We start from the raw sequence: 114,390 nt of genomic DNA, 5'->3' as shown, positions 1-114,390 counted from the left end.
CGAGGCGTCCGGTGCCACGTTCGACGACGTGGTGATGCTCCGCGTCTACCTCACCAAGCGTGAGGACTTCGCCATCATGAACGACGCCTACGGGGCCTTCGTGCTCGAGCACACCCGCGGCGACGTCCTGCCCAGCCGCACCACGGTGTTCACCGGACTCCCGCGCGAGGAGATGCTGGTGGAGATCGACGCGGTGGCAATCGTCTGACGCGGTGCGTCTCGACATGGTCCGACGCGGTGCGTTCCTCGAGGTCCGACGCGCTAGACCTCGAGGCGCTGCCGGATGTTGCGGTCGGTCATCGCCACGCCCTGCCCGATGAACGGCTCGACGATCTTGGCCAACGCTCGTCCGGTGAGGCCGCCGGGGAACTCGTAGCCGAACTCGACGTCGGCGCGGCACCGGGCGTCGTCGATCGGGGTCACCCGCCACCGCGAACTCGTCTCGAAGCCGGCGACGGACCGCAGCGCGAACACCTCGTCGTCCGCCCACTCGACCACGTCGACAGTGGACTTCAGGGTCTTCGGACCGAGCTTCATGACCGCGTCGAACCGGTCGCCCACGTCTCGGGTGACCGGTCGTACCGGATCGAACGCGGTGACGCCGAACATCCAGTCCGGCACGTTGGTGTGATCGGACAGGTACGCGAACGTGTCGGCGGCCGACACGGCGATCTCGACCTGGCGAGTGATGACGGGCATGCGTCCTCCGGGTTCGACCGCCCGCGTCTCGGGTGGCCTCTGGCCTGACGACCGTAGGCCGTCGTTCCCGCCGCGCGACGGCGAAACGCGGACCTGTGTCGTGAGACGACAAATCGGGCACTCTCGGACCATGTCCAGAATGCGCACTCCGGTCGCCGCGTCCGTCGGCGTCCTCGCCCTCGTCCTGTCCGGTTGTTCGTCGTCGCAGGACGGCGAACCGACGGCCGAACCATCGGCGTCGGCGGCCGCCACGTCGTCGTCGACTGGGTCGTCGTTGCCTGGGTCGTCGGCTGCGACGTCGCAGCCGTCGGGATCGGCCTTCGTCTACCGCCTGCCGGGAACGGGCGTCTTCCCGGAGGGGATCACCGCCGACGACGACACGTTCTGGGTGACGTCGACCTCCGACGGCGCGGTGTTCCGCGGAACCGTGGGCGACCCGGAGGTCCGTCCGTTCCTGGCGCCGGGGGAGAACGGTCGCACGGGCGCGGCCGGGTTGGACGTCGAGGACGGGGACGACAGCGAGGCCGGCGTCCTGGTGATCGCCGGCGGCGCGACCGGTCGGGTGTGGGTGCACGATGCGGAGACCGGCGAGCTGCGGGCCACCCTGACCAACGGTCTGGGCGCGGACGCCACGTTCCTCAACGACGTCGTGGTGGGCGACGACGGTGAGGCCTACGTGACCGACTCCCGCAGCCCCGTGCTGTGGCGCGTGCCGCCGAACGCGAAGGGTGACGGGCAGCTCGAGCCGGCGGTGACCTTCGACGGCACCCCCTTCGTCTACGGCGAGGGCTTCAACGCGAACGGCATCGTCGAGGTCGACGACGACGCCCTGGTGATCGTGCAGTCGTCCACCGGCAACCTCTATCGCGTCGACGGTGGGTCCCGAGAGGTGACGCAGGTCGACCTCGGCGGCGCCACGCTGCAGAACGGCGACGGTCTCGAGTACGACGACGACACGCTCTACGTGGTGCGCAACCGCGACGGTCTGATCGCGCGCGTCGATCTGTCCGACGACGGCCGGTCCGGTCGCGTCACCGGGGAGATCCGCGACCCGAGCTTCGCCTATCCCACGACCGTCGCCGCCGTCGACGATCGGCTGCTCGTGGTGAACAGTCAGTTCGACAAGCGGGGCGGGGACCCCGTCGAGCCGTTCACCGTGAGTGCCGTCCCGCGCTGACCGATCAGCCACCGAGGAGTGCGGCCATGGTCCTCGGGAACGACGCGCCCGGTCGACGCTCGTAGAGCTCGGCCGGTCGGCCACCGTCGACGGCGGTGAGCTCTCCGGTGCCGTGAATCGCGCCGAGGGCGTGTCGGCGGAACGTGTCCTTGGGCAGCGTGCGGTCGAAGACGACCTCGTAGAGGCGACGCAGACGAAGCAGGGTGAATCGGGCCCCGAGCAGCCCCGACGGGTCCGGGGCATCGGTGTAGCGCGTGCGCAGGTCCGCGACGGCGGCGGCGACCATGTCGGCGTGATCGAAGGCCATGGGGACGGTGGGCCGGCCGTGCTCGACACCCACCGTGCGGCCGTCGGGCGGCAGAGCCGCCGCGCCGACCTCCGTGGAGTGCGCCATCGACAACACCCATCCGCGATCGTCGCGATCCGGCGCGTCGAACATGCGGAGTTGGTGGAACGCCAGCCCCTCGATCCCGGCCTTGGTGCGCAGGGCGCGACCGGCCGCGTCGGCCAGGGTCTCGCCGGGGTGCAGGAACGTGCCGGGCAGAGCATCGCCCCAGCGTGAGTCCACGGTCACGACCGCCAGGCCGCCGTCGGTGACGGTGAGAACGGCGACGTCGACGGCGACGGACGGACGGGGGTACTCGGCAAGGTCGGACGGCACGCTTGCATCTTAGCGCAGTATTGATCTATAGTTAGCGCAGAATCGAGCAAAGGGGTAGGCAATGCTGAGGACTGATCAGGTCGACCGGGCCGAGGGCGTGCTGCTGGGAACCGCGGCTGGTGACGCCCTGGGCGCGGGGTACGAGTTCGGTTATCCCACCGCGGACCAGGAGATCGCGATGATCGGCGGCGGGCCGTTCGACTGGGCGCCCGGCGAGTGGACGGACGACACGTCGATGGCACTGTGCGTCGCCGACGCGCTCGCTGCCGAATCCGACGCCCTTGCTACCGGATCCGTGGGTGCCCTGAACGCCGTCGCGACGAACTTCGTCACCTGGTACGACACCCGGCCGCCGGATATCGGGAACCAGACGCGGTCCGTGCTCTCGCACCGCGACTCGTCGGCCGACGCGATGACCCGGCGCGCCGCGGGACTGTCGGGCCGGACCGGGGGCAACGGCTCCCTCATGCGCACGGCACCCGTCTCCCTGGCGTTCCTGCACGACGAGCGCGGGCTGGTGGACGCCGCCACCAGCATCAGCGCATTGACCCACTCCGATCCGCAGGCCGGGGAGGCGTGCGCCCTGTGGTCCGTCGCCATCCGCCACGCAGTGCTGCACGGAACGTACGACGGCCTCCGCCTCGCCCTGTCCGCGGATCCCGCCCTGTCGCACACCTGGTCGCCGCTGCTCGACGCCGCGGAAGCCGGAACGCCGGCGGACTTCGCCAACAACGGGTGGGTGGTCCACGCCCTGCAGACCGCGTGGTGGGCCATCGCCACGACGGAGGAGGACGAGCGCCAACTGCCCCACGCGCTCGAGAAGTGCGTCCGGGCCGGCGGCGACACCGACACCACGGCGGCCATCGCGGGTGGCCTGCTCGGCGCGCGCTGGGGACGCTCGGCGATTCCACCGGAGTGGATCGACGTGCTGCACGGGTACCCCGGACGCCGAGCGGCCGACCTGATCAGCCTCACCCACACCCTCACGGACGGAGCGTCATGACCACCTCGGGACCCCGACGTATCGACGTCGTCCTCGGCGACATCACCGCCATCCGCGCGGACGCGGTGGTCAACGCCGCGAACTCCACCCTGCTCGGCGGCGGGGGTGTGGACGGCGCGATCCACCGGGCGGGCGGGCCGGCGATTCTCGACGCCTGTCGTCTGCTGCGCGCGACGACGCTGCCGAACGGACTCGACGTCGGTGCCGCCGTCGCCACCACGGCGGGACACCTGCCGGCGCACTGGGTGATCCACACCGTGGGCCCGCGATACTCCGCGCGGGAGGATCGGTCGCCGTTGCTGCGGGCCGCGTACGAGCGGTCGTTGCTCCTGGCCGACTCGCTGGGCGCGTCGTCCGTCGCGTTCCCGCTGATCTCCGGCGGTGCTTACGGCTGGCCGGTGGAATCGGCCGTGCGAGAGCAGGTGCGGGCGATTCGCGGCGCCGACACCGCTGTCGCCGTGGTCACCGTCGTGGCCTTCTCCGCCGCCGTGCGGGACCTCACGCTGCGCGCGTTGGCCTAGCGCGCTCGGACCGACGGCGCCACGCCGACCACGCCCCGGTGCTCCACAGCGCCCAGGCGACGAGCAGCGGCTGGAACAGCAGGCGGATCGCGCGGGCGTTGTCGGTGTCGAGGCCGAACGCGTCGGTTCCGGTCAGATACTGCGAGATGTTGCCGGGGAACACCGCGACGAAGAACGCGGCGACGATCCAGCCGACGACGGTCCGTCGCCACCCGGCGATCAGCAGCACGCCGAGCACGATCTCGACGACCCCCGACGCGAGCACCACCGCGTCGACGTCGAGAGGCACCCACGTCGGCACCTGGGCGCGGAATTCCTCGCGCGCCCAGAACAGGTGGGACAGACCCGCGAACCCGAGGACGGCGCCGAGCAGAACGCGGGCGGCGGTGCGCACCGGGGAGGATGCGGGGCTGGTCGGCATGACCGCCAACCTACGCGGCGGACGGGGTTGCACTCGAGGTGATTCCGAACCTGGACCCGAAGGGACCGACCAGCGATCGTCGTCGTCATGACCTCCCCGAAGACCTCCGTGCGAACCTCCGTCGTCCCCTTCGTCGTCGACGCCCGCGGCACCGGCGTCGCCCAGCACCTCTCGGTGGACGGCGCGGCCGGCCACGAGTTCGACGCCGACGCCTACCCCGCCTTCGGCGGCCGCGACGCCGCGCCGAGCCCGCTGTTCTACGCGTTGGGCGCGCTCACCTCGTGCAACCAGGTGACGGCGAGCCTGGTGGCGAAGGATCTGGGCATCGCGCTCGGTGAGTTCACCTTCCGCGTGCAGGGCGATCTGGACACCCGGGTCCTCGTGGCGGGGGAGGACGGCAACGCGAACTTCGACCGCGTCACCGTCGAGGCGACCGTGCAGACCGACGCCGACGGCGAGGCGTTCGACCACTTCGTGGCGGAGGTCGAGCGGCGGTGCCCGGTCTCGCAACTGTTCGTCCGCAGCGGTCTGGAGTTCGTCAATCGCTGGGAGCGCGCCGACCTGACGTGACCTGCGCGACCGGCACCGAGGCCGATTTCTCGCGCGGGCTCACCCGCCGTCGGTCACGATGGGCGGTGACCCGCGAGAAGGAGGCCACCGTGCAGGACGTCGTGGAGAGCAGGCACCTGTCGGTGGTGATCGCCGCCCCGGCGCGCGTGGTCTACGACTACGCCCGACGCCCGGAGCACCTGACCGCGTGGGCGGCGGGCCTCGCGTCGGGGGTCACGCGGGACGGCGACGATCTGCTGACCGAGTCGCCGATGGGGACGGTGCGGGTGCGGTTCGTGGCCGACAACGCGCTGGGCGTGCTCGATCACACCGTCACCCTGCCGGACGGCACCGAGATCCTGAACCCGCTGCGCGTCGTCCCGCATCCGGACGGCGCCGAGGTGCTGTTCACCGTGCGCCGACTGGGCATGACCGACGCCGAGTACGACCGGGACTGCGCCGCGGTGCTGCGCGACCTCGAGACTCTGAAGGGCCTGCTGGAGAGGTGATCAGGCGGCCGAGCGCGACCGTGCCTTCTTGGTCACGAACCACCCGACCAGCGCCACGACCAGGCCGATGACGACGTACTGGAAGACCGAGGCGTAGTTCTCCACGTAGTGCCAGTTCTCGCCGAGGTAGTAGCCCGCGAGCACGAAGATGGAGTTCCACAGCAGGCTGCCGGCGGTGGTGTACAGCAGGAACTGCCAGAACGGCATCCGTGCGACGCCCGCCGGCACGGAGATGCCGGAGCGCACCATCGGGATCATGCGGCCGAAGAAGACCGCGGACCGGCCGTGCCGGGCGAACCAGTCCTCCGCCTTCGACAGATCGTCGGTGTCGACCAGCGGCATCCGGTCGACGATGGCGTAGAGACGGTCCCGTCCGAGCTTCACGCCGAGCCAGTAGAGGACGGCGGCACCCACCACCGAGCCGAGTGTCGTCCAGAACAGCGCGCTGAACAGTGAGAAGCCGCCCTGCGACGCGGTGAATCCGGCGAGCGGCAGGATGATCTCGCTCGGCAGGGGCGGGAAGAAGTTCTCGGCGGCGACGGCGAGACCGGCTCCGGGACCGCCGATGGCCTCCATCAGCCCGACGGCCCATCCGGCGATGCCGCCCAGCTCGGTACTCGCGGCAGCGGTGACGGTGTCGCTCATGCCCTCACTTTACCGATGGTTTACTCTCCCAGCCGCCGCGCGAGATGCCGACCGGTGTGGCCCCCGTCTCGAACGAGGTCCGCCGGCGTGCCGGTGAACACCACCCGGCCGCCGTCGTGACCGCCGTCCGGACCGAGATCGATCACCCAGTCCGCCGCCGCGACGACGGCCAGGTCGTGCTCGATCACCACCACCGATCGGCCCTCGTCGACCATGCCGGACAGCAGTGTGACCAGGTTGTTCACGTCGGAGGGATGCAATCCGGTGGTGGGCTCGTCGAGCACCAGCAGCGCCGCGTCGCCGGTGAGCTCGGAGGCCAACTTCAGTCGCTGACGCTCCCCGCCGGAGAGCGAGGTGAGGTTCTGGCCGAGCGTCAGGTAACCGAGACCGACATCACGGCACCGCTGCAGCACGGCGCGGATCTTCGGTGCCGTGAAGAACGCGAACGCGGCGTCGACGGACATCTCGAACACGTCCGCGATGGAGACGCCGTCCACGGTGTACTTGATCGCCCCCGAGCGGAACCGTCGTCCCTGGCACGTCTCGCAGGTGCTGGTGACCGGATCGGTGAAGCCCAGCTCGGTGAAGATCGTGCCGGTGCCCTGGCAGTCCGGGCAGGCCCCGTCGGAATTCGGGGAGAAGAGCGCCGCCGGGCGGCCGGTGCGTCTGGCGAAATGCGCGCGGATCGGATCGAGCAGACCGGTGTACGTCGCGGGCGAGGACCGCCGCGACCCGCGGATGGGGGACTGGTCGATCATCACGGCGTCGGGACGCACGGTCGGCAGATGGTGGTGGATCAGACTGGACTTGCCGGACCCCGCGACTCCGGTGACGGCGACGAGGACGCCGAGCGGGACGTCGACGGTGACGCTGCGCAGATTGTGGGTTCGGGCGTTCTCGATGCGCACCGATCCGGTGGGCGTCCGCGGACGGCGCGGTGCGGTCGCCGCGTCCCGCAGCGTGCGCCCGGTGCGAGTGTCCGCGGCGCGCAGCTCGCCGGGCGTGCCGACGAAGACGACGGTGCCGCCGTCCGCCCCGGCGCCGGGCCCGATCTCCACGACGCGATCGGCGACGGCCATCACCTCCGGATCGTGCTCGACCACCAGGACGGTGTTGCCCTTGTCGCGGAGTGCCAGCAGCATCGCGTTCAACCGGTGGACGTCGCGGGCGTGCAGACCGGTGGTGGGTTCGTCGAAGACGTAGAGCATGTCGTTGAGGGTGGATCCGAGGTGGCGCACCATCTTGATGCGCTGCGCCTCGCCGCCGGACAACGACGACGTGGCGCGGTCGAGGCTCAGGTAGCCCAGGCCCAGCTCCTCCATGCGGCGCAGTTGCGTGATCACCTCGCGGCGTGGGGCGTCGAGAACGCCGAGCGACCAGCCGTCCATGACGTCGGCGAGGTCGGAGACCTGCATCGCGAACGCCTCGGGGATCGACAGCCCCTCCAGTCGCGCGGCGTGGACCGTCGGGTTGTAGCGGGAACCCCCGCAGGCGGGGCAGACGCCGCGGGTGACGATGCGCTCGTAGGCCTCCTTGGCCTTGCCCTTCAGCGTCGCCGCGTCCTTGGTCAGATAACTGCGACGGAACTTCGAGAGCAGGCCCTCGTAGGTGGTGAACACGGCGTCAGTGTTCGCCATCGCCACCTCGCCCGGGGCGGCGTCGAGGAAGACGTGCCGTTCTCGGGTCGAGTACTGCTCGAGCGGCACGTCGAGGTCGAACAGACCGGAGTCCGCGTACAGCCGATACGGCCACTTGCCCGGGAGGAAGTCCGGGTGCCTGATGGGGCCCTCCCGCAACGACTTCGAGAAGTCGACGAGCTCGTCCACGTCGACGACCTTGGCCTCGCCGAGGCCCTCGCAGTCCGGACACATGCCGGCCGGGTCGTTGAAGGAGAACGCGTTGGCGTGGCCGATCGACGGACGGACGCCGCGGGAGAACAGCATCCGCAGCCAGTCCCCGATGTCGGTGATGGTGCCCACCGTGGAGCGGGGCGAGCCGAACAGTCGCTTCTGGTCGACGATCACGACGGCGGACAGGTTGGCGATCAGGTCGGCGTCGGGGCGACCGTAGGACGGCAGGAACGTCTGAGCGAACGCGCTGAAGGTCGAGTTGATCTGCCGTTGCGCCTCGGCGGCGATGGTGTCGAAGACCAGGGAGGACTTGCCGGATCCGGACACCCCGGCGAACACCACCAACTCACCTTTGGGGAGATCGAGATCGATCCCCTTCAGGTTGTTCTCGCGGGCGCCGCGGACGGTGATGGTCGAGAGGGCATCGGTCACGCAGGCCCTTCTACCAGAAACTCACTCCTGGTGCGCCTGGAGTTTCGTGAGCCGGTATCGCAGCTTGCCGAGGCGGTCGCGTTCGGTGGTGAGCGTCGCCGTCCGGACGATGTGCGCCTCCCCGAATCGGTCGAGCAGCAGATCGTCCACCAGGCGAACGTGGCCGGGTCGATGCTGGTAGTCCATGGCGGCCACCACGAACGGCACGCGCGACGGATCGAGGGCGTCCTCGAGTTCCGCGCCCGTGGTGATGCCGTTCGCGGTGACGAGGGTGAGCAGCCACTCGTAGTGGGTGGGGCGGCTGGAGGCGTACTCGGGAAGCAGGTCGGTGACGATGCTGCGCAGCTTCTCGGCCGTCAGCTCCAGGTCCATGCCCCGTGCGGCGTCGGCGGCACGCAGCTCGGCGATCTTCTCCTTGTGGTGACGGTCCGCCAGTTCGAACTGCTGGTCCGCCAACTCGATGAGGCCGGCCGCCAGGGTGAACGCGCGGTCGATCACCGGGGAGCCCTGCGTTCGCGAGTTCTTGAACCGGATGTCGTGCTCGATCTCGGCCCAGGCGTGCTGGAGCACCGTGCGAATCTGGACCTCGAACCCGAGCCCGACGAAGTCCGCGCAGCCCGAGGGCACGTGGTCCCCGTCCGCCGTGAGAATCAGATGCTTGCCGGCATAGCCGAACACACCGGTCTCCTGCGCCAGCGACGACTTGTCGATCGTCTTGAGCAAGGCGAACCCGTCCGCCAGTGCCGTCGCCACCCGTTCGATGTCCGAGGTGAGATACGTGATGACCCGAACCCCGACGAGATCCGTGACCTCCGTCAGCGGATCGGTGAACTCCAGCGAGCCGTCGGGCCGCAGGCGCGCGAACTTGCCCGCCGCGGACTCCACGGACTTGGTCCGCGCCTCCACCGCGTCGACGTCGAGGCCCGCGTCGGTGACGATCGTCTCCACCGCGGTGGCCAGGGCGACCGTCGCCCGCACGAAGTGGTCGTAGCGATCGCGGTAGGCACCGACGGGATCGATCATGGTCGGCTCCTTCTGCATGGTCGCCGATTGTGCCGTATCGCCCGACCGCACCGGTCGGACGCGCCCGGACCGGGCATCTGGTGAACTGGGCGGCATGACCCTTCCCGTGGACACGGCCGTGCTGGTGCTCGTCTCCGGCGTGATCCTGCTGTGGGCGTTGGTGCTCGGCGTGTGGAAGTTCCGCGGGATGGCCACGTCCCCGACCGGGCACGCGCACCCGTACGTCGACATCGCCCACCGGGCGGCGTTGCTCTACTCCTTCGCCACGATGGTGCTCGCCGCGTTGGTGCACTTCGGGGCGTGGTCGACGGTGGTCAACCTGGTGGCGTCGGGCGCCGTGGTGTTCTTCTTCGTCGCAGCCATCGTCAGCTACGTCGTCCACGGCGCCCGACGCGACACCGACAACCAGTTCGTGAACCCCGTGCGGGGAACGCACGCGTTCATGGTCGCGCTGGCCGGGGTGGAGATCGTCGGCCTCGGGGTGTTGATCGCCGGCTTCGTGCGGGCGCAGTTCCTCTGACGCGCCCGCACGTCGTCGGGTCTAGCGCGCCAGCGCGACGTCCTCGGCGTCGTCGCTGAACGGATCGCCGTCACGCGGCGCGTCGTACCGCTCCCGGTCGAGAATGCCTTCGCGCTTGGCGACGATGGTGGGCACGAGTGCCTGGCCGGTCACGTTGACCGCGGTGCGGCCCATGTCGACGATCGGCTCGACGGCGAGGAGCAGGCCGACACCGGCCAGCGGGAGGCCGAGGGTGGACAGCGTCAGCGTGAGCATGACCGTGGCGCCGGTGGTGCCGGCGGTCGCGGCGGATCCCACGACGGAGACGACGACGATGAGCAGGTAGTCGGTCAGCGTCAGGTCGATGCCGTAGAACTGCGCGACGAAGATCGCGGCGATGGCCGGGTAGATCGCGGCGCAGCCGTCCATCTTGGTGGTGGCGCCCAGCGGCACCGCGAACGATGCGTACTCCCGCGGCACGCCGAGGTTGCGCTCGGTGACGCGCTGGGTGAGCGGCAGGGTTCCGATCGAGGATCGCGAGACGAACCCGAGCTGCGTCGCCGGCCAGACGCCCGAGTAGAAGCTGCGGACCGACAGGCCGTGCGCGCGCACGATGATCGGGTAGATCACGAAGAACACGATGGCGAGGCCGACGTAGATCGACACGGTGAAGACGCCCAGCGACCCGATCGCGTCCCAGCCGTAGGTGGCGACGGCGTTGCCGATGAGCGCGGCGGTGCCGATGGGAGCCAGGCGGATGATCCACCACAGCACCTTCTGCACGATCGCGAGCAGCGAGGCGTTGAACGTGAGGAACGGCTCGGCAGCCTTGCCGACCTTCAGCGCGGCGATGCCGATGGCCGCGGCGACGACGAGCAACTGCAGGATGTTGAAGTTCAGGCTGGTCGACAGGGCGCCCTCGGTCTGCGTGGTCCTGGCGCCGAGCGCGAGGAAGTTGTTGGGGACCAGGCCGGTGAGGAACGACCACCAGGAGCCGGAGGTGGCGGGGGCCTTTTCCAGTGCCGCGTCGACGCCGGTGCGGGACCCCGGCTGCGCGACGAGGCCGATGACGATGCCGACGATCACGGCGACGAACGCCGTGATCGCGAACCACAGCAACGTCTGGCCGGCCAGACGAGCGGCGTTGGTGACGGCACGCAGGTTGGCGATGGAACTGACGATGGCGGTGAAGACGAGCGGCACCACGGCGACGGTGAGGAGCTTGACGTAGCTCGAGCCGATGGTGGACAGGGTTTCGACGAGCCAGTTGGGGTTGCCGTCGGCGGCGTCGGGCATGGAGCGAGCGACGAGCCCGAGAACGACGCCGAGGATCAGGCCGGCGACGATCTGGGGGCCGAAGGAGGTGGCCCACTGGGGCAGCCGACGGGTGGGGGCAGCGCTGGGCGCGGACATAGGTGTGCCTTCGTGTGAGTGCGGGGTGACGGTGTGACGCGGAGCGGGGTCACCGACAGATGGCACCGTCGGTGACGCGGAGCGGGGTCACCGACAGATGGCACTGGCCTGTCTGCGCAGGTCGACGTGTCGACGCGAGGTCAGCAGAATGGGCACGGAGCGATGCTACGCCTGGATTCGGACCGAGGTCCGCGAGGGGGCCGACGCCGGATCCGGCCCTCGATCGGACGCCGTCGCGACCACGGCGGCGAACCGCGCGGCGACGTCCTGTGCCGACTCGGCGATCAACGCGCACAGCAGGATTCGTGATTGGGCAGGGCTCGCCTCGCCGGCGGACAGCGCACCCGCGGCGACCAGATCGGCACCGCCGCCACCGCCGCCGTAGGTGGTGACGACGCCACCGGAGGGAACGCGCGTCGACAGAGCGACCACGATGCCGGCGTCGACGGCACGTCGGACCGCGGCGACGACGTCGGCGTTCGCATTGCCGGCACCCATGGCCTCGAGCACGATTCCCGCTGCGCCGTGGTGTCGGGCCGCGTCGATCATCGCGCCGTCGACACCGGGGTACAGAGCGACGATGTCCACGCGAGTTCCCGCGATCGGGCTGCGCCTCAGCGTGATTCGGGACTCCGCCGGTGCGGCGGGCACGCCGGTGTAGGCGTCGAGTTCGGTGGTGTGCGCCTTGCGGACGCCCCGTGCACGCAGTACCCGCGGACCGAAGGCGACCAGCACGCCCTGCCCGCGGCGGTCCGGGTCGGCGGCGACGGCGACGGCGAGTTCGGCGTTGTGCGGTCCGTCCCCGTCGGGATGGTCGGCGGTGCGCTGCGCGCCGGTGAAGACGACCGGGCGTGGGTCGTCGTGCACGAGGTCGACAGTCCCTGTTCCTGGTTCGGGTTGCCGGTCACCAGCAGGTAGAGGCCGACGCAGAGGAACGCGACCAGCGCCAGCACCTTGATCAGAGCGAACCAGAACTCCAACTCACCGAAGACCTTGACGGACACCAGGTTCAGCGAGAGCACGACCACCAGGGCGATCAGTGCCCAGACCCATTGCGGGACGGCGGCGATCGGCGCCGAGTACTTGCCGAAGAACTGCATGTAGAGCGCCACCGCGGTCACGTCGACCACCGCGGTCATCGACCAGTTGAGCCAGTAGAGCCAGCCGGTGACGAACGCCGCCTTCTCCCCGAAGAATTCGCGCGCGTAGGAGACGAAGGACCCCGACGTGGGGCGGTGCAGGACCAACTCGCCGAGGGCTCGCAGGATGAGGAACGCGAAGAAGCCGCAGATGGCGTAGGCGAACACCAGGGCCGGTCCGGCCCCGGCCAGACGGCCGCCGGCGCCCATGAACAGACCGGTGCCGATGGCGCCGCCGATCGCGATCATCTGGACCTGACGGGTCTTCAGGCCCTTGTGGTAGCCCTGGTTCTCGACCTCGTGGAGCGCCGCGTCGGCGCCCCGGTGGTCGGTGGTGGGAGTGGTCATGCTGCGTCCTCGGTGGGTGCGGGAGAGCTCGGGTGGAGGGGGAGGGTTCGGGGGTGACCGAGCGGGTCGGTCAGCTCTGCAGGTTGGCCAGGTGTTCCGGGCGGAGCAGCAGCTCGAGGCGGTCTGCGGTGAGCAGGCCCCGTTCGAGCACGAGCTCCGCGACGCCGCGGTCGGTGTCGAGCGCTTCCTTGGCGATCTCGGTGGCCGCCTGGTAACCGATGTGCGGGTTGAGCGCGGTGACCAGACCGATGGAGTGTTCGACGTCGGACCGCAGGTGCGCCGCGTGGGCGGTGATGCCCACGACGCACCGGTCGGCGAGGGTTCGGCAGGCGGCGCCGAGGTGCGTCATGCCGGAGGTGAGCGATTCCATGATGATGGGCTCGAAGGCGTTCAGCTGGAGCTGGCCGGCCTCGGCGGCCATGGTGACGGTGACGTCCTGCCCGATGACCTGGAACGCGACCTGGTTGAGCACCTCCGGGATCACCGGGTTGACCTTGCCGGGCATGATCGACGATCCGGCCTGCACGGCGGGAAGGTCGATCTCGCCGAAGCCGGCACGCGGGCCGGAGGACAGCAGGCGCAGGTCGTTGCAGACCTTGGACAGCTTGACCGCGCAGCGCTTGAGCACGCCCGAGAGATGGACGAACTGGCCGACGTCCTGCGTGGCCTCGACCAGGTCGGTCGCGCTGACGAGGGGAAGGCCGGTGATCTCGCGGAGGTGCCGCACGGCGGCGTCGCGGTAGCCCGGCGCGGCGTTCAGGCCGGTCCCGATGGCCGTCGCGCCGAGGTTGATCTCGTGGACCAGCATCGACGCTTCCTCGAGCCGCGCGCGGTCCTCCTCGATCATCACCGCGAAGGTCCCGAACTCCTGGCCGAGCGTCATCGGTACCGCGTCCTGCAGCTGCGTCCGGCCCATCTTGACGACGGTGCGGAATTCCTCGGCCTTGGCGCGGAAGGTCTTCTGCAGGTGATGCATCGACTCGGACAGCACCCCGACGGCCATGATGGTCGCGATGTTGCACGCGGTGGGGTAGACGTCGTTGGTCGACTGGCCCAGGTTGACGTGCTCGTTGGGGTGCAGGTGGCGGTACTCGCCGGGGCGGTGGCCGAGCAGCACGAGGGCGCGGTTGGCGATGACCTCGTTCGCGTTCATGTTGGTCGAGGTGCCGGCGCCGCCCTGGATGACGTCGACGACGAACTGGTCGTGCCACTGCCCGTCGAGGATCTCGCGGCAGGCGGTGAGGATCGCGTCCGCACGCTCGGGGTCGAGCAGGCCGAGGTCGCGGTTCGCCGCGGCGGCGGCGTACTTGACGGCGGCGAGAGCGCGGATCAGAGCGGGATTGCTCGAGATGGGCCGACCGGTGATGGGGAAGTTCTCGGTGGCGCGCAGGGTGTGGATGCCCCAGAGCACGTCGGCGGGCACCTCGCGGTCTCCCAACAGGTCGTGCTCGATGCGGGTGGCGGCCACGTCGGTCTCCTCGGCTCGGTGATGTTGTGATGTCAGGCTGTCTGACAGGTTGAGTGTGGCGCATCCCACACGCGGTGTCAACGGTCGATTCTCGCTTCGCGGTCGCAGTCCCGGTCGGTGCGCGTCGGTCCGGGACCGCCCCGCGTGTCGGAGGGTCGGGTTACGGTCGCGGGGAAGCGGCTCGGACGAGTCGTACGGTGCGGGTCCCGGTGCGGGCCGTACGCGGTGTCGGACGGGAGTGACGAGTGCTGGAGATCCATCGCGCCGAGCGGGCCGACACTCTGGCCGACGCGCTGGCGCAGGTCCTGCGCACCCCGCTCGCGGATCCGTTCACCACCGAGATCGTCGCCGTGCCGGCGAAGGGGGTCGAGCGGTGGTTGCATCAGCGCCTGTCCGGCGTCCTCGGGGTCGGCTCCGAGCAGTCGGCCGACGGCATCGCCGCCGGGATCGAGTTCCCCTCGCCCGGCCGGCTGGTCGACGACGTCGTGTCCACCGTCGGCGGACTCGACCCCGCCGACGACCCGTGGGCCGCCGGACGGTCGACCTGGTCGATTCTGCGCGTGGTCGACGAGTGCACCGACGAACCCTGGTGCGCGGTTCTCGCCGCGAGCATCGGCGCGACGGCCGACCCCGAGGATCATCGACGTGGGCGTCGGTGGTCGGTCGCCGACCACGTCGCCGGGCTCCTGCGTAGCTATGCGGCACAACGTCCCGGCATGCTCCGCGACTGGGCCGCGGGCGAGGACACCGACGGCGCGGGCGGGGCGCTGCCCGACGACCTGCAGTGGCAGGCCGAGATCTTCCGTCGGGTGCGGTCGGAGCTCGGCGCCCACCCCGCGGAACGACTGCAGGCGGTGTGCAAGCACCTGCGGGTCGATCCCGGCCTCGTGGCGCTGCCCGAGCGTCTGTCGGTGTTCGGCCCGACCCGCCTGACCACCACCCAGCGCGAGCTGTTGCACGCGCTCGCAGCGCATCGCGCGGTCCACCTCTGGCTCCCGCATCCGTCGCCGGCGCAGTGGGACGCGGCGTCGTCGATCGCCCCCGGGTCCCGCCGTCGTGAGGTACCGCCCGCGGCGGTCGGCGGCCACCCGTTGCTCGTCGGCCTCGCCCGCGACGTGCGGGAACTGCGTCCGCTCGTGGCGCCCCTCGCCGACCGTGACCACTACCTGGCCGCCGAACCCGATGCGGCAGCCGACACCGTGCTGCGTCGGCTGCAGCGTGACCTCGTCGCCGACCGCGCGCCGACTCGCGAGGGGACCGACGGCGCGCTTCCCGCGGACGGCAGCGTCGAGGTGCACGCCTGCCACGGCCCGGCCCGCCAGGTCGACGTTCTCCGGGACGTGCTGCTCCGTGCGTTCCAGGACGATCCGACGCTCGAGCCTCGGGACGTGCTCATCATGTGTCCCGACGTCGAGTCGTTCGCGCCGCTCGTCCGTGCGGCGTTCGGCGGTGCGGCGGTGGCGGCCGCGGGGGCTCCGGCCGCGGGGCGGGCCTCGACGCACCCTGCGCACACGCTGCGTGTCCGGTTGGCCGATCGGGGCCTCCGTCGGACCAACCCGGTGCTCGAGGTCGTCGCCACCATGATCGAGCTGGGAACCGCGCGGGTGACGGCCGGTCAGATGCTCGACGTCGCGGCGCTGTCCGCCGTGCGGACGCGATTCGGTTTCACCGACGACGACCTCGAGCGACTCCGGGACTGGGTCCGGGAGTCCGGCGCTCGCTGGGGTATCGACACCGTGCAACGGTCGGCGTTCGGGTTGCGGGACTTCGAGCAGAACACCTTCACGGCCGCGCTCGACCGACTGCTGCTGGGGGCCGCTGCCGACGAGTCGACCGGCGAGTGGCTCGGCCTCGCGCTGCCGGTCGACGACGTCGACGGCGGGGACATCGAGTTGGTCGGCCGGTTCGCCGAGTTGGTCGACCGGGTGTCGAAGGTGCTGCACGGTCTGCGCGGCGCGCGGCCCGCCGAGGAGTGGCGTGATCACCTGCTGCTCACCACGGACCTGGTGGCCGACGTCCGTCCCGTCGACGAGTGGGTTCGGGCGGACGCTCGCCGCGAGGTGGCCGCGGCGTTCGAGGGCGCGGGGGCGGTTCCGCTCCGGTCCGCGGACGTGCGGGCGCTGCTCGGTGATCGGCTCGCCGGGCGACCGACACGATCGAACTTCCGCACCGGTGAGTTGACCGTCTGCACCATGGTTCCGATGCGGTCCGTACCCCACCGCGTGGTGGTGCTCCTCGGACTCGACGACGACGTCTTTCCCCGCGCGGGCCACGTCGACGGAGACGATCTGCTCGCGCGCGACCCGCTCGTCGGCGAGCGGGACGTGCGCAGCGAGGACCGACAGTTGTTGCTGGACGCGGTCATGGCGGCCACCGATCGCCTGCTGCTGTTCCACACGGGCGCGAACCCGACCACGGGGGTCGTCGAGCCGCCCGCCATTCCGCTCGCCGATGTCGTCGACGCGGTCACGGCGACGGCCGGGCGGTCGCCGGTGATCCGTCACCCCCTGCAGCCGTTCGACCCCGCGTCGTTCGCGGCAGCGGCACCGCACGGTTTCGATCCCGCCGCGCTCGACGGTGCGCGGGCCCTGCAGCGACCGTCCGCACCCGCCGAACCGTTCCTGAGCGGAGCGTTGGAGCCGGCTCCGACGGAGGACGTCGAGCTCACCGACCTCCTCGCATTCGTCCGCAATCCGATCGGAGCCTTCCTTCGGCAGCGGCTCCAGGTGCGGGCGGACGTCACGGAAGATGAGATCGAGGACGCGTTGTCTGTCCGACTGCCACCGCTCGCCAGGTGGGCGCTGGGGGACCGCATGCTCGCGCAGATGCTGGCGGGCGTCGACGCCGCCCGCATCCGCGCCGCGGAATGGCGACGAGGGTCGCTCCCGCCGCACCACCAGGGATCCCGTGAGCTCGAGGCCGTCGAGTACGTGGTGGGGGAACTGTTCCGCGCCGCGGCTCCGGTCCACGTGGGAGCGCCCGACACCGTGGACGTCGTGGTCGATCTCGGCGACGGGCGACGTCTGACGGGCAGCGTGCCCGGTATCCACGGCACCACCGTCGCGCGCGCCCGCTACTCCGTCCTGAGCGCGCCGCACCGCCTCGAGGCGTGGCTGTATCTGGTGGTCCTCACCGCCCACGATCCGTCGCCCGGGTGGACCGCGGTCACGACCGGCCGCACCGAGAACCGAGCGATCCGCCAGGTTCTGCGACCGCCCGACACCGCCGCGGACGTGCTCCGGAGCCTGGTCGACCTCCGTGACCGGGGTCTGCGCGAGCCCCTGCCGTTGACCACCAAGGCGGGGTGCCTGTACGCCGACCGCGTGACCAAGGGGGTGCGCGAGGACGCGGCGTTGTCTCTGGCCGACCGCGAGTTCCGTGGCTTCGGGGACGGGTCGGACGCCGCCGTGCGCCTGGTCCACGGACCGGCGGTGACCTTCGCGGACATCACCGCCGACACCCCGCGTGACGACGAGCGTGCCTGGTCCGACGACAGCACGCGGTTCGGGGTGCTGGCCCGCCGGTTGTGGGCCCCGCTGCTGGCCGTCGAGACCCTGGAGGTGCCGTGAGCACGTTCGACCTGACCGGACCGCTGCCCCGAGGAACGACGGTGCTCGAGGCCAGCGCGGGAACGGGAAAGACCTACGCGATCGTCGGACTCGCGGCGCGGTACGTCGCGGAGGGCGTCGCCGACATCGCCGACATACTGCTCGTCACCTTCAGCAAGGCGGCCACGAGGGAACTCCGTGAGCGCACCCGTGCGCGGTTCACCGAACTCGCCGGTGCGTTGCGCGATCCCGTGGCGGCGCGGGTGTCCGACGACGAGCTGACGGTGCACCTCGCGGGGGTCTCCGACCCGGAGGTCGCGGTGCGGCGGGGCCGACTGCTGCGGGCGTTGTCCGAGTTCGACGCGGGCACCATCGCGACCACCCACAGCTTTTGCCAGCGCATGCTGGACGGGCTCGGCATCGCCGGCGAACCGGAGCCGGGGGCGACGTTCGTCGAATCCGTCGACGACATCGTCGTCGACGTCGTGGACGATCTCTACCTGCAGCGGTACAGCAGGCTCGCCTCCGAGCCGCCGGTGACGCCGCAGGACGCGCGAGCCGTCGGCAGGGCGGCGGTGTCCGACCGGCGCGCGGTGCTCGGTCCGGACGTTCCGGACGGGACCGAGGCGGGTGACCGCGTCGCGCTCGCGCGGGACGTCCGGATCGAGACGGAGCGACGCAAGCGACGGGTCGGCATCCGCGACTACGACGACCTCCTCGGTCTGCTGCACGACGTCCTGATCCATCCCGACCACGGTGCGGCGGCGTGCCGACGCATCCGTGACCGGTTCCGCGTGGTGTTGGTCGACGAGTTCCAGGACACCGACCCCCTCCAGTGGGAGATCCTGCGACGCACGTTCCATGGCCACGGCGGAGTCCTGGTTCTGGTGGGCGATCCGAAGCAGGCCATCTACGCCTTCCGCGGGGCGGAGGTGACCAGCTACCTCGAGGCCGTCGCGGTGGCCGACCACCTCTTGGCGTTGACCACGAACCGGCGCAGCGACGAGGCCGTGGTGCGCTCGCTCGCCCATCTGTACGAGGGCGCCGCCCTCGGTGCCGACGAGATCGTGGTGACGGGCGTGTCGGCGTCTCACCGGACACGTCGTCTGACGGGACCCTCGGGAACGACGGACCCGATGCGGCTGCGGGTGCTCCCGAGAACCGGGTGCGGGCCGCTGAACAAGGCCGGGTTCGCCTCGATCGATCGAATCCGCCGACGAATCGCCGACGACGTCGCCGACCAGATCGTCGCACTGCTGACGAGCGGCGCCGAGGTCGACGGTGTGCCCATCGGTCCCGGCGACATCGCCGTGCTGGTGCGGTACAACAAAGAGGCCGGAATGGTGCGGACCGCGCTCGACGCCGCGGCCGTGCCGTCCGTGCTCACGGGCGGGGCCGACGTGTTCGCGACGCCGGCCGCCGCGGACTGGCTCCGGGTGCTCGAGGCCGTGGAACAACCGCACCGGGCCGACGTGGTGCGGCGGGCCGCGCTGACTCCGCTGCTGGGGTGGACGGCCGAACGCCTGGACGCAGAGGGCGACGCGGCCACGTCCGAGCTCAGCGCTCGGTTCCGGGAATTGGCCGGGGTGGTCGAGCGGGTCGGCTTCGCGGCGATGGTCGAGATGCTGACCGGCGCGACCGGTCTCCAGGCCCGACTGCTCGGCCGCGAGCGCGGCGAGCGAGACGTCACCGACCTGACTCATGTCGCCCAACTGCTCGACCGGGAGTTCCAGGAAGCCGGACACGGTGTCGCGTCGCTCGGCCGGTGGCTGGCCGACCGGGTTGCCGATCCGACGCTCGGGTCGGGGGCGGACCGCAGCCGTCGCCTCGACAGCGACGCCGACGCGGTACAGGTGGCCACCGTGCACGCGGCGAAAGGGCTCGAGTACCCCGTGGTCTTCGTGCCGTACGGGTGGGCCGCGAGCGGTGCATTCGACCAGCGTCCCCTGCTGTATCACGAGGACGGTCGACGCATCCTCGACGTCGGCGGCCCCACCGCCCGCGGGTACGCCGCGCGACGTCTGCTGCACGACGACGAGGCGGCAGGTGAGGAACTCCGCCTCCTGTACGTCGCGCTCACCCGCGCGCGCAGCCAGGTCGTGGTGTGGTGGGCGCCCTCGTTCACCACCAAGAACGGCCCGCTGCACCGACTGCTGTTCGGTCGGGTCGACGGTGTGCCGGCTCCGGAACGGTCGATTCGCGTGCCCGCGGACGAGGCAGCGCTGTCGGCGCTCGCCGCGCGGGCCGGCGACAGCATGACCGTCGAGGCCGTCGGCGCGACCGGGTCGACGGGTGCGCGACTGGGTCGCCGGGGCGCCACGGGCACGCCCGCGCCCCTCGCCGCCGCAGTGTTCGACCGCCGGCTCGATCACGCGTGGCATCGCACCTCGTACACGGCACTGACCGCCGGCGCGCACCACGATCGCGGTGCCGACGCCTCGGCCGCGGTCGACGAATCGGAGGATCCCGGCGTCGTCGACGAACCGGAGAGCGTGCTCGTCGCCGGCGTCGAGCACGCGATCCCGAGCGAGGCCGCGCTGCCGTCCCCGATGAACGGACTGCCGGCGGGCGCAGCCTTCGGCACGCTGGTGCACGACGTCCTCGAGTTCGTCGACACGTCCGCCACCGACCTCGCCGCCGAGCTCGAGGCGCGATGCCGGGACGCGGCGTCGCGGCTCGGCGCCGACCTCGACCCCGCGCACCTGGCACGGGCGCTCGGGGCGGTCCTGCGGACCCCGCTCGGTTTCGGCACGCTCGCCGAGGTCGCGCCCGCGGATCGACTGTCGGAGTTGGACTTCGAACTCCCACTCGGCGGCGGTGATCGCGCCGATCGCCGGTGCGCCTCGGTGCACGACATCGCCGATCTGCTGACGCGGCATCTCCCGGCGGACGACGTCCTCGGCGAGTATCCGAGCCACCTGCGTCGCCTCGACGATCGGGAGTTGCGCGGATACCTGACCGGCAGTATCGATTCCGTGATCCGGGTGCGCGGGCGACAGGGCGGGGGTGAGCCGCGCTTCGTCGTCGTCGACTACAAGACCAATCGCATCGTGGCGGGTGATCTCACCGTCGATCACTTCACGACGCACGCGATGGCGACGGAGATGATCGCGGCGCACTACCCGCTGCAGGCGCTGCTGTATTCGGTAGCGCTGCACAGGTTCCTGCGCTGGCGCCTGCCGGGGTACCGGCCGGACGTGCATCTCGGCGGTGTCCAGTACCACTTCGTACGGGGCATGGCGGGCCCGAGGACCCCGGCCGGTCGGGGTGTGTTCGCATGGCACCCGTCGGCCGCTCTGGTGACCGACCTGTCCGACCTGGTGTCGGGAGGAGCGGCATGACCGAACACGATCGGTTCCCCGCCTCGGTCGCGCAACGGGGCAAGGGCCTGCTCCGCACCTTCGACGAGGCGGGTGTCCTCACCGCGGCGGACGTCCATGTCGCCCTCCGGCTGGGCAAGCTCGGCGGCGAGTCCGACGAGGCCGCGTTGTTCGCCGTCGCGCTCGCCGTCCGGGCCGTTCGTGCCGGGTCGGTGTGTCTCGACATGACGCGACTGCGCGACGTGACGGCGGACGAGGACGTGGACCTCGACGCGCTGCCCTGGCCGGACGACGACGCAGTGCTCGAAGCCGTTCGTCGCAGTCCGTTGGTACTCGGGAGCGAGGCCGGACCGCTCCGGCCGATCCTGATGATCGACACCGCCGACGGTCCGCTGCTCTATCTCCAGCGGTACTACCTGCAGGAGCGCACCATCCGGGACGTCCTCGCGGACCGCGCGCGCAGCGCACCGGAGGTCGACGTCGAGGCGGTGGCCGCGGCGCTCGACCAGTACTTCCCCGGCAGCGAGCCGCCGGATCGGCAACGGATCGCCGCGGCCGTGGCCGCCACCGCGTGGACGACGGTGATCGCCGGCGGTCCCGGCACCGGCAAGACACACACCGTGGCACGGATCCTCGCGCTGTTGCAGTCGGTGCACGGACCGCACCTGCGTCTCGGTCTCGCCGCGCCGACGGGCAAGGCCGCGGCCCGATTGCGGGAGTCGGTCGAGGCCCAGAGCGAGGAGCTGGGTCTGCAGAACGTGCCCGGCGCGATGACGGTGCATCGACTCCTGGGATGGCGACCCGGCCGGAGCAGGTTCCGGCACGACGCCCACAATCGCCTGCCGTACGACGTCGTGGTCGTCGACGAGACCTCGATGGTGTCCTCGACGATGATGAGCAGACTCCTGGCGGCGATGCGAAGCGATGCCCGCTTGATCCTGGTGGGCGACCCCGACCAGCTCACCTCGGTCGACGCGGGTGCCGTGCTGGCCGATCTCGTCGCCCGCCCCGTGACGGGTCCGGTGCCGGACGTGGTGACGCATCTGATCGCGCGCGACCTGGCCGACGACCTGCCGGGGGACGGGCCGGAACGGGCGCTCGGCACCCTCGAGCGTCGACGACTGGCCGCGGGCATCGTGCGACTGAGTCGCGGCCGACGGTTCGGCGGCGCCATCGCCGACCTCGCCGTGGCCGTGCGAGACGGTGATGCGGACACCGCGATCGACCTCCTCCGCGCGCAGCCGCCGGGTATCGAGTTCCACCCCGACTCGGCGCCGGACTCGGTGGACCGAGACGTCGTGACCACCGCACGCGCCGTGGTTGCCGCGGCCGACACCGGTGACGCCGCCGCGGCGCTGACGGCTCTCGAGCGGCACCGGATCCTCTGTGCGCATCGGGAGGGTCCGCGCGGCGTGCGGCAATGGTCCGCACGCGCGGCCGAACGGATCGGGGCCGACCGCGGTTCCTTCCTCGACGAGGAGACCTGGTACGTCGGGCGCCCGTTGTTGATCACCGTGAACGATCACGACAACCGGGTCTACAACGGTGACACCGGCGTGGTGGTGAGCGACGGTGACGGCGGCGTGGTCGCGGCCTTCGCCCGCGGTGACCGCCCGCTCCTCGTGCATCCGAGCCGCTTGTCCAGCGCTGTCAGCGTGCACGCCATGACGATCCACCGATCGCAGGGAAGTCAGTACGACATCGTGTCGGTGGTGCTTCCGGACGACACGTCCTCGCTGCTCACCCGCGAACTGCTCTACACGGCGGTGACCCGCGCGAAGTCGGTGGTTCGCGTTCTCGGCTCGGAGGACGCCGTGCGCAGCGGAGTGCGGCGCCGGGTGCTTCGAGCCAGCGGACTCCGCCGCGACCCCGGGACACCCGTCGGGCGCGACGGGTGAGGAGCGGTCTCGGGCCCCGGCGCCGGTGATGCGTGTGCGCTATATTCACCGCGTTCGCAGTCGGGGGGACTGCACCGAGGGCCGTGAACGGCGGCGGGGGGCGGTCGATGAGGTCGACGGTGGTCGCGGGGCTGGTGTCCCGCCCCCGAAACGGGCACGGTGACGTGTCCTGTTCCGGCTACGCCGGTGGGGTCGACCGAGTCCTCGCCGGCCCACTTCCGCTGCGCCACCGCGTCCTCGTCGTCGACGTCTCGGCGACCCCTGATCCCGCCTCCGACCGCCACTCCGCCCGGCCGGATCCCGCCCGCCGGGTGCTCCGCGACCTCGCGGACGCCATCGGGCGATACCGCCCCGGCAGCGTCGTGGCATGGCATCCCGTCGACGCTGCGGCGGCGACGCTCGCCCTCGCCTCGACCGATCACGCTGCCGCCGACCAGGCTCCGCCGACGAGGACTTTGCTGCGCACGCGCCGATCCGGCGTCGACGACGTGGCGTCGGGCCGATCCGCTCGCCCGCTGACCTCCGCGGACGTGGAGGCGGCGCTGGCGACGCTGTCCTCGATGCGGCAGACCGTCGTCGTCTGCGCGCGGCCGGACGATCCCTGGTTCGACGTTCTCGCCGAGGACGCGGACGCCGTGGTGGTCCCCGTCGTCGACGACGACGCGGTGTCGCGCGTGATCGCCCTGACCGATCGGCTGACCGCCGGTCGACTCACGGTCGTGCGCCCCGGGGGAGCGCGCGGCCGCACCACCGAGGTGCGCCGCCGGCTCGGGGAAGCGGGAATCCGCACGGTTCTCGACGTGACCGACAGTGTCGACGGCCTCGACGGAGTAGACGTGACCGACAGCGCCGATGCGGACTGGTCCCGTGCGGCGGCGGTGATCCTGCGTCCGCGACCGGTCGGTCGCGGCGACGTCTCCGCCGAACCGGCGCTGTCCTTCGAGAGCACCACCGCCACGCTCCGTGCCCGATCGCATGGCGATCGTGGCCGTATCGGTCCGTCCCCGCGTGCGCCCCGGGGACGGGAGCGCGGCCGTCGCCGTTCCGTTGCTGCCCCGCTGGCCGCGGCCGCCGTCGTCCTGGCCGTCGCGTTGGGTGCGGCCGTCGCGCTGTTCGCGGGCGGCGCGAACAGCGGGGACGGAGTCGTCGAGTCGGCGCGGACGGGCGCGGCGAGCGCATCCGTGGTCGACACGGTGCTCGACGGTCCCGCGGTGATCGCCCGGTTCGACGACCTCTACTACCGGGACCGGGACGCGGCTGCTGCGGCCGCGCTGTGGGACCTTCCCGCGGGCGTCGACCGCGCCACGATGGTCGCCGACCTCCAGTCGTCCATCGACGCCGTGCAGCCGGGCACGACCCATCGGCTCGACATCCGCGCGACCGGCGCACCGGACGTGTACGACGCCGTTCTGACCCTGACCACTCCGGACGGGCGGCAGTTCGCGTTCGATCAGCAATTCGTCGTGCGCGGTGGTGACCGCGGATTCACCATCGTGCGCAAGATCGAGTGCAGCGCAGCGTGTTCCGCGCCCGCTGGATCGGATACGGAGACCGGACGATGACCCCGACGACACGGACGACCCCGACGACCCCGACGACCCCGACGACCCCGACGACACTGCTGCACCGGGCAGCACCACCGCGGTGGTCCCGCGCGGTGATGCCGTGGCTCGCGGCGGCGGGCCTGGTGACCGGCGGGGTGATCGCCGTCGCGATCGGCGCACCGACGTCCGCACTCGCCGCACCGTCGACGTCGGACGAGGACCCGTCCACGGCCGACCGTGACGAGATGTCGCTGTCGGAGAAGAAGGCCGACGACGAGCGGCGATCCGACATGACCTTCCAGGAGCGGGTCAGCGAGGACATCGCCCGGGACCGAGCGGCGGACGAACGCGAGGCGGAGGCTCGCCGAGAGGCCGAGGCGCGTGCGGAGCGCGCTGCATTGGCCGAGGCCGCCGTCGCCGATGCGCAGTCGAATCCGGCGCCGGCGCCGGCGCCATGGGTCCTGCCGCCGCTGCCGCCCCTCCCGTTCGAGATCCCGGGGCTGACTCCGCCGCCGCCGCCCGCGCCGGAGTCGCCCGCCCCAGCGGCCCCGCCGCCCGTCGCCGAGGAACCCGTGGCTCCGATCGCCGTCGAGGTACCCACCGAGCCGGCCGTCGTTGCGGAACCGGATCGGCCCGAGCCCCCGCAGCCCGCCGGTGAGGGTCTGCCATCGGCGGAGGACGCGCCGGACGAGCCCGAGCCGCAACGCGGCCCGGTGCCGAGCCCGGTGCCGCTACCGACGGCGCCCCAGGTGCAGTCCGCACCCTCGGCGCCGACCGGGGGCCCCGGACCGCACGGTGGGGGAGGCGCGGGCCCCGATCCCGATGCAGGTGGACCCGACCCCGATCTGCCGGACGACCCCGGTCGATCGGGTGACCGGGCTACGAGCACCGGTGCCACGTGGCCCGCGGGCGAGCGACCGGCGGATTCGGGTGGTCGACACGCGGCTCCCGACGGTCCGCCGACCGGCGCGGAGACCACCAGGACCGAGTCGACGTCCGCACCGTCGTGGGTGAATCCCGCGCCGTCCGGGTTCGACGAGGTCGACCGTCACGGAGCCGACCCGGGATGGACCAACCCGACCCCCGGCCGAGGGGACGAGGAGTGAGTCAGCCCGCCACGCGGGCGGACGCCGCGAAGAGCGCACCCCAGCCGAGCGCGACGGCGACGGCCTTGGCCCGCGTCGTGGCGTCGGGGGCGGCGACGGCGAACAGCGCCGCATCGCCGAGGTCGGAGGCGACCCGCACGCCGATCGCCGTGCGCAGCGGGGTTCCTCGACGCGCCACGACCATGGCGGCGCCGCTCGCGACGTCCCGCAGCGCGAGGCCCCGTACGGCGGTGGCGACGGACGGAGACACGAAACCCGAATCCGAGGTCAGCCCGGCCGGCGCGGCCAGGGTGCGCGGAGACGCGAGAACCACCGCGCTGTAGGCGACGGTGAGAGCGCCGAGCACTCGAGGGGCTCGGGTCAAGAGGGAGGACGTCGTCGAGGTCATACCCGGCGTCATACCCCGATTTCCGGTCCGCCCCACCTTCCCGGCGTCAGCGCCGAAGAACGAGGATGCCGTTCACGTCCTCGACCACGCGGTACCCGTCGGCCAGCGCCGTGCTCACTGCTCGGCGGTCACCCTCGGCGTTCTGCGGCCAGCCCGGAGGTCGTGCCTGGTCGACCAGGATCCACTCGGGTGTGGTCGAGTCCGACGGACGCTGCGGGAAGACCGTCGTGGGGTGCGTGGCGACGAGATGGGGCACCAGATCGTTCGACGCGGACACTCTGGCGTCGCGGGGGATGTCCGCGCTCACCTCGCGCACCGTCTCGATGCGGGGATCGACGCGCCACCCGTCGGCGGAGGCGAGCCGAGCCACGGGTTGGAAGGGCAGCGCGATCAGGGCCACGGCGGCGACCGCGGCGAGCACCAGGCGTTCCGCCCGACGTGAGAGTTCGCCCCGCGTCCGTCCGCGCACCAGGGCGTCGATCAGCGCGGCGAACAGGATCGGCATGAGTACGGCGTTGTAGTGGAAGATCGGCTTCCAGAAGTTGGTGTTGTCGCTGAGGAAACGCCACGCGACCGTGGGGACCGCGACCAGGACGATCGGAGACCGCAGGGCGGCGAAGCCGGTGATCGCGAGGAGCAACAGGATGGTCGCAGCACGGGGATCGCCGCTCACCAGACCGTGGGTGGTCTCCGCGATGCCCTCCGACAGCGGCGGCAGCTTGGATCCCTGTCCGTAGGCGTCGTCCGGGCTGAGCGCCGGCACGATCACCGCCACCGCGAGCACGGTCCACAGGGCGCCCCACGCCGCGGTCAGCACGCCGACCACGCGGTCTCGCCCGGTGGTCCACACGGCGATCAGCGCTCCGATGACGACGACCGTCAGACCCATGTCCTCCTTCACCCAGACCAGCGGCAGCGTCCACAGAGCTGCGCTGCGCCACCGCCCCTGGCCGAGGGCGGACATCGCGAACGCGAGGAGTGGGACGGCGAACGCGATCTCGTGGAAGTCGAAGTTCAGGGCGGACTGCAGTCCCCAGGACAGCCCGTATCCCACGGCGACCACCACGGCGGGAACGACGCCGAGCGCGCGGTGTGCCCATCGGGTGAGAGGAACGACGCCGACGGCGAACAGGACGGCCTGCGCCACCAGCAGCGTCTCGGGAGCGGGAGCCACCGCGTAGAAGGGGGCGAGCAGCACCGTGATCGGCGAGAAGTGATCGCCGAGCGTGTTCCAGCCGGTACCGAGCAGATCCGAGGTGGGGGCACGCCCGTCCGCGTAGGACGAGATCTGCTGGACGAAGATGCCGAGGTCGAATCCGGACGTGCGGCCCTGGTAGTGGCCCGTCACGGAGAGGGCCGCGTAGAGCGGTGCGAGCAGAAAGAAGGCCGCGGCCGGGAGCAGGAACTCGGTACGCCCGAACCGCGCACGCCCCACCCGTGACGCCCGCACGCGGGCTGCCGCACCGGCGCGGGCGGGTGCCGATGCGGCAGCAGAGGTCGACGCGTTCTCGATGGCGGTCACAGGACCCAGTGTCTACACGATATTCGTGAGACGTGACTGTGAACGAGCCCCGGGCAGGGTCAACGGCTGACCGCTTTGGCGTAGCGGCGAATGGCGAGCGGCACGAACACCACCAGGATCAGCACAGACCATCCCAGGGTGGCAAGGACGGGGTGCTGCAGCGGCCACGCATCGGGAACCGGTACCTGAGCACTCGTGTTGCCGAACAGTTCACGGCACGCCTGGGTGATCGCGGAGATGGGGTTCCACTCGGCCACCGTCTGGAGAGGACCCGGCAGGTCCGAGCTCTGGACGAACGTGTTCGCGATGAACGTCAGCGGGAAGATGACGATGAAGGTGGCGTTGTTGAACACCTCCGGTGTGCGGATCCACAGCCCGATGACCGCCATGACCCACGACAGCGCGTAGGCGAAGAGCAGCAGCAACGCGAACCCGGCGAGGGCCTCGAGGAACGACGATCGGATGCGCCAGCCGACCACCAGTCCGGTCAGCGACATGACCACCAGCGAGATCACGTTGATGACGATGTCGCTGCTGGTCCGACCCACCAGGACGGCGGACGGCGCCATCGGCAGAGTTCGGAACCGATCGATGATGCCCTTCTGCATGTCCTCGGCCAATCCGAGCCCGGTCCACGTCGACCCGAAGATCACGGTCTGGACGAAGATGCCCGCGATCAGGAATTCGCGATACGACGTTCCGGGAACGTCGATGGCCGAGCCGAAGATGTACGCGAAGACCAGCACGAACATGATCGGCGAGAGCAGCGTGAACACGATCAGGTCCGGCACGCGCTTGAGCTTGATGAGATTGCGGCGGGCGATGGTGGCGCCGTCGGACAGGGCGAGCAGGGGAGCGGTCATCGGGCGGATCCTGTCGAGGCGGACGCAGTGGCGTCGGTGGCGTCGGTGTCGTCGGCCGTGGCGCGACCGGTCAGTGTGAGGAACACGTCGTCGAGGCTCGGCTTGGCCAGCGAGGCATCGGTGGGCACGATTCCTCGCTCCCGCAGGGCGAGCAACGCGTCGGACAGGGTGATGGCTCCGTCGGACGCGGGCAGCGTGAGCCGCCGCGACGACTCGTCGGCCGTGACCTCACCGGCCGGTCGGCCGAGGATCTCCACTGCCGTGCTCAGGTCCTCCGCCGTCGCGAGGGTCAGGTCGATGCGCGAACCGCCCACGCGGGACTTGAGATCGTCCGCCGTGCCCCGTTCGATCACGACGCCGTGGTCGATCACCGCGATGCGATCCGCGAGGCGGTCCGCCTCTTCGAGGTATTGCGTGGTGAGCAGCAGGGTGGTGCCGGCCGCCACGAGCTCGTCGATGACCGCCCACAGATCGATGCGAGCCCGCGGGTCGAGGCCCGTGGTGGGCTCGTCGAGGAAGAGGACGGGCGGGTCGGCGACCAGCGCGCCCGCCAGATCGAGCCGCCGACGCATGCCCCCGGAATAGCCCTTGACGGGCCGATCCCCGGCGTCGACCAGGTCGAATCGCTCGAGCAGCTCGCGCGCCCGCGCTCGGCTGCGCTTGGCGCCCAGGTGGTAGAGCCGGCCCACCATGTCGAGGTTCTCGAACCCCGTGAGGTACTCGTCCACCGCCGAGTACTGCCCCGACACCCCGATCCGCGAGCGCAGCTCGGCCGCGTCCGTCACCACGTCGAGGCCGGCGACGGTGGCCGTCCCGGTATCCGCCTTCAACAGGGTGGTGAGGACGCGAATGGTGGTGGTCTTGCCCGCGCCGTTGGGGCCGAGCAGCGCCATCACCGTCCCCTCCTGGACCTCGAGGTCCAGCCCGTCGAGGGCGTGGACGTCTCCGTAGTGTTTGACCAGCCCGGTGGCCACGATGGCCGTTCCGGAATCTCCCCGTCTGCCCATGTTCTCCCCTTCTCGCCCACGGTCTCGCCCGGTGTTCTGCCGACCTACGACTGACTCGCGCCGCCGCCGAAAGTCATCGCACCACGAGCCACCGACACGAATCGCCTCGCACGAGCACCGGCCTGAGGCTCGCCGGACGTTTGAGGAGGCAACGGCTGCGGCTATCCGACGGCCACGGCCGGGCGCGGCGATCATCGACTCCGCCCCGGCGCTCGCAGGTAGACGACAGAACGGGGTTCGTGGTGTCCGAGTACGACTACATCATCGTCGGGGGCGGCATGGTCGCCGACAATGCCGCGAAGGGGATTCGCGAGCAGGACCCGGAGGGCTCGATTCTCGTCGTCGGCAACGACGTCGACGCCCCGTACACCCGTCCTGCGCTGAGCAAGAAGCTGTGGACCGACGAGGAGTTCACCACCGACAAGGTGCCGCTGGGCACCGAGGAGACCGGCGCCACGGTCGTCACGGGTACCACCGTGACCGGACTCGACCGCGACGCCCACACGATCACCACCGATGCGGGAGACACCCACACCTACCGGTCGCTGCTGCTCGCGACCGGCGCCTCGCCGACGCAGCTCGACCTGCCGCCGTCGGAGCGGGTCGTCTACTTCCGCACGTTCGCCGACTACCGCCGGTTGCGCGCGCTCGCGTCCGAGGGCACGCACGTCGCCGTCGTCGGCGGGGGGTACATCGGCACCGAGATCGCGGCCGCGTTGTCCCAGAACGGCGTCACGGTCACGCTCGTCACCAGCGACGACGTCGTCGGCGGACACATGTTCCCGGAGACCCTGGCGCGCGAGTTCCATCGGAGCTTCGTCGACCACGACGTCACCGTCCGCACGGGCGTGAAGGTGTCCTCCGGGCAGCAATCGGGCTCGTCGGTCACCCTGACGCTCGACGACGGGTCGACGCTGGACGCGGACGCCGTCGTCTTCGGTCTCGGCGTGAAGCCCAATGTGGAGCTGGCCGAGCAGGCCGGCCTCGAGGTCGACAACGGCATCGTCGTCGACGAGCACCTCCGGACCGCGGATCCGGACGTCTACGCGGCCGGCGACGTCGCCAACTACCCGGACGCGATCCTCGGCCGTCGCCGCATCGAGCACGTCGACAACGCCAACGAGATGGGCACGACCGCGGGCCGCATCATGGCAGGCTCCACCGATCCCTACACCTACACTCCGTACTTCTACTCGGACGTCTACGACAACGGCTATCAGGCCGTCGGGACGATGAGCACCGAGCTGACCACCGTCGAGGACTGGAAGACACCGGGTAAGGAGGGCGTCGTCTACTACCTCGACGAGAACTCGGTGTTGCGCGGGGTGCTGATGTGGAACGTCTGGGAGGGCCTCGACGAGGCCAAGGAGATGTTGAAGTCCGACGCGCCGCGCTCGCACGAGGACCTCGTCGGCGCACTGTGACCTCGCCCGGGTGCGGCGCAACGCCGCACCCGGGCCGCGCTCAGTCCTCGATCAGCGACGGCACGCGGCGCAGGTCCTCCACGGACACCGCTCGACCGGCGCTGTCCGCCAACGGAATCCGCCAGTTCTGATACTGCGTCTCGTCCGTCCCCGGCTGATTCTGGATGCGGTGCTCGCCGACCATGTCCACCAGCGCCACCCCGAGTAGCAGGGACGGGCTGCGTTGGATCAGACGGTGCAGGGCGGCAACGGTGTCGGTCGTCGACGCGTCGTCGGGCAGCAATCCGTGTCGACGTGCCAGGTCCAGCACCGACTCCCGCTGCGCCTCGTCCTGCTCGCGTTCGGAGTCGACGTCGCGTTCGAGCAGGCCCAACCGAGCCCGCAGGTCGATGTGTTCGCCCGCCAGGTATCCCGCGGTGGGCGGCAGGTCGTGGGTGGTGACCGAGGTGAGGCACAGTTCGCGGTACTCGGCGGGATCGATCGGACCGTCGTCGTCCCGCTCGAACCACAGAATCGACGTTCCCAGAACGCCTCTCGACGCCAGGTACTCCTGCACCACGGGCTCGAACACGCCGAGATCCTCGCCGACCACCACGGCGCCCGCCCGGTCGGCCTCGAGGACGAGGATGCCGATGAGCGCTTCGTGGTCGTAGGTGACGTACGTGCCCTCCGCCGGCGACGCCGCGTCGGTGGGGATCCACCAGAGGCGGAACAGGCCGAGGATGTGATCGACCCGGAGCCCGCCGGCGTGCTTGAGGACGGTGCGCAGCATGTCGCGGTACGGCGCGTACCCCAACTCGGCCAACCGATCCGGCCGCCACGGCGGTTGATTCCATTGCTGGCCCTGCTGATTGAAGTCGTCGGGCGGTGCTCCGACCGTGACTCCCTCCGCCAGCGCGGAGCCCAGCGACCACGCGTCCGCGCCGCCCCGCGCGACACCGACGGCCAGGTCGTGGACGACGCCGATGTCCATGCCGGCGGTGTGCGCGGCCGCCTGCGCGTCGGCCAGCTGCTCGTCGCAGATCCACTGCAGCCAGCAGTGGAAGTCGATGCGGTGCGCCAGCTTCACCTGCTGCCGCTCGACCCAGGGAGTGCGGGGCCCGGCGGCCTTGGTCCGCCACCGCTCGTCGGACGGCGACAACTTCTCCGTCAGCGCGCACCAGGTGGCGAAGTTGTAGAGCCCTTCGCCCTCCTCGCGACGGAACGCGGCGAACGCCGCTTCGCGGGCCGGACTGCGCGGCACCAGGAACACGGCCTCGAGAGCGCGCAGCTTGGCGCGGAAGGACTTGTCCCGGTCGATCGTGTCGGTCCGAGTGTTCGCGCGGTGCAGTCGCCTGGCGGCGTCGCGGATACGCGCGTACTTGTCCCGCGGGAGCATCGCCGTCTCCTGGATGTTCTCGACCCGGATGTACAGCGGGTTGACGAACCGGCGGGTCGTGGGCAGGTAGGGCGAGGCCTCGATCGGCGGCCGCGGCGCTGCCGCGTGCAACGGGTTCACCAACACGTAGTCCGCGCCGTGGTCCTCGCCGAGAATCGACGCCATGTCGGCGAGGTCCGCGAAATCGCCGATCCCCCAGGACCGCGGGGACCGCACGGAGTAGAGCTGCGCCAGGACGCCCCAGCGTTGCCGGTCCGACAGTGCCGCAGTGGTCGAGAGCACCGGCGGGGTCACCACGAGGGTGCACGACGACGGCGCGTCGGCACCGTCGACCTCCGCGACGAGCGTGTGCCACCCGGGTTCGAGGTCGGTGGGCAGGGCGAAGGTCGCGCGGCCGACGAGGGCGCCGTCGACGTCGCGGGGGTCGACCCACACGTCGCGCTGCTGCGCTTCGCGGCGCGCGCCGCTCTCGGTCTCGACCGACAGCGTCACCGAGGCACCGTGCGGAACGTGCACCGGCACGTCGCGGTCCGCACCCGCCACGGTGACGACGGACGGCGGCAGCGTGCGTCGCCACGGCGCCTCGTCGTGCGCGGCGATGGCGGCGTCGGCCGCTGCGTCGGTGCTCGCGTCGACGTCGAGTGCGCCGAGGACCGCGCGCAGGGTGGATTCGGCGACGTCGCGACGGGTCTTGTCCCATCCTTCGTACGACGTCGCGACGCCGTGGAGGTCGGCGAGCGTGCGGAGGCGATCGATGTCGGTCACCCGATCGATCGTAGAGGCGGCACGCGGTCGACGCGTCATCGTGGGCCGAGGCCGCCGCGGTGGGACGGGGACGCGACGACGGTCTGGAACGATGGAGAGGTCCGACGAACCCGGTCCGGCTTCCAGCGAGGTGTGACGAATGCCCGGTGATCCCACCGACGATCGCGCTCGGCGCGCGGATGCCGTACGCCGCATCGCGGAGTCCGCCCGCATCGACGCGGTCCACGAGCCGCTGTCCGACCGTGCCGCGCTGCTCTACGCACTGGGTCGGGTGGACGAGGGCGTCCGGACGGTCGCCCTCGCGCGGCTGCGCGCCGGCCGCCGCTTCCCGGCCATCGGAGGCTTCGCGGCACTGCGTCCGCTGGTGCGCGAGCTCGATTGGATCGAGGAGCGGCTGTCCGCCGGCCGCGCGGGTCCGACACGGGTGGCGCTGATGCAGCGGAAAGCGTTGCTGTCGCGGCGCCTCGGGGGTCTGCGGACGCGATTCGTCATGAGCTCGGCCCACTACGCCACCGGCGTACGCGCGATCCGCCGGGACCGGCGCGACGGCCTGCACCTGGACGTCGATCAACGCACCGGCCTGTTCGAGGCGCTGTGTCACACCCCTGCCCCGCTCGGGGCCGGACCCGGTCCGCTGGGTCGGGCGAGGGAGATTCTCGGTGGACTGGCGGCCGAACGGCTCGAGCCGGTGCACGAGCGCGGCGCCGCGCTCGCCCGGTCCGTGGCCGGAACCGACGTCGACCGCTTCACGGACCGGTACGAGACCGTCGGCTTTCTCGCCGGCACCTACCACGACCGCATTCTGGGCGCGCGCATCTGGCACACCGATCTCTTCGCCGTGGCGAGGGCCCAGCTCGACCCCGGTCTCGAACTGGTCGGCATCGCGGTCGACGTGGTGGCGCTGGCGACGCTCGACGCGGATCTGACCGCCGCGTTCGAGGCGCAGGGCGACGCGATCGACGACGAGGGTCGGCGCGAGATCCTCCGTCGCCGCGGCGATCTCATCCCGGTCTGGGATCAGGTGATCGACCGTGTCGCCGCGCTCTCACGCGTGGTGGACGAGATCGCCGTCGCCGAGGTCGAGCACCGGTCGCTGGACGTCCTCGCGCAGACGGCGGGACTGGACCGTCGCATCGAGGATCTCCTCGGTCGATCCGGCGATCGCGAGATCTCGGCGGACAACACCCATTCCGTGTCCGACCAGATCTCGCGCGACCAATGGTGAGAATCCGATCGGGCGGAATCCCACCCGAGCCCCCCTTCCGAATGATCGGATGGAGGTGTCGGCACCGATCCACGAGCCGACGATCGGAGAGGACCCACCGCCCATGCCCGCTGTACTCGAACGCGCACGCATCGTCGCCCCACCCGGGTGGAGTCGATGGCTCGTTCCGCCGGCCGCACTCGCGATCCACCTCGCGATCGGACAGGCCTACGCCTGGAGTGTCTTCAAGGCCGCCATATCGTCCGACACCGCACTGGGATTGAGCGGCACCGCCACCGCACTGCCCTTCCAGCTCGCCATCGTCATGCTCGGCCTGTCGGCCGCCGTGCTCGGCACCAAGGTGGAGGTGCACGGTCCCCGGTGGGCCATGACGATGTCGTTGATCTTCTTCTGCACCGGCCTGCTGGTCTCGGCGTTCGGTATGTCGATCGGACAGTTCTGGCTCGTCGTGCTCGGCTACGGCGTGATCGGTGGCATCGGCCTCGGCATCGGCTACATCTCCCCGGTGTCGACGCTCATCAAATGGTTCCCGGACCGGCCCGGAATGGCCACCGGTATCGCCATCATGGGCTTCGGCGGCGGCGCCCTCGTGGCATCCCCGTTGACCACGAAGCTGCTGTCGGCCTACGGCGGCAACACGACGTCGTCGATCGCCACCACCTTTCTCACCCTCGGCATCGGCTACGCGGTCTTCATGGCGCTCGGCGTGATTCTCATCCGCGTGCCCGCCGACGACTGGCGGCCCGCCGGGTGGACCCCGCCGGAGCCGAAGGACGGCGAGCACACCCAACGGGTGTCCGCGGCCAACGCCCTGAAGACGCCGCAGTTCTGGCTGCTGTGGATCGTGCTGTGCTTCAACGTGACCGCGGGCATCGGCATCCTCGAGCGCGCCGCCGGCATCTACACCGACTTCTTCCCCGACCCGACCGCTCCCGAGTCCGTCGCCACCGCCGCGGCCGGGTTCGTGGCGTTCCTCTCCCTGACCAACATGCTCGGCCGCTTCGTGTGGTCGTCGGTGTCGGATCTGGTGGGCCGGAAGAACATCTACCGGATGTACCTGGGGGTGGGAGCGCTGCTCTACCTGTACATCTCGCTCTTCACCAACAGCAACAAGGTGCTCTTCCTCGTCAGCGCCATGGTCATCCTCTCGTTCTACGGCGCCGGGTTCGCGACGGTGCCCGCCTACCTGCGCGACCTGTTCGGGACCTACCAGGTCGGCGCCATCCACGGCCGGCTGCTCACCGCATGGTCCGTCGCCGGGGTGCTCGGACCGCTGATCGTCAATGCCATCGCCGACCTGGGTGAGGCGGGCACCACCGGCCGCTACGTGCCGGCGTTCGTCACGATGATCGTGTTGCTCTCCATCGGGTTCGTCGCCAACGAACTGATCAAGCCCGTGGATCCGAAGTACTCCGAAGCCGATCCCACCCGCGAGGAAGGTGTCCGCACGTGACCCCAGAACGTTCGAGCGCGCCGTCGTCGGCCGTGTCCGTCCCCGTCGTCGTGGTGTCCTGGCTGTGGGTCGGTGTGCCCTTCGCCTGGGGTCTCTACGAGCTGATTCTCAAGGCGAAGAACCTGTTCGGTGGGTGACGGTCCCGGCCGGTCGGCCGGGGATCGGGGGCCACGTCTGTGGCCGCGGCCCCCGATCCTGCCGCGGCCGGTCCTGCTCGACCAGCACTGGACACGATTGGTGTTCCTGCACTGGCGGGTCGACCCCGCCGACGTGGCACCGCTGCTCCCGCCCGGGGTGGTCCCGGACGAGTTCGACGGGTCCAGCTGGGTCGGGTTGATCGGCTTCCACATGGTGGGGGCCGGCCCGGGCTACGGGCTCCCGGTGCCGTACCTGGGCACGTTCGGCGAGATCAACGTTCGCCTCTACAGCCGGGACGGTGACGGTCGCCGCGGTGTCGTGTTCCGGTCGTTGGAAGCGACGAGGCTCGCCGTCGTCCTCGGTACCAACCTCGCCGGTGTGCCGTATCGCTTCTCGCGCATCGGCATCGCGGACGACGGGGTGGTGCTCGGCTACGCGAGCACTCGTCTGGCACCGCCGCATCGCGGTGCCGCCACCGACTTCGCGGTCCGGCGTGGGTCCCGTGACCGGAGCGACGATGCCCTGGCGGTGTTCCTCACCGCACGCTGGGGAATGCACACCGCGGTCGCGGGTCGGCCGATCTACGTGCCGAACACGCACCGGCGGTGGCCCCTGTACGACGCCGACGTGGTGCGCCTGCGCGACGACCTGGTGGCCGCGGCCGGTCTGCCGGGCGTCGCGAACCGGCCCCCGGATTCGGTGCTGTGGTCGCCCGGCGTACGGACCCAGTTCGGTCGGCCGTTCGGTGTCACCCCGGCCTGACCCGTGGCCGCGTCACTCCGGTCTAGACGAGGCCGTGCCGCGGCGGGTGGGCGCCGGTGAGCGCGTAACGCCCGACGTGCTGCACCTTCCACCGCGATGGGTCGTGGAGGGTGTGGGTCCGGGCGTCCCGCCACAACCGGTCCGTGCCCGACGACGCTGCCGCACTGCGCGTTCCGCCCGCGTCGAACAGTGCCGAGGTGGTGTCCAGGGCTGCTCGGGTGGCGACCACCTTGGCCGCGGCCACGGCGATCGACGCGGCCGCGGCTGCCTCGGGGTCGGTCGCCCCCGCGTCGTCGGCGCGGGGATCCTCGGCACGGTCGATTGCCTCGCCCGCCTCGACGAGCAGGGATTCCGCGGACCGCACCGTGATCTCCAGGTCGCCGAACTGCTGGAGCAACAACGGATCTCGATCCGCCGACGCGACGGCCGCGTCCACCGGCGGCCGTGCGGAGGCGACGGCATCCCGCGCCGCGTCCATCGCCGCCCGCGCGAGACCGACGTCGATCGCAGCGTGCACGAGTTGGGCTCGAGCGCCGTACGTGGTGGCCTCGGCGAAGATCGTGGAGTACGGAATCACCGCGTCGGCGGGCACGGCGACATTCGTCAGCACGACGGTGCCGGACGCCGTCGTCCGTTGGCCGAGCCCGTCCCAGTCGTCCTCGATGTCGATGCCGGGAGTGTCGACGGGCAGATAGGCCAACACCTTTCGTGTCTGCGCCTCCGCCTCACGGTGAGAGCCGACGACACCGCGGACCACCAGCCAGTGCGCCAGCAGGGCGCCGGTGCAGTAGTACTTCGTCCCGGTGGCCCGGAAGGAGCCGTCCGGTTGCGGCGCGAACGACGTGTGGTCGATCCCCACCGTCGCCGTCCCACGCTCGCTCTGCGCGTTCGCGAAACGACGCCCGGCCAGAGCTTCCCCGAACCACCGCTTCTGCTGCAGGTCGGTGCCCGTCCGGCGCAGCGCGTCGAGGAACGTCAGATGGCTCTGCGGGATCTGCGCGACGCTCGCGTCGCCGCGGGCCAGCGTGGCGAACACGCGCGCCACCGTGCGGGTGGCCACGGGGCGACCACCGAAGCGGGCAGGCACCGTGATTCCCAGCAGGCCCGATTGCGACAGCGCGTCGAGTTCCGCGCGCGGCAGGGTGCGGTCGCGGTCCCGTGCCGCGGCGCCGGTCGCGAGGACCGCCCGCAGAGCCTCGGCCGTGGCCAGCGCGGCGTCGTCGTCGAGCACGGGTGGCGTCATCGCGAGGCCGGGAGGAACGGAGTGTGTCCGGCCGCGGTCCGCTGCACACCCGCCGAGACCAGGCCGCGACGCCGCAGGATCGGCAGGACGCCCTCGCCGAACCAGTAGAGCTCCTCGAGATGCGGGTAGCCGGAGAACACGAACTCGTCGATGCCCAGGGCCGCGTACTCGGCGATCCGGTCGGCGACCTCCGAGTGACTGCCGACGAGTGCCGTGCCCGCGCCGCCGCGGACCAGCCCGACGCCGGACCACAGATTGGGCGCGATCTCCAGAGCGTGGGGGTCTCGCCAGGATCCGTCTCGTCGGCTCTTCTCGTGGAGGGCGAGCATCGCGCGTTGACCAACCGACTCGCTGCGAGCCAGGTTCGCCTGGGCGGTGGCCACGGTGTCCTCGCCGAGGGCGTCGACCAGCGACCCCGCCTGCGCCCACGCCTCCGTCGCGGTGTCACGGGTGATGACGTGCAGACGAATGCCGAAGCGCACGGTCCGCCCGCGCAGGCGGGCGAGACCGCGGATCCAGTCGATCTTGGCCGCCACCGCAGCCGGGGGCTCGCCCCAGGTGAGGTAGACGTCGGTGTGGTCCGCCGCGACCGGGCCGGCCGCCGGCGACGAGCCGCCGAAGTACAGGGGCGGAATCGGATCGGGCAGGAAGGGAAGCGACGCGTCCTCGACCTGGATGTGGGTGCCGTGGTGGGTGACCGACTCGCCCCGCCACAGGCCGCGCACGACCGTGAGGAACTCGTCGGTGCGGGCGTACCGCTCGTCCTTGCTCAGATGGTCGCCGTACTGCCGTTGTTCGTGCGCCTCACCGCCGGTCACCACGTTGAGCAGCAGCCGACCGGGCGCGTGCCGGGAGAAGGTCGACGCCATCTGTGCCGCGAGCGTCGGACTGATCAGACCCGGTCGAAAGGCGACGAGGAAGGCCAGCCTCTCCGTCTCGCGGGCCACCATGGCGGTGGTGAGCCACGCGTCCTCGCACCACGCCCCGGCCGGTGTGAGGGCGCCCGTGAAGCCGAACTCCTCGGCAGCCCGGGCGATCGAGGACAGATAGCCGATGGTCGCCCGCCGGTCACCACTGGCCGCGCCCGCGCGGCTGCCGTGACCACCGCCCACGATGGACCGGCTGTCGCCGTAGGTCGGCAGGAACCAGTGAAGGGCCAGGGAGGGCGGGGGAGCAGCGCCGTCGACAGTCACTCGACCGACGCTAGGAGCGGGGACGCGCCGTGCCCACGGTTGTGCTCGCCGCGATCCGAAATCCGGACGACGTCGGCGCTACGACCGCGCGAGCAGCAACGGCACCCGGGTCTCCGCGTCGGTGAGCGACCCGTGATGACCCAGCAGCGCGGATTGATTCGGCTCCGCCCCCGATCGCACCACGGCGCCGGACCCCAGAGCCAGCGCCAGGACGTCACCGATCGTGCGGGCGACGGCCGGACGAACGGGCCCGAACCATCCGCGGTCGATCGCGTCGTCTCGACCGATGACCAGATAGTCCTCGCCCAGCGTCTCCCGCCAGCGCTCCGCCACGTCGGACGCCGCACCCGGGCGGGCGAACACGTGCCGGGCGCGGGGCTCACCGGCGATCATCGTCACGTCCTGCGACAACGTCGGCGTCGTGTCCACGTCGACGCGGTCCGCGACGTCCACCATCCCGTGATCCGCCGTGACCACCAGGGCGGCGTCCGCCGGCAATCGCGCCGCGACGGCCTCGACGATCGAATCGACCTGTCGCAGTTCGAAACTCCAGGCATCGGACGACGGCCCACGGACGTGTCCCGTGAGGTCCAGCTCGGACCAGTACGAGTACACCAACGACCGGTCGCCCCGGCTCAGCGCGCTCACGGTCCGCGCGACCAGATCGCCCGCCGACACCGACGCGGCGAAGTCCCCGCCACGCAGGACCGCACGGGTCAGTCCCGACTCCCGCTGATAGGACGGTGCCACCCGGGACACAGCGATACCGGCCGCCGCAGCCCGCTCGAACACCGTCGGGTGCGGTTGGAACTCCTCCGGTACCAGGGTGGACAGCAGATCCGACGACCCTTTCGGCGACGACCCTTTCGGCGACGACCCACCCCCTCCGGCCTGCCCGTCCTTCGTCGACCGGCCTCCGGCCTGCCCGTCCTTCGTCGACCGGCCTCCGGCCTGCCCGTGCAACCGCCAGTGCAGCGGATTCATCGGCCGGTCGTACCCCTCGACCGCCGTCAGGTAGCCCACGATGCCGTGCTGGCCCGGCGGGCGGCCGGTGCCGAGCGAGGCGAGGCTCGTGGCCGTGGTGGATGGAAAGGTCGACGTCCAGGTCTCGCCGGTCATCGACGACAGCATCGGCGCGTGCTCGGCCCGAGCGGCGAGCTGCTGCGCCCCCAGTCCGTCGACGAGCAGAACGCAGACGCGCCGGACGCCGGCGAGGCCGAGCGTCGTGGGTGAGCCGTCTCCCGTCACCGCCCCGAGCACGGCGGGGAGGAGATCGGACAGCGTGTTCACCCCGTAGCGGGGCACCGACATCACCGGGGAGACCATCGGTCCGACGTTACCCGGGCGGCCCACCGTGCCGGATCAGTCGAAGAGCGTGTCACCGACACCGCCCGCCGGGTCGACGCCACCGAACAGGTCGAGCTGCACGGTCGACGATCCGTCCCGCGCCTCGGCGACGAGTCGCCTGTGGGCGGCGGTCAGGAGCGCGGCGGTCATCCGCCACACGCGGGCGTCGAGCCCCGCGGACGCGGCCACGCGCTCGTCGTCCCACACCGTCCGGGTCAGGGACTGGTTCTCGCATCCGCGGGCGAGGGCGAGCAGGTCGGCGATCCGCGCCCGGTCGGCGCCGCAGAGGGCGAGGACCTCGCCGACGCTCACGTCCGCACCGCGTTCCCACACGGCCTCCGCGAGCCGGCACAACGACTCCGGCAGCAGCGGCGATCGGCCCGCCGGTGCGGACGTGACGGAGCCCGTGCGGTCGAGATAGGGACGCGCACCCAGAGCCGTCACGACGTCGTCCGCCGCCTCGGCGACGAACTTCTCCATCACCGCCAGCATGTCGAGCACGTGCTGGGGAACGAACGGCACGACCGTGACGTCGACGGTGGCCACCACCCGATCCTCGTCGAGAACGAGTTTGACGTGCGGCCAGCGACGGTTGACGTCGGCGATCACCTCGGCGGCGTGCGCGGTGTCCTCGATGCCTGCGGCCACCGGCGCGAGGATCTGCACGAACGGCGCGTCCTCGGTGGGGCACAGGTACAGCCGGGCGGGACCGAGCCGGAACGGGTAGTCACCGTCCTCGTCCGCGTCCGGAAGAAAGCCGAGCAGGTGCCGAAGGGTGGCCTCGACCAGAGCACGTCGGCCCGCGGCGTCGGCGGTGCGGACGGCGACGAACGGATCGAACGCCGGCGCAGCCGAGACGACGGTTCGACCGATGCCGCACACCTCCGCGTCGGCGGGCCCCGTCACGGTCAGGAAGCTGGGGTGGGGCACGGCCCACGCGTCCCGCAGCACGCGCACGCACGCGTCGGCGGCGCGGTCCGCGTAGCGGTGGCCGAGGTCGAGGTACCAGTTGACGGGTATCGACTCGTCCGCGGTATCGCCCCTGTCCTCCGCGTTCCGGGGCGGCGCGTGGAATCCGAGCTCGCTCAGGAGCGCGGAGCCGGACGCCGTCCAGGCCCGGTACGGAGCCAGGTAGTCGTCCGCGAGCACCTCGCATCGCACCACCGACTCGTCCCAGCCGTGGAACTGCACGCACGGCGGTGCGGGGTCCGACGGCGTGTGCGGGCACTCGATCAGCAGCGTGTCACCCGCAGCCAGAGCCGCCACACCGTCGGCGAGCAGGGTGCGGAAGGTCGCCCAGGCGCTGCGTGTCGCGCCGTCGAGCGTGTCCACCTCGTTCATGCCGCGACCGTAACGGCGACCACCGACACGATCGCCGCGCTCGGCGATCGGACGCGCCCGTCAGGCTCCCGCGACGAGGTCCCGGTACTCGGCGTTCGTGTCCACGAAGTGCCGCACGTAGCTGCAACTGGGGACGATGCTCAGCCCGGCCGCTCGCGTGTCGTCGAGCGCCTCGCGCACCAGTACCGCTGCCAGCCCCCGCCCACGGAACTGCGGCAGCGTCACCGTGTGGTCGAAGTCCCGCGACCCGGCGCCGGGACGGTACTCGGCGTATCCGGCGACCTCGTCGCCGACGAGGATCTCGAAGCGGTGCCGGTCGGCGTGATGCTCGACGCGGGTGGTCTCGTCCGGTTCTGCCATGGACCGAATCTACTCGCCCTCCCCTCGGCGGGGACCGATCACGACGTGCGCAGCGACGCGAGCAATCGGCGCTCGTACTCGGCGAACTCGGGCGTGGTGACGCGGTCCGCTCCGCGCGGGCGGGGGAGGGTCACGGCGACGTCGTCGACCACGCGAGCGGGTCGGGGCGAGAGGACGACGACGCGATCGGACAGGTGCACCGCTTCGCGCACGTCGTGGGTGATCATGAGCACCGTCCATCGGTACCGCTGCCAGACGTCCTCGAGCCAGTCCTGCATGGCCGATCGCGTGATCGAATCCAGCGCGCCGAACGGCTCGTCGAGCAGGACCACCTCCCGCCCCTGCACGACCGTGCGGAGGAGGGCCGCGCGCTGCCGCATACCGCCGGACAGCGCGGCAGGCCGAGCGTCCTGGAACCCGTCCAGACCGAACGCGGGAAACAGGTCGTTCGCGGTCTGCCGAGCGCGTGCCGCGGGCACGCCCTGCACCTCGAGGCCCAGCGCGGTGTTGGCGAGGACGGTCCGCCAGGGGAACAACAGGTCCTTCTGCGGCATGTAGGCGCAGGGCGGGGCGTCGACCGACCCGGTGTCCGCGCGGTCGAGTCCGGCGATCACGGAGAACAGGGTGGACTTGCCGCACCCGCTCGGGCCGAGGATCGAGACGAAGCGACCCGCCTCGACGGAGAGGTCGATGCCGTCCAGGACGGATCGACCGTCGAACTCCTTGCGGACGTGTCGCAGGTCGACCACCGGGTCGGGCGGGCTCACGGTTCCTCCCCCCTGGCCCAGGGCGCCACGAGGCGCTCCACCACGTACGTCGACAGGAACAGCGCGATCGAGCACAGCGCGGTGACCACCACCGCCGCGAGCACCAGATCGGTGCGGAACGCGTTCTTCTGCTGACTCATGTAGATGCCGAGACCGCTGGTGGCGCCGACGTATTCGGAGAACACGGCCCCGACCACCGCGTACGTGATACCGATGCGCAGCGAGGTGAAGAAGCGCGGCACGGCCGACGGCAGGCGCACGTAGCGGAACTGTTGTCGACGCGAGGCGCCCATGCTGCGCAGCAGACGGTCGGATTCTCGGTCGGCGGAGGCGAATCCCTCGATCAGACCGACCGTCGTCGGGAAGAACGTCACGAGGGCGACGACGAGCAACTTCGGGACGATGCCGAATCCGAACCAGATGATCATGAGCGGTGCGAGCGCCACGATCGGCACGGTCTGCGAGATCACGAGCAGTGGAACGACGGCACGACGGAGCCGCGGCGAGAAGTCCACTGCGGTCGCGATGATCCACGAGACCACCAGGGCCAGACCGAAACCCACGAGCGTCACCTGCAGTGTCGACGCGGCGTGGCCCGCGATCACCTCGCGCGCGGCCCACCCCTGTGCGGCGACTCGGCTCGGTGCCGGCAGTACTCGGGGTGACACGTCGGCCAGGCGAACGTAGGTCTCCCACACCGCGATCACGGTGGCCACCAGGATCACCGACGGCGCCCATCGCGACGGGTGCAGGCCCCCCGTCCGTCGCGGAGGCGGCGGATCGGTGGGCCGGCTCACCGACCGCTCAGTCGGCGAGATAGTCATCGGTGAAGTACGTGGACCAGTCCGGCTCCTCGGCCAGAGGTGCGCCGTCGGGCCCGGTGAGCACGCCCGCCTCGTAGAGGAATCGCGAGTACCCGGACCACTTGTCCAGCGTCTGCGTGCCCACCCGGCCGTTCTCGTCGCGGAGATACCGCTCGGAGAGGATGCGCTGGCTCTCCCGGACGAGGTCCTCGTCGGGGAAGGCGCCCGGATCGGCCTCGATCAGATCCTGCGCGGCGGCGTCGGGATTCTCCGCCGCGAAGGCGTAGCCGCGCTGCAGTGCCTGGACGAACGCTCGTGCCCGGTCCGGGTTCTCGGCCAGCCAGTCCTCGTTGCCGTCGATGACGATGGCGTACGAATCGGGGAAGCCGTAGTCGGTGTAGTCGAAGTACTTCATCGGCGTGCCCGCGCGCTCGGCTTCCAGTCCCTCCCAGGCGAAGTAGGAGACGGTGAAGTCCGCTTCGCCCGCGTACACGGCTTCGTACGCGCTGGTGCCGAGGACGACGGTCTCGAAATCGCCGGTGCCCCCGTCGTTGCGGATGACCTCCGCCAGGGAAGCGGACTCACCCGCGTCGCCGAATCCGGCGTAGGTCTTGCCGTCGAGGTCCCGTGGCGACGCGATGTCGGGACGGTCGGCGCGCACGCCGATTCCGGTGGCCCAGTGCTGGAGTGGCGCCATCACCGAGACGATGTTCGCGCCGGCGGCCTTGGCGTGGGTGGCCGAGCTGTGGAAGCTGACGCCGAATTCGGCGTTGCCGGAGTCGACCAGGGTGTCGGGTGACGTCGAGTTGTAGGGGAGCACCTCGACGTCGAGACCGGCGTCGGCGAAGAAGCCTTCCTGCTGGGCGACGAAGAAGCCGGTGTGGTTGGTGTTCGGCGTCCAGTCCAGTGCGAAGCGGATCGTGTCGTCGGACGCGGTCGACGACGAGCATCCGGCCAGCGTGGACGCGAGGATCAGAGCGGCGGCCGCTGCCGCGCGCGCCCTCATGCCGAGGGCCACGGCGTGGTGTGCAGCGCGGTGTCCCAGAACAGCAGTTCGTACCGCAGCGCGACGACGAAGGCGCGGGTCATCCGCGCGCGCTCGTCCGGCCCGGCGTCGCGTGCGGCGGCGTCGACCACGTCCCGCGCCCGGGCGGCGGAGACCTGGAAGTCCTCGGCGTCGTAGGTGGTCACCCACCGTGCGTAGGGGTGGTCGGGATCGGCGGCGAGCACCGCGCGTGCCGACGCCGCGAGCGTGCGCCCCACCTCGGCGTAGATCCAGAAGCAGGGCAGTGCAGCGGCGGCACCGACGGCGTAGCTGTCCGTCGCGGCGGTGGCGGTGAGGTAGGAGACGTACCCGAGGCAGGCGGGGCTGTGCTCCGTCGATGGCGGTGCGTCGCCGAGTCGGGGATCGTTGAGCAGGTCCGCGTGCAGGGACTTCTCGACGGTCACCGCCGTGGCGGCCGACGTCGCCCAGAACGCGCCGTCCACCGGATCGGGCGCGCGGGAGGCGAGGAGGGCGAGCGCCTTGGCGTAGCCCTCGAGATACAGACCGTCCTGCTCGATGTAGGTGCGGAAACTCTCGACGGGGAGGGTGCCGTCGCCGAGTCGGCGCAGGAACTCGAGATCGTCGATGGCGCGGCGCAGGTCTGCGGTCACGTCCCAGAGATGGTCGGTGAATCGTGGGTGAGTCGCGCCCCCGGGTGGCGCGTGCTCGGGCAGCGTGGTGTGCGGCATCGCCGGACATCCCTTCGTCAGAATTATCTGCATCAGGTTCGCGGGTGTCTTCTCAGCCTCGCCGTACTCGGCGAAGCACCCCGTGTCGGTACGCCGCGACAGTAGCACCGCCGTCGGCGGGCGGCCCCGTCCGCCGACGGTGCCGGTGCACGACGCACGAATCCGCGGCCCCCGAGTGCGGGGCCGCGGATTCGTGTGCGGTGGTGGGATCGCTCAGAACTTCATGTCCTCCAGCTCCATCCCCTTGGTCTCGGGGATCTTGGCCTTGACGAAGAAGAACGAGACGGCCGCGAAGAACGCGAACCCGCCGTACACGATCGACAGTCCCACCCACTGCGTCAGCTGCGGGAACATCAGCGAGATGACGAAGTTCGCCACCCAGTTGGCGGCCGTGCCGATGCCGAGGGCCATGGCGCGCATCCGGTTGGGGAACATCTCGCCGAGCAGGACCCACATCACCGGTCCCCAGGTGGCGGCGAAGAAGACGACGAAGAGGTTGGCGCCGATCAGCGCGACCACACCCCACGGCTCGGGCAGCGAGACGTCGTCGCCGCTGCCGATCTGCTGCGAGAACGCGACCGCGGCGAGGAGCAGTCCGACGAACATGCCGACGGACCCGGCCATCAACAGGTTCCGTCGACCGATCCGGTCGACGAAGAGAATGGCGACGAACGTCATGGCCACGTTGATCACGGAGGTGATGACCGACGTCGTGAACGACTGGGATTCGCTGAAGCCCACGGACTTCCACAGGGTGGTGGAGTAGTAGAAGATCGCGTTGATGCCGACGAACTGCTGGAGGACGGCCATGATGATGCCGACCCAGACCAGCGGCTGGAGTCCGAAGCGGGGACCGCGGATGTCGGCGAACGACGACTGCTTCTCCTTGCGCAGGGTCAGCCGGATCTCGTGGATGCGCTCGTCGGGATGCAGTTCACCGGTCACCTCGGCGAGCACGCGGGCCGCCTCCTCGTCGAGATGCTTGCCCACCAGGTAGCGCGGCGACTCCGGAATGAGCAGTGCCAGAACGCCGTACACCACCGCGGGCACGACGCCGACGATGAACATCCACCGCCACGCCTCGATGCCGAACCAGTAGTCGTTCGACGCGCCGCCCGCTCCGTTGGCGAGGACGGCGTCGGACAGCAGCGCCGCGAAGATGCCGACGGTGATGGCCAGCTGCTGCAGGGACGCGAGGCTGCCGCGCATGCGCGCCGGGGAGATCTCCGCGATGTACGCCGGGGCGATCACCGACGCGATGCCGATGCCCAGTCCGCCGAGGACGCGCCACACCATGAGGTCGGGCACGCTGAACGCCAGGCCCGATCCGACCGAGGAGACGATGAACAGGAACGAGCCGAGCAGCATGACCTTCTTGCGGCCCCACCGGTCCGCGAGTCCACCGGCGAACCAGGCGCCGGCGGCGCAGCCGAGCAGGGCGATGGCGACGGTGAAGCCGGTGAGGAACTCACCGAGGACGAAATGGCCCTGAATGGCGTCGACCGCGCCGTTGATCACCGACGAGTCGAAGCCGAAGAGGAAGCCGCCCACCGCTGCGGCCACGGTGACGCCGATGACTTTCGCGGTGTGGTTGGCCGAAGCCTGAGTGGTCATCTGCGCACCTGGTTTCTCGAAAACGACGTGGTCCGTTCTCGGACACTACGCCGCAGGCGCAGCCCGTGGTCCGAGACTCCCGCCGTGGTCCGATCGCGGGTTTGAACCGGGGGTCCGACGTCAATCCGGCCGCGGTGAGGACGACACTGCGACGACGAGGACGGGCCACGGCGGACACCGCCTGGGAGCGCTACGCCGACATCTCGCTGTGGCCGACCTGGGCGCCGCAGATTCTGGGGGTCGACGCGTCGACCGAACGCCTGACGACCGGGACCACCGGCACCGTGAAGGGTCCGGTGGGAGTCCGCGTGTCCTTCGAGGTGCTGGCCGTCGACGAGTCGGCCCGGACGTGGGCCTGGCGGGCCTGGATAGGGGCCCGCAGCGCCGGTCTGACCCTCGAACACGGTGTGGAGACGCAGGGCGCCGGATCCGCGACCTGGCTCACCGTCGACGGGCTCGCCCCGATCGTGCTGGCCTACTCACCGGCCGCCTATCTCGCGCTCGGGGGTCTGGTTCGGCCGTGACCGGCCCGGAGCGCTCGGTCCGGCGAGCCGGGTAGCGTCGGCCGGGTGCCGCAGAGCGAGAGCACCCGAGTGATCGACTGCCCGTTCGGCCGCGTCCGCGGTGTGGTTCGCGGCGAGGTGGTCTCCTGGAAGGGAATCCCGTACGCCGAGCCGCCGGTCGGCGAGCGCCGCTTCCGCCGGCCGGGCCCACCGGTCACGTGGGACGGGGAGCGCGACGGGTCCGCCTTCGGGGCGATGGCGCCGCAGGGACGCGGCGGGCCGGTCCCGATGGACGCCACCCTGCCCGTCGACGAGGACTGCCTGACCCTCAACGTCTGGGCCCCGGTGCCCGACGGCGTGCTGCGACCGGTGATGGTGTGGATCCACGGTGGCGCCTACTCGCTGGGCTCGTCGGCGCAACGCATCTACGACGGCCATCAGCTGTCCCACCTCGGCGAGGTGGTGGTGGTGACGATCAACTACCGGGTGGGTGCGCTGGGCTGGCTGGATCTGTCGGACCCGTCGCTCGGCGGTGACCGCTTCGACACCAACATCGGCCTACGGGACCAGATCGCCGCGCTGACCTGGGTTCGCGAGGCGATCTCCGCCTTCGGCGGCGATCCGGAGAACGTCACGGTCTTCGGGGAGTCCTCCGGCGGCGCGTCGGTGACCACGCTCATGACCTCGCCCCCGGCGGCGGGTCTGTTCCACAAGGCCATCGCCCAGAGCGCCCCCGCCACCTCGGTGTACGGCCCCGAGCGCGCGCGATCCGTGGCGGAGCGGTTCCTCGAACTGGTGGACCTGAGCCCGGACCGCGTCGAGGAACTCCGCGACCTGCCCGTCGAGCGGCTCGTCGAGGCATCGGACCTGTTGGTGTACGAGATCCCCGAGAAGGTGCCGGGCACTCTGGGACTGGCGCCCGTCGTCGACGGCGACGTCGTGCCGCGATACCCGGTGGCTGCGTTCCAGAAGGGCTACTCGCACCCCGTTCCCCTGATCATCGGGTCGAACAAGGACGAGGCCTCGGTGTTCCGGTTGATGAAGTCGCCGCTCATGCCGGTGACCCCCGAGACGGTGGCCACCATGTTCGAGGCGATCGCCGCCGACCATCCGGACCTGTCCGCCGAACGGATCGCCGAGATCATGGCGGCCTATCCGGACCTGCCCAAGAGTGCTGCAGCGCTGGCTTTTTCGCGGGACGCGAGCGCCGGGGCCGCGGCGCTGTCGCGGGATGCCGGGTTCCGGATGCCGAGCCTGTGGATCGCGGATGCGCACTGCCGCCGGTCACCGACGTTCGTCTACCGCTTCGATCACGCGACCCCCGTACTACGGGCAGCCCGTATCGGGGCCGGCCACGCGACCGAACTGCCCTACGTCTTCGGCAACTTCGGCACGTTCGACCGCGATCCGACCTTCTGGCTCGGCGGACGCAGAGCAGCGCAGCAGGTCTCCCGGCGGGTTCAGCGACGCTGGGTGGCGTTCGCCTGGCACGGGGTACCTGCTGCGCTGGACGGCTCGAAACACTGGGCGCCCTACGACTCTCGTCGGCGAACGCTGCTCATCGATTCTCGCGACTCGCTGGCCCCGGACCCCGATCGCGAACTCCGCGAGGTGTGGGGCGACGACGTCCTCGGCTTCAGCTGATCAGGCCTTGCTGTAGGTGAGGCAGTTGGCGGTGTCGGAGGACTCGCCGGCGCCGATCCGGACGGCGGCGGCCGTGCACTCGAGGTCCTTGTTGTGGGCGCAGTCCGCGCGCTGGCAGGCGCCGACCTGCGGGGACACCACGTCGAGCCCGCCCTTGGTGGAGAGGGGGATGAACGTGGCGCAGTCCGCCGTGCCGTTGGAGCCGCCGACGCTGATGGCGAAAGCGTGGCAACCGTCGTGGTTGTAGGAGCAGCTGCTCACCGAACAGTCGGTGACTTCGGGCATTTCCAGAGTGGCCATGACATTCTCCGTTCAGGTGACGCGGTCGGGTCGTCGGAATACGACGGTAACCGAGAAAAACCGCTCTCACCAGCAAGGTCAGGCTGACCTGAGTATGGGTTGCCTTTCACCAACGCGTCCGTGACGAAATCGTTCGAGGCGATCAGAGCACGGCGCCGGGATTGAGAATTCCCGCCGGATCGAGCGCATTCTTGATTCGTCGGGTGAGCTCCATGACGTCGTCGCCGACCTGGTCGGGCAGCCATGCCTTCTTCAGTCGGCCGACGCCGTGCTCACCGGTGATGGTGCCGCCGAGCGAGATCGCGAGGGTCATGATCTCGCCGAACGCCTGGTGGGCCCGCTCCTCCATCTCCTTGTCGTCGGGGTCGAACACGATGAGCGGGTGGGTGTTGCCGTCGCCGGCGTGTGCGATCACGGCCACGGTCACCTGCCGCGCGTCGGCGATCTTCTCGATGCCCTGCACCAGATCGGCCAGCGCCGGGAGCGGTACGCCGACGTCCTCGAGCAGCAGCGACCCGGTGCGCTCCACGGCCGGGATCGCGAATCGGCGCGCGGCGGCGAAGGCTTCGCCCTCGTCGGGATCGTCGGTGACGAAGACCTCGGCCGCGCCCGCCTCGGTGCACGCGGCGGCCATGATCTCGGTTTCCTCGGTGCGGTGCGCACCGGGGGAGTCCGATCGCGCGACGAGCATGGCGGCGGCGTCGCGGTCGAGACCCATGTTCATGGCGTCCTCGACGGCGTTCACCGAGGTGCGATCCATGAACTCGAGCATGGCCGGCCGCAGCGACCGCGTGATCGCCAGAATGGCGTCGGTGGCGTCGGACAGGTCCGCGAACGTCGCCACGACGGTGCTGGCGGGGGGCTGCGCGGGGATGAGGCGCAGCGTCACCTCGGTGATGACGCCGAGCACCCCTTCGCTGCCGACGAAGAGTTTGGTCAGCGAGAGCCCCGCGGAGTCCTTGAGGCGCGCGCCGCCGAGACGCACGACGATGCCGTCCGCGAGCACCACCTCGAGCCCGAGGACGTAGTCGGTGGTGACGCCGTACTTCACGCAGCACAGACCGCCCGCGTTGGTCGCCGCGTTGCCGCCGATGGAGCACATCTCGAACGACGACGGGTCCGGCGGGTACCAGAGCCCGTGTTCGGCCGCGGCCTTCTTCACCTCGGCGTTGAGCAGGCCCGGTTGCACCACGGCCGTCCGGGTGACGGGGTCGACGGTGATCGCCCGCATGTTCTCGGTGGAGAGCACGATGCCGCCGTCCACGGCGGTGGCTCCGCCGGACAGGCCGGAGCCGGCGCCGCGAGGGACGACCGGCACGGAATGGGCCGTGGCCCAGCGCATCACGGCTGCGACGTCGTCGGTGCTGCGGGCGCGGACGACGGCGAGCGGGGTTCCGGCGTCCGGATCGCGGGCCCAGTCCTGCCGATAGCTCACCAGGATGTCGGGATCGGTCACCACGACCTTGTCGTCCAACAGTCCGATCAGTTCCTGCACCCGCGTGTCGGTCATCGACGATCCCCTCCAGTGACTCGGGTGCGACGCGTCCGCGTGAGCACCCGTGATCGACGCTACCCGTGCACCCGCGATCGTCGAGGGGGTTTCCGGACGAGACCGGATGGTTCGAGCGGGTGTCGTTCGGTCGCGAGCGGGCCTCGAACACGCTCGTCACATCAGTCACAGTGTTCACTCTGTTACCAGATCGTGCCTCGCAGGCTGCCGACAACGGGGCGAGCGACAGTTAGCGTCGGACCACGGCACCTCGGCACCTCCGCCGACACCGAGGGGGCGAGCAAGGAGGGTTCCCATGGCCCGGTCACGCACCACGGAGCGCACGACGGCAGCAGCTCAGGCACTGCAGCCGACGCCGGCGCACCGCACGTCGAACAGCAGTGCGGCTGCGGTGGCCGCCGCGATGTTCTCCTACGACTTCGTCGACGACGGAGTCGACTACGACACCCTCGAGGCGCTGCACCGCGGCGAGATCTCGTCGTGGATCGAGGCTCTCGCGCAGTCGGGCCTCCTCGCCGAGGCCGAGGTCGCCGCCGTCGCGCGCGAGTGGGGGGAGCGGCCGTCGCTGCTGCTCGATGCACTCCTCACCGACGCCGACGAGATGACGGTGCGGCGGTGCCGGTTGGCCTGGGCCTCGATGGATCGGTTGGCGCCCTTCACGTTCCCCATCGCGCACAGCGGGTGACCCCGCTCGTCGACACAGCGGGTGACCCCGCTCGTCGACACAGCGGGTGACCCCGGTTCAGAGGATCCGGTCGTCGTCGCCGTCCCGGACGAACACCTGATCGTCGGTCAGTGTCCGGTACCGCACGCCGGCCGCGCGGCAGGCGTCCGCCATGGCTCGGGCGGCACCGTCGGGGTCCAGCGCGGACGGGGCCGCGGGCGTCGACCAGTGCGGAACGAGGACGTCGTCGATCATCCCGAGTCCGTGCTGCGGCACGGGATCGTCGGTGATCTCGGCGAGTTCGTCGGGCGGATCGGCAGCGTCGACGCCGGTGAGTGACGGTCCCATGACGCAGGCGCCCGCGCTGTAGCCGGCGTAGACGAGGTCGTCCCGTCGAAGTCGTTCTCGCAGAACGTGATCGACGCCCGAGGTCGCCAGCCGATGGCGCAGGACGAAGGTGTTCCCCCCGCGTACCCATACGGCCGGCAGTCCTGCCAGGGCGGCCTCGGCGGTCGTCGGCGTGACCGCGCGGAGGTCGACCTCGACGGGGTCGAATCCCGCCTCCGCGAGGAGAGTGAACTCGCTCGTCGACGCCGAGGCTCGCGCCGCGGCCGGCCAGGCGTCGGCCGCTGCGGCGACGACGCCGATGCGACCCGGTGTGCCCACCAGGTCGAGCAGGCGGGCGCGATGCGAGCCGAATCGATAGGACGCCAGGAACAACCTCATGACTCAGTCTCACATCCGGCGCACGTCCGGGCCTCCGCATCCCGGCCCCGTGGCCGCGTCCGGCCGTAGGGTCGGGTCATGTCGTCCTCGAAGATCGTCGATCCCGGGTCCGTCGTCGCCGATGCCTGCCGCGCCACCGCGCGCGCAGCCGCCGCCCTGCGCTGGGTCGAGCGGCCCGGCTACTTCACGCGGCGTGACCCCGTGGACCGGGGCCGTGTCGCCCTCCTGTCCGGTGGCGGGTCCGGCCACGAGCCCCTGCACTCGGGCTTCGTCGGAGCGGGCATGCTCGACGCGGCCGTGCCGGGCGCGGTGTTCACGTCCCCGAACAGCCTCGCGATCGAGGCCGCCACCCGTGCGGTGGACGGCGGCGCCGGCGTGGTGCACGTGGTCAAGAACTACACCGGGGACGTCATCAACTTCGGTGTGGCGGCGGACCTCTGCCGCGCCGACGGCATCGACGTCGAGACCGTTCTGGTCGACGACGACGTCGCCACGGACTCGTCGGGCTCCGACGGTCCCGGTCGTCGCGGCACGGCGGCGACGGTCGTCGTCGAGAAGCTCTGTGGGGCCGCGGCGGCACGCGGGGACGACCTGACCGCCGTCGCCGACCTCGGTCGGCGGGTGGCGGCCGCCTCACGCAGCATGGCCGTCGCCTTCCGGGCCTGCACGGTGCCCGGTGCGTCCTCGCCCTCGTTCGAGCTCGGCGACGACGAGGTGGAGGTGGGCGTGGGGATCCACGGCGAACGCGGGACCGCTCGTGCGAACACCCTGACCGCCCGCGAGGTGGTCGACACCCTGCTGGACCCCGTGTTGTCGGCACTCGACGCGGGCGACGGCGACGACGTGCTCCTGGTGGTCAACGGACTCGGCGGCACGCACGCGCTCGAGATCGCCGTCGTCTTCGGCGATGCCCTCGACGCTCTGGCCGCACGCGGGGTGCGGGTGCGCCGTCACCTCGTGGGGACGTACGTGACCGCGTTCGACATGGCCGGTGTGTCCCTGACGGTCGTGCGGTGCGGTCCCGACCTGCCGACCGACGACGTCCTGGCCCTCTGGGACGCCCCCACCGCCGCGCCCGCGTGGCCCCACGCGCCGGCCCGCGAGCTGCACTCGGACTCCGTCGTGGACGGGGAGCGGCCGTCGGACACGCCAGGTTCGGCGTCGGGTGACGACGGGGAGCCCGATCCCGTGGTCACCGCCTGGATCACCGGCTTCACGGAGCGGGTGCGCGACGCCGTCGACGAGCTCACCGAGCTGGATCGGCGGGCCGGCGACGGCGACTTCGGCGTCACCATGGAGGCGGGCCTGCGAGATGCTCCCGATGCGTCGTCCGCGCTGTCGGCCGGGGCGATGTTCTCGGCGCTGTCCCGCAGCTTCCTCGAGAACGCGGGCGGCACGTCCGGCGCACTCTTCGGAGCGGTGTTCCATCGCCTGGCCGACGGGCTCGCCGGACGGGACGTCGACGCCGACACGGTGGCGGACGCCGTGCGGGGTGCGCTCGAGATCGTGATGCGGCTGGGCGGTGCCGACCCGGGCGACCGCACGATGGTCGACGCGCTCGCTCCGGCCGCCGATGCCCTGCACGGCGCGCGGACCGACTCGCTGGCGGCGGCGCTGACCGCCGCCGCGGACGCCTCGGCTCGGGGAGCGGAACGGACCGCCGGCATGACCGCGCGACGCGGGCGAGCCAGCTACGTGGGCGATGCGGCCCGCGACGTCGTCGACCCCGGCGCCCTCGCGGTCGCGTGGTTCTTCGCGGCGGGCGCCGAGGCGGCGGCCGCGTCCTGACGTCGGACTCGGTCGCCGGACTCAGTCGGCGGTCACGGCCGCCCGAATGGCCTCGCCGGTCCGGGCGAGGTCGCCCGGTCGACGGGTGACGAACCCGGCCACGAACCGGATGCGGTCGCCGTCGTGCCGCGGGACCACGTGCAGATGCGAGTGGAAGACGGTCTGGAACGCGGCCCGGCCGTCGTTCATCGCGAGGTTGACGCCGTCCGCACCGAGTCCCCGGCGGACGGCGGCCGCGAGCAGCTGACCGGTGCGGAACACGTCACCGGCGATCGTCGGGTCCAGGTCGGCCAGCCCGGACGAGTGGGCCTTCGGGATCACGAGTGTGTGGCCGGTGGTGACGGGCCGGATGTCGAGGAAGGCCAGCGTCGTGTCCGTCTCGTGGACGACGGTGGCGGGTGCGGCGCCCGCGACGATGGCGCAGAAGATGCAGTCGGGGGTCATCGCACCTCTCCGTGATCGAGAACGCTGTCGAGCAGCGCGGGCAGCGCATCGGCGGCGCCGGCCCGCAGGTGATGGTGGGCCATGTCCGACACGGCGGTCTCCGCGGGGTCGATCTCGATCACGAGTGCACCCGCGCTCCGGGCGAGTGCCGGCAGGCCCGCGAACGGATAGACGACGCCGGACGTGCCGATCACCAGCACCACGTCGGCCTCCTCGGCCGCCGTCTCGGCTGCCCGCCAGGCATCCTCGGGCAACGCCTCGCCGAACCAGACGATGTCCGGCCGCACCGGACTGCCGCAGTCGGCGCACGGCGGGGGCGGCATTCGGATCTCGTCCTCGGTGTCGTCGCCGGTTCCGTCGAGATCCCCGGTGACGTCGAGCGGACCGTGATACGGCGTGTCGCAGATCGAGCACCGGACCGCGGTCAACGAACCGTGGACGTGGGCGGCGACGACGGCCCCCGCCCGCTCGTGGAGATCGTCGACGTTCTGCGTGGCGATCGTCAGGCGTCCGCCGCGATCAGCCGCGTGCTGCTGCCAGCGTGCGAGGGCGACGTGACCGGAGTTCGGTTCCGCCCGTGCCGCCAGCGCGGCGCGGCGCCGGTACCACCCCCACACCAGATCGGGATCGCGCACGAACGCGGCGTGACTGGCCAGGTCGGCGGGGTCGAACCGGGACCACAGGCCCGTCTGCGCGTCACGGAACGTGGGGATGCCCGACTGCGCCGACATCCCCGCACCCGTCAACACGGTGATCGTGTCGGCGCGGCGGAGGGCGGTGAGGACGTCGTCGGGAAGGGTGGCGGTCACGCCGTCGAGTGTGCCCGGTGAGCGGACCGGACGGGTGTTATGAGTTCTCTCACAATCCGTGTCCGGTATGCGGCTGTGTGTCTGTGGTGTGCGTTACGTTTCTGGTCGGCCCTATCCGGCCGTGATGCGGAACCGATCGGTGATGTGGCGTGTGCGAACCGCCCCCGTCGCCCGTCGTTCCTTCCTGCATGGCCACGGCCCTGCCGACACGTCCCCAACCACGGGCGGGTCGGCGATGCGCAGGTCATCTCTCGTCTCGATCTCCGTCGGGACGTCGATGCGTTCGTAGAGGAAGTCGTCAGTGGTGGAGAATTCTCGGGGCGCCGGGCCGCTCGTCGGGGTCGTGCGCGAGAGCGCCGAGGGCGAGCGGCGGGTGGCCCTGGTGCCCAAGGTCGTGTCGTCGTTGGTCGGCAAGGGCGTACGGGTGGTCGTGGAGGCCGGCGCCGGTCTCGGGGCGCTCATCCCGGACGAGCTCTATGTCGACGCGGGGGCCGAGATCGGTGATCCGTGGTCGGCCGACGTGGTGGTGAAGGTCGCGCCGCCGTCGGAGTCCGAGGTGGGCAAGCTCGCGTCGGGCACCACCCTCATCGGCTTTCTCGCGCCGCGCAACGCGGACACCGTCATCCCGGCGCTCGCCGCGGCCGGCGTCCAGGCGTTCGCGGTGGAGGCGATCCCCCGGATCTCCCGCGCCCAGGTGATGGACGCGCTGTCCTCCCAGGCGAACGTGGCCGGCTACAAGGCCGTGCTGCTCGCCGCATCGGAGTCGACGCGCTTCTTCCCGATGCTCACCACCGCCGCGGGCACGGTGAAACCGGCGACGGTGCTGGTGCTCGGCGTCGGTGTGGCCGGGCTGCAGGCCCTCGCGACGGCCAAGCGCCTCGGTGCGCGACCGACCGGGTACGACGTGCGTCCGGAGGTGGCCGATCAGGTCCGGTCGGTCGGTGCCCAGTGGCTCGATCTGGGAATCGACGCGGCGGGTGAGGGCGGGTACGCCCGCGAGCTCACCGAGGACGAGCGCGCGCAGCAGCAGGCGGCGCTCGAGAAGGCGATCGCGACGTTCGACGTCGTCATCACCACGGCGCTGGTGCCGGGACGGCCCGCGCCGCGTCTGGTCACGGCGGCGGCGGCGTCGGCGATGAAGCCGGGCAGCGTGATCGTCGACCTCGCCGGGGAGACGGGCGGCAACTGCGAGCTCACCGAGCCCGGCCGCACCGTGGTGAAGAACGACGTGACCATCTGCTCGCCGCTCAACCTGCCGGCCACGATGCCCGAGCACGCCAGCGAGCTGTACTCGAAGAACGTGTCCGCGTTGCTCGAACTGATGCTCGACGAGTCCGGGTCGTTCGCCCCCGACTTCTCCGACGAGGTCCTCGAGAAGTCCTGCGTGACCCGGAACGTCCCCACCACCGAAAAGGCGGACGCCTGATGTACCTGTCCTTGCTCGCGAACATCGCGATCCTGGTTCTCGCCGGGTTCGTGGGTTTCGCCGTGATCTCCAAGGTGCCCAACACGCTGCACACGCCGCTGATGTCGGGCACCAACGCCATCCACGGCATCGTCGTGCTCGGCGCGCTGATCGTCCTGGGCCGGTTGCCCGAGGACGCGTCGTGGGGCGTGCGCATCATCGCATTCGTCGCCCTGATCTTCGGCACCCTCAACGTCGTCGGTGGCTTCCTCGTCACCGACCGCATGCTGGGCATGTTCAAGTCGAAGCCCGTCGCGCGTGAGGGGGCGGAGAAGTGAACAACCTCGTCGCGGTGCTCTACATCGCCGCCTTCGCCCTGTTCATCTACGGCCTGATGGGCCTGACCGGTCCCAAGACCGCCGTGCGCGGCAACTGGATCGCCGCCGTCGGTATGGGTGTGGCCGTGGTGGCCACGCTGATCGAGGTGCGCGACACCGCCGCGATCAACTGGATCCTCATCGCCGCCGGCCTGGCGATCGGTGTGATCCTGGGTGTGCCGCCGGCCAAGCGCACGAAGATGACGGCGATGCCGCAGCTGGTCGCCCTGTTCAACGGCGTCGGTGGCGGCACCGTGGCGCTGATCGCGTGGTCGGAGTTCCTCGAGACCGACGGGTTCTCCGCCTTCCAGCACGGGGAGGAGCCGACGGTCCACATCGTGGTCGGGTCGCTGTTCGCCGCGGTGATCGGGTCCGTGTCCTTCTGGGGTTCGCTGGTGGCGTTCGCGAAGCTGCAGGAACTGCTGAACAAGAAGGTGGAGAAGGCGTTCGTCGCCAACGCCCGCACGTTCCAGCTGCTCAACATGGTGCTGCTGCTCGTGGCGGTGGCCGCGTCGGTGTGGATCGGCATCCACGCCACTCCCGGTGAGGGCACGGCGGTCCGGTGGATCGTGATCGTGCTGGTCGCGGCGGGCCTGATGGGTCTGTTCGTGGTGTTCCCGATCGGCGGCGCGGACATGCCGGTGGTCATCTCGCTGCTCAACGCTCTGACCGGTCTGTCGGCCGCGGCCGCGGGCCTGGCGCTGAACAACACCGCGATGATCGTCGCGGGCATGATCGTCGGCGCGTCCGGCACCATCCTCACCAATCTCATGGCGACGGCCATGAACCGGTCCATCCCGGCGATCGTCTTCGGGTCGTTCGGTGGCGGCGCGGCCGCGGCCGGTGTCGCCGGCGAGGGCGGTGGGACCGTCAAGTCCACCTCCGCGGCGGACGCGGCCATCCAGATGGCCTACGCCTCGCAGGTCATCGTGGTGCCGGGCTACGGGTTGGCCGTGGCTCAGGCGCAGCACGCGGTGAAGGACATGGCGTCGATCCTCGAGTCGAAGGGCGTCGAGGTGAAGTACGCCATTCACCCGGTGGCCGGCCGCATGCCCGGGCACATGAACGTCCTGCTCGCCGAGGCGGACGTGGAGTACGACTCGATGAAGGAGATGGACGACATCAACGGGGAGTTCTCCCGCACCGATGTCACCCTCGTCATCGGCGCGAACGACGTCACCAATCCCGCGGCCCGCAACGATCCGAGCTCGCCCATTCACGGGATGCCGATTCTCAACGTCGACGAGTCGCGGTCGGTGATCGTGCTCAAGCGGTCGATGAGCTCCGGCTACGCGGGCATCGACAATCCGCTGTTCACCGCGGACCGCACCTCGATGCTCTTCGGTGACGCGAAGAAGTCCGTCAACTCGGTCATCGAGGAGCTCAAGGCGCTCTGAGTTTCTTCCAACCGCGTAGGTGACGTCCCGATCACCGAAGCAGCCCTGGAGCCCGCCGTCAGCGGCGGAGCTTCAGGGCTGCCGTGTCGAGGGGGTTCTTGCGCTCGCGTCGGGCCGCGATCGGCGAGTGCGCCATGACCACGGCGGCCAGTGCCCACCAGGTTCCGGTGATCGCCAGGGCGCCGAGCACGCCGACGATCGACGCGGCCGCGGTGACGACGGCGGCCAGGGCCACCGCGGCCGTCGCGGCGAGTCCGAGGCCGAGAACCGCCGGGCGGACGCGGGGCGGGACCACCAGGGACGCCGCGGCGACCAGCGACGCGACCGCCACGATCCGACCGTCGGGATGGGCGGAGGCCAGCACGGACTCGGGCAACCAGGACCGCGCGGCCGCGGCGGTGAGCGGGGCGCCCGGGCAGAGCATGAGCACCGCGCCGATGCCGTACGGAAGGGCACGCACGATCGAGACGACAGTCAATGCCGCCACCACCACCAGCACGGCGGTGACGTCGATCGCGGACAACACGCGCGCGGCAGGGCCGGTCACGGGTTCGAGGATCGGCCTGGCCGTCGGATACGCGACGCCGGCCAGGGGGAGCGCGGCGTAGAGAACGACGAGGGTCACGGTGCCGACGGCCGCGGCCAGCCACAACCGCGGCGTGGACCGTCGGACGGACAGGACGATCTGCTCGGTGGTCGAGGTGCTCACGGCACACCATGATGGACCGTCATCCTGGCAACCGTCTGTGAGAGCTCGGTCACCCCTCCGGTCGGGTCAGCGAAGCACGGCGTCCACTCCCGCCAGGATGCGGTCGACGTCGGGCAGGTGATGGCGTTCGAGGCGAGCGGCCGGGTAGGGCACGTGGAACCCCGTGACCCGCTCCACCGGCGCCTCGAGCGAGTAGAAGCAGTCCCGCGAGACCTGCGCGGCGATCTCGGATGCGATGCCGAGGAACCCGGTGTCCTCGTGTGCCACCACGAGGCGTCCCGTGCGGCGCACGGAGCGGCAGACCGTGTCCATGTCGAGAGGGGAGAGCGAACGCAGGTCGACCACCTCGAGGCTGCGCCCCTCCTGCTCGGCGACCTCGGCCGCGAGCACGGCGGTGCCCACGGTCGATCCGTAGGTGACGACGGTCGCGTCGGTGCCCATGCGCATGATGCGGGCCCGGTCGAGCGGCAGATCCGGTGCGGCCGGTGACCACGCGCCCTTGTCCCAATAGCGGCGCTTGGGCTCGAAGAAGATCACGGGATCGTCGGAGGTGACGGCCTGCTGGATCATCCAGTAGGCGTCGTGGGGCGTGCTGGGCGCGACCACGCGCAGCCCCGCCGTGTGCGCGAAGTACGCCTCGGGTGATTCCGAGTGGTGTTCGACGGCACCGATTCCGCCGCCGTAGGGGATGCGGATGACCATCGGGGCACCGACCAGGCCCGCGGTGCGGTACCTGATCTTGGCCACCTGCGAGACGATCTGATCGAAAGCCGGGTAGACGAAGCCGTCGAACTGGATCTCCACCACCGGTCGGTAGCCGCGGAGCGCCAACCCGAACGCGGTGCCGACCATGCCCGATTCCGCGAGGGGCATGTCCAGGACGCGGTGTTCGCCGAAGTCCTTCTGCAGTCCGTCGGTGATGCGGAAGACGCCGCCGAGTTTGCCGATGTCGAGGCCCATGAGGATCACCTTCGGATCGGCCTCGAGCGCAGCGCGCAGGCCTGCGGTGATGGCGCGTCCGAGGGTGCCGGTGACGCGATCCGAGGGGGAGTCGTCCGGCCGATCGGAGGCGGGTCCCTCGGGACGGATGGGGGTGGCGGTGGTCATCGCAGAGCCTCCTTCTGGCTGTCGACGAGCGAGTGGGGCTCGGCGTAGACGTGGTCGAGCAGGGTGGCGGGATCCGGGTCGGGAGCCCCGACGGTGGCCGCACGCAGGCGGGCGGCCACGTCGTCGGCGGTCGCGGACACGCGGGACCGGGCATCGTCGGTGAGGACGTTCTCACGGTCGAGGAGTCGTTCCAGCCGGAGCAGGGGATCGCGGCCCGCCCAGACGTCGCGTTCGGCGCCGGGCCGGTATCGGGTGGGATCGTCCGACGTGGTGTGCGGGCCCATGCGGTAGGTCATGGCCTCGACGAACGTCGGTCCGCCGCCGGTGCGGGCGCGGTGCGCGGCCGCGCGGGTCACGGCGAGCACGGCGAGGACGTCGTTGCCGTCGACGCGGATCGCCGGCATCCCGAAGCCGGCCGCGCGAGTGGCCAGCGGGACCGGTGTCTGCAGCGAGACGGGTTCGCTGATTGCCCAGTGGTTGTTCTGGCAGAAGAAGACGACTCCCGCGCCGAAGGCGACGGAGAACGACAGCGCCTCGGAGATGTCGCCCTCACTGGTGGCGCCGTCGCCGAAGTAGGCGACGGTGGCGGCGTCGACGCCGTCGAATCGGGTGCCCATCGCGTATCCGGTGGCGTGCAGGCCCTGCGCGCCGACGATGATCGCCGGATTGGTGATGCCGTACTCGGTGGGATCCCAGCCCGCATGGGCGGTTCCTCGCCAGAGGGCCGTGAGCTTCTCGACGGGAACGCCGCGGCAGTACGCGACGGCGTGCTCGCGGTAGCTGGTGAAGACGTAGTCGTCACGGGCGAAGGCGCGGGCGGAGCCGACCTGCGCAGCCTCCTGGCCGAGGAGTGGTGCCCACAGCCCGAGTTCGCCCTGCCGCTGGAGGGCGGTGGCCTCGGTATCGATGCGCCGGGCCACCACCATGTCGGTGTAGAGGGCCAGCATGTCGTCGGCGGTCACGTCGGAGACGAGGCCCCAGTACTCGCGATCGTGGACGCGTCGGCCGTCGGGCTGTACCAACTGGACCGGATGGGCGATGCGGTCCACCGGCCGTGGTCGGCGGTCGTGCGGTGTCGGGGACTCGTCGACGGAGTCGAGGAGTCGCTCGTGCGACGGGGTCATGATCGTGTCCCTCCTGCGCCGGCTCGGGCCGTCTCGTGAACGGCCGGAGCATGCTGTGGTGCGCTGCCTGTGGCGTGCTTCACAGCATGCCCTGTGCGGCCGGATGCGCAAGAGGAAGTTCGTCGATAGTGCAGAGTGCGCAGTAAGGCCGGTCGGCATCTGCGCCGACCGGCCACCGTGCACGGTCAGTCCTTCTCCAGCTCGCTGTCCAGTTTGAGCAGTTGTGCGCCGTCCTCCTGCTCGAGCAGGTACGCCGGGTTGTCGTCGGTGCCGTTGCGAGTGATGTCCGACCCCTTGATCTTCTTGCTCACCTTCTCCTTGTGGACTTCGACCACCTTGCCCTCGGCGGTGCCCTCGCCCCACTTCCACTGAACCTTGGTGCCCTTCGTGTACGTCATGGCCGGTGCGTACCCCCTCCGCTCTCGTTTCACCGGCCCGGTCCGGCCGCGATCGGGCCTCGATTGGGTACGGACGCGGCGGGGAATGATCACCCATGGCCACACCCGCACCGCTCTGGGTCTTCGCGGACCAGCTCGGCCCCCACGTGCACTCGTCCGACGAGACGAAGGACCGCGAGGTGGTGATCGTCGAATCCGCAGGCGCGCTGGGTCGTCGGCGGGGGCACCGGCAGAAGGCGCACCTGCTGCTGTCGGGGATGCGGCACCTCGCCGACGAGCTCGGGGACCGCGCGATCCACCTGCGGACCGACACCTACCGCGAGGCGCTCGAGAACGTCGGCCGGCCCGTGGTGGTCCATCAGCCGACGTCGCGCCGGGCCGAGGCGTTCGTCGCCGCCCTGGCGGAGGAGGGCCTGGTCGAGGAGGTTCTGCCCACCCCCACCTTCGCGCTGTCGCGCGAGGACTTCGCCGAGTGGGCGGGCAATCGCACCTCGTTCGTCATGGAGAACTTCTACCGCGATCAGCGGCGGCGGTTCGGGGTGCTCATGGACGGCAAGGATCCCGAGGGCGGTACGTGGAATCTCGACGCCGAGAACCGCGAGAAGCCCCCGAAGAAGCAGGCGACGCTGGGTGTCCCGGAACCGTGGTGGCCCACCGAGGACGAGATCGACGAGCAGGTCCGGAGCGATCTCGACGGGATGGACGTGCAGTGGTCCGGCATCGACGGCCCGCGTCGGTTCGCGGTGACGGCGGACGAGGCGCGGCATGCACTCGCGACGTTCGTCGACACGCGGCTGTCGACGTTCGGTCCGTACGAGGACGCCGTCATGGCCGCGGACTGGACGATGTCGCACTCGCTGCTCAGCGTGCCGTTCAATCTGGGGGTGCTGCACCCGCTCGAGGCTGCGCGCGCGGCGGAGAAGGCCTACCGGGACGGCGATGCTCCGCTGGCGAGCGTCGAGGGATTCGTCCGGCAGATCCTCGGGTGGCGTGAGTACGTCTGGCACCTCTACTGGCATCTCGACGACAGCTACATCGACAAGAACGAGATGGGCGCGGACACGCCGCTGCCGCCGTGGTTCGCCAGCCTCGACGCGGAAGAGGTCACCGCGGCCTGCCTGTCGGACTCGCTCGCGGGTGTCCACGATCGCGGGTGGGTGCACCACATCCCGCGGTTGATGATCCTGGGAAACCATGCGCTGCAACAGGGTTACGATCCGCGCGCACTCACGCGGTGGTTCACCGAACACTTCGTCGACGGGTACGAGTGGGTGATGCCCGTGAACGTCGTGGGCATGAGCCAGCATGCCGACGGCGGCATCATCGCCACCAAGCCGTACGCCTCGGGCGGTGCCTACATCGACCGAATGACGGACTACTGCAAGGGATGTGCGTTCGACCCGAAGAAGCGGCTGGGCGAGGACGCGTGCCCCTTCACCGCCGGGTACTGGGCCTTCACCCACCGCCACCGCGACCTGCTGGCCTCGAACATGCGCACCCGCCGCGCCGTCAGTTCGATGGATCGGCTGAAGGATCTCGACGCCGTGCTCGAGCAGGAGAAGAAGCGCACCTCGTTCTGAGCCGGCCGCCTCCGGTCGGACCGCGGCCCCTCCTGTCGTGACCTGGCTCACCCGTGCCTACTATCGGAACGATGCGAATGACGGACAGGGTCGCGGTCGTCACCGGAGGTGGCGCCGGCATCGGTGCCGCACTGGCGTCGGCGCTGGTCGACGCGGGTAATCGGGTGGTGGTCGTCGATCTGGACGGTGATGCGGCGCAGGCGGTCGCGGATCGGCTCGGTGAGCGAGCGCGGGCGCTCGGCGGCGACGTGGCCGACGACGCCGTCATCGCCGCGGCGGTGGATCTGGCGGAGTCGACCTTCGGGCCGCTCGACGTGTTCGTCGCCAACGCGGGCACCACGGCCGGGATGGGCCTCGACAGCACCGACGCCGCGTGGTCGACGGCGCTGAACGTCAACGTGCTCGCCCACGTGCGCGCCGCGCGCCTGGTGGTTCCGCGCTGGCTCGAGCGCGGAACGCCCGGGTACTTCCTGACCACGGCATCCGCGGCCGGCCTGCTGACCCAGATCGGCTCGGCCACCTACTCGGTGTCCAAGCACGCGGCCGTCGGGTTCGCCGAGTGGTTGTCGGTCACCTACGGCGATCGGGGCGTCGCCGTCAGCTGTCTGTGCCCGATGGGGGTGAACACGGCACTGCTGAACTCCGGCTTCGACAGCGACCGTGAGGGCGCGTCGGTGGCCGCCGCGGCGGTGACGAGCGCCGGCGGCGACGTCCTCGAACCCGAGGACGTCGCGCGGATGACGCTCGACGGCATGGAGGCCGAACGCTTCCTGATTCTCCCGCACCCGCAGGTCCTGACGATGTACTCGCACAAGAGCGCCGACTACGACCGGTGGATCGCCGGAATGCGCCGCTACCGCAGCACTCTGGAACGCAGCGCTCCCGACGGCAACGCTCCCGACCGCAGCACTCCCGATCCCGCCGCCGACACCAGACAGGGCTGACCCGCATGGATTTCTCCTTCACCGACCGTTGCCTCGACTACCGCGAGCGGCTGCTCGCCTTCATGGACGAGCACGTCTATCCCGCGGAAGCGGTGTACGAGCAGCAGATTCGCGAGTCCGGCGACCCGCACCACCAGCCGGCGATCCTCGAGGACCTCAAGTCCGAGGCCCGGTCCCGCGGACTGTGGAACCTGTTCCACCCGGACCCCGAGTACGGCCCCGGTCTGACCAACGCCGAGTACGCGCCCCTCGCGGAGATCATGGGCCGCAGCCCGGCCATCGCGCCGGAGGCCTGCAACTGCTCGGCGCCGGACACCGGAAACATGGAGGTGTTCACCCGGTTCGGCTCCGACGAGCACAAGCGGACGTGGCTCACGCCGCTGCTGAACGGGGAGATCCGGTCCGCGTTCGCCATGACCGAGCCGGCCGTCGCGAGTTCGGACGCCACCAACATCGCCATGTCGATGACGGCCGACGGGGACGACTGGATCCTGAACGGGCGCAAGTGGTGGACCTCGAACGCGCTGCACGCGAACTGCCGGGTCATGATCGTCATGGGCAAGACCGCGCCCGAGGCGGCGACGTACGAGCAGCAGTCGATGATGGTCGTCCCCATGGACGCCCCCGGCGTCACCGTGCTCCGCGGGCTGCCGGTGTTCGGCTACCAGGACCGCGAGGGTCACGCCGAGGTGTTGTTCGAGAACGTGCGCGTCCCCGGCAAGGACGTCCTCGCCGGTCCGGGTGCCGGGTTCATGATCGGCCAGGCTCGGTTGGGCCCGGGACGCATCCACCACTGCATGCGCGCGATCGGGATGGCGGAGCGGGCGCTGGAGCTGATGTGCGCGCGGGCGTCGTCACGCGTCGCGTTCGGCAAACCCATTGCGGCGCAGGCGAACATCCAGGACTGGATCGCGGAGGCGCGCATCGAGATCGAGATGGCCCGGCTGCTCACGCTCAAGGCCGCCTGGATGATGGACGAGTTCTCCAACAAGGAGGCTCGGGTCGAGATCGCCGCCATCAAGGTCGCCGCTCCCGCCATGGCGCTGAAGATCGTCGATCGCGCCATCCAGGTGCACGGCGGCGGCGGGGTGTCCGACGACTTCCCGCTCGCGTCGATGTACGCCCACCTGCGCACGTTGCGACTCGCCGACGGCCCCGACGAGGTGCACAAGCGCACCATCGCGCGGACCGAACTCGCGCCGTACCGGACGGTGTCGTCGTGACCGACGCGACTCCCGCCGGACTGAATCCCGACGGCATCGCGTCGTGGATCGCGGGGCTGGACGTCGGTGCGCAGGGCGCTCTCGCCTACGAGCGCATCGGCAACGGCAAGTCCAACCTGACATACCTGGTGTCGGACGACGCCGGCCATCGGTGGGTGCTGCGCCGGCCCCCGCTGGGGACGTTGCTCGCGTCCGCGCACGACGTCGCCCGCGAGTTCCGCATTCTCTCGGCGTTGCAGGACACCGCGGTTCCGGTGCCGCGCACGATCGCCCTGACCGACGATCCCGCGGTGACCGACGCGCCGCTGGTCCTCATGAGCCACGTCGACGGCGTCGTTCTGGACGATCCGTCGGTGGCGGCCGGACTCTCCGAGGACCGTCGTCGCACCGTCGGGGTGGAGATGCCGACCACCCTCGGCCGCATCCACGACGTCGACCTGGACGCGACGGGTCTGACCGACCTGGCCAGCCACAAGCCGTACGCGGCGCGGCAGATCAAGCGGTGGTCCGCCCAGTGGGAGCAGTCCAAGACGCGTGAGGTCCCCGTGCTCGAACGGCTGGCCGCGGCGCTGACGGACCACGCGCCGGAGCAGACGGAACTGTCGCTGGTTCACGGCGACTTCCATCTGAGCAACGTCATCACCGGGGGCGACGGCACCATCGTCGCCGTCGTCGACTGGGAGCTGTGCACCCTGGGCGATCCACTCGCGGACGTCGGTGCGCTGCTGGCCTATTGGTCGGAGGCGTCGGACGACACCCCGGGCTTCTTCCAGGCCTCGACGCTGCCGGGCTTCCCGCGTCGGGACGACCTCGTGGAGACCTACGCCCGCTCGACGGGCCGCGACACCGCCACCGTGCCGTACTGGCACGCCCTGGCGCTGTGGAAGCTCTCCATCATCGCCGAGGGTGTCCTGCGCCGCGCGATGACGGACGAGCGCAACCGTGCACGGGACGGGGGGCCGACGACGTCGCTGATCGACGGAATCGTCGCGCGCGCCGTCGCCACCGCGGAGGACGCGGGGATTCTCTAGGTCCTGTCGGCGGTCACGGCGCGCACCACCAGACCGGCGACGAGGGCCCAGAAGGCCGAGCCGATGCCGGCGACCGCGACGCCCGACGCCGCCACGACGAACGTGATGGCGGCGGGCACCCGGTCGGCGGGATGCTGGGTGCTCGCCGCGAGAGCCGAGGCGAGGGTGCCGAGCAGGGCCAGTCCCGCGACGGTCTCGACGATTCCGGCGGGGGCCAGGGTGACCAGGGTGGCCAGGGCCGCGGACGACACCGCGAGCAGCAGGTAGGCGACGCCCGCGGCGACGGCGGCGATCCACCGACGGTCCCGGTTCGGTTCGGCGTCGGGGGAGGCGGCGAGGGCGGCGCTGATGGCGGCGAGGTTGACGGCGAAGGCGCCGACCGGGGCCGCCGCGGCGGTCGCGGCTCCCGTGACCGTCATCGAGGCCCGCCACGGAACGGTGTAGCCGAAGGACGCCATGACGGCGGTACCCGGAATGTTCTGGGACGCCATGGTCACGATGTAGAGCGGCAGGGCGACCCCGACGGCGGCCTGCCAGGTCCAGACCGGGGCGACGGGCGACAGCGTCGGAACCAGCGCGTCGGCCGGGACCGCGGTACCGGAGCGCAGGAGGGACACTCCGATGACCGCCGCCGCGACGCCGAAGGCCGCGGGGACGGCCCACCGCGGCGAGAAGCGCTGCAGGACCAGCCAGGTCAGCACCACGGGCGCGACCGCCACCGGCGACGCCGCCAGCGCACGGACGGGTTCGAGGCACAGCGGCAGGATGACGCCGGCCAGCATGGCCTGGGCGAGCGAGACCGGGATCGACGCGATCAGCGCACCCAGCCGCGGCCACGCGCCCGTCAGCACGATGGCGAGACCCACCACGACGAACGCGCCCACCGCGGCCGGCCACCCGCCGACGATCGCTCCGGTGCCGGCGAGCAGCGCGGCGCCGGGCGTCGACCACGCCAGGGTCAGTGGAATGCGATAGCGCAGAGCGAGACCCACGATGCCGACGCCCATGATGAGGCTGAGAGCGAACAGCCCGGAGGCGGCCTGGGCGTCCGTTGCGCCCGCCGCGCGCAGCCCCGTCAGGACCACGGCGAACGACGACGTGAACCCCACCAGCGCGGTGACCACCCCGGCGCCGATCGGCACCGCGAGGCTCACCGGGCGCGCCGCGGGTTCCGTCATGCCGTGAGCGGCTCGACGACGGCGCGGATGCTCGGGGGAATCGGGACGGGCCGGCGGGTCGCGGAATCGACGTACACGTGCACGAATCGGCCCGTCGCCGCTGCCACCAGCTCGTCCTGGTGCACCCGGAACACGGCCAGGGAGTACACGATCGACGACGTTCCCAGCTTCTCGACCGCGATGCCGACCCGCAGCTCGTCGGGGAAGCTGAGCTGGGCGAGGAAGCGGCACGACGTCTCGGCGACGACCCCGACGGCGTCCAGTTCGCGAATGTCGGTGCCCGTGGCCGACATGAGCCACCCGTTGACCGCGGTGTCGAAGAACGAGTAGTACGCGACGTTGTTGACGTGCCCGTAGTGATCGTTGTCCGCCCACCGCGTCGGAACCGGCCACAGCACGGGGTAGTCGGTGGCCTCGGGAGCAGTGGTCATGGCACAGGAGAATGCCACAGCCGGAAATTTGCGACCGGCCTCCGGCCTACCCGGGAACCGACGACCGGCCTCCGGCCTGCCCGGGGTCATGCGGCCGGCCTCCGGCTCGCCCGGGTCATGCGGCGGGACGGGCCGAAAGAGCGCGCGCAGGAACGACGTCCGGACTAGGATCGGTCGGGACCAGTCCGTACCGCTGCGGCGGGGCGGGCATCCCCGCCCCGCCCTGCTCGGCCGAGACCCCCGGAGACGCTCGTGGTGATGCCCGTCCATCTTCGGGACAGTGCCGTTCCCAAACACGAACAGCTGCGCGCCATTCTGCTGCATCGATGCACCAAGGAGCTGCAGCCCGGCGATCTCATGCCCAGCGAGCGGCGGCTGATGGAGGACTACGGCGTCAGCCGCATCACCGTCCGCGAGGCGATCGGCCAGCTGGTCAACGAAGGCCATCTGGTGCGGGTGCGCGGCAAGGGGACGTTCGTCGCCAGCCGACCGGTGCAGTCTCGCCTGCATCTCGCGTCGTTCTCGGAGGAGATGCGAGCGCAGGGCCTGCGGCCCACCACGGTGGTGCTGTTCGCGCGACTCGAGGAACCGTCCGCGGCGACGGTCGCCGCGCTGGGGATCGACGACGGCCGAAAGGCGTACCACATCAAGCGACTTCGCCTCGCCGACGGCGAGCCGGTCAGCGTCGACGACGGCTGGTACGACGCGTCGGTCCTGCCCGGGTTGATCGAGCACGATCTCAGCGCGTCGATCTACGACGCGGTCTCGGTGCACTACGACCGGACCATCGACCGGGCCGAGCAGACCGTCAGCGCCACCGCGGCGGACACCGAGATCGCGACGCTGCTGGGCACCAAGCGCGGTGCTCCGGTGCTGTACTTCGACCGCGTGTCCTTCCACGGCGATCAACCGATCGAGCACTGCGAGAGCTGGTACCGCTGCGATCGGTACCAGCTCTCGATGGAAGTGCAGGGCCAGCGGCGTCCGGGTCGGCGACCCTGACCTCCTGGAATCGGGTCGCGCGGGGTCAGATCTCGAACACGGTGTCGCCGGGGACGACGTCCCGACCGACGGACGATGCGTCCACCGAATCGGCTGCCGAGTCCATCAGCACCACCGGACACACGTCGTCGTATCCGGCGGCGACGACGGCCTCGGGGGAGTAGCGCACCACCACGTCACGGGCAGCCACCGTGGCGCCCTCGGTGGCGACGAGTTCGAAGCCGTCGCCCTTCATCTGCACCGTGTCGATGCCGACGTGCACCAGGACGCCCTTCGTGTCGTCGGTGAGGACGACGAAGGCGTGGTGATGCAGCTTGAGCAGCCGGCCGGCGACCGGCGACACGACGTCGACCCGGCCCGTCCGCGTCGACGGCCTGATCGCGACGCCGGCACCCACCATCTGCGCGGAGAAGACCGGGTCCGGCACGTCGGCGAGAGCGACGACCGCGCCGGCCAGCGGCGCCGCGACCGTGGTCACAGAATGTCCTCGATGTCCTCGGCGAGCGTGTCGGCCTCCGGTCCGACGATGACCTGGACCGCCGAGCCCTTGGCGAAGACGCCGTGTGCCCCCGCGGATTTCAGCGCCGCCTCGTTCACGAGGGACCCGTCGCGCACCTCGGTGCGCAGTCGGGTGATGCACGCTTCGATCTCGACGATGTTGTCCGCGCCGCCGAGGCCGGCCACGATCTGCTCCGCCTTGCCCATGGGTAGGGTCCTCTCGCTGTCGGTGTAGTCGCGGTCACAGAAGGCGGTTGACATCACTGCCCGACCTGGCCAAACTACAACTGGTTATGACCGGACAGTACCCGTGGGAGACGCCGGTCCACAACACTCTTCGAGAAGAAGGTCCCCATGGCTGCCCCCATCGACGGTTCCACAGGAACGCCCGCGCCGGACGCGGATTCGACGGTCAAGAAGGAGTCCCGGTCGTTGGCCGGACTGCAGCGCTTCGGCCGGTCGCTCATGTTGCCCATCGCCGTGTTGCCCGCAGCCGGCATTCTGCTCCGCCTCGGTCAGCCCGACCTGCTCGGCCGGTTCGCACCGCTGGAGACGGCGGCGTCCGTCATCTCCGCGGCCGGTCAGTCCGTCTTCACCTGGCTGCCCCTCATCTTCGCCGTCGGTATCGCCATCGGGTGGGCGCGCAAGGCCGACGGCTCCACCGCCCTCGCCGCCGTCGTCGGGTACATGGTGATGAACGGCGTCTTCGAGGCCATGTCCCCCGTGGTGCTCGCCGGCGAGGTGGACGCCAACGGTGACCCCGCCACCATCGACTACGGGGTGTTGGCGGGCATCGTCATCGGCCTGCTCTCCGCCGTGCTCTGGCAGCGCTTCTACCGCCAGAAGCTGCCGGACTACCTGGGGTTCTTCAGCGGTCGACGGTTGGTTCCGATTCTCACCGCCGTCACGGGTCTGGTCGTCGCGGTGCTGATGTCGTTCCTCTACCCGCTCTTCTACAGCGCCCTGAACTGGGTCGGCACCACCGTCGCGGACCACTCCGTGGTCGGCAGCGGCATCTACGGCTTCGCGAACCGCATGCTGATTCCCACGGGTCTGCACCACATCCTGAACTCGGTGGTCTGGTTCCTCGTCGGTGACTACACGGACGCCAGTGGGCAGATCGTGCGCGGCGACCTCAACCGATTCTTCGCCGGTGACCCCTCGGCCGGAGTCTTCATGACCGGGTTCTTCCCCATCATGATGTTCGCGCTTCCCGCGGCCGCGTTCGCGATCTACCGGAACGCCAAGCCGTCGCAGAAGAAGGTGGTGGGCGGCATCATGCTCTCCACCGGTCTCACGGCCTTCGTCACCGGTATCACCGAGCCGCTCGAGTACTCCTTCATGTTCGTCGCGTGGCCCCTCTACGTCGTCCACGCGGTGCTCACCGGCACGTCCATGGCCCTGACCAACGCTCTCGGCATCCACGACGGGTTCTTCTTCTCCGCCGGCGGTATCGACTACCTGCTGAACTTCGGTATCGCCACCAAGGCCTGGATGCTCATCCCCATCGGGCTGGTCTACGCGGTGATCTACTACGTCCTGTTCAGCTTCGTGATCAAGAAGTGGAACCTGCGCACTCCCGGTCGCGAGGACGACGCCGTGCTGGACGACGCGTCCGGAAAAGCGTGACCTCGAGGACCTTTCGCGGTCGGGTCGTCACCGCCGAGGCGGTGATCGACGACGGCGCCGTGGTCGTTCGCGGCGATCGGATCGACTGGGTGGGTCCGGCGGCGGAGTGCCCCGATGTCGGACCGGCCGTCGACGACGAGGCCGGGCCGGCAGGCCCCCGCACCGTCCTGCCCGGCATGGTCGACGTGCATTGCCACGGCGGTGGTGGCGTCGGCTTTCCCGACGCGACGACGGAGACCGCCCCGACCGCGGTGCGCTTCCACCGTCGACGGGGAACGACGACGATGCTCGCCTCGCTCGTCTCCGCACCGGCGGACGTGCTCGTGCGGCAGACGGCCGCGCTCGCGGATCTGTGGCGCTCCGGCGAGATCGCCGGGGTGCATCTCGAGGGACCCTTCCTCGCCGTGAGCCGCTGCGGCGCACAGGATCCCGAGTCGATCGTTCCCGTCGACGTCGAGATGCTGGACCGGGTGCTCGACGCCGGCGACGGCGCGGTCCGGTCGATGACCTTCGCGCCGGAGGTCGAGGGAGTCGATCGCCTGATCGACGTCCTGGCCGACCGCGACGTCCGAGGGTCCGTGGGTCACACCGACACCGACGCGCGGGCCGTCACCGACATCGTGCGGCGACTCGCCGGACCGGTGTCCGCGACACACCTCTTCAACGGCATGCCGCCGTTCCACCACCGAGCGCCCGGGCCGGTGGCGGCCTGCCTCGCCGCGGCCGCGCGCGGGGAGATGATGCTCGAACTGATCGGGGACGGAGTTCATCTCGACCCCGAGACGGTGCGCACGGTCGTCGATCTGGTGGGGCCGGACCGTGTCGCGTTCGTCTCCGACGCGATGGCCGCGGCCGGCGTCGCGGACGGGCCGTACCGGTTGGGTGCGCTCGACGTCACCGTCACCGACGGAGTGGCACGACTGACGACCGGCGGTGCCATCGCGGGAGGCACGTCGACGGTCCTGGACATCGTCCGTCGGGCCGTCGACGAGTCCGGTGTGGACCTCGTGTCCGCGGTGCGCATGGGGTCGGCGACGCCGGCGAGGTTCCTCGGCCTGGAGAGCACGCTCGGCCGGCTGGAGGCCGGACTGCGCGCCGACCTGGTGATCACCGATGACCGTCTCGTGCCCGTCCGGGTGGTGCGAGCAGGAGAGGACGTGGACTGAGTGGAGATCGTCATCCGCGACGATGCGGCGGCGGTGCACGCGCTGGCGGCCGACATCGTGGAGAAGGTCGTGCGCGCCGGCGCGGACGCCGACGGGTCGGTGCTCGGCCTCGCGACGGGGTCGACCCCGCTCGGGGTGTATCGCGAGCTCGGTCGGCGCCACCGCGAGGAGGGGCTGACCTTCGCGCGGGCGCGGGCGTTCCTGCTCGACGAGTACGTCGGACTGCCCGCGGCGCACCCACAGTCCTACCGATCGGTGATCCGCGACGAGTTCGCGGCGCTCGTCGACATCGATCCCGACGCGATCGACGGGCCCGACGGCGAGGCCGACGACATCCCCGCCGAGTCGGCGCGATACGACCGAGCGATAGCCGAGGCCGGCGGCATCGACGTGCAGCTGCTCGGTATCGGGACCGACGGTCACATCGGCTTCAACGAGCCGGGGTCGTCGCTGGTGTCCCGGACGCGCGTGAAGACCCTGACGGAGCAGACCCGTCGGGACAACGCTCGGTTCTTCGACTCCGCCGAGGACGTCCCGCACCACGTGATGACCCAGGGGTTGGGAACCATCGGCGCCGCCCGTCATCTGGTGCTGATGGCGCTCGGTGACGGCAAGGCCGATGCGGTGGCCGCGGCGGTGGAGGGACCGGTCTCGGCGTTCTGCCCGGCGTCGGTGGTCCAGATGCATCCGCGCGTGACCGTCGTGGTGGACGAGCCGGCCGCGGCTCGGCTCCGCCTGGCGGACTACTACCGCTACGCGGCGGAGCACAAGCCGTCGTGGCAGGGCTGGTGACTCCTCTCGCGCGAGAACGCCGCCGACGTCAGCGGCGAGAGAACTCCGACGCGCGTTGAATCTGTTCGGGGCGCAGCGTGATTCCGGTGTACAGGGTGAACTGGGACGCGGCCTGCAGTGCGATGACCTCGGCGCCGGTGATCGCGGGTATGCCGGCGGCGCGGGCGGCGCGGATCAGGGGAGTCTCGCTCGGCACGGCCACGACGTCCATCACCGCCGTCGCCGCGGCGACGGCCTCGGTGGTGAACGGCGAGGCGTCCGCGTCCGGGCCACCCGCCATGCCGATCGGGGTGACGTTCACCAGGAAGGACCCCGGCGCGGGGTCCGGGGCGGACTGCCACCGGTATCCGTAGGCGTCGGCCAGTGCCGGGCCCGTGCGCTCGTTGCGCGCGGCGACGACACCGTCGGTGAACCCGCTGTCGCGCAGCGCCGCGACGACGGCCTTCGCCATGCCGCCGCTCCCGGTCACGGTCACCGGGGCGGCGGTGTCGACGCCCGCCGCGGTGACGAGGTCCGCCACGGCCGAGTAGTCGGTGTTGTGGGCGTGCAGCACCCCGTCCTCGTTGACGAGGGTGTTGACCGAGTCGATGGCGGACGCCGACCGGTGCAGGACGTCGACGTGCTCGATGACCGCTTCCTTGAACGGCATCGACACCCCGCAGCCGCGGATTCCGAGAGCGCGGATCCCCGCGACGGCGCTCGGCAGGTCGTCGGTGGTGAACGCCTTGTAGACGAAGTCGAGATCGAGCTCGTCGTAGAGGTAGTTGTGGAACCGGGTACCGATGTTGCTCGGCCTACCGGAGAGCGACATGCAGAGCTGGGTGTCCTTGGTGAGCATCCGCGACATGGTCGGCAACGATAATCCCCTGCACGATCAAGGACACCCCTGTGCCACCGCCGCCATCGCGTCCCGATCCGCGGCCGTGACGGGTAGTCCGTAGGACACCGCCGCCGTGAGGTACCGACCCACGTAGAAGCAGTGGTACGCGGGGTCGGGCGGCAGCCAGTCGGCCGGCGTCTTGTCGCTCTTGGCCTGGTTCTCCGCGCCGGACACCGCCATGAGATTGACGTCGAGATCGTTCGCGAAGCGGATCCGCGTCTCGAGCGGCCACGCCGCGGCGCCCATGTCCCAGGCCGCCGCGAGCGGGTAGATGTGATCGATCTGCACGTCGTTCGCGTTCTGCTTGGTGAACGGCAGCACCTCGCCGCTGTACGGATCGGCCAGCGTCCCCGCCACCACCACGCACTCGTTGGTGCCGGGACGGAACTGCAGGTCGGTCAGGGACAGGGCCAGCACGTTGTCCCGCGTGCCGCAGCCGTCGTGACCACCGGGACCGTCGTGATCGTCGGTCCACGCCGGGCCGAACACGCAGGCGTCGCCCTGCTTGCAGCTGCGCTGATATCCCGGCACGTCCGGGCGCTCCGGTACCACCGCGACCTGCGCCAACAGCTGATCGAGCGCGGAGGCCGGCGGACTGCCGGGAGCGGGCTCCACCGGCGCGATCAGCGAGCACCCCGCCAGAACGGACACGAGCACCGCGAGCATCGTCACCGCCGCGAACGGCGGGCCGGAGTGCGGGCGGCGGGGCGGGGTGAACACGGGGCGGGCGGGCGGGGTGAACACGGTGCGCAGTATGCCCGCCGCCACCGACAGGCTCGTCGATCGCCGTGTCGGACGGCGGTGCTTTCATGGACCTCGTGCTCCACGGACTCTGGACCCCCGGCTCGGGGCTGCTGCTGTGGCAGGACCGTGCGGTGTCGGACGGGGACGGGCCCGAGGGGGACGGTGGAGAGGGTCACGACGATCTGCCGCCCTTCCTCGCCCGGGTGATGGCCCGGCGTCTGCGACACACCGCGTCCGTGACCATGCCCGCGGCCGCCGGTGCGGCCGACCGCGTGGAGGCCGTGCCGGCGGCCGCACTCGCGCCGATGGAAGCGGCCGATCTGCTGCGCCGGGTCCCGCTCGTGCATCCCGCCCTGTCCGGTGACCTTCGGTATCTGGCCGCGGTCACCCGCGGTCTCGAACGGTGGGCACGCGCGGGTCGAGTGGTACCGCACCAGGTGCGGCTCGAGAATCGCTGGTGGCTCCGCTGGCGCCTGCTCGGCGACGAGCATCAGCGAGGCTGGCGGGCCGAGCTGCTGGCGGCCATGCCGCCGGTCCAGCGCGCCGAGGGCGATCCCGCCGCGGTCCTCGACGACCTGATCGGCGAGCTCACGGACCCCGTGGTGCGGCACGTCCTCGGTCGGCCGGACGTCCGGCATCCGCTGCTCGTGGCGCTGGTGGAGGAGGAGCCGTACGACGACGGGTCGACGCGATCCGAGCAGGCTCTCGACCGGTGGCGGGACAGTCTGCAGGGCGAGGACGCGGCCCTGGTCCTGCGGCTCGTGGAACCGGACGATCTCGACCAGGATGCCGAGGACGTCCCGAACGCCGAGTTCGACAGCGAGACGAGCGCGCCGTCCGCCCTCTGGCGCCTCGAGGTTCTCGTCCGACCGGACGGCGAAGCGCCGCAACCGGTCTCGCTCCGACCGGGCGCCGGCGTGGCCGATGCCACTCGGTTCCGCAGCGCGGTGCGGGCGCTCGCCGAGGCGGTGGGCGCCTATCCTCCGCTCGCGTCGGTCGTCACCGCGCCGGGCTCGCTGGATCTGCTGTTGCCCACCGAGGTGGTGCTGGACTTCGTCGTGTCCGGTGTGCGCGCCGTGCAGAGCGTCGGAGTCGACGTTCTGCTGCCGCGGGAGTGGGCGCGCGTCGACACCTCGATGCGTCTGGCCGTCGACGCACCGCCGTCGCCCACCACGAAGGACTCCGCGGTGGGTCTGGACCGGTTGGTCGAGTACGACTGGCAGGTGGCCGTCGGCGACATGGTGCTGACTCCGCAGGAGATGTCGCGCCTCGCGTCGTCGAAGGCCGACCTGGTGCGGGTACGCGGCAAGTGGGTGCACGCCGACGGCGCCGTGCTGGCGCGGGCCATCGACTACGTCGAGCGGCATCGCGCGCCGGGTTCGGTGCCGCTGGCGTCGGCGCTCGGACAACTCGCCGCTGCCGAGCCGCCGCCGGCGCCCGTCACGGACGTCGCCGCGACCGGCTGGGTCGCCGCACTCCTCGACGGCGATCGTCGCCCCGAGCCGGTCGTCGTGCCGCCGTCCGTGCGGGCCACGCTGCGGCCGTACCAGGAGCGGGGCGTGCAGTGGCTCGCGTTCATGAGTTCGCTGGGGCTCGGGGCGATCCTCGCCGACGACATGGGGCTGGGGAAGACCCTGCAGATCCTCGTGCTGCTCGCGTCGGAGCGCGCGTCGACACCCGCAGGGGACCGTCGGCCGACGCTCGTGGTGGCACCGATGTCGGTGGTCGGCAACTGGGCTCGCGAGGCGGCGACGTTCGTTCCCGATCTCACCGTCCACGTCCATCACGGGGCGGGGCGCGTCACGGGGGACGACCTGCAGGCGGTGATCGCCGCATCCGACGTGGTCGTCACCACCTACGCGCTGCTCGCCCGCGACGTCGCCGCGTTGTCGGCGGCGCGGTGGCGGCGCGTGGTCCTCGACGAGGCCCAGCACGTCAAGAACAGCGGCACGGCGCAGGCGCGCGCCGCCCGCGCCGTGCCGGCCGAGCACCGCATCGCGCTGACGGGAACGCCCGTGGAGAACCGGTTGGAGGAGTTGCGGTCGATCGTCGATTTCTGCAATCCGGGGCTGCTCGGCGGTGCGGCGGTGTTCCGCGCGCGATTCGCGGTGCCGATCGAGCGTGAGGGCGATCAGCAGGCCCTGGCCCGGTTGCGTTCTCTCACGGCACCGTTCGTGCTGCGGCGGGTGAAGACGGACAAGGCGGTCATCGCGGACCTGCCGGACAAGTTCGAGATGACGGTCCGCACGAACCTCACGGCCGAGCAGGCGAGCCTCTATCAAGCCGTGGTCGACGAGACGATGCGGCAGATCGACGACGCGGAGGGGATGGAGCGCAAGGGTGCCGTCCTGGCGGCGCTGACCCGGCTCAAGCAGGTCTGCAACCACCCGGCCCATTTCCTGGCGGACGGCTCGACGGTGCTTCGGCGGGGTCGACACCGTTCCGGCAAGGTGGCGTTGCTCGAGGACATCCTCGATTCCGTGCTCGGCGACGGGGAGAAGGCGTTGGTGTTCACGCAGTTCGCCGCCTTCGGCCGGATGGTCGCGCCGTACCTGGCGGCGCGGTTCGACGTCGAGGTGCCGTTCCTGCACGGCGGGGTGAGCAAGCGCGGACGAGACGAGATGGTCGCGCGGTTCCAGTCGACCGACGGGCCGCCGATCCTGCTGGCCACCGTGAAAGCGGGCGGTACCGGGCTGACGCTCACGGCGGCGAACCATGTCGTGCACCTGGACCGGTGGTGGAACCCGGCCGTGGAGAACCAGGCCACCGACCGGGCGTTCCGCATCGGTCAACGTCGAGACGTCCAGGTGCGCAAGCTCGTCTGCGTGGGCACGCTGGAGGAGCGCATCGACGAGATCCTCACGGGCAAGGCGGGTCTGGCGGACCTGGCCGTGGGTTCCGGTGAGCACTGGATCACCGAGCTGTCGACCGGAGAGGTCCGCTCCCTGCTGTCGCTCTCGGACGAGGCGGTGGGCGAGTGATGGCGCGGACGGACGGCTACGGGCCGCGGCGGAAGGTCAAGGACGGAGTGCGGGCGACCACGGCGCGCGGCCGGTTCGGTTCCACCTGGTGGGGACGGCGATTCGTCGAGACCATGGAGGGGCTGGCCGAGGACGGCCGACTCGCTCGCGGCCGGACGTACGCGCGGGACGGGCAGGTGATCTCGCTCGCGGTCCTGCCCGGCCGCATCGAGGGAGACGTGCAGGGCAGCCAGGTCGAGCCCTTCTCCGCCACCGTCACCGTCACCACCCTGGATCCGTTCGACACCGAGGAGGTCGTCGAGACCGTACGCCGGTCACCGGGAATGCTGACGACGCTGGCCTCGGGGGCTCTTCCGCAGGAGTTGGGTCGGTGGCTGTTGCCGTCGAGTGCGTCCGAATTGCGATACGACTGTTCGTGTCCCGATCACGGGTCGCCCTGCAAACACGCGGCGGCGCTGACGTATCTCACCGCGGAGCGCATCGACGCCGATCCGACTCGGCTACTGGTGCTGCGCGGTCTGTCGGTCGACGCCCTGGTCGGCGACACCGAGGACGACGGTGTCTCGCTCGTCGATCCGTCGGATCATTTCGGGGACGCGACCGTGGTGCCCGCGCCGCCGGACGTGCCGTTCGTGGCAGCGCCGGACGATCTCGAGGACGGGCCCCTGCTCACCGCGCTGCGGACCGCGGAGGTGGGGGAGTCCGCCGTGCGCGACGGTGTGGCGGAGCTGATGTCCCTGTACCGGCGGCTGGGCGGATTCTGACCCGGCCGTAGACATACATGGACGTCCAACCATAGGATGACCGCTATCAACGACGAAGGTGGTTCCATGGCTCTCGATCAGTCCCCGTCCGACGGCGCACCCCGCGAACTGACGCATTTCGTCGGCGGCAAGCACACTCCCGGCCGCTCCGGTCGGTTCGCCGACGTGTTCGACCCCAACACCGGTGCCGTGCAGGCCCGCGTTCCTCTGGCGTCGGCCGAGGAGGTGTCGGACGCGATCGCCGACTCCGAGGCGGCGCAGCGTGAATGGGCGCTGCAGAACCCGCAGAAGCGTGCCCGTGTGCTCATGCGATTCCTCGCCCTGGTGCAGGCCGAGATGGACTCCCTGGCGCAGTTGCTCTCCTCCGAGCACGGCAAGACCGTGGCGGACGCCAAGGGTGACATCCAGCGCGGCCTCGAGGTCGTCGAGTTCGCGACCGGCATTCCGCACCTGCTCAAGGGCGAGTTCACCGAGAGCGCCGGCACCGGCATCGACGTCTACTCGATGCGCCAGCCGCTCGGCGTGGTCGCCGGGATCACACCCTTCAACTTCCCCGCGATGATTCCGCTCTGGAAGGCCGCGCCCGCCATCGCGTGCGGTAACGCGTTCGTGCTCAAGCCCTCCGAGCGTGACCCCTCCGTCCCGCTGCGCCTGGCGGAGCTGTTCCTCGAGGCGGGCGGCCCGCCCGGAATCTTCACCGTCGTCAACGGCGACAAGGAGGCGGTCGACGCGCTGTTGACCGACGAGCGCATCCGCGCCGTCGGCTTCGTCGGGTCCACCCCGATCGCGCAGTACATCTACGAGACCGCCGCCGCGCACGGCAAGCGTGCCCAGTGCTTCGGCGGGGCCAAGAACCACGCCATCGTCATGCCCGACGCCGATCTCGACGAGGTGGCCGACGCTCTCATCGGCGCCGGCTACGGCAGTGCCGGTGAGCGCTGCATGGCCATCTCGGTCGCCGTTCCCGTCGGCGAGGAGACGGCCGAGGCGTTGCGCGCCAAGCTCGTCGAGCGTGTCGAGAAGCTCAGCGTCGGACGTAGCGACGACGCCGCCAGCGACTTCGGGCCGCTGGTGTCCGCCGACGCGGTCGAGCGCGTGAACCACTACGTGCAGATCGGCGTCGACGAGGGCGCCGACCTCGTCGTCGACGGCCGCGGATTCAGCCTGGCCGGCCACGAGAACGGGTTCTTCACCGGAGCCTCGCTCTTCGACAAGGTGACGCCGGAGATGCGCATCTACCAGGAAGAGATCTTCGGCCCCGTCCTGCAGATCGTCCGCGCCGCCGACTACGAGGAGGCGCTGCGCCTGCCCTCGGCCCACGAGTACGGCAACGGCGTCGCCATCTTCACCCGAGACGGTGACACCGCCCGCGACTTCACCGCGCGCGTGAACGTCGGCATGGTCGGCGTCAACGTGCCGATCCCGGTGCCGATCGCGTACCACACGTTCGGCGGGTGGAAGCGGTCCGGTTTCGGCGACCTCAACCAGCACGGGCCGGATTCGGTGCGCTTCTACACCAAGACCAAGACGGTGACACAGCGCTGGCCCAGCGGCCGCAAGGAAGCCGTCGCGCAGAACCACTTCGTCATTCCGACGATGGACTGAGCGAGTGACCTCGGATCTGTTCGCGCTCGACGAGGACGAGCGCGCGATCGCCGACACGGCCGCCGATTTCGCCGCGGAGTTCCTCGCCCCGCACGCGGTGGAGTGGGACCGGGACAAGCACTTCCCGGTCGACGTCCTCCGTAAGGCGGCGGCGCTCGGCATGGGCGGCATCTACGTCGCCGAGGACGTCGGCGGCTCCGGTCTGCGCCGGGTCGACGCCGTCCGCATCTTCGAGAAGCTGGCCGGTGGTGACCCGTCGGTCGCGGCCTACCTGTCCATCCACAACATGGTCGCCTGGATGATCGACACCTACGGCAGCGACGAGCAGCGACGCCGATGGCTGCCGTCCCTGTGCGCGATGGACGAGCTCGGCAGCTACTGCCTGACCGAGCCGGGTGCCGGCTCCGACGCGGCGGCCCTCACCACCAAGGCCGTCCGCGACGGCGACGACTGGGTGCTGACCGGAGTCAAGCAGTTCATCTCCGGCGCCGGAACGTCGGGCGTCTACGTCGTCATGGCGCGGACCGGTGGCCCCGGTCCGTCGGGCATCTCGGCGTTCGTCGTCGAGAAGGACACGGCGGGACTGTCGTTCGGCCCCAACGAGATCAAGATGGGGTGGAACGCCCAGCCGACCCGGCAGGTGATTCTCGACGGCGTTCGCGTGCCGGCGGATCATCTGCTCGGCGGCGAGGGCAACGGATTTCGCATCGCGATGAACGGACTGAACGGCGGCCGCATCAACATCGCGGCCTGCTCGCTCGGCGGCGCCGCCGCGGCGTTCGACACCGCGGTGCGGTATCTCGCCGATCGCCGCGCCTTCGGCGCCCGACTGCTCGACGCCCAGGCCCTGCAGTTCCGGCTCGCGGACATGCGGACCGATCTCGAGGCCGCCCGCGTCCTGCTGCTGCGGGCCGCGGCGGCCCTCGATGCCGATTCCCCGGACAAGGTGTCCCTCTGCGCGATGGCGAAGAAGTTCACCACCGACACCGGATTCGCCGTCGCCAACGACGCGCTGCAGTTGCTCGGCGGATACGGCTATCTCAGCGAGTACGGACTCGAGAAGATCGTGCGCGATCTCCGAGTGCACCAGATCCTGGAAGGAACCAACGAAGTGATGCGACTCGTCATCGCGCGATCCGTGGTGGGCGCGGCATGACCGACACCCCCAGCGAACCCGAGGTGATCCTCGGCGTCGATCGAGGCGTCGCGACGATCACCCTGAACCGGCCGCGAGCGATCAACGCGCTCAGCCACGCGATGGTGCGGACCATCGACGCCGCCCTGATCGACTGGGCGGCGGACCCGGCCGTGCGCGTCGTGCTGATCACCGGCAACGGCGAGCGCGGGCTGTGCGCGGGTGGGGACATCGTCGCCATCCACGACGACGCCAAGGCCAAGGCCGGCGCGAACTGGCCCACCGGCTCGGCCACGGCACAGTTCTGGCGCGACGAGTACACGATGAACGCCCGCATCCACCGCTACCCCAAGCCGGTCGTCGCGATCATGCACGGCGCGGTGATGGGCGGCGGCGTGGGCATCTCGGCGCACGCCTCGGTCCGCGTGGTCACCGACACCGCGAAGGTCGCGATGCCGGAGGTCGGCATCGGCTTCGTGCCCGACGTCGGCGGGACCTACCTCCTGGCCCGCACGCCGGGCGAGCTCGGGACGCACCTCGCCCTCACCACGGCCCGCATGTCGGCCGGGGACGCCATCGCGGCCGGATTCGCCGATCACTACGTGCCGACAGCCGACCTCGAGGCCTTCGTCGAGGCGGTCCACACGGGGACCGTCGACACCGCGCTCGCCCTCGCGTCCACCGCGCCCGACTCGGCCCTCGCGGCGCAGCGGACGTGGATCGACGACGCCTACACCGGCGACGACGCCGCCGAGATCGTCGCTCGCCTCCGGCGTTCCGGGGTCGACGAGGCGGTCGCCGCGGCGGACGCCATCGAGTCGAAATCGCCCACGTCCGTGGTCGTCACGTTGCGGTCGCTGCGCCGCGCCGCCGCCGCGTCGTCCCTCGACGAGGTTCTCGACGAGGAGTACCGCGTGTCGGTCGCTTCCCTCGACTCGCCCGATCTGGTCGAAGGAATTCGGGCGCAGGTCGTCGACAAGGACCGGCAGCCGTCGTGGCGGCCGGCGACTCTCGCCGAGGTGACCGCGGCCGACGTCGACCGCTTCTTCGCCCCCCTCGGCGACGCCGAACTCGGTCTCGCCTCCCGCACCGAGCCCCTCACTCCCGCCACCCGCGAAGGATCCCCCGCATGACCACTGTCGCCTTCCTCGGCCTCGGCCACATGGGTGGACCCATGGCCGCCAACCTCGTCGCCGCCGGGCACGAGGTCCGGGGCTTCGACCCCGTGCCCGCGTCGCAGGACGCCGCTCGGGCGAGCGGCGTCACGGTCGTCGCCTCCGCCGCCGAGGCGGTGGCCGGAGCGTCCGTCGTCGTCACGATGTTGCCGAGTGGCCGCCACGTCCTGGACTGCTACGCCGAGATCGTGCCGGCGGCCGAGCCGGACACGCTGTTCGTCGACTCGTCCACCATCGACGTCGCCGACGCCCGTGCTGCCGCCGAGATCGCGACGGGGGCCGGGCACCGCGCCGTCGACGCCCCCGTGTCCGGTGGGGTCGGCGGTGCCACCGCCGGCACCCTGACCTTCATGGTCGGTGGGTCCGACGCGGACGTCGCCGCGGCCACGCCGTTCCTCGAGGTCATGGGCCGCAAGGTCGTGCACTGCGGTCAGGGCGGCAACGGGCAGGCGGCCAAGCTCTGCAACAACATGATCCTGGGCATCTCCATGGTGGCGGTCAGCGAGGCGTTCGTGCTCGGCGAGAAGCTCGGCCTGACCAACCAGGCGCTGTTCGACGTGGCCTCCACCGCATCCGGCCAGTGCTGGGCTCTGACCACCAATTGCCCGGTGCCGGGCCCGGTTCCGACGTCCCCGGCCAACAACGACTACACGCCCGGTTTCGCCGCGGCCCTGATGCGCAAGGATCTCGGCCTGGCGGCGGATGCGGTGCGCGCCACCGGAGTTCCGGCGCGCATGGGTCTGCTCGCGGCCGAGCTGTACGAGGAGTACGCCCGCGAGCACGGCGGGTCCGACTTCTCCGGCATCGTCCAGGACATCCGCGAGCGGTCGGGGGAGACGGCATGACGGGGGCATCGGGGGAATCCGAGACCGAGCGCCACGAGACCATCGAGATCTCGGTGTCGGGTCGGGTCGCCGTGATCCGCCTGCACCGGCCGAAGGCCCTGAACGCGTTGAACTCCACCCTCATGCACGAGGTGGTCACCGCAGCAGAGCGATTCGACGCCGATCCGGAGATCGGGTGCATCGTGCTCCTCGGGTCCGAGCGGGCGTTCGCCGCCGGCGCGGACATCAAGGAGATGCAGTCGAAGACGTACGCCGACGTCCACGGCGGGGACCTCTTCACCGAGTGGGACCGGTTCGCCGCCGTGCGCACGCCCACCCTCGCGGCGGTCGCCGGATACGCCCTCGGTGGGGGCTGCGAGGTCGCCATGATGTGCGACGTGCTGCTCGCGGCGGACACGGCGCAGTTCGGTCAGCCGGAGATCACGCTCGGCACCATCCCCGGCATCGGTGGATCGCAACGGCTCACCCGGGCAGTCGGCAAGGCGAAGGCCATGGAGATGTGCCTGACCGGTCGCCGCATGGGCGCCGAGGAGGCCGAGCGGGCCGGACTGGTATCACGCATCGTCCCGGCGGCAGACCTCGAGGCCGAGGCGATGACGACGGCGCAGACCATCGCGTCGCAGTCGCTGCCGGTGGCGATGCTCGCCAAGGAAGCGGTCGACCGGGCTTTCGAGTCCACGCTCGCCGAAGGAATTCGCTTCGAGCGCCGCGTCTTCCACGCGACGTTCGCCACGGAGGACCGGGCCGAGGGCATGTCCGCGTTCGTCGAGAAGCGCACCCCGAACTTCCGCCACCGTTGAGCGAACCGGCCGGTGACCGACGGGCCCCGTCGGTCACCAGCCGGAGTCGTCCTCGTCGTCGAAATCGCCTGCCCGACGGCGGACGCCGGCCAGAATGGTGACCAGGGAATCGAGCTCGCGACCCTCCACCCCCGGCGCACCGAAGACGCGGTCGTTCAACTGCTCGGTGGCGGAGACGGCCAATCGCCGTCCGCTGTCGGTGATCTCGACGAGGGTGGTCCGTCGATCGGTGGGGTGCGGGACCCGAGTGACCAGGCCGGCCTTCTCGAGCCGGTCGACGGCGTTGGTCACCGACGTCGGGTGAACCTGCAGGCGCGCACTGGCCTTCGCCATGGGAAGCGCGCCGGTTCGAGTGAAGGTGAGCAGCGTCAGTAGTTCGTAGCGGGCGAACGTGAGTCCGGTGGGTTTGAGCACCTCGTCGACGCGGGCCATCATGATCTGCTGCACCCGCATGATGGACGTCACCGCCGCCATACCGTCCGCGGCATCGGACCAGCCGTGCCGCACCCATTGCCGATGGGCCTCGGCGATCGGGTCGAGCGGGAGCTTCGGTGCGGAGGGCATGGGTCGATCCTTCCACGACGATGCCCCGTGGTCAGTGTGATGCGCGTGAACGTCCACGGTTCACAGCAGTCACATCAGCATCATGCGACACTTCGGTATCACTTGGGTCTCGACCGCCGTGATGTGCCGGAACGCGTGGTGGACTCGTACCGAGCAGTCCGTGCCGGGATCCGTCCGTCCGGGCTCCGACCCACCACCGCACCGCCCGACTCCAGGAGAGATCATGCGTACATCCCGACGACTCCGGCGCACCGTCGCCGGCCTCGCCCTCGCGTGCGCCGGAGCGCTCGCGGTCCCTGCCGTGGCCACCGCCGAGCCCGCCACGCCGACCACCCCGACCACCCCGGCCACCGGGGTGAACCCGCTGCTCGCCGCGATCGCCGCGCTCGAGGGCACCGGATCCGGTGACGGCACCGGATCCGCCGAGGGCACCGACCCCACCGATCCCGTCGGCGACGCACTGGACGCCGCCCGCGCCGTCCTGGGCGCCGCACCCACCGTCGACGTCGCGGAGCCCGACGGCAACCCCCTCGCCCTCGTGGACGCCGCGAACGGCCTGCTCCAGGGCTTCGGGCTCACGCCGTTCTTCTACCCGACCGCGGCCTTGAACTGCTCGGCCCTTCCCGGTGTGCCGTTCGGCGTCGTTCCGGCCGTGGCCGGCGCGGCCCCCGGCCCCTACACGCCGACGATCCCCGGCGTCGGCGCTCTGCCCACCCTGCCCAATGTCGACACCAGCATCGCCGACCCCGGCGAGACGCTCTACGCCTTCGTGCCCGCCCCCGGCGGCATCGTGAACGACGCCGCGAACAAGTCCGGCATGCAGGTCGCGTGGTTCAACGTCAACACGCTGAAGGGCGGCTTCGCCGACATGGGCGGGCTCACCGACGTCATCTCCGCCGAGGTCATCGACGGCCTGCCCCCGGTGATCCAGGGTCCGGCCCGTGACCTGGTGCAGCGCAACCTCGGTGCCTTCCCCAGCGCCGGCGTGCGCCTCGCGCCCGTGGCCACCGGGTCCGGCACCGTGCTCGCCGCGGTCTTCGGCCAGGTGACGCACGACGGCAAGACCTGCGCGTTCTTCCCCACGGTGGGCCTGACGCAGGTCCCCTGACCGCACTAGCCTTGAGCGAACGGGCCCCGGTGATCACGCCGGGGCCCGTTCTGCTGTGGTCTCCTCGCGGCCTACCCTCCGTGTCATGACAGCGGGTGAGGCGGCGGAGTGGACCGGGGAGTGGGCGGGACAGGGGATCGACGTCGCGGTCCACGACCCGACCGACGACCCGTCCGCCCTGGTGGTCCTCGCGCACGGCGCGGGGAGCGACAAGAACGCGCCGGTGCTCGTCGCCGTGGCGACGGCGCTGGCGGAGCGCGGGCTGCGGGTGGTGCGGATGACGTTGCCGTTCCGGCAGCAGCGTCCCACGGGGCCGCCGAACCGCGCGGGCGCCGCCGCGGATCGCGCCGGCATCGCCGCTGTCGTCGAGTGGGCCGGTATGCGGGACCGTCGTCGTCCCACGGTGATCGTCGGCGGTCATTCCTACGGGGGACGGCAGGCCTCGATGCTGGTGGCCGAGAACCCGTCCGTGGCCGACGGCCTCCTGCTGCTGAGCTATCCGCTGCACCCGCCGCGGAAGCCCGAGGTGCTGCGTGTCGACCATTTTCCGGCGATCGCGGTGCCGACGGTGGTCGTGCACGGCAGCAAGGACCCGTTCGCGACGAGCGAGGAACTGGTCCGCGAGATGCGCACGATCCCCGCGTCGGTCCGTGTGGTCACGGTGGAGGGGGCGGGCCACGATCTGGCCCCGACCCGCAAGCCCACGGCGACGCTCACCGCGGACGCGGTGGAGGGTGAGTGGGTGCGGCGAGAAGCGTGAAAACGAGTGCCCCCGGCAGGATTCGAACCTGCGGCCTTCCGCTCCGGAGGCGGACGCTCTATCCCCTGAGCTACGGGGGCGCACCGGAGAACCGGTGTGCCGATCGGGCTGTCACAGACTAGCGCATGCCGAACGTCAGATCGGCGCAGCCCCCTTCTCGGTCAGCATCTGCGTCATGAGCTGCGACTCCGACTGCTGCGTGTCCACCATCGTCCGGGCCAGCTGCCGAACGACGGCCGCGCTCGCGTGCATCGCGCCGTACTCCATCATCGACAGTCCGCCCTGGTGGTGGCGCAGCATCAACTGCAGGAACAGCACGTCCGCCGCCGGGCCGGTGGCGGCCCGGAGGTTCGTCATGTCCTGCGCCGTGGCCATGCCGGGCATGGCCGCGACGGTGCCGTCGCCGGATCCCGACATCCCCGCCATGCCGCTACCACCGTGGCCGCCGTGGCCGGAGTCGTCGGACATCCAGCCCATGTAGCCGCCGGTCGGGAGCGGGGGAGCGTCCCACAGTGCGAGCCACCCCTGCATCTGGCCGACCTGGTTCTGCTGGGTGGTCAGGATGTCGTAGGCGAGGTTGCGCACGAGGGGATCGGTGGCCGAACCCAGTGCGACCGTGGCCATCTCGATGGCCTGGTTGTGGTGGACCGTCATGTCCTGCGCGAAGCCGACGTCCACCGAGTCGAGCGCGGGGTGGGGTGGGGTGTCGTCACGCAGGGGAAGCTGCGCGAGAAAGCCGACGGCGAATCCCACCAGCAGGAGCGCCACCGCGCCGAGTGCGAGCAGCGGACCGCGCTGGCTGCGCCGGGGTGCCGTCGACGCGGTGTCGACGGCGTTCGTGTCCTGCGCGCCCGTGGTCGGCTCGCTCACGGCGTGGGAACGACGGGCTGGGCCGGATCGGCCGGCAGCTGCGCCGGATCGGTCAGCTCGGTGCTGTCGGGGGTGATGCCCTCACCGGACATCGGCACGGCGTCCGCTCCCGGCGGCGTCGGGTCGAACGGCGGCGGGTTGTCCGGGTCGAAGGTCTGCGGCGTGGTCGAGCAGCTGGCGCCGACCTCCGGGTACTGGAACCGGTTCAAGCGCAGCGCGGTGATGAACTGATCGATCCGCGGGTCGTCGACGCTGTCCAGCTTGAGCTGGTGGCCCCACGACTGCAGCGACACGGGCGAGTCGAGTCCCGGGTAGGCGGACATGAGCATGTACTGCTGGCCGTCGACCTTCGACGCGAGCGTGGCGATCTGATCCTCGGACAGCGCGTCCGGGTCGTACGCGATCCACACGGCCCCGTGTTCGAGGGAGTGCACGGCGTTCTCGGTCCGCAGACCGTTCGGGTACACGGTGCCCATGCAGTTGGCCCAGATCTGATCGTGCGGGCCACCGAAGGGCGGCGACTGGTCGTACGCGACGCGTTGCGTCCCGGTCACGTGGAGCGCTGCCGGGTACTGCTGGATCTGCACGCCCTCGATGGCCGTCGACGGATCCTGGTTGGACTCGCTGGGCGCGAAGCGCTGCGCCTCGGCGCGGTCCTGGTACTTCGGGACCAGGTTGATCGCCAGGGCCGCGATGAGGCCGATCACGACCACGGCGGCACCGATGGTCAGCCACGGCACGTTGCGACCGCGGGCGCCACCGCTCCGGGCGGGGACACCGCCCTTGGTCGTGCTCTTCTTGCCGGCCGCCTTGATGGCCTTGGCCGATTTCGATCCGGACTTGTCGGAACCGCTGGGCATCGTCGGTGTGCTCTTTCGATCGTGGGTCATGTCGCCGCGGACGCTCGTCGTCGGGCAGTCGAGGCGCGGCCGACGGCGTCGGCGAGGCGGGTCGAGACTGCCGGCGCGGGCGCGAGGCATCCCTACTGTACGGAGCGAGTCTGAGACTGCGCTGATGGCCGCATGCGCCCGCCCGGGCGGCGTGACCGACCACGGTTCGGAGCGTGTGCGTCCTGGCCATAGGATAGTGCCTCGTGACTCCCGCCGACCTCGCCGAACTGTTGCGTGCCACCGCTGCGACCGTCCTGACCGAGCGCGGCCTCGATGCCGCGGTGTTGCCCGCAATCGTGACGCTGGACCGACCGCGCAATCCCGAGCACGGCGACTATGCGACCAACGTCGCCATGCAGGTGGCCAAGAAGGCCGGTGTCGCACCGCGTGACCTGGCGACCTGGCTCGCCGAGGCGCTCGCCGGGCAGTCCGCCGTCGACGAGGTCGACGTGGCCGGGCCCGGCTTCCTCAACATTCGTCTGGCGAAGTCGGCGCAGGGCGCCATCGTCGAGCGGGTGCTGAGCGAGGGCGAGAAGTACGGACGTTCGGACTCGCACGCCGGGACGTCGATCAACCTGGAGTTCGTCTCCGCCAACCCCACCGGACCGGTGCATCTGGGCGGAACGCGGTGGGCCGCGGTCGGCGACGCGCTCGGGCGCATCCTCGCCTCCCGCGGCGCAGCGGTGACGCGCGAGTACTACTTCAACGATCACGGCGCGCAGATCGATCGGTTCGCCCGCTCGCTCGTCGCGGCGGCGCAGGGCCTCCCGGCTCCCGAGGACGGTTACGCCGGCGAGTACATCGCCGAGATCGCCGCGCACGTGCTCGAGCAGCGGCCGGACGCGCTGGACCTGCCCGAGGGCGAGCGTCAGGAGGCGTTCCGGTCGATCGGCGTGGACGCGATGTTCACCAAGATCAAGGCCGACCTCCACGAGTTCGGAACCGATTTCGACGTCTACTTCCACGAGAACTCGCTGTTCGAGTCGGGCGCCGTGGACCGGGCCGTCGAGACCCTGAAGGCGTCCGGCAATCTGTACGAGAAGGACGGGGCCTGGTGGCTCCGGAGCACCGAGTTCGGTGACGACAAGGACCGTGTCGTGGTCAAGAGCGACGGCAACGCGGCCTACATCGCCGGCGACATCGCCTACTTCCAGGACAAGCGTGCGCGCGGCTTCGACCTGTGCATCTACATGCTCGGTGCCGATCACCACGGGTACATCGGCCGGCTCAAGGCCGCGGCCGCGGCCTTCGGCGACGACCCCGCCACGGTCGAGGTCCTCATCGGGCAGATGGTGAACCTCGTCCGGGACGGCGTCGCGGTGAAGATGAGCAAGCGCGCCGGCACCGTCATCAGCCTCGACGACCTGGTGGAGGCCATCGGCATCGACGCCGCGCGGTACGTGATGGTCCGCAGTTCGGTCGATCAGTCGATCGACATCGACCTCGCCCTGTGGGCGAGCAAGAGCAACGACAACCCCGTCTACTACGTGCAGTACGCGCACGCGCGGCTGTGCTCGCTCGCGCGCGGCGCGGCCGAGCTGGGCGTCTCGGCGGAGGCGCCGGATTTCTCCCTCCTGGTCCACGAGAACGAGGGCGACCTGATCCGCACGCTCGGCGACTTCCCGCGCGTGGTCGAGAGCGCCGCGAGTCTGCGTGAGCCGCACCGCATCGCCCGCTACCTGGAGGATCTGGCCGGCGCGTACCACCGCTTCTACGGCGCCTGTCGCGTCCTCCCTCGCGGGGACGAGGAGGCGGAACCGGTGCACACCGCCCGGCTCGCCCTCGGCAACGCCACCAGGCGGGTCCTGGCCAACGGGCTCGACCTGCTGGGTGTCTCCGCACCGGAGAAGATGTGAGCGCGCACCCGGCCGGCCCGCGCCACGCCGCGTCGCCCGGTCCCGCGACGCCCGAGCGCCCGACGATCGCCGCCGAGGTGACCGATCTCGACCCGACCGTGTTCCCGCGCAACGCTCGCCGGCGCGAGGACGGTGTGGTCACCCTGGCGGGGGTGCCGGTCACCGATCTCGCTCGGGAGTTCGGTACGCCGCTCTTCGTGATCGACGAGGACGACTTTCGCTCGCGCTGCCGCGAGATGGCGGCCGCGTTCGGAGCGCCGGCCCGAGTCCACTACGCCTCCAAGGCGTTCCTCTGCGGCGAGATCGCGCGGTGGGTCGCCGACGAGGGGCTCTCGCTCGACGTCTGCTCCGGCGGCGAACTGGCCGTGGCCCTGAACGCCGGCTTCCCGGCGAATCGCATTGCCATGCACGGCAACAACAAGTCCCGCGAGGAGTTGGCCGCCGGCGTGCGCGCCGGCGTCGAGCACGTGGTGCTCGACTCGATGGCGGAGATCGGTCGACTCGACGAGATCGCCGCGGCCGCGAACACGGTGCAGGACGTGCTGATTCGCGCCACCGTGGGCGTGGAGGCCCACACCCACGAGTTCATCGCCACCGCTCACGAGGACCAGAAGTTCGGCTTCTCGCTGTCCGACGGCAGCGCGATGCGGGCGGTCCGTCGGGTGTTCGACGCCGCGAATCTCCGTCTGGTGGGCCTCCATTCGCACATCGGTTCCCAGATCTTCGAGGTCGACGGCTTCGAACTCGCGGCTCATCGCGTCATCGGGCTTCTCGGCGAGATCCGAGCCGAGTTCGGCGTGGAGAAGACCTCCCAGATCGACGTCGTCGATCTCGGCGGCGGAATGGGGATCCGGTACCTGCCGGGTGACAGCCCACCCCCCGTCGACGATCTCGCCGCCAAGCTCACCGAGATCGTCCGGTCGGAGTCGGCGGCGATCGGCATCGAGCCGCCGACGCTCGCCGTGGAGCCGGGTCGCGCCATCGCCGGCCCCGGCACCGTGACGCTGTACGAGGTCGGCACGGTCAAGGACGTCACCGTCGAGCCCGGACGCACGCGCCGCTACATCAGCGTCGACGGCGGGATGAGCGACAACATCCGGACCTCGCTCTATCAGGCGGAGTACGTGGGTCGACTCGTGTCGCGGAACTCCGACGGCGATCCGGTGCTGGCTCGGATCGTCGGAAAGCATTGCGAGAGCGGCGATATCGTCATTCGCGACACCTGGCAGCCGAACGATCTGGGGGACGGCGACCTGTTCGCGGTCGCCGCGACGGGTGCGTACTGCTACTCGATGTCGTCGCGCTACAACCTCTTGCCCCGCCCGGCCGTCGTCGCCGTGCGCGGGGGCGAAGCCAGAACGGTGCTCCGCCGTGAAACGTTCGACGACCTGCTCAGCTTGGAGGTAGACCGGTGACCGCTCAGACCGTCCCCGACGAGGATCGTCCGGCCGCGTTCGTCAGCCCCGTCGACAAGCCGCTCGGCGTCGCGGTGCTCGGAATGGGCAACGTCGGCAGCGAGGTCGTGCGCATCCTGCAGGACCACGCCGCCGACCTGGCCGCGCGGGTGGGTGCGCCGCTGGTGCTGCGTGGCATCGCGGTGCGCGACCTGACGAAGGATCGCGGCGTCGATCCCGACCTGCTCACCACCGACGTGCACGGCCTCGTCGCGCGTGACGACGTCGATCTGGTGGTCGAGGTGCTCGGCGGTATCGAACCGGCGCGGGAACTGATCCTGTCGGCGCTGAACGCGGGCAAGTCCGTCGTCACCGCCAACAAGGCCCTGCTGGCCGAGTACACCGGTGAGCTCGCCGACTCGGCCGAGCGGCATCGAGCGGACCTCTATTTCGAGGCCGCCGTCGCGGGGGCCATTCCCGTGGTGCGACCGCTCATGCAGTCCCTCGCCGGAGATCGGGTCGATCGCGTGATCGGCATCGTCAACGGCACCACCAACTTCATCCTGTCCGCCATGGACGAGACCGGCGCCGACTACGCGGAGACGCTCGCGGAGGCGGGTCGTCTCGGGTACGCCGAGGCCGATCCGACGGCGGACGTCGAGGGTTACGACGCCGCCGCGAAGGCCGCCATTCTCGCCTCGCTCGCGTTCCACACCCGCGTGACGTCGGCCGACGTCCATCGTGAAGGCATCTCGTCCATCACGGCCGACGATCTGGCCACGGCCAAGGCGTTCGACTGCACCGTCAAGCTGCTCGCGCTCTGCGAACGGGTGGTCGAGAACGGGACCGAGCGCATCTCGGTGCGGGTCTACCCGGCTCTGCTGCCGCTGTCGCATCCCCTCGCCCGTGTGTCCGGCGCGTTCAACGCCGTCGTGGTCGAGGCCGAGGCCGCGGGCCAGCTCATGTTCTACGGCCAGGGCGCGGGCGGCGGCCCCACCGCGTCGGCGGTCATGGGCGACCTGGTGATGGCTGCGCGCAACAAGTTCTTCGGCGGACGGGGTCCGGGCGAATCCACCTATGCCGAACTCCCCATCGCACCGATGGGGGACACGCCGACTCGCTACCACGTCAGCATGCAGGTCGAGGACCGCACCGGTGTGTTGTCGGCTGTCGCTGCGGAATTCGCCAAGAACGACGTGAGCATCTCGACGGTGCGTCAGGAAGGCGCGTCCGACTGCGCCCGGCTGGTCGTGGTGACCCACCGCGCCAAGGAGTCGGCGCTCGCCGCCACCGTCGCGGCCCTGGCCGACCTCGACATCGTCGACGCCGTGACCAGCGTGCTGCGACTCGAGGGAACGTCCGAGTGATCGCGTCGTGACCGCCACGCTGATCGAGGGGACGTCGGTACGCGCGGTCGTGCCGGCGTCGAGCGCCAATCTCGGACCGGGGTTCGACACGCTCGGACTGGCCCTCGGGCTGTACGACGAGATCACGGTCACCGCGGCGGCGTCGGGGCTCTCGGTGCGGGTCGACGGCGAGGGTGCGAGCGAGGTCCCATGGGGGCCGTCGCATCTGGTGGTCCGCGCTATCGAACGCGGACTCGAGGCGGCGGGAGTCTGGGCCAACGGCCTGGAGGTGGTGTGCCACAACAGGATTCCGCACTCGCGCGGACTCGGCTCCTCGGCTTCCGCGGCCGTGGGCGGTCTCTCCGCGGCCAATGCCCTCGTCACTGCCGTCGACCCGTCGCTGGCGCTGCCGCCCGAGACGCTCGTCCAGTTGGCGTCCGAGTTCGAAGGCCATCCGGACAATGCCTCGGCCAGTGTCCTCGGCGGTGCCGTCGTCTCCTGGAGCCGCGAAGTCGGTCCGCCCGAGGGGCCGCGGCACTTCGCCGCGGTCCGCCTGGACGTGCATCCCGACCTCGGGGCGACCGTGCTGGTCCCTCGCGAGACGTCGTCCACGGCGCACACCCGTGGACTGCTGCCGGACCTCGTGCCCCACCGCGATGCCGCGTTCACCGCCAGCCGCGCCGCGCTCGCGGTGGTCGCCCTCACCTCCCGGCCGGATCTGCTGCCGCTCGCCACCGAAGACCGTCTGCACCAGCCCTATCGCGCCGAGGCCCTGCCGACCACCGCGCGGTGGGTCCGAACGCTCCGGGATCACGGTCACGCCGCGACCGTCTCCGGTGCCGGTCCCACGGTGCTCGTTCTGGGAACGGAGTCGTTGCCCGCGGACCTGCGCACGCAGGCGGAGGACGACGGCATGACCGTGCTCGAACTGGACATCGCCGGTGCCGTGGAGTCCTCGCCGGTCGTCGGCTGAGCGCTCGACGACGGCGCGGACACCGTCGTCGCGGACGACGGCGCGGCGCGCCGCCCGGGGCGTTGTTGCTCGGGTCGTGCGGGTTGGCTATTGTGGGCTTCGTCCGTACATCGTGCGCAGTCGCGCCGACTTCTGGTCTCTCCACGGTCGCATCCCCGCTCCTCGGTCCCTCGGTCCGTCACCTCGGACTCCCGATCGAGCCGCCGGAGTCCGCCGCGGACGTGATGTCGTCCGGTAGCCCTCTTCTCGACACGACGTACGTGGCATCCGCGTTCGGTACGAGATCCGAACGTCGGACACGAACCCTCGATCAGCGCACCAGGCGCGCGAGGGAAGGAAAGGACCTCCGTGACCGATACGGACATGACCGCTGCTCCGGTCGCCATCGCCGACGACGTCGCCACCGGCGCCCCGGAGCGCCCCGCTCGCGCCCGCGCGGCGCGTCGCGGTGACGGCCTCTCCGGGATGGTGCTCACCGAACTGCGCGGCCTGGCCGCCGAGCTGGGCATCAAGGGGGTGTCCGGGATGCGCAAGGGCGACCTGGTCGCAGCCATCGAGTCTAAGCGCGTTCCCGCGCCGGCCGGCGGATCCGCCCGCGCCGAGCGCCCCGCCACCGAACCCGCCGCTCCCGCAGTGACCTCCGGAGATTCCGCCGCCGAGCCGGCGTCGCGTACGTCTGTCGAGCCGGCGTCGCGCACGTCCGACGAGTCGGCGTCCGACGAGACCGCCGGGGACGGCGGCCCGCGCCGGACCCGCAATCGGCGTGGTGCCTCCCGCCGCGCCGGTGCGGCGGACTCCGTCACCGACGGTGACGCCAGCGACGCCACGCCGTCGGCCGACGCCGCGTCCGCCGGGGCCGGCCAGGACGGCGCGACTGCCTCCGCAGGGGCGTCGCAGACCGACGCGAACCGAAGCGAACGGACGGACGCCGCCGACGGCGACGCCACCGACGAGGGTCGTGCCCCGCGCACCCGCGGTGACCGGTCACGTCGGGACCGCCAGAACCGCAACGACGGCGGGAACCGCAACGACGGCGGGAACCGCAACGACGGCGGCAACCGCAACGACGGTGGCAACCGCAACGAGGGCGGGAACCGCAACGACGGCGGCAACCGCAACGACGGTGGCAACCGCAACGAGGGCGGGAACCGCAACGACGGTGGCAACCGCAACGACGGTGCCAACCGCAACGAGGGCGGGAACCGCAACGACGGCGGCAACCGCAACGACGGCGGCAACCGCAACGACAACCGGAACAACGGCCCCCGCGACGACTCCGGGGACGACGACACCGACGGACGGGGACGGCGCGGGCGCCGGTTCCGGGAGCGCCGCCGGGGTCGCGACCGGGACGGTTCGTCGAACGATCAGCGCGAACCCGAACTGCGCGACGACGACGTCCTGCAGCCGGTCGCGGGCATTCTCGACGTGCTCGACAACTACGCCTTCGTGCGAACCTCGGGTTACCTGGCCGGGCACAACGACGTCTACGTGTCGATGAACATGGTGCGCCGCAACGGTCTGCGTCGTGGTGACGCGCTCACCGGCGCCGTCCGGGTGGCGCGCGAGGGCGAACAGAACAACTCGCGGCAGAAGTTCAACCCGCTGGTTCGCCTGGACACCGTCAACGGTGCGCCGCCGGACGGCAATCGCAAGCGGCCGGAGTTCAACAAGCTCACTCCGCTCTACCCGAATCAGCGTCTGCGTCTCGAGACCACGCAGAACATCCTCACCACTCGTGTGATCGATCTGGTGATGCCGATCGGCAAGGGCCAACGCGCCTTGATCGTGAGCCCGCCGAAGGCCGGTAAGACCTCGGTGCTGCAGGCGATCGCGAACGCGATCGCCACCAACAACCCCGAGTGCTACCTCATGGTCGTCCTGGTGGACGAGCGCCCCGAGGAAGTCACGGACATGCAGCGGTCGGTCAAGGGTGAGGTCATCGCCTCGACGTTCGACCGCCCGCCGAGCGATCACACCTCGGTCGCCGAGCTCGCCATCGAACGCGCCAAGCGACTGGTCGAGGACGGCCGCGACGTCGTCGTGCTGCTCGACTCGATCACCCGACTGGGCCGGGCGTACAACAACAGCTCGCCCGCGTCCGGCCGCATCCTCTCCGGTGGTGTGGACTCCACGGCCCTCTACCCGCCGAAGCGTTTCCTCGGTGCGGCCCGCAACATCGAGAACGGCGGCTCCCTGACCATCATCGCCACGGCGATGGTCGAGACCGGGTCGACCGGCGACACGGTCATCTTCGAGGAGTTCAAGGGCACGGGCAACGCCGAGCTCAAGCTCGATCGCAAGATCGCGGAGCGTCGCGTGTTCCCGGCGGTGGACGTCAACCCGTCCGGTACCCGCAAGGACGAGTTGCTCATGAGCCCGGACGAGGCCGCGGTGCTGCACAAGCTCCGTCGCGTGCTGTCGGGTCTGGATTCGCACCAGGCCATCGATCTGCTCATCGACCGTCTCAAGAAGAGCAAGAACAACATCGAGTTCCTGATGTCGGTGTCGAAGACGGCACCGGGCGGCATGGACGACTGACGTCGCACCTCGAGAATCATCCGGTCGTTCGGACCGGGAACAACTCGGCCGCCGGCCGGGTTGAGACGATTACCAGCGCGGACAGCTGCTCTGGCATACTGATCGGCCGAGTCCGGTTCCGGTTCACGCCCACGACAGTCGAGGGCGACCCGGCGACCACGAAAGGGACACCATGAAGGCAGGAATCCACCCCGACTACACGGCGACCACCGTCGTGTGCGGTTGCGGCCACACGTTCGAGACGCGGAGCACCAACAGTGCCGAGCGCATCAACGTCGAGGTCTGCTCGCAGTGCCACCCGTTCTACACGGGCAAGCAGAAGATCCTCGACACCGGCGGCCGCGTCGCCCGCTTCGAGGCTCGCTACGGCAAGCGCGCCGGCAAGAAGGCCGACGCCGACAGCTAGCTCGTCCACCGACGCCCGTTCCGAGAATCGTCTCGGGACGGGCGTCGGTCGTTTCCGCAGCTCGACTGCACCACCCTGTGTCCCAGTCAGACCGTGTGTCTCCCGGAAGGGGCCATCGACGTGTCCACCCCGACACCGCGGGCGACGCCGTCCGCCATCGACGACGTCCTCGCCGAGCACGCCGGGCTCGAACGTGAGCTCTCCGATCCGTCGTTGCACGACGACCCCGCCGCGGCTCGCCGGGCCGGCAAGCGGTTCGCCCAGCTGGCACCGATCATGAGCGTGCACGGGCGGTTGGTCGCCGCGCGGGACGACCTCGAGGCCGCGCGCGAGCTCGCGGCCGACGACCCGTCGTTCGCCGCCGAGATTCCGGCCCTCGAGGCCACCGTCGACGAGCTCGACGCCACACTCACCGACCTGCTGGCCCCGCGTGATCCGCACGACGCCGACGACGTCGTCCTCGAGGTGAAGTCGGGGGAAGGCGGCGAGGAGTCCGCTCTGTTCGCCTCCGATCTCGCCCGGATGTACGTGCGCTACGCGGAACGGCACGGCTGGCGGGTGGAGATCCTCGACGTCACGGTCTCGGACCTCGGCGGCTACAAGGATGCGACCCTGTCGATCAAGGCCCGCTCGGACTCCGCCGACGGGGTCTGGTCGCGGTTCAAGTTCGAGGGCGGAGTGCACCGCGTCCAGCGCGTGCCCGTCACCGAGTCCCAGGGTCGCGTGCACACGTCGGCGGCGGGGGTGCTGATCTACCCCGAGCCGGACGAGGTCGAGGAAGTCGCCATCGACGAGGGCGATCTGCGCATCGACGTCTACCGGTCGTCCGGCAAGGGCGGGCAGGGCGTCAACACCACCGACTCGGCCGTCCGGATCACGCACCTGCCGACGGGCATCGTGGTCACCTGTCAGAACGAACGGTCGCAGTTGCAGAACAAGGCTCGGGCGATGCAGGTGTTGGCCGCGCGGTTGCAGGCGGCGGCCGAGGAGGCGGCGGACAAGGAAGCGGCCGCGGGCCGCGCCAGTCAGGTGCGCACCGTGGACCGGTCGGAGCGCATCCGCACCTACAACTTCCCCGAGAATCGCATCACGGACCACCGCATCGGATTCAAGGCCCACAATCTCGACGCCGTGCTCGACGGCGATCTGGACGCCCTGCTCGACGCACTCGGCGCGGCGGACCGTGCTGCCCGTCTCCAGGCGGAGTGACGTGGAGCGCGTACCCCTGCGCCTCGCGATCGTCGAGGCGACCCGCGTTCTCGCCGAGGCCGGCGTGGCGAGCCCCGGGGTCGACGCCGAGCTTCTCGCTGCCCACGTGCTCGACACCCCGCGCGGACGCCTGGGGCTGACCCCGTTGGTCGACCCCGCGACGGCCGATCGGTTCCGTGCTCTGGTGGCCCGCCGTGCGGACCGAATTCCGTTGCAGCACATCGTCGGCAGTGCGGCGTTCGGTCCGATCGAGGTGCTGGTCGGACCCGGGGTGTTCACTCCGCGGCCCGAGACGGAACATCTGCTCGAGTACGCCCTCCGCGTGCTGGATTCGCGCCCGCGCCCGGTCGTGCTGGATCTGTGCACCGGCAGCGGTGCTCTCGCCCTCGCCGTCGCCGCCGAGCGACCCGACGCGGTGGTCCACGCCGTCGAGCGGGACCCGGCGGCGCTCGCCTGGGCGCGTCGCAACGTCGACCGGCGCGCGGACCTGGGGGACACCCCGGTGCGACTGCACCACGGCGACGTCACCGATCGTGCGCTGCTCCCGAGCCTCGACGGTGCCGTCGACCTCGTCCTCGCCAACCCGCCGTACGTCCCGGACGACGCCGAGCTCGAACCCGAAGTGCGCGAGCACGATCCGCACGCAGCGCTGTTCGGGGGTCCCGACGGTCTGGCCGTCATCGAGCCGATGCTCGGGTCGATCGCACGGTGGGTGCGCGTCGGCGGGCACCTCGCGATCGAGCACGACGACTCGCACGCCGACGGCGTCGTGGCGCTCGTCCGTCGTCGGTCGGTGTTCGGTGACGTCGTCGCGCATCGCGACCTCGCCGGTCGGCCGCGCTACGTCTCCGCGACCCGGGTGACCCGCGCGGCCCGGTGATGCGCGCCCCGCGGCGACCCCTGCGGCGCGGTGACCCCTGCGGCACGGTGACCCGCGAGTGGCAAGATGGCCGAGTGCCCACCGTCTACGACTGCTCCGACACCGCGTCTCGCGCGGCCGGACTCGACGCCGCACGGCGCGCCCTGTCCTCCGGTCGCCTGGTCGTGATGCCCACCGACACGGTCTACGGCATCGCCGCCGACGCGTTCGACAGCTCCGCGGTCGCGGAACTGCTGCGCGCCAAGGGGCGTGGCCGAGACATGCCCGTTCCCGTGCTGGTCGGGTCCTGGCACACGATCGACGGGCTGGTGCTCGGCGTCCCGCAGGCCGCTCGGGACCTCATCCGTGCGTTCTGGCCGGGCGCGCTCAGCCTCGTCGTCCACCAGGCGCCGTCGCTGGCGTGGGATCTCGGCGACGCACGAGGCACGGTCATGCTCCGGATGCCGCTCCATCCGGTGGCCATCGAACTCCTGCGAGAAGTCGGCCCGCTCGCGGTGTCCAGCGCGAACGTCTCCGGGCGGCCGCCGGCGGTCACGGCCGCCGACGCGCAGCTGCAGCTCGGCGACTCCGCCGCGGTCTACCTCGACGGTGGGCCGGCCGAGCATGCCCTGGCGTCCACCATCGTCGACCTGACCGGGGACACCCCGCGCATCCTGCGCGTCGGGGCGGTGGCCACCTCCGACATCGCCGAGGTGCTCGGCGTCGCTCCGGAGTCGCTGGTCGCCGGAAGCGCCTGACCGGTGACCGCTCTCGATCACGCGGCCCTGCCGGGAACCGTGAGGGTTCTCGCGCAGAGCGGCGGTGGGGGAGCCGGGGTCCCGATTCGCGAGCTTCTCCTCGTCCTGCTGACCGCCGCCGTCGTGACGTTCCTCGTCACCGGGGCGGTCCGGCTGATCGCGTTGCGCGTCGGGGCGGTCGCGATTCCGCGTGAGCGGGACGTCCACGTTCGGCCCACTCCGCGGTGGGGCGGGATCGGGATCTACCTGGGACTGCTGGTCGCCCTGTCCTTCGCGCAGACCCTCCCCGCGTTGACCCGCGGTTTCGAGTTCACCACCGACGTGCAGGCCGCGCTGGTCTCCGGGTTCATCCTCATGGTCGTCGGCATGGTCGACGACCGGTGGGGTCTCGACGCGCTGACCAAGTTCGCCGGCCAGGTGACCGCCGCGGGCGTGCTGGTCCTGATGGGCGTCAGTTGGTACGTCGTCTACCTGCCGTGGGGCGAGGGGTCCACCCTGGTGCTGGACCAGCTGCAGGCCGGTCTGGTGACGGTGCTCATCGCGGTCGTGATGATCAACGCTTTGAACTTCGTCGACGGGCTCGACGGGCTGGCCGCCGGTGTCGGGGCCATCGCGGCAGTGGCCATCTGTCTCTTCTCGGTGGGCCTGCTGCACGAACAGGGCGGCGATGTCAGTGCCTACCCGCCGGCGATGATCGCGGCCGCCCTCGCCGGCGCGTGCCTCGGGTTCCTGCCGCACAACTTCCAGCCCGCCCGCATCTTCATGGGCGATTCCGGGTCCATGGTCATCGGCCTCATGCTCGCCGCGGTGGCGACCAGCGCCTCCGGTCGCATCAGCCCCAGCCTGTACGGCACGCGCGACCTGCTCGGTCTGCTCTCGCCCCTGCTGCTGGTCGGCGCCGTGATGTTCATTCCGATCCTCGACCTCCTGCTCGCGATCGTGCGCCGCACCCGAGCCGGACGCAGCCCGTTCAGCCCCGACAAGATGCATCTGCACCACCGCTTGCTCCAGATCGGTCACTCGCATCGCCGCGTCGTTCTGCTGATCTACCTGTGGGTCGGCGTCCTCGCCTTCGGGGCGGTCGGTGCCGCCCTGGTGGACCGGCGGATCGTGATCCTGCTGTTCGCCGGCGGGCTCGTCTTCGCCCTCGTGGTCACCGCGGTGCCGTCCGTGCGCGACCCGCGCCGACCGGCCGGCCGGGCCCGTCGACGACGGTCGGGTCGCGGCGCGCGCGGCCGGTAACCTGCCAGGCGTGACGTTCACGCCCCCGCCCGTGCCCTCCTCGACCGCGCCGCTGCGCTCCGCCGTCCGCTACGGGGTGATCGCGCTGGCCGTGCTCGCGGTGGTGTCGGCCGTGGTCGCCTACCTGGTCGCCGGGACGCCGGGGTTGTGGGGCGCGCTGATCGGATCGGCCGTCGGCGGCGTGTTCATCCTGGCGACGGCCGCATCCGTACTGTGGTCGGCGAATCTTCCGCCGACGACGGTCGGGGCCGTGCTGCTCGGCGGGTGGCTCGCGAAGATGCTGGTGGCGATCGTCGTGCTCGGGATTCTGCGCGGGATGGACTTCTACTCGCGTCCGGCGCTGGGCCTGGTGTTGCTGGCGTCGCTGCTGATCGTGCTCGGCGCGGAGACCGTCGGGGTCCTGCGCCAGCGCGCGCCGTACGTCGATACCCCGCCCTCGGACGAGAAGTAGTACGACTTTCTGTAGTAGTGTCCGGGTGCGGGGACGAACCCCCGGCGCGGCGTGGTCGGTTGTGTTGATAAAGTTCCCGGCAAGCGTGGGCTTACCCGGCGTAACGGACAATCGTCGCGGCGGGATCGCCTCCGCGGTGATCGACATCACTGCCGACGTGTCGAGGCCCACAGCTCATGTGAGAATGTGGACCGGCACGCCGCAGGATCGCTCGACCGAACCGCCCGACCGCCCCTTTGTCCGATCGAACCGCGTGGGTACCACGCACGCGGCCGACCACGGGAGAGACCGCTGAGCGTCACCAACTTGGCCGCGGAGTTCCATCCGCCGTCACTGTCCGACTTTTTCCCACCGGCCATCCTGTTCGAGGGCACTCCGTTCGAGCTCGACCGCTTGATGCTCGTGCGCATCGTCATGACGGTCGTCCTGCTCGCCTTCTTCTTCCTCGCCATGCGCAGCCCCAAGATCGTGCCGCGCGGCATCCAGAACGTCGGCGAGATGGCACTGGGCTTCGTGAAGGATCAGATCGCGGACGAGGTCCTGGGCAAGGAGCAGGGACGCCGGTTCCTCCCGGTGCTCGCGACCATCTTCTTCGCGGTCCTGTTCCTGAACTTCTCGGGCATCATCCCGTTCATCAACATCTCGTCGAATGCGCGAATCGGTATGCCGATCGTGCTGGCGGCCATCGCCTACATCGTCTTCAACTACGTGGGCATCAAGAAGTACGGCTTCTTCAAGTACGTGAAGAGCAGCATCGTGGTGCCGGGTGTGCCGCTGCCGCTGCACTTCCTGCTGATCCCGATCGAGTTCGTCTCGACGTTCATCCTGCGCCCGTTCACGCTGACCGTGCGTCTCATGGCCAACATGCTGGCCGGTCACATCATGCTGGTGCTGTTCTTCAGCGCCACGCAGTTCTTCTTCTTCGAGGCCGCAGCCGGGATGAAGGTGTTCGGCATCTTCTCCCTGGTCGCCGGCTTCGGCTTCACCCTGTTCGAGATGCTGGTCATCTTCCTGCAGGCCTACGTGTTCGCCCTGCTCACCGCGGTCTACATCGACCTCGCGTTGCACGCCGACTCGCACTGACCCACCCCGGCTCGACGAGCCACCGGTAACAAACCTGACCCGCTGCCGTCCGGTCGTGGGCAACAGAAAGGGAACCAATCATCATGAGCCTCACCTACCTGGCGCAGGAAGCTCAGGAAATCACCGGCGGCGGCTACGGCGCCATCGGCTACGGCCTCGCGGCCATCGGCCCCGGCATCGGCGTGGGCATCGTGGTCGGTAAGGCCATCGAGGGCATCGCCCGTCAGCCCGAGCTCGCCGGCCAGATCCGGACCAACATGTTCCTCGGTATCGCGTTCACCGAGGCCCTGGCGCTGATCGGCCTCGTCGCCGGCTTCATTTTCTGATCGCCATGTCGACATTCGCAGTCCTCGCAGCGGAAGGGGGAGAGGACGTCAATCCTCTCCTCCCCGCGACGTACGACATCGTCTGGTCTGCGGTCTGCATCGCCGTCATCGGGTTCTTCTTCTGGAAGTTCGTGCTTCCTCGTTTCCAGAAGGTGCTGTCGGAGCGGTCCGAGCAGATCGAAGGCGGGATCAAGCGCGCCGAAGAGGCACAGGCCGAGGCGAAGCAGGCGCTCGAGCAGTACCGCGCCCAGCTGGCCGACGCTCGCCAGGAGGCCGCCAAGATCCGTGAAGACGCACGCACCCAGGGTCAGCAGATCCTCGCGGAGATGAAGACCAGTGCGCAGGCGGAGAGCGATCGCATCGTGGCCTCGGGTCACCAGCAGCTCGCCGCGCAGCGTCAGCAGATCGTCACCGAACTGCGCTCGGAACTCGGCCGCACCGCCGTCGAGCTCGCCGAGAAGGTCATCGGTGAGCAGCTGTCCGACGACGTCAAGCGCGCCGGAACGATCGATCGGTTCCTCGACGAACTCGATTCTGTCGGCGCAAAGTCCACCAGCGGGAAGTGAACACCATGTACGCAGCGAGCCGTGAGGCTCTCGCCGAGGCCCGCACCGCTCTGACCGGCGCGCTCGACGCCGCGTCGGACTCCACGTCCGCCGCGGCCGGTGCCGGCTCCGACCTGTTCGCGGTCGTCCGGGTGCTCGACGCCCAGCGTCCGCTCCGGTCGGCGCTGGCCGATGCGTCCGCGTCCGCCGACTCCCGTCGTCAGCTCGCCGAGCGGCTGTTCGACGGCAAGGTCGGGTCGGAAGCGGTGGAGACGGTGAAGGCCGCGGTCGCGCAGAACTGGTCGTCGGCGCGGGACCTCACCGACTCGCTCGTACTGCTGGGCCGCGAAGCGCTGCTGCGTGCGGCGGAGGACCAGGATCAACTGGGCACCGTCGAGGACGAGCTGTTCCGGCTCGGTCGCATCATCGCGGGTGATTCCGCTCTCGAGCAGGCGCTCTCGGATCGGACCAAGCCGGCCGAGGCGTCCGGGCAGCTGCTGAAGACGCTGCTCTACGGCAAGGTCACGGCGATCACCGAGGCTCTCGCCGTGCAGGCCGTCGGACGACTGACCGAGGCTCCGGCCGAGGTGTTCGGCGAGCTCTCCGCGCTGGCGGCGACCCGGCGGAACAAGGAAGTCGCGTACGTCCGCAGCAGCACCGAGTTGAGCACCGATCAGGTCGACCGCCTCACGTCTACGCTGGAAGGTATCTACGGCAAGTCCGTGACCGTTCACGTGGAAGTCGATCGCGACCTGCTGAGCGGTCTCGTCGTTCGCGTCGGTGACGAGGTGATCGACGGCAGTGGTGCGGGGCGTCTCGCGCAGCTGCGCAAGTCGCTCAAGTAACCCGGTTCACGCACCCGACCGGCAGGCACGACCAGAGTTTGTCCCCACCCACGTTTCGGTGATTCGGCCCAGGGCGGCCGGCGTACCGAGGCCACAGACAGTGAGAGCAGGAAAACATGGCGGAGTTGACGATCTCCTCCGACGAGATCCGTAGCGCAATCGAGAGCTACACCGCGAACTACGCACCGGAGTCCTCTCGTGAAGAGGTCGGTCTGGTGTCGGACACGTCCGACGGCATCGCCCACGTGACCGGGCTTCCGTCCGCGATGTCGAACGAGCTCCTCGAGTTCCCCGGCGGCGTCCTCGGCGTCGCGCTGAACCTCGACGATCGCGAGATCGGCGCCGTCATCCTCGGCGACTACGAGCACATCGAGGAGGGCCAGGAGGTCAAGCGCACCGGAGAGGTTCTGTCCGTCCCGGTCGGCGACAACTTCCTGGGCCGCGTCATCGATCCCCTCGGCAAGCCGATCGACGGTCTCGGCGACATCGAGTCCGACGAGCAGCGTGTGCTCGAGCTGCAGGCTGCCTCGGTGCTCGAGCGCCAGCCCGTGGAGGAGCCCCTCGCCACCGGCATCACCGCCATCGACGCCCTCACCGCCATCGGTCGCGGTCAGCGCCAGCTGGTGATCGGTGACCGCAAGACCGGTAAGACCGCGGTCTGCGTCGACGCGATCATCAACCAGAAGAAGAACTGGGAGACCGGCGATCCCGACAAGCAGGTGCGGTGCATCTACGTCGCGATCGGCCAGAAGGGCTCCACCATCGCCGGTGTGAAGACCGCTCTGGACGAGCACGGCGCCATGGAGTACACCACCATCGTCGCGGCCCCCGCTTCGGACTCCGCAGGCTTCAAGTGGCTCGCCCCGTACACCGGTTCGGCCCTGGGCCAGCACTGGATGTACCAGGGCAAGCACGTCCTCATCGTGTTCGACGACCTCACCAAGCAGGCCGAGGCCTACCGCACCATCTCGCTGCTGCTGCGTCGCCCGCCGGGCCGCGAGGCATACCCGGGTGACGTCTTCTACCTGCACTCGCGTCTGCTCGAGCGGTGCGCCAAGCTGTCCGACGAGCTCGGCGGCGGATCGATGACGGGCCTGCCCCTCATCGAGACCAAGGCCAACGACATCTCGGCGTTCATCCCGACCAACGTCATCTCCATCACGGACGGTCAGGTGTTCCTCGAGTCGGACCTCTTCAACAAGGGTGTCCGTCCCGCCATCAACGTCGGCACCTCGGTGTCCCGCGTGGGTGGTGCGGCGCAGACCAAGGGTCTGAAGAAGGTCGCCGGTTCCCTGCGTCTGGAGATGGCGCAGTTCCGTGAGCTCGAGGCGTTCTCCGCCTTCGCCTCCGACCTCGACGCCGCGTCCAAGGCGCAGCTCGAGCGTGGTGCCCGCTGGGTGGAGCTGCTCAAGCAGGACCAGTACACCCCCGTGTCCGTCGAGGACCAGATCGTCTCGATCTACCTCGTCGACGCCGGCTACTACGACAGCGTCCCGGTCGACGACGTCCGTCGCTTCAACCGCGAGCTGCTCGAGGACCTGCACCGCAACGCGTCGGACGCGTTCGATTCCATCGCCGGTGGCGGGGTTCTCAAGGACGACGCCGCCGAGTCGATCAAGAAGGCGACCGACGACTTCAAGCAGGGCTTCCTCACCTCCTCGGGCGAGCGCATCGTCAACGAGGCCGAGGCCGAGGCGCTCGACAAGGACGAGGTCGACCAGGAGAAGGTCACCGTCACGCGCAAGACCGTCAGCAAGTGATGATCGGTCCGCGACGAGCAGGGAGTGAGGTGAACCGTGCCCAGCATTCGTGAGCTCCGCTCCCGGATCAGGTCGACGAACTCGATCAAGAAGATCACCAAGGCGCAGGAACTGATCGCGACCTCGCGCATCACCAAGGCGCAGGCCCGCGTCGAGGCGTCCAAGCCGTACGCCACCGAGATCACCAAGGTGCTCTCTGCGCTGGCCAGTGCGTCCGGCTCGCTCGATCACCCGCTGCTCACCGAGCGCCCCGAGCCCAAGCGGGCCGCGGTGCTGGTGGTCACGAGTGACTCGGGTCAGTGTGGCGGCTACAACTCGAACATTCTGCGCGAGGCCGAGGAACTGCAGCAGCTGCTGAAGTCCGAGGGCAAGGAACCGGTCATCTACGTCCTCGGGCGTAAGGGCCTGACGTACTACACGTTCCGTGATCGGGACGTGAAGGGCGCCTGGACCGGGTTCTCGCAGCAGCCGACGTACGCCGACGCGGCGAAGGCCGCCAAGCACCTCGTCGAGCTGTTCATGGCCGGGTCGGGCAACGAGATCGAGGCGCCCAACGGTGAGGGCACCGTCGAGGGTGTCGACGAGCTCCACATCGTGTTCACCACGTTCGTCTCGATGCTCTCGCTCAAGCCGACCGTGCGACGGATGGCCCCGTTGGAGGTGGACTACGACGACGAGGAGATCGAGCTCGGCGCCGACATGCTCACCGACTCCAAGCCGTCCACCGAGGTCACCGCGCAGTACGACTTCGAGCCGGAGGCGGACACGTTGTTGTCCGCGTTGCTGCCCAAGTACGTCAGCACGCGTATCTACGCCGCACTGCTCGACGCGGCAGCCTCCGAGTCGGCCGCCCGTCGTACGGCGATGAAGGCCGCGACGGACAACGCCAACGATCTGGTCAACGCTCTGTCCCGCCAGGCCAACCAGGCGCGTCAGGCCCAGATCACCCAGGAAATCAGCGAGATCGTCGGCGGCGTCGACGCGCTTGCAGCGAGCTCAGGAAGAGACTGAACATGACCGCAGCAGTAACCGATAACACGGGTACCGGCGCCGCGAAGTCCGAGAACGGGCGCGTCGTGCGCGTCATCGGTCCCGTCGTCGACATCGAGTTCCCCCGTGGCTCCATCCCCGAGCTGTTCAACGCTCTGCACGCGGAGATCGAGCTGTCGGCCGTCGCCAAGACGCTGACGCTCGAGGTCGCCCAGCACCTCGGTGACAACCTGGTGCGCACCATCTCCATGCAGCCGACCGACGGCCTGGTCCGCGGCACCTCGGTGAGCGACACCGGCAAGCCGATCTCCGTGCCCGTGGGCGACGTGGTCAAGGGCCACGTGTTCAACGCGCTCGGCGACTGCCTGGACTCGCCCGGCCTCGGCCGCGACGGCGAGCAGTGGGGCATCCACCGCAAGCCCCCGGCCTTCGATCAGCTCGAGGGCAAGACCGAGATCCTCGAGACCGGCATCAAGGTCATCGACCTGCTGACCCCGTACGTGAAGGGCGGCAAGATCGGTCTGTTCGGCGGTGCCGGCGTGGGCAAGACCGTGCTCATCCAGGAGATGATCACGCGTATCGCCCGCGAGTTCTCCGGTACGTCCGTGTTCGCCGGTGTCGGCGAGCGCACCCGTGAGGGCACCGACCTCCACCTCGAGATGGAGGAGATGGGCGTTCTGCAGGACACCGCGCTGGTGTTCGGACAGATGGACGAGCCGCCGGGCACGCGCATGCGCGTCGCTCTCTCGGCCCTCACCATGGCCGAGTACTTCCGCGACGTGCAGAACCAGGACGTGTTGCTCTTCATCGACAACATCTTCCGGTTCACGCAGGCCGGTTCCGAGGTCTCCACGCTGCTCGGCCGTATGCCGTCCGCGGTGGGCTACCAGCCCACGCTGGCCGACGAGATGGGCGAGCTCCAGGAGCGCATCACCTCGACCCGTGGCCGCTCGATCACCTCGCTGCAGGCGATCTACGTGCCCGCCGACGACTACACCGACCCGGCGCCGGCCACCACGTTCGCGCACCTCGATGCCACCACCGAGCTCTCGCGTCCGATTTCGCAGAAGGGTATCTACCCGGCTGTGGACCCGCTGACGTCGACCTCGCGCATTCTGGAGGCGTCGATCGTCGGTGACGAGCACTTCCGCGTCGCCAACGAGGTCAAGCGCATCCTGCAGAAGTACAAGGAGCTGCAGGACATCATCGCCATCCTCGGTATGGACGAGCTCTCCGAGGAGGACAAGGTCACGGTCTCCCGTGCCCGTCGTCTGGAGAAGTTCCTCGGTCAGAACTTCATCGTCGCGGAGAAGTTCACCGGCGAAGAGGGTTCGGTCGTGCCCCTGTCCGACACCATCGAGGCGTTCGACAAGGTCACCAAGGGTGAGTACGACCACCTGCCCGAGCAGGCGTTCAACAGCTGCGGTGGACTCGACGACGTCGAGGCCGCAGCCAAGAAGATCTCCGGGAAGTAGTCCGCCATGGCAGAGATGGACGTCGAACTGGTCGCGGTCGAGGAACGACTGTGGTCGGGTACGGCCACGCTCGTCAGCGCTCAGACCACCGAGGGTGAAATCGGCATCATGGCCGGTCACGAGCCGGTTCTCGGTCAACTGATCGAGGGCGGCACGGTGGCCATCACCACGACCGACGGCGAGCGTCGCGTCGCGGCCGTCCACGGTGGGTTCCTCTCCGTGACGGGCAAGACGGTGACCATTCTCGCCGAGTCCGCGGAGTTCGCCGAGGACATCGACGTGGAGGCAGCCAAGTCCCTGCTTGCCGAGGGCTCCGAGGACGAGGAGGCGCTCGCGATCGCACGCGGGCGCGTCCGCGCCGTCGAGCGGGCCTAGGACTCACGCGAGAAGCCGCGGCGGGTCCGGTGATGATGACGATCTGGATGACAGTTCTTGTCGTTCTGGTGGTCGTTCTCGCCGGGCTCGCCGCGGCTTTTCTGTATCGCCTGATCACCCTGCGGCGAGGTGGGACGGCCGTCATCCTGCGGTCGCTGCCGGCTGCACCGGGCGCCGGTTGGCGTCACGGCATCTTCCGCTACGGCGAGAACGTGCTCGTGTTCTACAAGCTGTCCAGCCTGCGTCCCGGTCCCGACCGGCGCATGGTGCGGCAGACGCTCGATCTCGGTGAGCGTCGTCGACCCGAGAAATCGGAGTTCGACATCATGACCGAGGACATCGCGATCGTGGAGCTCTTCGACGCCGACCGACGCTACGAGGTGGCGTTCGACCGCGGGGCGTTCACGGCGTTCACGTCGTGGGTCGAGTCACGCCCGTCGGGCCGCTCCCGGCGTCCCCGTCCCGGCGCGGGGGGCGCCCGGTGACGACTGCGGGCATGCCATCACTCGCTCCGCAGGCTCCGCTCGGGTTGTCACTCGCTCCGCAGGCTCCGCTCGGGTTGTCACTCGCTCCGCAGGCTCCGCTCGGGTTGTCACTCGCTCCGCAGGCTCCGCTCGGGTTGTCACTCGCTCCGCAGGCTCCGCTCGGGTTGGCGTTCAGGCTTGATCGTCCCCGCCCGGCCGCCACAGGACGTCACCGTCCGGGTTGGTGATACGCCCGAGGACGAACAGCAGGTCCGACAGCCGATTCAGGTAGAGCGCGGGCAGCCTGTTGGTGACGTCGGGAAAGGCGTCCACCGCAGCCCAGGCGGCTCGCTCGGCCCGTCGGGCCACGGTCCGCGCCTGGTGCAGAAACGCGGAAGCAGCCGTCCCGCCCGGAAGGACGAAGGAGGTCAGCGGCGCGAGAGTGTCGTTGAACTCGTCGCACCACGTCTCGAGCCGCGTGACGTACTCCGGCGTGACGCGCAGCGGTGGGTACTTCGGGTTCTCCTGGATCGGAGTCGACAGGTCGGCTCCGGCATCGAACAGATCGTTCTGGATCCGGCGCAACACCGTCGCCACGCCCTCGGGCGGTGATCCGACCGCCAACACCAGTCCGAGAGCAGCGTTCAGTTCGTCGCACTCCGCGTAGGCCACGACCCTCGGGTCGTTCTTCGAGACGCGGGAGAAGTCGCTGAGACCCGTCGTCCCGTCGTCGCCGGTACGGGTGTAGATCGAGGTCAGGTGAACCGCCATGGATCAACCCTACTGGCAGTCGGCCGATGCTCTGATCGACGACCGATGCCTCTACTGTTGACGTCGTGAGTGAACGTTTCCTGGTCACCGGCGGTAGTCGTCTCTCCGGCGACGTGTCGGTCGGTGGGGCGAAGAACAGCGTGCTGAAGTTGATGGCCGCGGCGCTGCTCGCCGAGGGCACGACCACCCTCACCAACTGCCCCGACATTCTCGATGTCCCCCTCATGGCCGACGTTCTCCGTGGGCTGGGGTGCGACGTCGAACTCGAGGGGGATGCCGTGCGCATCACCACCCCAGCAGAGCCGAAGTATCACGCCGACTTCGCGGCGGTACGCCAGTTCCGTGCGTCGGTGTGCGTCCTGGGACCGCTGGTCGCGCGGTGTCGCAAGGCCGTGGTGGCACTGCCCGGCGGCGACGCCATCGGCTCGCGTCCGCTCGACATGCACCAGTCGGGTCTCCGCCTGCTCGGCGCGCACAGCGAGATCGAGCACGGGTGTGTGGTCGCGACAGCGGAGAAGCTGCACGGCGCGACGATCCGGCTGGCCTTCCCGTCCGTGGGCGCGACCGAGAACATCCTGATGGCGGCGGTGCTGGCCGACGGCGAGACCGTGATCGACAACGCTGCCCGCGAGCCGGACATCGCCGATCTGTGCGCGATGCTGAACAAGATGGGTGCTCGCGTCGAGGGTGCCGGAACTCCGACGCTGACCATCATCGGTGTCCCCAGCCTGAAGCCCACCGAACACCGCGTCATCGGTGATCGCATCGTGGCCGCGACGTGGGGCATCGCCGCGGCGATGACCTGTGGCGATGTCACGGTGTCGGGGGTCAATCCCAAACACCTCACCCTCGTGCTCAACAAGCTGAAGGCGGCCGGCAGCACCGTCACCCTGCGCCCGGACGGATTCCGCGTCGTGCAGGAGGAACGACCGGTGGCCGTCAACTTCGCCACGCTCCCGTTCCCCGGGTTCCCGACGGACCTGCAGCCCATGGCGATCGGCCTCGCCTCGGTGGCCAACGGCACGTCGATGATCACCGAGAACGTCTTCGAGGCCCGGTTCCGCTTCGTCGAGGAGATGATCCGGCTCGGTGCCGACGCGCGAACGGACGGCCACCACGCGGTGGTCCGCGGAGTGTCGCGGCTGTCGAGTGCACCGGTCTGGTCCTCGGACATCCGCGCGGGCGCCGGTCTCGTGCTCGCCGGCCTCGTGGCCGACGGCACAACCGAGGTGCACGACGTTTATCACATCGACCGCGGTTACCCGCGGTTCGTCGAGCAGCTGCAGGATCTCGGCGGAGACATCGAACGCGTGCAGTGACGCTCGCGTCGCTGCACGTCAGTCGCGGTGGCGTCGGAGTTCGTCGACCAGAACGGTGAGTGCCGTTCGGAGCTCCGTGTCGGTCAGTCGGCCGTAGCCGATCACCAAACCGCCCACGTCGGTGTGCGATCGAGTGGACAGCGCGACGGTCGGTACTTCGATTCCGCGGTGTGCTGCGCCGCGGGCGACCGCCTCCGCTCGTCTCGGCGACAGGACGAGTGTCGTGTGCATACCCGCGCCCAGGCCACGGAGTTCACCGAACGGCGACAGCGAATCCCGTACTGCCGCATCGCGATCGCGGTAGCGCCGCCGCGCCGCTCGCACCGTGCGATCCCACTCGCCGTCGTCGAGCAGTGACGTCATCGCCGAGCACAGGGGTGTCGACGGGAAGTCGCCCGTGGCCAGGCGGTGGTCGAGCACCGGCCGGACGAGGTACGACGGCAGCACCATCCACCCGAGTCGCACGCCTGCGCCCAGGGTCTTGGCGATGGTGCCGAGGTAGACGACGCGATCCGGATCAAGGTGCGCCAAGGCGGGGAGCGGCGCGACGTCGTAGCGGTACTCGGAGTCGTAGTCGTCCTCGACGACGACGGTGTCGGTGCTCTGCGCATGGGCGATGAGAGCGGCACGACGTCCCACGTCGAGGGTTCCGCCGGTGGGGTACTGGTGAGACGGTGTCACGTACACGGCGCGTGTGGTCTCGGGCGTGGACGCGAGCGTGTCGACCCTCATGCCGCCGGCGTCCACGGGGACGTCGTACAGGTCCCAGCCCATCGCCATCGCCGCCGACGCCGCAGTCCGATATCCCGGATCCTCCATCGCCAGAACAGGTCTCGGTTCCGGACGGTCCGCGCGCATCGCCGCGAGTGCCAGAGTCAGCCCATGGGTGGCACCCGTCGTCACGACCACGCGATCGGGATCGACGCTCATTCCGCGCGCGCGGCCGAGCAGCGAACACACGCTGCGGCGGAGACGGACGGGCCCCGCCGGATCGGGGTAACCGGGGGGAGCGGGCTCCGTGCCGGCGATGCGCCACGCCCGCCGCCATGCCGCGGTCGCCGAGGGCGGTGTCCAGGGGATGCCCGGTCGAAGCGCGAGCGTGGGGGGAGCGCTGTCCGCCTCTGCGCGTGGACGCGCGTCGGACACGGCGGCGGTGGTCGGTGCGACGGACCGCAGGTCGGGGGAGACGAATGTCCCGGATCCGGCGCGGCCCTCGATCCACCCCTCTGCGGCGAGCTGGTCGAAGGCCTGATCGGCGACGCCGCGGGAGACCGACAGCTCTGCGGCCAGCGATCGGGTCGACGGGAGACGATCGCCGGCGACCAGAAGTCCGTCGACGATGGCGGTGCGTAGTGCGTCGGCGATCTGCAACGGGAGTGGACGCGTCGAGGATCGGTCCACGGAGAGTGGTAACGCGTGTGAGGCCATGACGTCGATGCCTTCCCGCTGGTCGAAGTGGTCCAGCCGAACAGTATCGAAGTGGACCGTGACGGCGGACCACTTCGTTCAGCACACTGATTCGCATGACGATGCACGATGCCCATGGCCGGCGGCCCGACACCTCGTCGACGGCGACAGCTCTCTCTCCGACACCCCGAACGACGTTGCGACGCAACCGAGCTCGCGCCCAGGCGGATCGCGCTGCTCTGACGGACGTGCTCGACGCCGCACAGCTCTGTCACCTCGGAGTGGTGGTGCAGGGAAGTCCCCTCGTCGTCCCGACTGCGTTCGCCTACGACCTGGACGGTCCCGATGCCGAAGGGACGTTGTACCTCCACGGCTCGGTGGCCGCGACGACCCTGGGCGCTCCCGGTGACGTCTGCGTGAGCATCACGGTGCTGGACGGCCTGGTGCTGGCGCGCTCCGCGTTCCATCACTCGATGAACTACCGGAGTGCCGTGGTGCGGGGGACGCCCCGTGTCGTGGACGACGAGGGCGAGCGCGCCGTCGCACTCGATCTCATCGTGAACAAGCTGGTCCCCGGCCGAACCGATGTGGTCAGGGCCAACACTCGTAAGGAGCTGGCCGCGACTCGCGTGGTGGCACTACCGCTGTACGAGGCGTCGGTGAAGGCACGGTCGGGCGGACCGAACGACGACGAGGGGGACATCGCCGCCGGGGGAGTGTGGGCCGGCGTCCTCCCGTTGACGACGCAGGTCGGCGAACCTGTCCCGGCGCCCGATCTGGACGAGATCGGCGCGGCATCCCCACCGATGTGAGTGTCGTCATAGTCGGACTGTCGCTCCAGGGTGAGCGGGCGCGGGCCCCGACATACGCGTTGACCTGGGCAGACGCCGCGTGGACCGCGGAACACCTGCCGATTTGCATGGAGCGGTCCGCAGGCGTAACTTTCTTCGAGTCAGAGCGACACGGACACCGACCGAAGGCCTTACGGGGCTGGGCGAACGAGGTGGGACGGAGTCGCATGGCCGATCGGACAGAAAAGGTTCGTCTGCACCTCGTGTAGGCTGAGCGTACAGTCCAACTTCCTGATCCACGTGGTGCCTGGTGTTTGACTCGGGTGTTGCGGTGTGGTTAGGCTGGAACGGTTGCCCCGGATCCTCCTGCTTCGTGTGGGTGGTGGTGGTGTGTGCGTGTTCTTTGAGAACTCAACAGTGTGTCGATGAATGTCAGTGCCAATATTTTGTTTTTGGTTTGCTGGTTCTTCTCCTTCTTCCCGTCGGGGAGGGACCGGTTCTTTTTTGTCAGCAATGGAGTTATTGCTGGCGTGAGTTTTATTGCTGGATTTGGCTCTCTAGTTTTCATTGACTTCCTGGTTTCTAGCCGGGGGTTGATAAGAGT

General features: G+C 70.3%; 108 protein-coding genes, 1 tRNA gene and 1 pseudogene (1 of these 110 only partly in view). 63 read left to right on the top strand and 47 right to left on the bottom strand.

Annotated elements, in window-relative coordinates:
• Positions 1 to 208, top strand: the 3' portion of a protein-coding gene (locus RC2_RS17285) for a RidA family protein (protein ID WP_068146572.1). It extends 194 nt beyond the left edge of the window; only the last 208 of its 402 coding nucleotides appear in the window; its start codon lies off the left edge, out of view; it ends in the stop codon at positions 206 to 208.
• 53 nt (positions 209 to 261) lie between these two features.
• Here RC2_RS17285 and RC2_RS17280 read toward each other — a convergent pair whose 3' ends face one another.
• The gene (locus RC2_RS17280) at positions 262 to 699 is read right to left on the bottom strand and encodes an SRPBCC family protein (RefSeq protein WP_072681692.1); all 438 of its coding nucleotides are present in this window, start codon (positions 697 to 699) and stop codon (positions 262 to 264) included.
• Positions 700 to 829: 130 nt separating this feature from the next.
• On the opposite strand from RC2_RS17280, the gene RC2_RS17275 reads away from it, so the two are divergent.
• Positions 830 to 1,876: an SMP-30/gluconolactonase/LRE family protein gene (locus RC2_RS17275; RefSeq protein ID WP_072681691.1), complete on the top strand. Its 1,047-nt coding sequence runs from the start codon at positions 830 to 832 to the stop codon at positions 1,874 to 1,876.
• 4 nt (positions 1,877 to 1,880) lie between these two features.
• On the opposite strand, the gene RC2_RS17270 is transcribed toward RC2_RS17275, so the two are convergent.
• Positions 1,881 to 2,537, bottom strand: coding sequence for an NrtR DNA-binding winged helix domain-containing protein (locus tag RC2_RS17270; protein WP_072681689.1), 657 nt, complete (start codon positions 2,535 to 2,537; stop codon positions 1,881 to 1,883).
• Positions 2,538 to 2,598: 61 nt separating this feature from the next.
• Between RC2_RS17270 and RC2_RS17265 the strand changes: the two genes are divergently transcribed.
• Both RC2_RS17265 and RC2_RS17260 read left to right on the top strand, forming a co-directional pair.
• Positions 2,599 to 3,540 carry an ADP-ribosylglycohydrolase family protein gene (locus RC2_RS17265; RefSeq protein ID WP_072681687.1) on the top strand — a complete coding sequence of 314 codons (942 nt, stop codon included), beginning with the start codon at positions 2,599 to 2,601 and terminating at the stop codon, positions 3,538 to 3,540.
• Complete coding sequence (locus RC2_RS17260) at positions 3,537 to 4,061, top strand: O-acetyl-ADP-ribose deacetylase (protein WP_072681685.1); 525 nt, start codon at positions 3,537 to 3,539, stop codon at positions 4,059 to 4,061. Before RC2_RS17265 ends, RC2_RS17260 begins: the two co-directional genes overlap by 4 nt.
• Here the strand turns inward: RC2_RS17260 and RC2_RS17255 are convergent.
• Positions 4,039 to 4,482, bottom strand: a complete 444-nt coding sequence (locus RC2_RS17255; RefSeq protein WP_072681683.1) for a DoxX family protein — start codon at positions 4,480 to 4,482, stop codon at positions 4,039 to 4,041. The two genes, RC2_RS17260 and RC2_RS17255, sit on opposite strands and share 23 nt — an antisense overlap.
• Before the next feature lie 87 nt (positions 4,483 to 4,569).
• On the opposite strand from RC2_RS17255, the gene RC2_RS17250 reads away from it, so the two are divergent.
• Both RC2_RS17250 and RC2_RS17245 read left to right on the top strand, forming a co-directional pair.
• A complete protein-coding gene (locus RC2_RS17250) occupies positions 4,570 to 5,052 on the top strand; it encodes an OsmC family protein (protein WP_072681681.1) in 483 nt (160 codons plus the stop codon).
• A gap of 101 nt (positions 5,053 to 5,153) precedes the next feature.
• Complete coding sequence (locus tag RC2_RS17245; RefSeq protein WP_068151819.1) at positions 5,154 to 5,540, top strand: polyketide cyclase; 387 nt, start codon at positions 5,154 to 5,156, stop codon at positions 5,538 to 5,540.
• Here the strand turns inward: RC2_RS17245 and RC2_RS17240 are convergent, their stop codons facing one another.
• Genes RC2_RS17240 through RC2_RS17230 form a run of 3 tightly spaced genes read right to left on the bottom strand, consistent with a single transcriptional unit; the run spans position 5,541 to position 9,508 of the window.
• A complete protein-coding gene (locus RC2_RS17240) occupies positions 5,541 to 6,185 on the bottom strand; it encodes a DedA family protein (RefSeq protein WP_068151814.1) in 645 nt (214 codons plus the stop codon).
• 20 nt (positions 6,186 to 6,205) lie between these two features.
• Positions 6,206 to 8,467 carry an ATP-binding cassette domain-containing protein gene (locus tag RC2_RS17235; protein WP_068151813.1) on the bottom strand — a complete coding sequence of 754 codons (2,262 nt, stop codon included), beginning with the start codon at positions 8,465 to 8,467 and terminating at the stop codon, positions 6,206 to 6,208.
• Between the two features lie 21 nt (positions 8,468 to 8,488).
• Positions 8,489 to 9,508 (bottom strand): GTP pyrophosphokinase, encoded by a 1,020-nt coding sequence (locus RC2_RS17230; RefSeq protein ID WP_169818411.1) that lies wholly within the window; start codon positions 9,506 to 9,508, stop codon positions 8,489 to 8,491.
• A gap of 76 nt (positions 9,509 to 9,584) precedes the next feature.
• Here RC2_RS17230 and RC2_RS17225 point away from each other — a divergent pair, with 76 nt between their 5' ends.
• Positions 9,585 to 10,010: a hypothetical protein gene (locus RC2_RS17225; RefSeq protein ID WP_068151816.1), complete on the top strand. Its 426-nt coding sequence runs from the start codon at positions 9,585 to 9,587 to the stop codon at positions 10,008 to 10,010.
• A 21-nt stretch (positions 10,011 to 10,031) separates the two neighbouring features.
• Here the strand turns inward: RC2_RS17225 and RC2_RS17220 are convergent, their stop codons facing one another.
• The 5 genes and pseudogenes from RC2_RS17220 to RC2_RS17205 form a co-directional block, all read right to left on the bottom strand.
• Complete coding sequence (locus tag RC2_RS17220; RefSeq protein ID WP_068151812.1) at positions 10,032 to 11,402, bottom strand: dicarboxylate/amino acid:cation symporter; 1,371 nt, start codon at positions 11,400 to 11,402, stop codon at positions 10,032 to 10,034.
• Positions 11,403 to 11,489: 87 nt separating this feature from the next.
• Positions 11,490 to 11,558, bottom strand: a complete 69-nt coding sequence (locus RC2_RS19400; RefSeq protein WP_369406146.1) for a putative leader peptide — start codon at positions 11,556 to 11,558, stop codon at positions 11,490 to 11,492.
• Between the two features lie 9 nt (positions 11,559 to 11,567).
• Positions 11,568 to 12,269, bottom strand: a complete 702-nt coding sequence (locus RC2_RS19470; RefSeq protein ID WP_072681679.1) for an asparaginase domain-containing protein — start codon at positions 12,267 to 12,269, stop codon at positions 11,568 to 11,570.
• Between the two features lie 5 nt (positions 12,270 to 12,274).
• Positions 12,275 to 12,889 (bottom strand): annotated as a pseudogene (locus tag RC2_RS17210) (amino acid permease); the annotation flags it as partial.
• A gap of 70 nt (positions 12,890 to 12,959) precedes the next feature.
• Positions 12,960 to 14,357 carry an aspartate ammonia-lyase gene (locus RC2_RS17205; protein ID WP_068148774.1) on the bottom strand — a complete coding sequence of 466 codons (1,398 nt, stop codon included), beginning with the start codon at positions 14,355 to 14,357 and terminating at the stop codon, positions 12,960 to 12,962.
• A 245-nt stretch (positions 14,358 to 14,602) separates the two neighbouring features.
• On the opposite strand from RC2_RS17205, the gene recC reads away from it, so the two are divergent.
• From recC to RC2_RS17175, 5 genes are all read left to right on the top strand, one after another.
• A complete protein-coding gene (recC, locus tag RC2_RS17200; protein ID WP_068148770.1) occupies positions 14,603 to 17,926 on the top strand; it encodes an exodeoxyribonuclease V subunit gamma in 3,324 nt (1,107 codons plus the stop codon).
• Complete coding sequence (locus tag RC2_RS17195; RefSeq protein WP_068148768.1) at positions 17,884 to 21,246, top strand: UvrD-helicase domain-containing protein; 3,363 nt, start codon at positions 17,884 to 17,886, stop codon at positions 21,244 to 21,246. Before recC ends, RC2_RS17195 begins: the two co-directional genes overlap by 43 nt.
• On the top strand, positions 21,243 to 23,123 hold the full coding sequence (gene recD, locus RC2_RS17190; RefSeq protein ID WP_068148763.1) for an exodeoxyribonuclease V subunit alpha: 1,881 nt from the start codon (positions 21,243 to 21,245) through the stop codon (positions 23,121 to 23,123). The genes RC2_RS17195 and recD overlap by 4 nt, the downstream gene beginning before the upstream one ends.
• Before the next feature lie 107 nt (positions 23,124 to 23,230).
• Positions 23,231 to 24,685, top strand: a complete 1,455-nt coding sequence (locus RC2_RS17185; protein WP_139277453.1) for a DUF8176 domain-containing protein — start codon at positions 23,231 to 23,233, stop codon at positions 24,683 to 24,685.
• Positions 24,682 to 25,773, top strand: a complete 1,092-nt coding sequence (locus RC2_RS17175) for a hypothetical protein (protein ID WP_139277452.1) — start codon at positions 24,682 to 24,684, stop codon at positions 25,771 to 25,773. The genes RC2_RS17185 and RC2_RS17175 overlap by 4 nt, the downstream gene beginning before the upstream one ends.
• Before the next feature lies 1 nt (position 25,774).
• Here the strand turns inward: RC2_RS17175 and RC2_RS17170 are convergent, their stop codons facing one another.
• From RC2_RS17170 to RC2_RS17155, 4 genes are read right to left on the bottom strand one after another with little or no spacing between them, the layout of a single operon-like run.
• Positions 25,775 to 26,161 carry a hypothetical protein gene (locus tag RC2_RS17170; RefSeq protein WP_068145647.1) on the bottom strand — a complete coding sequence of 129 codons (387 nt, stop codon included), beginning with the start codon at positions 26,159 to 26,161 and terminating at the stop codon, positions 25,775 to 25,777.
• 46 nt (positions 26,162 to 26,207) lie between these two features.
• On the bottom strand, positions 26,208 to 27,683 hold the full coding sequence (locus RC2_RS17165; RefSeq protein ID WP_245811167.1) for a DUF2079 domain-containing protein: 1,476 nt from the start codon (positions 27,681 to 27,683) through the stop codon (positions 26,208 to 26,210).
• A 59-nt stretch (positions 27,684 to 27,742) separates the two neighbouring features.
• Positions 27,743 to 28,546 (bottom strand): ABC transporter permease, encoded by an 804-nt coding sequence (locus tag RC2_RS17160; RefSeq protein WP_068145642.1) that lies wholly within the window; start codon positions 28,544 to 28,546, stop codon positions 27,743 to 27,745.
• Positions 28,543 to 29,553, bottom strand: coding sequence for an ATP-binding cassette domain-containing protein (locus RC2_RS17155; RefSeq protein WP_068145639.1), 1,011 nt, complete (start codon positions 29,551 to 29,553; stop codon positions 28,543 to 28,545). The genes RC2_RS17160 and RC2_RS17155 overlap by 4 nt, the downstream gene beginning before the upstream one ends.
• Before the next feature lie 239 nt (positions 29,554 to 29,792).
• On the opposite strand from RC2_RS17155, the gene RC2_RS17150 reads away from it, so the two are divergent.
• Positions 29,793 to 30,977: an NAD(P)/FAD-dependent oxidoreductase gene (locus tag RC2_RS17150; protein WP_245811166.1), complete on the top strand. Its 1,185-nt coding sequence runs from the start codon at positions 29,793 to 29,795 to the stop codon at positions 30,975 to 30,977.
• 40 nt (positions 30,978 to 31,017) lie between these two features.
• Here RC2_RS17150 and malQ read toward each other — a convergent pair whose 3' ends face one another.
• Positions 31,018 to 33,159, bottom strand: coding sequence for a 4-alpha-glucanotransferase (gene malQ / locus RC2_RS17145; RefSeq protein WP_371828676.1), 2,142 nt, complete (start codon positions 33,157 to 33,159; stop codon positions 31,018 to 31,020).
• A 100-nt stretch (positions 33,160 to 33,259) separates the two neighbouring features.
• On the opposite strand from malQ, the gene RC2_RS17140 reads away from it, so the two are divergent.
• The 4 genes from RC2_RS17140 (at position 33,260) to RC2_RS17130 (ending at position 36,698) form a co-directional block, all read left to right on the top strand.
• Positions 33,260 to 34,345: a hypothetical protein gene (locus RC2_RS17140; protein WP_068145633.1), complete on the top strand. Its 1,086-nt coding sequence runs from the start codon at positions 33,260 to 33,262 to the stop codon at positions 34,343 to 34,345.
• A gap of 103 nt (positions 34,346 to 34,448) precedes the next feature.
• A complete protein-coding gene (locus RC2_RS17135; protein WP_068145673.1) occupies positions 34,449 to 35,798 on the top strand; it encodes an L-lactate MFS transporter in 1,350 nt (449 codons plus the stop codon).
• Entirely contained in the window at positions 35,795 to 35,935 is a 141-nt protein-coding gene (locus RC2_RS18995) for an MFS transporter small subunit (protein ID WP_156509723.1), read from the top strand. Before RC2_RS17135 ends, RC2_RS18995 begins: the two co-directional genes overlap by 4 nt.
• Positions 35,928 to 36,698, top strand: a complete 771-nt coding sequence (locus RC2_RS17130; protein ID WP_245811165.1) for a YqjF family protein — start codon at positions 35,928 to 35,930, stop codon at positions 36,696 to 36,698. The genes RC2_RS18995 and RC2_RS17130 overlap by 8 nt, the downstream gene beginning before the upstream one ends.
• 22 nt (positions 36,699 to 36,720) lie before the next feature.
• On the opposite strand, the gene RC2_RS17125 is transcribed toward RC2_RS17130, so the two are convergent.
• The 10 genes from RC2_RS17125 to RC2_RS17080 all read right to left on the bottom strand — a co-directional run bounded on the left by RC2_RS17125 (position 36,721) and on the right by RC2_RS17080 (position 47,100).
• Positions 36,721 to 37,941, bottom strand: coding sequence for an SfnB family sulfur acquisition oxidoreductase (locus tag RC2_RS17125; protein ID WP_068145631.1), 1,221 nt, complete (start codon positions 37,939 to 37,941; stop codon positions 36,721 to 36,723).
• Positions 37,938 to 39,134 carry an LLM class flavin-dependent oxidoreductase gene (locus RC2_RS17120; RefSeq protein WP_068145627.1) on the bottom strand — a complete coding sequence of 399 codons (1,197 nt, stop codon included), beginning with the start codon at positions 39,132 to 39,134 and terminating at the stop codon, positions 37,938 to 37,940. Before RC2_RS17120 ends, RC2_RS17125 begins: the two co-directional genes overlap by 4 nt.
• 78 nt (positions 39,135 to 39,212) lie before the next feature.
• Positions 39,213 to 40,460, bottom strand: a complete 1,248-nt coding sequence (locus RC2_RS17115; protein WP_068145625.1) for an alkaline phosphatase family protein — start codon at positions 40,458 to 40,460, stop codon at positions 39,213 to 39,215.
• Between the two features lie 36 nt (positions 40,461 to 40,496).
• Entirely contained in the window at positions 40,497 to 41,822 is a 1,326-nt protein-coding gene (locus tag RC2_RS17110; protein ID WP_068145610.1) for a T3SS (YopN, CesT) and YbjN peptide-binding chaperone 1, read from the bottom strand.
• A gap of 60 nt (positions 41,823 to 41,882) precedes the next feature.
• Entirely contained in the window at positions 41,883 to 42,182 is a 300-nt protein-coding gene (locus tag RC2_RS17105) for a GNAT family N-acetyltransferase (RefSeq protein WP_068145607.1), read from the bottom strand.
• Positions 42,183 to 42,220: 38 nt separating this feature from the next.
• Complete coding sequence (locus RC2_RS18765; protein ID WP_068145604.1) at positions 42,221 to 42,949, bottom strand: ABC transporter ATP-binding protein; 729 nt, start codon at positions 42,947 to 42,949, stop codon at positions 42,221 to 42,223.
• Positions 42,946 to 43,746, bottom strand: coding sequence for an ABC transporter permease (locus RC2_RS18760; protein WP_371828675.1), 801 nt, complete (start codon positions 43,744 to 43,746; stop codon positions 42,946 to 42,948). The genes RC2_RS18765 and RC2_RS18760 overlap by 4 nt, the downstream gene beginning before the upstream one ends.
• 7 nt (positions 43,747 to 43,753) lie before the next feature.
• On the bottom strand, positions 43,754 to 44,758 hold the full coding sequence (locus RC2_RS17090; protein ID WP_068145602.1) for an ABC transporter substrate-binding protein: 1,005 nt from the start codon (positions 44,756 to 44,758) through the stop codon (positions 43,754 to 43,756).
• The gene (locus RC2_RS17085) at positions 44,755 to 45,486 is read right to left on the bottom strand and encodes a TenA family protein (RefSeq protein ID WP_068145599.1); all 732 of its coding nucleotides are present in this window, start codon (positions 45,484 to 45,486) and stop codon (positions 44,755 to 44,757) included. The genes RC2_RS17090 and RC2_RS17085 overlap by 4 nt, the downstream gene beginning before the upstream one ends.
• Before the next feature lie 213 nt (positions 45,487 to 45,699).
• Entirely contained in the window at positions 45,700 to 47,100 is a 1,401-nt protein-coding gene (locus tag RC2_RS17080; RefSeq protein WP_068145597.1) for a sugar porter family MFS transporter, read from the bottom strand.
• A 134-nt stretch (positions 47,101 to 47,234) separates the two neighbouring features.
• Here RC2_RS17080 and RC2_RS17075 point away from each other — a divergent pair, with 134 nt between their 5' ends.
• Together RC2_RS17075 and RC2_RS17070 are read left to right on the top strand one after the other, a co-directional pair.
• Positions 47,235 to 47,624, top strand: coding sequence for an SRPBCC family protein (locus RC2_RS17075; protein ID WP_068145661.1), 390 nt, complete (start codon positions 47,235 to 47,237; stop codon positions 47,622 to 47,624).
• 45 nt (positions 47,625 to 47,669) lie between these two features.
• Positions 47,670 to 49,247 carry a carboxylesterase/lipase family protein gene (locus RC2_RS17070; protein WP_068145595.1) on the top strand — a complete coding sequence of 526 codons (1,578 nt, stop codon included), beginning with the start codon at positions 47,670 to 47,672 and terminating at the stop codon, positions 49,245 to 49,247.
• Here RC2_RS17070 and RC2_RS17065 read toward each other — a convergent pair whose 3' ends face one another.
• The gene (locus RC2_RS17065) at positions 49,248 to 49,547 is read right to left on the bottom strand and encodes a DUF1540 domain-containing protein (RefSeq protein WP_068099845.1); all 300 of its coding nucleotides are present in this window, start codon (positions 49,545 to 49,547) and stop codon (positions 49,248 to 49,250) included.
• A gap of 142 nt (positions 49,548 to 49,689) precedes the next feature.
• On the bottom strand, positions 49,690 to 51,057 hold the full coding sequence (locus RC2_RS17060) for an FAD-binding oxidoreductase (RefSeq protein ID WP_068145592.1): 1,368 nt from the start codon (positions 51,055 to 51,057) through the stop codon (positions 49,690 to 49,692).
• Positions 51,058 to 51,352: 295 nt separating this feature from the next.
• On the opposite strand from RC2_RS17060, the gene RC2_RS17055 reads away from it, so the two are divergent.
• A complete protein-coding gene (locus RC2_RS17055) occupies positions 51,353 to 51,742 on the top strand; it encodes a hypothetical protein (protein ID WP_371828674.1) in 390 nt (129 codons plus the stop codon).
• A gap of 57 nt (positions 51,743 to 51,799) precedes the next feature.
• On the opposite strand, the gene RC2_RS17050 is transcribed toward RC2_RS17055, so the two are convergent.
• Entirely contained in the window at positions 51,800 to 52,447 is a 648-nt protein-coding gene (locus tag RC2_RS17050; protein ID WP_068145590.1) for a Type 1 glutamine amidotransferase-like domain-containing protein, read from the bottom strand.
• A gap of 78 nt (positions 52,448 to 52,525) precedes the next feature.
• On the opposite strand from RC2_RS17050, the gene RC2_RS17045 reads away from it, so the two are divergent.
• Positions 52,526 to 54,235 (top strand): dihydroxyacetone kinase family protein, encoded by a 1,710-nt coding sequence (locus RC2_RS17045; protein ID WP_068145587.1) that lies wholly within the window; start codon positions 52,526 to 52,528, stop codon positions 54,233 to 54,235.
• Positions 54,236 to 54,256: 21 nt separating this feature from the next.
• On the opposite strand, the gene RC2_RS17040 is transcribed toward RC2_RS17045, so the two are convergent.
• The gene (locus tag RC2_RS17040; RefSeq protein ID WP_068145585.1) at positions 54,257 to 54,679 is read right to left on the bottom strand and encodes an HIT family protein; all 423 of its coding nucleotides are present in this window, start codon (positions 54,677 to 54,679) and stop codon (positions 54,257 to 54,259) included.
• Positions 54,676 to 55,488, bottom strand: a complete 813-nt coding sequence (locus RC2_RS17035; RefSeq protein ID WP_068145583.1) for an SIR2 family NAD-dependent protein deacylase — start codon at positions 55,486 to 55,488, stop codon at positions 54,676 to 54,678. The genes RC2_RS17040 and RC2_RS17035 overlap by 4 nt, the downstream gene beginning before the upstream one ends.
• Positions 55,489 to 55,789: 301 nt before the next feature.
• On the opposite strand from RC2_RS17035, the gene RC2_RS17030 reads away from it, so the two are divergent.
• The 3 genes from RC2_RS17030 to RC2_RS17020 are packed head-to-tail and all read left to right on the top strand — an operon-like array spanning position 55,790 to position 58,667.
• Positions 55,790 to 56,914, top strand: a complete 1,125-nt coding sequence (locus RC2_RS17030) for a Re/Si-specific NAD(P)(+) transhydrogenase subunit alpha (RefSeq protein ID WP_068145578.1) — start codon at positions 55,790 to 55,792, stop codon at positions 56,912 to 56,914.
• Positions 56,914 to 57,231, top strand: coding sequence for an NAD(P) transhydrogenase subunit alpha part 2 (locus tag RC2_RS17025; protein ID WP_068099852.1), 318 nt, complete (start codon positions 56,914 to 56,916; stop codon positions 57,229 to 57,231). Before RC2_RS17030 ends, RC2_RS17025 begins: the two co-directional genes overlap by 1 nt.
• Positions 57,228 to 58,667, top strand: coding sequence for an NAD(P)(+) transhydrogenase (Re/Si-specific) subunit beta (locus RC2_RS17020; protein WP_068145575.1), 1,440 nt, complete (start codon positions 57,228 to 57,230; stop codon positions 58,665 to 58,667). The genes RC2_RS17025 and RC2_RS17020 overlap by 4 nt, the downstream gene beginning before the upstream one ends.
• A gap of 58 nt (positions 58,668 to 58,725) precedes the next feature.
• Here RC2_RS17020 and RC2_RS17015 read toward each other — a convergent pair whose 3' ends face one another.
• From RC2_RS17015 to RC2_RS17000, 4 genes are all read right to left on the bottom strand, one after another.
• Positions 58,726 to 59,376, bottom strand: a complete 651-nt coding sequence (locus RC2_RS17015; RefSeq protein WP_068145572.1) for a hypothetical protein — start codon at positions 59,374 to 59,376, stop codon at positions 58,726 to 58,728.
• A 66-nt stretch (positions 59,377 to 59,442) separates the two neighbouring features.
• Positions 59,443 to 60,483, bottom strand: a complete 1,041-nt coding sequence (locus RC2_RS17010; protein ID WP_082895362.1) for an alpha-ketoacid dehydrogenase subunit beta — start codon at positions 60,481 to 60,483, stop codon at positions 59,443 to 59,445.
• The gene (locus RC2_RS17005) at positions 60,480 to 61,607 is read right to left on the bottom strand and encodes a thiamine pyrophosphate-dependent enzyme (protein ID WP_082895361.1); all 1,128 of its coding nucleotides are present in this window, start codon (positions 61,605 to 61,607) and stop codon (positions 60,480 to 60,482) included. The genes RC2_RS17010 and RC2_RS17005 overlap by 4 nt, the downstream gene beginning before the upstream one ends.
• A gap of 185 nt (positions 61,608 to 61,792) precedes the next feature.
• Positions 61,793 to 62,005, bottom strand: a complete 213-nt coding sequence (locus RC2_RS17000) for a hypervirulence associated TUDOR domain-containing protein (protein WP_068145569.1) — start codon at positions 62,003 to 62,005, stop codon at positions 61,793 to 61,795.
• Positions 62,006 to 62,100: 95 nt separating this feature from the next.
• On the opposite strand from RC2_RS17000, the gene RC2_RS16995 reads away from it, so the two are divergent.
• The 4 genes from RC2_RS16995 (at position 62,101) to RC2_RS16980 (ending at position 66,783) form a co-directional block, all read left to right on the top strand.
• Positions 62,101 to 63,585 carry a cryptochrome/photolyase family protein gene (locus RC2_RS16995; RefSeq protein WP_068145566.1) on the top strand — a complete coding sequence of 495 codons (1,485 nt, stop codon included), beginning with the start codon at positions 62,101 to 62,103 and terminating at the stop codon, positions 63,583 to 63,585.
• A 71-nt stretch (positions 63,586 to 63,656) separates the two neighbouring features.
• Complete coding sequence (locus RC2_RS16990; RefSeq protein WP_068145564.1) at positions 63,657 to 64,529, top strand: SDR family oxidoreductase; 873 nt, start codon at positions 63,657 to 63,659, stop codon at positions 64,527 to 64,529.
• A gap of 5 nt (positions 64,530 to 64,534) precedes the next feature.
• On the top strand, positions 64,535 to 65,752 hold the full coding sequence (locus RC2_RS16985) for an acyl-CoA dehydrogenase family protein (RefSeq protein ID WP_068145560.1): 1,218 nt from the start codon (positions 64,535 to 64,537) through the stop codon (positions 65,750 to 65,752).
• Positions 65,749 to 66,783 carry a phosphotransferase family protein gene (locus RC2_RS16980; RefSeq protein ID WP_068145556.1) on the top strand — a complete coding sequence of 345 codons (1,035 nt, stop codon included), beginning with the start codon at positions 65,749 to 65,751 and terminating at the stop codon, positions 66,781 to 66,783. Before RC2_RS16985 ends, RC2_RS16980 begins: the two co-directional genes overlap by 4 nt.
• Here RC2_RS16980 and RC2_RS16975 read toward each other — a convergent pair.
• The gene (locus RC2_RS16975) at positions 66,780 to 67,961 is read right to left on the bottom strand and encodes a benzoate/H(+) symporter BenE family transporter (RefSeq protein WP_068145553.1); all 1,182 of its coding nucleotides are present in this window, start codon (positions 67,959 to 67,961) and stop codon (positions 66,780 to 66,782) included. The two genes, RC2_RS16980 and RC2_RS16975, sit on opposite strands and share 4 nt — an antisense overlap.
• Positions 67,958 to 68,392: an acyl-CoA thioesterase gene (locus RC2_RS16970; protein WP_068145549.1), complete on the bottom strand. Its 435-nt coding sequence runs from the start codon at positions 68,390 to 68,392 to the stop codon at positions 67,958 to 67,960. Before RC2_RS16970 ends, RC2_RS16975 begins: the two co-directional genes overlap by 4 nt.
• Before the next feature lie 255 nt (positions 68,393 to 68,647).
• On the opposite strand from RC2_RS16970, the gene RC2_RS16965 reads away from it, so the two are divergent.
• Positions 68,648 to 69,394 carry a GntR family transcriptional regulator gene (locus RC2_RS16965; RefSeq protein ID WP_068145652.1) on the top strand — a complete coding sequence of 249 codons (747 nt, stop codon included), beginning with the start codon at positions 68,648 to 68,650 and terminating at the stop codon, positions 69,392 to 69,394.
• 25 nt (positions 69,395 to 69,419) lie between these two features.
• Here the strand turns inward: RC2_RS16965 and RC2_RS16960 are convergent, their stop codons facing one another.
• On the bottom strand, positions 69,420 to 69,872 hold the full coding sequence (locus RC2_RS16960) for a PTS sugar transporter subunit IIA (RefSeq protein ID WP_068145547.1): 453 nt from the start codon (positions 69,870 to 69,872) through the stop codon (positions 69,420 to 69,422).
• Positions 69,869 to 70,099: a PTS sugar transporter subunit IIB gene (locus tag RC2_RS16955; RefSeq protein ID WP_068145544.1), complete on the bottom strand. Its 231-nt coding sequence runs from the start codon at positions 70,097 to 70,099 to the stop codon at positions 69,869 to 69,871. Before RC2_RS16955 ends, RC2_RS16960 begins: the two co-directional genes overlap by 4 nt.
• Before the next feature lie 258 nt (positions 70,100 to 70,357).
• On the opposite strand from RC2_RS16955, the gene RC2_RS16950 reads away from it, so the two are divergent.
• Genes RC2_RS16950 through nagB form a run of 3 tightly spaced genes read left to right on the top strand, consistent with a single transcriptional unit; the run spans position 70,358 to position 73,479 of the window.
• Entirely contained in the window at positions 70,358 to 71,521 is a 1,164-nt protein-coding gene (locus RC2_RS16950) for a PTS transporter subunit EIIC (RefSeq protein ID WP_072681711.1), read from the top strand.
• Positions 71,518 to 72,687 carry an N-acetylglucosamine-6-phosphate deacetylase gene (gene nagA, locus RC2_RS16945; RefSeq protein WP_068145538.1) on the top strand — a complete coding sequence of 390 codons (1,170 nt, stop codon included), beginning with the start codon at positions 71,518 to 71,520 and terminating at the stop codon, positions 72,685 to 72,687. Before RC2_RS16950 ends, nagA begins: the two co-directional genes overlap by 4 nt.
• The gene (gene nagB / locus RC2_RS16940; protein WP_068145536.1) at positions 72,688 to 73,479 is read left to right on the top strand and encodes a glucosamine-6-phosphate deaminase; all 792 of its coding nucleotides are present in this window, start codon (positions 72,688 to 72,690) and stop codon (positions 73,477 to 73,479) included.
• Between the two features lie 28 nt (positions 73,480 to 73,507).
• On the opposite strand, the gene RC2_RS16935 is transcribed toward nagB, so the two are convergent.
• Positions 73,508 to 74,326 carry a shikimate 5-dehydrogenase gene (locus RC2_RS16935; RefSeq protein WP_072681673.1) on the bottom strand — a complete coding sequence of 273 codons (819 nt, stop codon included), beginning with the start codon at positions 74,324 to 74,326 and terminating at the stop codon, positions 73,508 to 73,510.
• Between the two features lie 27 nt (positions 74,327 to 74,353).
• Positions 74,354 to 75,025: an HNH endonuclease family protein gene (locus tag RC2_RS16930; RefSeq protein WP_068153242.1), complete on the bottom strand. Its 672-nt coding sequence runs from the start codon at positions 75,023 to 75,025 to the stop codon at positions 74,354 to 74,356.
• Between the two features lie 152 nt (positions 75,026 to 75,177).
• Here RC2_RS16930 and RC2_RS16925 point away from each other — a divergent pair, with 152 nt between their 5' ends.
• From RC2_RS16925 to RC2_RS16895, 7 genes are all read left to right on the top strand, one after another.
• On the top strand, positions 75,178 to 78,084 hold the full coding sequence (locus RC2_RS16925; RefSeq protein ID WP_371829121.1) for a DEAD/DEAH box helicase: 2,907 nt from the start codon (positions 75,178 to 75,180) through the stop codon (positions 78,082 to 78,084).
• Complete coding sequence (locus tag RC2_RS16920) at positions 78,084 to 78,848, top strand: SWIM zinc finger family protein (protein ID WP_068152129.1); 765 nt, start codon at positions 78,084 to 78,086, stop codon at positions 78,846 to 78,848. Before RC2_RS16925 ends, RC2_RS16920 begins: the two co-directional genes overlap by 1 nt.
• Before the next feature lie 66 nt (positions 78,849 to 78,914).
• Positions 78,915 to 80,453, top strand: coding sequence for a CoA-acylating methylmalonate-semialdehyde dehydrogenase (locus RC2_RS16915; protein WP_068152124.1), 1,539 nt, complete (start codon positions 78,915 to 78,917; stop codon positions 80,451 to 80,453).
• A gap of 16 nt (positions 80,454 to 80,469) precedes the next feature.
• A complete protein-coding gene (locus tag RC2_RS16910; RefSeq protein WP_068152157.1) occupies positions 80,470 to 81,609 on the top strand; it encodes an acyl-CoA dehydrogenase family protein in 1,140 nt (379 codons plus the stop codon).
• Complete coding sequence (locus RC2_RS16905) at positions 81,606 to 82,721, top strand: enoyl-CoA hydratase/isomerase family protein (RefSeq protein WP_068152109.1); 1,116 nt, start codon at positions 81,606 to 81,608, stop codon at positions 82,719 to 82,721. The genes RC2_RS16910 and RC2_RS16905 overlap by 4 nt, the downstream gene beginning before the upstream one ends.
• Complete coding sequence (gene mmsB / locus RC2_RS16900; protein WP_068152106.1) at positions 82,718 to 83,608, top strand: 3-hydroxyisobutyrate dehydrogenase; 891 nt, start codon at positions 82,718 to 82,720, stop codon at positions 83,606 to 83,608. The genes RC2_RS16905 and mmsB overlap by 4 nt, the downstream gene beginning before the upstream one ends.
• Positions 83,605 to 84,408 (top strand): enoyl-CoA hydratase, encoded by an 804-nt coding sequence (locus RC2_RS16895; RefSeq protein WP_068152104.1) that lies wholly within the window; start codon positions 83,605 to 83,607, stop codon positions 84,406 to 84,408. The genes mmsB and RC2_RS16895 overlap by 4 nt, the downstream gene beginning before the upstream one ends.
• Before the next feature lie 33 nt (positions 84,409 to 84,441).
• On the opposite strand, the gene RC2_RS16890 is transcribed toward RC2_RS16895, so the two are convergent.
• Positions 84,442 to 84,972: a MarR family winged helix-turn-helix transcriptional regulator gene (locus RC2_RS16890; protein WP_068152099.1), complete on the bottom strand. Its 531-nt coding sequence runs from the start codon at positions 84,970 to 84,972 to the stop codon at positions 84,442 to 84,444.
• 223 nt (positions 84,973 to 85,195) lie between these two features.
• On the opposite strand from RC2_RS16890, the gene RC2_RS16885 reads away from it, so the two are divergent.
• Together RC2_RS16885 and RC2_RS16880 are read left to right on the top strand one after the other, a co-directional pair.
• Positions 85,196 to 86,080, top strand: coding sequence for a hypothetical protein (locus tag RC2_RS16885; protein ID WP_068152096.1), 885 nt, complete (start codon positions 85,196 to 85,198; stop codon positions 86,078 to 86,080).
• An 85-nt stretch (positions 86,081 to 86,165) separates the two neighbouring features.
• Positions 86,166 to 86,840 carry an alpha/beta hydrolase family protein gene (locus RC2_RS16880; RefSeq protein ID WP_082895715.1) on the top strand — a complete coding sequence of 225 codons (675 nt, stop codon included), beginning with the start codon at positions 86,166 to 86,168 and terminating at the stop codon, positions 86,838 to 86,840.
• A 7-nt stretch (positions 86,841 to 86,847) separates the two neighbouring features.
• Here the strand turns inward: RC2_RS16880 and RC2_RS16875 are convergent.
• The 3 genes from RC2_RS16875 to RC2_RS16865 all read right to left on the bottom strand — a co-directional run bounded on the left by RC2_RS16875 (position 86,848) and on the right by RC2_RS16865 (position 88,570).
• Positions 86,848 to 86,920, bottom strand: a tRNA-Arg gene (locus RC2_RS16875).
• Between the two features lie 55 nt (positions 86,921 to 86,975).
• Positions 86,976 to 87,710 (bottom strand): DUF305 domain-containing protein, encoded by a 735-nt coding sequence (locus tag RC2_RS16870; RefSeq protein ID WP_072681670.1) that lies wholly within the window; start codon positions 87,708 to 87,710, stop codon positions 86,976 to 86,978.
• Complete coding sequence (locus RC2_RS16865) at positions 87,707 to 88,570, bottom strand: thioredoxin-like domain-containing protein (protein ID WP_068152151.1); 864 nt, start codon at positions 88,568 to 88,570, stop codon at positions 87,707 to 87,709. The genes RC2_RS16870 and RC2_RS16865 overlap by 4 nt, the downstream gene beginning before the upstream one ends.
• A gap of 233 nt (positions 88,571 to 88,803) precedes the next feature.
• On the opposite strand from RC2_RS16865, the gene argS reads away from it, so the two are divergent.
• The 20 genes from argS (at position 88,804) to RC2_RS16765 (ending at position 109,519) form a co-directional block, all read left to right on the top strand.
• Positions 88,804 to 90,456 (top strand): arginine--tRNA ligase, encoded by a 1,653-nt coding sequence (argS, locus tag RC2_RS16860; RefSeq protein ID WP_068152084.1) that lies wholly within the window; start codon positions 88,804 to 88,806, stop codon positions 90,454 to 90,456.
• Positions 90,453 to 91,871, top strand: a complete 1,419-nt coding sequence (gene lysA / locus RC2_RS16855; RefSeq protein WP_068152082.1) for a diaminopimelate decarboxylase — start codon at positions 90,453 to 90,455, stop codon at positions 91,869 to 91,871. The genes argS and lysA overlap by 4 nt, the downstream gene beginning before the upstream one ends.
• Positions 91,868 to 93,217, top strand: a complete 1,350-nt coding sequence (locus RC2_RS16850; protein ID WP_072681668.1) for a homoserine dehydrogenase — start codon at positions 91,868 to 91,870, stop codon at positions 93,215 to 93,217. Before lysA ends, RC2_RS16850 begins: the two co-directional genes overlap by 4 nt.
• 7 nt (positions 93,218 to 93,224) lie before the next feature.
• Complete coding sequence (thrB, locus tag RC2_RS16845) at positions 93,225 to 94,169, top strand: homoserine kinase (protein WP_068152075.1); 945 nt, start codon at positions 93,225 to 93,227, stop codon at positions 94,167 to 94,169.
• Positions 94,170 to 94,517: 348 nt separating this feature from the next.
• Complete coding sequence (gene rho, locus RC2_RS16840) at positions 94,518 to 96,710, top strand: transcription termination factor Rho (RefSeq protein ID WP_245811164.1); 2,193 nt, start codon at positions 94,518 to 94,520, stop codon at positions 96,708 to 96,710.
• A gap of 172 nt (positions 96,711 to 96,882) precedes the next feature.
• Positions 96,883 to 97,116: a 50S ribosomal protein L31 gene (gene rpmE / locus RC2_RS16835; RefSeq protein WP_027507227.1), complete on the top strand. Its 234-nt coding sequence runs from the start codon at positions 96,883 to 96,885 to the stop codon at positions 97,114 to 97,116.
• A gap of 120 nt (positions 97,117 to 97,236) precedes the next feature.
• Positions 97,237 to 98,325, top strand: a complete 1,089-nt coding sequence (prfA, locus tag RC2_RS16830) for a peptide chain release factor 1 (RefSeq protein ID WP_068152074.1) — start codon at positions 97,237 to 97,239, stop codon at positions 98,323 to 98,325.
• Between the two features lies 1 nt (position 98,326).
• Positions 98,327 to 99,205 carry a peptide chain release factor N(5)-glutamine methyltransferase gene (prmC, locus tag RC2_RS16825; RefSeq protein ID WP_068152140.1) on the top strand — a complete coding sequence of 293 codons (879 nt, stop codon included), beginning with the start codon at positions 98,327 to 98,329 and terminating at the stop codon, positions 99,203 to 99,205.
• A gap of 74 nt (positions 99,206 to 99,279) precedes the next feature.
• Entirely contained in the window at positions 99,280 to 99,942 is a 663-nt protein-coding gene (locus RC2_RS16820) for an L-threonylcarbamoyladenylate synthase (RefSeq protein ID WP_068152073.1), read from the top strand.
• A 3-nt stretch (positions 99,943 to 99,945) separates the two neighbouring features.
• The gene (locus RC2_RS16815; RefSeq protein WP_068152070.1) at positions 99,946 to 101,184 is read left to right on the top strand and encodes an MraY family glycosyltransferase; all 1,239 of its coding nucleotides are present in this window, start codon (positions 99,946 to 99,948) and stop codon (positions 101,182 to 101,184) included.
• A 10-nt stretch (positions 101,185 to 101,194) separates the two neighbouring features.
• Entirely contained in the window at positions 101,195 to 101,635 is a 441-nt protein-coding gene (locus tag RC2_RS16810) for a Cg1360 family ATP-synthase-associated protein (protein ID WP_068152068.1), read from the top strand.
• Between the two features lie 306 nt (positions 101,636 to 101,941).
• A complete protein-coding gene (gene atpB, locus RC2_RS16805) occupies positions 101,942 to 102,718 on the top strand; it encodes a F0F1 ATP synthase subunit A (protein WP_174552346.1) in 777 nt (258 codons plus the stop codon).
• An 83-nt stretch (positions 102,719 to 102,801) separates the two neighbouring features.
• Positions 102,802 to 103,044: an ATP synthase F0 subunit C gene (locus RC2_RS16800; RefSeq protein ID WP_068099884.1), complete on the top strand. Its 243-nt coding sequence runs from the start codon at positions 102,802 to 102,804 to the stop codon at positions 103,042 to 103,044.
• Positions 103,045 to 103,049: 5 nt separating this feature from the next.
• Entirely contained in the window at positions 103,050 to 103,610 is a 561-nt protein-coding gene (locus RC2_RS16795) for a F0F1 ATP synthase subunit B (protein ID WP_068152065.1), read from the top strand.
• Positions 103,611 to 103,615: 5 nt separating this feature from the next.
• A complete protein-coding gene (locus tag RC2_RS16790; protein WP_068152136.1) occupies positions 103,616 to 104,434 on the top strand; it encodes a F0F1 ATP synthase subunit delta in 819 nt (272 codons plus the stop codon).
• A gap of 116 nt (positions 104,435 to 104,550) precedes the next feature.
• Complete coding sequence (gene atpA / locus RC2_RS16785; RefSeq protein WP_068152062.1) at positions 104,551 to 106,194, top strand: F0F1 ATP synthase subunit alpha; 1,644 nt, start codon at positions 104,551 to 104,553, stop codon at positions 106,192 to 106,194.
• A 36-nt stretch (positions 106,195 to 106,230) separates the two neighbouring features.
• A complete protein-coding gene (locus RC2_RS16780) occupies positions 106,231 to 107,205 on the top strand; it encodes a F0F1 ATP synthase subunit gamma (protein WP_068099887.1) in 975 nt (324 codons plus the stop codon).
• A gap of 2 nt (positions 107,206 to 107,207) precedes the next feature.
• The gene (gene atpD, locus RC2_RS16775; protein WP_068152060.1) at positions 107,208 to 108,659 is read left to right on the top strand and encodes a F0F1 ATP synthase subunit beta; all 1,452 of its coding nucleotides are present in this window, start codon (positions 107,208 to 107,210) and stop codon (positions 108,657 to 108,659) included.
• A gap of 6 nt (positions 108,660 to 108,665) precedes the next feature.
• Positions 108,666 to 109,034: a F0F1 ATP synthase subunit epsilon gene (locus RC2_RS16770; protein WP_068099889.1), complete on the top strand. Its 369-nt coding sequence runs from the start codon at positions 108,666 to 108,668 to the stop codon at positions 109,032 to 109,034.
• A 47-nt stretch (positions 109,035 to 109,081) separates the two neighbouring features.
• Positions 109,082 to 109,519, top strand: coding sequence for a DUF2550 domain-containing protein (locus RC2_RS16765; protein ID WP_245811163.1), 438 nt, complete (start codon positions 109,082 to 109,084; stop codon positions 109,517 to 109,519).
• Positions 109,520 to 109,690: 171 nt separating this feature from the next.
• Here the strand turns inward: RC2_RS16765 and RC2_RS16760 are convergent, their stop codons facing one another.
• Positions 109,691 to 110,269, bottom strand: coding sequence for a cob(I)yrinic acid a,c-diamide adenosyltransferase (locus RC2_RS16760; RefSeq protein WP_068152057.1), 579 nt, complete (start codon positions 110,267 to 110,269; stop codon positions 109,691 to 109,693).
• A 65-nt stretch (positions 110,270 to 110,334) separates the two neighbouring features.
• On the opposite strand from RC2_RS16760, the gene murA reads away from it, so the two are divergent.
• Positions 110,335 to 111,588 carry a UDP-N-acetylglucosamine 1-carboxyvinyltransferase gene (gene murA / locus RC2_RS16755; protein WP_027507211.1) on the top strand — a complete coding sequence of 418 codons (1,254 nt, stop codon included), beginning with the start codon at positions 110,335 to 110,337 and terminating at the stop codon, positions 111,586 to 111,588.
• An 18-nt stretch (positions 111,589 to 111,606) separates the two neighbouring features.
• On the opposite strand, the gene pdxR is transcribed toward murA, so the two are convergent.
• On the bottom strand, positions 111,607 to 113,016 hold the full coding sequence (gene pdxR / locus RC2_RS16750; protein WP_068152054.1) for a MocR-like pyridoxine biosynthesis transcription factor PdxR: 1,410 nt from the start codon (positions 113,014 to 113,016) through the stop codon (positions 111,607 to 111,609).
• Positions 113,017 to 113,111: 95 nt separating this feature from the next.
• Here pdxR and RC2_RS16745 point away from each other — a divergent pair, with 95 nt between their 5' ends.
• Positions 113,112 to 113,807, top strand: coding sequence for a pyridoxamine 5'-phosphate oxidase family protein (locus RC2_RS16745; RefSeq protein ID WP_245811162.1), 696 nt, complete (start codon positions 113,112 to 113,114; stop codon positions 113,805 to 113,807).
• Positions 113,808 to 114,390 lie beyond the last annotated feature (583 nt).

The sequence above is a fragment of the Rhodococcoides corynebacterioides NBRC 14404 genome, from assembly GCF_001894765.1.
GTDB lineage: Bacteria > Actinomycetota > Actinomycetes > Mycobacteriales > Mycobacteriaceae > Rhodococcoides > Rhodococcoides corynebacterioides.
The sequence above is the reverse complement of the archived record's forward strand: the minus strand, read 5'-3'. Positions and strand labels throughout refer to the sequence as shown.

Bases quoted from the DNA above. Each gene is read 5' to 3' on its own strand.
- RC2_RS17220 (WP_068151812.1), bottom strand. From the start codon at position 11,402: ATGTCCGCGCCCAGCGCTGCCCCCACCCGTCGGCTGCCCCAGTGGGCC.
- RC2_RS17050 (WP_068145590.1), bottom strand. From the start codon at position 52,447: ATGAGGTTGTTCCTGGCGTCCTATCGATTCGGCTCGCATCGCGCCCGC.
- RC2_RS17175 (WP_139277452.1), top strand. From the start codon at position 24,682: ATGACCCCGACGACACGGACGACCCCGACGACCCCGACGACCCCGACG.
- RC2_RS17045 (WP_068145587.1), top strand. From the start codon at position 52,526: ATGTCGTCCTCGAAGATCGTCGATCCCGGGTCCGTCGTCGCCGATGCC.
- RC2_RS16895 (WP_068152104.1), top strand. From the start codon at position 83,605: ATGACGGGGGCATCGGGGGAATCCGAGACCGAGCGCCACGAGACCATC.
- RC2_RS16915 (WP_068152124.1), top strand. From the start codon at position 78,915: ATGGCTCTCGATCAGTCCCCGTCCGACGGCGCACCCCGCGAACTGACG.
- RC2_RS16950 (WP_072681711.1), top strand. From the start codon at position 70,358: ATGTTGCCCATCGCCGTGTTGCCCGCAGCCGGCATTCTGCTCCGCCTC.
- RC2_RS16865 (WP_068152151.1), bottom strand. From the start codon at position 88,570: ATGCCCAGCGGTTCCGACAAGTCCGGATCGAAATCGGCCAAGGCCATC.
- RC2_RS17240 (WP_068151814.1), bottom strand. From the start codon at position 6,185: ATGAGCGACACCGTCACCGCTGCCGCGAGTACCGAGCTGGGCGGCATC.
- atpA (WP_068152062.1), top strand. From the start codon at position 104,551: ATGGCGGAGTTGACGATCTCCTCCGACGAGATCCGTAGCGCAATCGAG.
- RC2_RS16885 (WP_068152096.1), top strand. From the start codon at position 85,196: ATGCGTACATCCCGACGACTCCGGCGCACCGTCGCCGGCCTCGCCCTC.
- RC2_RS17005 (WP_082895361.1), bottom strand. From the start codon at position 61,607: ATGACCCCGTCGCACGAGCGACTCCTCGACTCCGTCGACGAGTCCCCG.
- RC2_RS16765 (WP_245811163.1), top strand. From the start codon at position 109,082: ATGACAGTTCTTGTCGTTCTGGTGGTCGTTCTCGCCGGGCTCGCCGCG.
- RC2_RS17060 (WP_068145592.1), bottom strand. From the start codon at position 51,057: ATGACCGACACGCGGGTGCAGGAACTGATCGGACTGTTGGACGACAAG.
- RC2_RS17230 (WP_169818411.1), bottom strand. From the start codon at position 9,508: ATGCAGAAGGAGCCGACCATGATCGATCCCGTCGGTGCCTACCGCGAT.
- RC2_RS17125 (WP_068145631.1), bottom strand. From the start codon at position 37,941: ATGACGCCACCCGTGCTCGACGACGACGCCGCGCTGGCCACGGCCGAG.
- RC2_RS17280 (WP_072681692.1), bottom strand. From the start codon at position 699: ATGCCCGTCATCACTCGCCAGGTCGAGATCGCCGTGTCGGCCGCCGAC.
- RC2_RS16920 (WP_068152129.1), top strand. From the start codon at position 78,084: ATGGCGCGGACGGACGGCTACGGGCCGCGGCGGAAGGTCAAGGACGGA.
- RC2_RS17250 (WP_072681681.1), top strand. From the start codon at position 4,570: ATGACCTCCCCGAAGACCTCCGTGCGAACCTCCGTCGTCCCCTTCGTC.
- RC2_RS16935 (WP_072681673.1), bottom strand. From the start codon at position 74,326: ATGTCGCGGATGCTCACCAAGGACACCCAGCTCTGCATGTCGCTCTCC.
- RC2_RS16745 (WP_245811162.1), top strand. From the start codon at position 113,112: ATGACGATGCACGATGCCCATGGCCGGCGGCCCGACACCTCGTCGACG.
- RC2_RS17090 (WP_068145602.1), bottom strand. From the start codon at position 44,758: ATGAGGGCGCGCGCGGCAGCGGCCGCCGCTCTGATCCTCGCGTCCACG.
- RC2_RS17225 (WP_068151816.1), top strand. From the start codon at position 9,585: ATGACCCTTCCCGTGGACACGGCCGTGCTGGTGCTCGTCTCCGGCGTG.
- RC2_RS16795 (WP_068152065.1), top strand. From the start codon at position 103,050: ATGTCGACATTCGCAGTCCTCGCAGCGGAAGGGGGAGAGGACGTCAAT.
- RC2_RS16975 (WP_068145553.1), bottom strand. From the start codon at position 67,961: ATGACGGAACCCGCGGCGCGCCCGGTGAGCCTCGCGGTGCCGATCGGC.
- RC2_RS16880 (WP_082895715.1), top strand. From the start codon at position 86,166: ATGACAGCGGGTGAGGCGGCGGAGTGGACCGGGGAGTGGGCGGGACAG.
- RC2_RS16985 (WP_068145560.1), top strand. From the start codon at position 64,535: ATGGATTTCTCCTTCACCGACCGTTGCCTCGACTACCGCGAGCGGCTG.
- pdxR (WP_068152054.1), bottom strand. From the start codon at position 113,016: ATGGCCTCACACGCGTTACCACTCTCCGTGGACCGATCCTCGACGCGT.
- RC2_RS17275 (WP_072681691.1), top strand. From the start codon at position 830: ATGTCCAGAATGCGCACTCCGGTCGCCGCGTCCGTCGGCGTCCTCGCC.
- RC2_RS16970 (WP_068145549.1), bottom strand. From the start codon at position 68,392: ATGACCACTGCTCCCGAGGCCACCGACTACCCCGTGCTGTGGCCGGTT.
- RC2_RS16995 (WP_068145566.1), top strand. From the start codon at position 62,101: ATGGCCACACCCGCACCGCTCTGGGTCTTCGCGGACCAGCTCGGCCCC.
- RC2_RS17025 (WP_068099852.1), top strand. From the start codon at position 56,914: ATGTACCTGTCCTTGCTCGCGAACATCGCGATCCTGGTTCTCGCCGGG.
- RC2_RS17255 (WP_072681683.1), bottom strand. From the start codon at position 4,482: ATGCCGACCAGCCCCGCATCCTCCCCGGTGCGCACCGCCGCCCGCGTT.
- RC2_RS16905 (WP_068152109.1), top strand. From the start codon at position 81,606: ATGACCGACACCCCCAGCGAACCCGAGGTGATCCTCGGCGTCGATCGA.
- rpmE (WP_027507227.1), top strand. From the start codon at position 96,883: ATGAAGGCAGGAATCCACCCCGACTACACGGCGACCACCGTCGTGTGC.
- mmsB (WP_068152106.1), top strand. From the start codon at position 82,718: ATGACCACTGTCGCCTTCCTCGGCCTCGGCCACATGGGTGGACCCATG.
- RC2_RS17110 (WP_068145610.1), bottom strand. From the start codon at position 41,822: ATGAACGAGGTGGACACGCTCGACGGCGCGACACGCAGCGCCTGGGCG.
- atpD (WP_068152060.1), top strand. From the start codon at position 107,208: ATGACCGCAGCAGTAACCGATAACACGGGTACCGGCGCCGCGAAGTCC.
- RC2_RS16800 (WP_068099884.1), top strand. From the start codon at position 102,802: ATGAGCCTCACCTACCTGGCGCAGGAAGCTCAGGAAATCACCGGCGGC.
- RC2_RS17140 (WP_068145633.1), top strand. From the start codon at position 33,260: ATGCCCGGTGATCCCACCGACGATCGCGCTCGGCGCGCGGATGCCGTA.
- RC2_RS17040 (WP_068145585.1), bottom strand. From the start codon at position 54,679: ATGACCCCCGACTGCATCTTCTGCGCCATCGTCGCGGGCGCCGCACCC.
- RC2_RS16955 (WP_068145544.1), bottom strand. From the start codon at position 70,099: ATGGGCAAGGCGGAGCAGATCGTGGCCGGCCTCGGCGGCGCGGACAAC.
- RC2_RS17085 (WP_068145599.1), bottom strand. From the start codon at position 45,486: ATGCCGCACACCACGCTGCCCGAGCACGCGCCACCCGGGGGCGCGACT.
- RC2_RS17260 (WP_072681685.1), top strand. From the start codon at position 3,537: ATGACCACCTCGGGACCCCGACGTATCGACGTCGTCCTCGGCGACATC.
- RC2_RS17000 (WP_068145569.1), bottom strand. From the start codon at position 62,005: ATGACGTACACGAAGGGCACCAAGGTTCAGTGGAAGTGGGGCGAGGGC.
- RC2_RS16930 (WP_068153242.1), bottom strand. From the start codon at position 75,025: ATGCTCGCGGTGCTCGTGTCCGTTCTGGCGGGGTGCTCGCTGATCGCG.
- RC2_RS17160 (WP_068145642.1), bottom strand. From the start codon at position 28,546: ATGACCGCTCCCCTGCTCGCCCTGTCCGACGGCGCCACCATCGCCCGC.
- RC2_RS17155 (WP_068145639.1), bottom strand. From the start codon at position 29,553: ATGGGCAGACGGGGAGATTCCGGAACGGCCATCGTGGCCACCGGGCTG.
- RC2_RS17080 (WP_068145597.1), bottom strand. From the start codon at position 47,100: ATGACCACTCAGGCTTCGGCCAACCACACCGCGAAAGTCATCGGCGTC.
- RC2_RS17115 (WP_068145625.1), bottom strand. From the start codon at position 40,460: ATGGTCTCCCCGGTGATGTCGGTGCCCCGCTACGGGGTGAACACGCTG.
- RC2_RS16790 (WP_068152136.1), top strand. From the start codon at position 103,616: ATGTACGCAGCGAGCCGTGAGGCTCTCGCCGAGGCCCGCACCGCTCTG.
- RC2_RS17105 (WP_068145607.1), bottom strand. From the start codon at position 42,182: ATGGCAGAACCGGACGAGACCACCCGCGTCGAGCATCACGCCGACCGG.
- malQ (WP_371828676.1), bottom strand. From the start codon at position 33,159: ATGACGCGTCGACCGCGTGCCGCCTCTACGATCGATCGGGTGACCGAC.
- RC2_RS17170 (WP_068145647.1), bottom strand. From the start codon at position 26,161: ATGACCTCGACGACGTCCTCCCTCTTGACCCGAGCCCCTCGAGTGCTC.
- RC2_RS16990 (WP_068145564.1), top strand. From the start codon at position 63,657: ATGCGAATGACGGACAGGGTCGCGGTCGTCACCGGAGGTGGCGCCGGC.
- RC2_RS17185 (WP_139277453.1), top strand. From the start codon at position 23,231: ATGAGGTCGACGGTGGTCGCGGGGCTGGTGTCCCGCCCCCGAAACGGG.
- recD (WP_068148763.1), top strand. From the start codon at position 21,243: ATGACCGAACACGATCGGTTCCCCGCCTCGGTCGCGCAACGGGGCAAG.
- RC2_RS16890 (WP_068152099.1), bottom strand. From the start codon at position 84,972: ATGCCCTCCGCACCGAAGCTCCCGCTCGACCCGATCGCCGAGGCCCAT.
- RC2_RS17065 (WP_068099845.1), bottom strand. From the start codon at position 49,547: ATGGCCACTCTGGAAATGCCCGAAGTCACCGACTGTTCGGTGAGCAGC.
- RC2_RS16760 (WP_068152057.1), bottom strand. From the start codon at position 110,269: ATGGCGGTTCACCTGACCTCGATCTACACCCGTACCGGCGACGACGGG.
- RC2_RS16770 (WP_068099889.1), top strand. From the start codon at position 108,666: ATGGCAGAGATGGACGTCGAACTGGTCGCGGTCGAGGAACGACTGTGG.
- RC2_RS17135 (WP_068145673.1), top strand. From the start codon at position 34,449: ATGCCCGCTGTACTCGAACGCGCACGCATCGTCGCCCCACCCGGGTGG.
- RC2_RS17010 (WP_082895362.1), bottom strand. From the start codon at position 60,483: ATGACCACCGCCACCCCCATCCGTCCCGAGGGACCCGCCTCCGATCGG.
- RC2_RS17055 (WP_371828674.1), top strand. From the start codon at position 51,353: ATGGCCCGGTCACGCACCACGGAGCGCACGACGGCAGCAGCTCAGGCA.
- RC2_RS17265 (WP_072681687.1), top strand. From the start codon at position 2,599: ATGCTGAGGACTGATCAGGTCGACCGGGCCGAGGGCGTGCTGCTGGGA.